Source organism: Polaribacter vadi, from assembly GCF_001761365.1.
Taxonomy (GTDB): Bacteria; Bacteroidota; Bacteroidia; order Flavobacteriales; family Flavobacteriaceae; genus Polaribacter; species Polaribacter vadi.
The window spans coordinates 3,428,773-3,544,115 of the sequence record NZ_CP017477.1 but is presented as its reverse complement, the minus strand read 5'-3'; the positions used below and the strand labels follow the sequence as shown (position 1 = coordinate 3,544,115).

101 protein-coding genes, 1 tRNA gene and 1 other RNA gene (2 of these 103 only partly in view) are annotated in these 115,343 nt (G+C 29.3%); 38 read left to right on the top strand and 65 right to left on the bottom strand.

The features are described from left to right. Positions 1–662, bottom strand: partial view of a UDP-N-acetylmuramate--L-alanine ligase gene (locus LPB03_RS15280; protein WP_065320263.1) — the beginning only. It extends 691 nt beyond the left edge of the window; only the first 662 of its 1,353 coding nucleotides appear in the window; its start codon is at positions 660–662; its stop codon lies beyond the left edge, outside the window. A 377-nt stretch (positions 663–1,039) separates the two neighbouring features. On the opposite strand from LPB03_RS15280, the gene LPB03_RS15275 reads away from it, so the two are divergent. Continuing rightward, a complete protein-coding gene (locus LPB03_RS15275) occupies positions 1,040–7,660 on the top strand; it encodes an alpha-2-macroglobulin family protein (RefSeq protein WP_065320264.1) in 6,621 nt (2,206 codons plus the stop codon). Between the two features lie 87 nt (positions 7,661–7,747). Then, positions 7,748–8,242: a hypothetical protein gene (locus LPB03_RS15270; RefSeq protein ID WP_065320527.1), complete on the top strand. Its 495-nt coding sequence runs from the start codon at positions 7,748–7,750 to the stop codon at positions 8,240–8,242. A 57-nt stretch (positions 8,243–8,299) separates the two neighbouring features. Here LPB03_RS15270 and LPB03_RS15265 read toward each other — a convergent pair whose 3' ends face one another. Both LPB03_RS15265 and LPB03_RS15260 read right to left on the bottom strand, forming a co-directional pair. Then, a complete protein-coding gene (locus LPB03_RS15265) occupies positions 8,300–8,821 on the bottom strand; it encodes a DUF4136 domain-containing protein (protein ID WP_065320265.1) in 522 nt (173 codons plus the stop codon). 4 nt (positions 8,822–8,825) lie between these two features. Beyond that, the gene (locus LPB03_RS15260; RefSeq protein ID WP_065320266.1) at positions 8,826–9,824 is read right to left on the bottom strand and encodes a M28 family peptidase; all 999 of its coding nucleotides are present in this window, start codon (positions 9,822–9,824) and stop codon (positions 8,826–8,828) included. Positions 9,825–9,903: 79 nt separating this feature from the next. Between LPB03_RS15260 and kdsA the strand changes: the two genes are divergently transcribed. Continuing rightward, positions 9,904–10,722, top strand: coding sequence for a 3-deoxy-8-phosphooctulonate synthase (gene kdsA / locus LPB03_RS15255; protein WP_065320267.1), 819 nt, complete (start codon positions 9,904–9,906; stop codon positions 10,720–10,722). Between the two features lie 118 nt (positions 10,723–10,840). After that, positions 10,841–11,800 carry a transglutaminase domain-containing protein gene (locus tag LPB03_RS15250; RefSeq protein WP_065320268.1) on the top strand — a complete coding sequence of 320 codons (960 nt, stop codon included), beginning with the start codon at positions 10,841–10,843 and terminating at the stop codon, positions 11,798–11,800. A 66-nt stretch (positions 11,801–11,866) separates the two neighbouring features. Here the strand turns inward: LPB03_RS15250 and LPB03_RS15245 are convergent, their stop codons facing one another. Further along, positions 11,867–12,238 carry a DUF1801 domain-containing protein gene (locus tag LPB03_RS15245; protein WP_065320269.1) on the bottom strand — a complete coding sequence of 124 codons (372 nt, stop codon included), beginning with the start codon at positions 12,236–12,238 and terminating at the stop codon, positions 11,867–11,869. 30 nt (positions 12,239–12,268) lie between these two features. Between LPB03_RS15245 and LPB03_RS15240 the strand changes: the two genes are divergently transcribed. After that, positions 12,269–12,826, top strand: coding sequence for a hypothetical protein (locus LPB03_RS15240; protein WP_065320270.1), 558 nt, complete (start codon positions 12,269–12,271; stop codon positions 12,824–12,826). An 18-nt stretch (positions 12,827–12,844) separates the two neighbouring features. Here LPB03_RS15240 and LPB03_RS15235 read toward each other — a convergent pair whose 3' ends face one another. Next, positions 12,845–13,300 (bottom strand): universal stress protein, encoded by a 456-nt coding sequence (locus tag LPB03_RS15235; RefSeq protein ID WP_065320271.1) that lies wholly within the window; start codon positions 13,298–13,300, stop codon positions 12,845–12,847. Positions 13,301–13,574: 274 nt separating this feature from the next. Here LPB03_RS15235 and LPB03_RS15230 point away from each other — a divergent pair, with 274 nt between their 5' ends. The 6 genes from LPB03_RS15230 to LPB03_RS15205 all read left to right on the top strand — a co-directional run bounded on the left by LPB03_RS15230 (position 13,575) and on the right by LPB03_RS15205 (position 17,704). Further along, positions 13,575–14,183 (top strand): hypothetical protein, encoded by a 609-nt coding sequence (locus tag LPB03_RS15230; RefSeq protein WP_065320272.1) that lies wholly within the window; start codon positions 13,575–13,577, stop codon positions 14,181–14,183. A gap of 29 nt (positions 14,184–14,212) precedes the next feature. Beyond that, a complete protein-coding gene (locus LPB03_RS15225; protein WP_083187319.1) occupies positions 14,213–14,509 on the top strand; it encodes a winged helix-turn-helix domain-containing protein in 297 nt (98 codons plus the stop codon). A gap of 52 nt (positions 14,510–14,561) precedes the next feature. After that, the gene (locus tag LPB03_RS15220) at positions 14,562–15,035 is read left to right on the top strand and encodes a hypothetical protein (RefSeq protein ID WP_065320274.1); all 474 of its coding nucleotides are present in this window, start codon (positions 14,562–14,564) and stop codon (positions 15,033–15,035) included. 2 nt (positions 15,036–15,037) lie between these two features. After that, positions 15,038–16,429 (top strand): cell envelope integrity protein CreD, encoded by a 1,392-nt coding sequence (creD, locus tag LPB03_RS15215; protein WP_065320275.1) that lies wholly within the window; start codon positions 15,038–15,040, stop codon positions 16,427–16,429. A 260-nt stretch (positions 16,430–16,689) separates the two neighbouring features. Beyond that, on the top strand, positions 16,690–17,070 hold the full coding sequence (locus LPB03_RS15210) for a ribosomal maturation YjgA family protein (protein ID WP_065320528.1): 381 nt from the start codon (positions 16,690–16,692) through the stop codon (positions 17,068–17,070). After that, complete coding sequence (locus LPB03_RS15205) at positions 17,054–17,704, top strand: DUF1361 domain-containing protein (RefSeq protein WP_065320276.1); 651 nt, start codon at positions 17,054–17,056, stop codon at positions 17,702–17,704. Before LPB03_RS15210 ends, LPB03_RS15205 begins: the two co-directional genes overlap by 17 nt. Here LPB03_RS15205 and LPB03_RS16970 read toward each other — a convergent pair. The 5 genes from LPB03_RS16970 to LPB03_RS15180 form a co-directional block, all read right to left on the bottom strand. Then, a complete protein-coding gene (locus LPB03_RS16970) occupies positions 17,701–17,910 on the bottom strand; it encodes a lipopolysaccharide assembly protein LapA domain-containing protein (protein ID WP_065320277.1) in 210 nt (69 codons plus the stop codon). The genes LPB03_RS15205 and LPB03_RS16970 overlap by 4 nt on opposite strands. Positions 17,911–17,920: 10 nt before the next feature. Next, on the bottom strand, positions 17,921–18,796 hold the full coding sequence (locus LPB03_RS15195) for a mechanosensitive ion channel family protein (protein ID WP_065320278.1): 876 nt from the start codon (positions 18,794–18,796) through the stop codon (positions 17,921–17,923). A 70-nt stretch (positions 18,797–18,866) separates the two neighbouring features. Next, positions 18,867–19,091, bottom strand: a complete 225-nt coding sequence (locus LPB03_RS15190) for a DUF3820 family protein (protein ID WP_065320279.1) — start codon at positions 19,089–19,091, stop codon at positions 18,867–18,869. Positions 19,092–19,188: 97 nt separating this feature from the next. Beyond that, positions 19,189–20,394 carry an NAD(P)-dependent oxidoreductase gene (locus LPB03_RS15185; protein ID WP_065320280.1) on the bottom strand — a complete coding sequence of 402 codons (1,206 nt, stop codon included), beginning with the start codon at positions 20,392–20,394 and terminating at the stop codon, positions 19,189–19,191. 80 nt (positions 20,395–20,474) lie between these two features. After that, positions 20,475–20,684: a hypervirulence associated TUDOR domain-containing protein gene (locus tag LPB03_RS15180; protein ID WP_065320281.1), complete on the bottom strand. Its 210-nt coding sequence runs from the start codon at positions 20,682–20,684 to the stop codon at positions 20,475–20,477. Between the two features lie 379 nt (positions 20,685–21,063). Here LPB03_RS15180 and ssrA point away from each other — a divergent pair. Together ssrA and LPB03_RS15170 are read left to right on the top strand one after the other, a co-directional pair. Then, positions 21,064–21,455, top strand: a transfer-messenger RNA (tmRNA) gene (gene ssrA / locus LPB03_RS15175). 224 nt (positions 21,456–21,679) lie between these two features. Continuing rightward, positions 21,680–22,765, top strand: coding sequence for a glycosyltransferase (locus tag LPB03_RS15170; protein ID WP_065320529.1), 1,086 nt, complete (start codon positions 21,680–21,682; stop codon positions 22,763–22,765). Here the strand turns inward: LPB03_RS15170 and LPB03_RS15165 are convergent, their stop codons facing one another. The 3 genes from LPB03_RS15165 to LPB03_RS15155 are packed head-to-tail and all read right to left on the bottom strand — an operon-like array spanning position 22,766 to position 25,135. Next, positions 22,766–23,578, bottom strand: coding sequence for a 2OG-Fe(II) oxygenase (locus LPB03_RS15165; RefSeq protein WP_065320282.1), 813 nt, complete (start codon positions 23,576–23,578; stop codon positions 22,766–22,768). After that, positions 23,571–24,449: a glycosyltransferase family 2 protein gene (locus LPB03_RS15160; protein ID WP_065320283.1), complete on the bottom strand. Its 879-nt coding sequence runs from the start codon at positions 24,447–24,449 to the stop codon at positions 23,571–23,573. Before LPB03_RS15160 ends, LPB03_RS15165 begins: the two co-directional genes overlap by 8 nt. Beyond that, positions 24,449–25,135 carry a cell division ATP-binding protein FtsE gene (locus LPB03_RS15155; RefSeq protein ID WP_065320284.1) on the bottom strand — a complete coding sequence of 229 codons (687 nt, stop codon included), beginning with the start codon at positions 25,133–25,135 and terminating at the stop codon, positions 24,449–24,451. The genes LPB03_RS15160 and LPB03_RS15155 overlap by 1 nt, the downstream gene beginning before the upstream one ends. A gap of 163 nt (positions 25,136–25,298) precedes the next feature. On the opposite strand from LPB03_RS15155, the gene LPB03_RS15150 reads away from it, so the two are divergent. The 3 genes from LPB03_RS15150 to LPB03_RS15140 all read left to right on the top strand — a co-directional run bounded on the left by LPB03_RS15150 (position 25,299) and on the right by LPB03_RS15140 (position 30,904). Further along, entirely contained in the window at positions 25,299–28,334 is a 3,036-nt protein-coding gene (locus tag LPB03_RS15150) for a tetratricopeptide repeat protein (RefSeq protein ID WP_083187328.1), read from the top strand. Further along, entirely contained in the window at positions 28,334–30,103 is a 1,770-nt protein-coding gene (locus tag LPB03_RS15145; protein WP_065320286.1) for a porin family protein, read from the top strand. The genes LPB03_RS15150 and LPB03_RS15145 overlap by 1 nt, the downstream gene beginning before the upstream one ends. 84 nt (positions 30,104–30,187) lie before the next feature. Continuing rightward, entirely contained in the window at positions 30,188–30,904 is a 717-nt protein-coding gene (locus tag LPB03_RS15140) for a hypothetical protein (RefSeq protein WP_065320287.1), read from the top strand. A 14-nt stretch (positions 30,905–30,918) separates the two neighbouring features. Here the strand turns inward: LPB03_RS15140 and obgE are convergent, their stop codons facing one another. The 11 genes from obgE to LPB03_RS15085 form a co-directional block, all read right to left on the bottom strand. Beyond that, positions 30,919–31,908, bottom strand: coding sequence for a GTPase ObgE (obgE, locus tag LPB03_RS15135; RefSeq protein WP_065320288.1), 990 nt, complete (start codon positions 31,906–31,908; stop codon positions 30,919–30,921). Between the two features lie 90 nt (positions 31,909–31,998). Then, positions 31,999–33,117, bottom strand: a complete 1,119-nt coding sequence (locus LPB03_RS16535; protein ID WP_083187331.1) for an adenylate kinase — start codon at positions 33,115–33,117, stop codon at positions 31,999–32,001. Positions 33,118–33,225: 108 nt separating this feature from the next. After that, complete coding sequence (secDF, locus tag LPB03_RS15125) at positions 33,226–36,195, bottom strand: protein translocase subunit SecDF (protein ID WP_065320289.1); 2,970 nt, start codon at positions 36,193–36,195, stop codon at positions 33,226–33,228. A 164-nt stretch (positions 36,196–36,359) separates the two neighbouring features. Further along, positions 36,360–36,974, bottom strand: coding sequence for a hypothetical protein (locus LPB03_RS15120; protein WP_065320290.1), 615 nt, complete (start codon positions 36,972–36,974; stop codon positions 36,360–36,362). 165 nt (positions 36,975–37,139) lie between these two features. Continuing rightward, a complete protein-coding gene (gene recQ, locus LPB03_RS15115) occupies positions 37,140–39,251 on the bottom strand; it encodes a DNA helicase RecQ (RefSeq protein ID WP_065320291.1) in 2,112 nt (703 codons plus the stop codon). A gap of 151 nt (positions 39,252–39,402) precedes the next feature. Beyond that, positions 39,403–40,329, bottom strand: coding sequence for a malate dehydrogenase (gene mdh / locus LPB03_RS15110; protein ID WP_065320292.1), 927 nt, complete (start codon positions 40,327–40,329; stop codon positions 39,403–39,405). A 127-nt stretch (positions 40,330–40,456) separates the two neighbouring features. Further along, positions 40,457–41,464, bottom strand: coding sequence for a DUF6588 family protein (locus LPB03_RS15105; protein ID WP_065320293.1), 1,008 nt, complete (start codon positions 41,462–41,464; stop codon positions 40,457–40,459). Between the two features lie 104 nt (positions 41,465–41,568). Continuing rightward, complete coding sequence (gyrB, locus tag LPB03_RS15100; protein ID WP_065320294.1) at positions 41,569–43,506, bottom strand: DNA topoisomerase (ATP-hydrolyzing) subunit B; 1,938 nt, start codon at positions 43,504–43,506, stop codon at positions 41,569–41,571. A 284-nt stretch (positions 43,507–43,790) separates the two neighbouring features. Then, positions 43,791–47,123, bottom strand: a complete 3,333-nt coding sequence (gene gatB/aspS / locus LPB03_RS15095; RefSeq protein WP_065320295.1) for a bifunctional amidotransferase subunit GatB/aspartate--tRNA ligase AspS — start codon at positions 47,121–47,123, stop codon at positions 43,791–43,793. After that, entirely contained in the window at positions 47,123–48,520 is a 1,398-nt protein-coding gene (locus LPB03_RS15090; RefSeq protein WP_065320296.1) for an amidase family protein, read from the bottom strand. Before LPB03_RS15090 ends, gatB/aspS begins: the two co-directional genes overlap by 1 nt. A 71-nt stretch (positions 48,521–48,591) precedes the next feature. After that, entirely contained in the window at positions 48,592–48,855 is a 264-nt protein-coding gene (locus LPB03_RS15085; protein WP_065320297.1) for an Asp-tRNA(Asn)/Glu-tRNA(Gln) amidotransferase subunit GatC, read from the bottom strand. 766 nt (positions 48,856–49,621) lie between these two features. Here LPB03_RS15085 and LPB03_RS15080 point away from each other — a divergent pair. The 9 genes from LPB03_RS15080 (at position 49,622) to trpA (ending at position 57,383) form a co-directional block, all read left to right on the top strand. Beyond that, on the top strand, positions 49,622–51,013 hold the full coding sequence (locus tag LPB03_RS15080) for an anthranilate synthase component I family protein (RefSeq protein WP_065320298.1): 1,392 nt from the start codon (positions 49,622–49,624) through the stop codon (positions 51,011–51,013). Between the two features lie 247 nt (positions 51,014–51,260). Then, the gene (locus LPB03_RS15075) at positions 51,261–51,845 is read left to right on the top strand and encodes an anthranilate synthase component II (protein WP_065320299.1); all 585 of its coding nucleotides are present in this window, start codon (positions 51,261–51,263) and stop codon (positions 51,843–51,845) included. 165 nt (positions 51,846–52,010) lie between these two features. Beyond that, positions 52,011–53,000 (top strand): anthranilate phosphoribosyltransferase, encoded by a 990-nt coding sequence (trpD, locus tag LPB03_RS15070; protein WP_065320300.1) that lies wholly within the window; start codon positions 52,011–52,013, stop codon positions 52,998–53,000. 1 nt (position 53,001) lies between these two features. After that, complete coding sequence (locus tag LPB03_RS15065) at positions 53,002–53,181, top strand: hypothetical protein (RefSeq protein ID WP_065320301.1); 180 nt, start codon at positions 53,002–53,004, stop codon at positions 53,179–53,181. Between the two features lies 1 nt (position 53,182). Further along, the gene (gene trpC, locus LPB03_RS15060) at positions 53,183–53,974 is read left to right on the top strand and encodes an indole-3-glycerol phosphate synthase TrpC (protein ID WP_065320302.1); all 792 of its coding nucleotides are present in this window, start codon (positions 53,183–53,185) and stop codon (positions 53,972–53,974) included. A 67-nt stretch (positions 53,975–54,041) separates the two neighbouring features. Then, positions 54,042–54,578 (top strand): DNA-deoxyinosine glycosylase, encoded by a 537-nt coding sequence (locus tag LPB03_RS15055; RefSeq protein ID WP_231953110.1) that lies wholly within the window; start codon positions 54,042–54,044, stop codon positions 54,576–54,578. Further along, the gene (locus tag LPB03_RS15050) at positions 54,575–55,270 is read left to right on the top strand and encodes a phosphoribosylanthranilate isomerase (protein ID WP_065320532.1); all 696 of its coding nucleotides are present in this window, start codon (positions 54,575–54,577) and stop codon (positions 55,268–55,270) included. The genes LPB03_RS15055 and LPB03_RS15050 overlap by 4 nt, the downstream gene beginning before the upstream one ends. Positions 55,271–55,336: 66 nt before the next feature. Further along, positions 55,337–56,521, top strand: coding sequence for a tryptophan synthase subunit beta (gene trpB / locus LPB03_RS15045; RefSeq protein WP_065320303.1), 1,185 nt, complete (start codon positions 55,337–55,339; stop codon positions 56,519–56,521). A gap of 94 nt (positions 56,522–56,615) precedes the next feature. Further along, entirely contained in the window at positions 56,616–57,383 is a 768-nt protein-coding gene (gene trpA / locus LPB03_RS15040; RefSeq protein WP_065320304.1) for a tryptophan synthase subunit alpha, read from the top strand. A 50-nt stretch (positions 57,384–57,433) separates the two neighbouring features. Here the strand turns inward: trpA and LPB03_RS15035 are convergent, their stop codons facing one another. The 10 genes from LPB03_RS15035 to LPB03_RS14990 form a co-directional block, all read right to left on the bottom strand. Further along, positions 57,434–58,264 carry an FKBP-type peptidyl-prolyl cis-trans isomerase gene (locus LPB03_RS15035; RefSeq protein ID WP_065320305.1) on the bottom strand — a complete coding sequence of 277 codons (831 nt, stop codon included), beginning with the start codon at positions 58,262–58,264 and terminating at the stop codon, positions 57,434–57,436. Positions 58,265–58,385: 121 nt separating this feature from the next. Then, the gene (locus tag LPB03_RS15030) at positions 58,386–59,018 is read right to left on the bottom strand and encodes a TonB-dependent receptor plug domain-containing protein (protein WP_065320306.1); all 633 of its coding nucleotides are present in this window, start codon (positions 59,016–59,018) and stop codon (positions 58,386–58,388) included. Between the two features lie 91 nt (positions 59,019–59,109). Beyond that, positions 59,110–60,723, bottom strand: coding sequence for an amidohydrolase (locus tag LPB03_RS15025; protein ID WP_065320307.1), 1,614 nt, complete (start codon positions 60,721–60,723; stop codon positions 59,110–59,112). Between the two features lie 6 nt (positions 60,724–60,729). Then, the gene (locus tag LPB03_RS17015) at positions 60,730–61,080 is read right to left on the bottom strand and encodes a DoxX-related protein (RefSeq protein WP_496559461.1); all 351 of its coding nucleotides are present in this window, start codon (positions 61,078–61,080) and stop codon (positions 60,730–60,732) included. 121 nt (positions 61,081–61,201) lie between these two features. After that, positions 61,202–62,026 carry a thymidylate synthase gene (locus tag LPB03_RS15015; protein ID WP_065320309.1) on the bottom strand — a complete coding sequence of 275 codons (825 nt, stop codon included), beginning with the start codon at positions 62,024–62,026 and terminating at the stop codon, positions 61,202–61,204. Positions 62,027–62,109: 83 nt separating this feature from the next. Then, a complete protein-coding gene (locus tag LPB03_RS15010) occupies positions 62,110–63,507 on the bottom strand; it encodes a NupC/NupG family nucleoside CNT transporter (RefSeq protein ID WP_065320310.1) in 1,398 nt (465 codons plus the stop codon). Between the two features lie 18 nt (positions 63,508–63,525). Further along, positions 63,526–64,137: a bifunctional nuclease family protein gene (locus tag LPB03_RS15005; RefSeq protein WP_065320311.1), complete on the bottom strand. Its 612-nt coding sequence runs from the start codon at positions 64,135–64,137 to the stop codon at positions 63,526–63,528. A gap of 174 nt (positions 64,138–64,311) precedes the next feature. After that, positions 64,312–65,268 (bottom strand): electron transfer flavoprotein subunit alpha/FixB family protein, encoded by a 957-nt coding sequence (locus LPB03_RS15000; RefSeq protein ID WP_065320312.1) that lies wholly within the window; start codon positions 65,266–65,268, stop codon positions 64,312–64,314. Between the two features lie 166 nt (positions 65,269–65,434). Continuing rightward, positions 65,435–66,181: an electron transfer flavoprotein subunit beta/FixA family protein gene (locus LPB03_RS14995; protein WP_065320313.1), complete on the bottom strand. Its 747-nt coding sequence runs from the start codon at positions 66,179–66,181 to the stop codon at positions 65,435–65,437. A gap of 145 nt (positions 66,182–66,326) precedes the next feature. Then, positions 66,327–67,238 carry a bacteriocin-associated integral membrane family protein gene (locus LPB03_RS14990; RefSeq protein WP_139059001.1) on the bottom strand — a complete coding sequence of 304 codons (912 nt, stop codon included), beginning with the start codon at positions 67,236–67,238 and terminating at the stop codon, positions 66,327–66,329. A 326-nt stretch (positions 67,239–67,564) separates the two neighbouring features. Between LPB03_RS14990 and LPB03_RS14985 the strand changes: the two genes are divergently transcribed. The 7 genes from LPB03_RS14985 to LPB03_RS14955 all read left to right on the top strand — a co-directional run bounded on the left by LPB03_RS14985 (position 67,565) and on the right by LPB03_RS14955 (position 76,491). Beyond that, complete coding sequence (locus LPB03_RS14985; protein ID WP_026775343.1) at positions 67,565–68,548, top strand: pyruvate dehydrogenase complex E1 component subunit beta; 984 nt, start codon at positions 67,565–67,567, stop codon at positions 68,546–68,548. 180 nt (positions 68,549–68,728) lie between these two features. Beyond that, positions 68,729–69,256, top strand: a complete 528-nt coding sequence (locus LPB03_RS14980) for an inorganic diphosphatase (protein ID WP_065320315.1) — start codon at positions 68,729–68,731, stop codon at positions 69,254–69,256. A 117-nt stretch (positions 69,257–69,373) separates the two neighbouring features. Beyond that, complete coding sequence (locus LPB03_RS14975) at positions 69,374–71,659, top strand: sodium-translocating pyrophosphatase (protein ID WP_065320316.1); 2,286 nt, start codon at positions 69,374–69,376, stop codon at positions 71,657–71,659. 246 nt (positions 71,660–71,905) lie between these two features. Further along, entirely contained in the window at positions 71,906–73,804 is a 1,899-nt protein-coding gene (locus tag LPB03_RS14970; RefSeq protein WP_065320317.1) for a DUF4365 domain-containing protein, read from the top strand. Positions 73,805–73,965: 161 nt separating this feature from the next. Then, positions 73,966–74,241 carry a hypothetical protein gene (locus tag LPB03_RS14965; protein ID WP_065320318.1) on the top strand — a complete coding sequence of 92 codons (276 nt, stop codon included), beginning with the start codon at positions 73,966–73,968 and terminating at the stop codon, positions 74,239–74,241. Positions 74,242–74,543: 302 nt separating this feature from the next. After that, on the top strand, positions 74,544–75,263 hold the full coding sequence (locus LPB03_RS14960) for a 3-ketoacyl-ACP reductase (protein WP_065320319.1): 720 nt from the start codon (positions 74,544–74,546) through the stop codon (positions 75,261–75,263). Positions 75,264–75,489: 226 nt separating this feature from the next. After that, the gene (locus LPB03_RS14955; RefSeq protein ID WP_065320320.1) at positions 75,490–76,491 is read left to right on the top strand and encodes an App1 family protein phosphatidate phosphatase; all 1,002 of its coding nucleotides are present in this window, start codon (positions 75,490–75,492) and stop codon (positions 76,489–76,491) included. A 51-nt stretch (positions 76,492–76,542) separates the two neighbouring features. Here LPB03_RS14955 and LPB03_RS14950 read toward each other — a convergent pair whose 3' ends face one another. The 3 genes from LPB03_RS14950 to LPB03_RS14940 form a co-directional block, all read right to left on the bottom strand. Continuing rightward, positions 76,543–76,704 (bottom strand): DUF1328 domain-containing protein, encoded by a 162-nt coding sequence (locus tag LPB03_RS14950; protein ID WP_026775348.1) that lies wholly within the window; start codon positions 76,702–76,704, stop codon positions 76,543–76,545. Positions 76,705–76,892: 188 nt separating this feature from the next. After that, positions 76,893–77,342 (bottom strand): ferritin-like domain-containing protein, encoded by a 450-nt coding sequence (locus LPB03_RS14945; protein WP_065320321.1) that lies wholly within the window; start codon positions 77,340–77,342, stop codon positions 76,893–76,895. 137 nt (positions 77,343–77,479) lie between these two features. Beyond that, positions 77,480–78,583: a DNA topoisomerase IB gene (locus LPB03_RS14940; protein WP_065320322.1), complete on the bottom strand. Its 1,104-nt coding sequence runs from the start codon at positions 78,581–78,583 to the stop codon at positions 77,480–77,482. A gap of 226 nt (positions 78,584–78,809) precedes the next feature. Here LPB03_RS14940 and LPB03_RS14935 point away from each other — a divergent pair, with 226 nt between their 5' ends. After that, positions 78,810–79,835: a helix-turn-helix transcriptional regulator gene (locus tag LPB03_RS14935; protein WP_065320323.1), complete on the top strand. Its 1,026-nt coding sequence runs from the start codon at positions 78,810–78,812 to the stop codon at positions 79,833–79,835. A gap of 94 nt (positions 79,836–79,929) precedes the next feature. On the opposite strand, the gene LPB03_RS14930 is transcribed toward LPB03_RS14935, so the two are convergent. The 10 genes from LPB03_RS14930 to LPB03_RS14885 all read right to left on the bottom strand — a co-directional run bounded on the left by LPB03_RS14930 (position 79,930) and on the right by LPB03_RS14885 (position 87,425). Beyond that, positions 79,930–80,130: a hypothetical protein gene (locus tag LPB03_RS14930; protein WP_065320324.1), complete on the bottom strand. Its 201-nt coding sequence runs from the start codon at positions 80,128–80,130 to the stop codon at positions 79,930–79,932. Further along, the gene (locus LPB03_RS14925; protein WP_065320325.1) at positions 80,127–80,486 is read right to left on the bottom strand and encodes a hypothetical protein; all 360 of its coding nucleotides are present in this window, start codon (positions 80,484–80,486) and stop codon (positions 80,127–80,129) included. Before LPB03_RS14925 ends, LPB03_RS14930 begins: the two co-directional genes overlap by 4 nt. Positions 80,487–80,489: 3 nt before the next feature. Then, complete coding sequence (locus LPB03_RS14920; protein ID WP_065320326.1) at positions 80,490–80,849, bottom strand: YtxH domain-containing protein; 360 nt, start codon at positions 80,847–80,849, stop codon at positions 80,490–80,492. Between the two features lie 111 nt (positions 80,850–80,960). Continuing rightward, positions 80,961–81,806 carry a 5-oxoprolinase subunit C family protein gene (locus tag LPB03_RS14915; protein WP_065320327.1) on the bottom strand — a complete coding sequence of 282 codons (846 nt, stop codon included), beginning with the start codon at positions 81,804–81,806 and terminating at the stop codon, positions 80,961–80,963. After that, positions 81,799–82,530, bottom strand: a complete 732-nt coding sequence (gene pxpB, locus LPB03_RS14910; RefSeq protein ID WP_065320328.1) for a 5-oxoprolinase subunit PxpB — start codon at positions 82,528–82,530, stop codon at positions 81,799–81,801. Before pxpB ends, LPB03_RS14915 begins: the two co-directional genes overlap by 8 nt. Next, positions 82,523–83,260: a 5-oxoprolinase subunit PxpA gene (gene pxpA, locus LPB03_RS14905; protein ID WP_065320533.1), complete on the bottom strand. Its 738-nt coding sequence runs from the start codon at positions 83,258–83,260 to the stop codon at positions 82,523–82,525. The genes pxpB and pxpA overlap by 8 nt, the downstream gene beginning before the upstream one ends. A 201-nt stretch (positions 83,261–83,461) precedes the next feature. Next, complete coding sequence (locus LPB03_RS14900) at positions 83,462–84,688, bottom strand: Nramp family divalent metal transporter (protein ID WP_065320329.1); 1,227 nt, start codon at positions 84,686–84,688, stop codon at positions 83,462–83,464. Beyond that, entirely contained in the window at positions 84,688–85,248 is a 561-nt protein-coding gene (locus LPB03_RS14895) for a hypothetical protein (protein WP_139059003.1), read from the bottom strand. The genes LPB03_RS14900 and LPB03_RS14895 overlap by 1 nt, the downstream gene beginning before the upstream one ends. 100 nt (positions 85,249–85,348) lie before the next feature. Then, entirely contained in the window at positions 85,349–86,959 is a 1,611-nt protein-coding gene (gene pckA, locus LPB03_RS14890; protein ID WP_065320534.1) for a phosphoenolpyruvate carboxykinase (ATP), read from the bottom strand. An 85-nt stretch (positions 86,960–87,044) separates the two neighbouring features. Continuing rightward, entirely contained in the window at positions 87,045–87,425 is a 381-nt protein-coding gene (locus tag LPB03_RS14885) for a DUF423 domain-containing protein (RefSeq protein WP_065320535.1), read from the bottom strand. 72 nt (positions 87,426–87,497) lie between these two features. Between LPB03_RS14885 and LPB03_RS14880 the strand changes: the two genes are divergently transcribed. Together LPB03_RS14880 and LPB03_RS14875 are read left to right on the top strand one after the other, a co-directional pair. After that, positions 87,498–88,865, top strand: a complete 1,368-nt coding sequence (locus LPB03_RS14880; RefSeq protein WP_065320331.1) for a saccharopine dehydrogenase family protein — start codon at positions 87,498–87,500, stop codon at positions 88,863–88,865. A gap of 150 nt (positions 88,866–89,015) precedes the next feature. Next, positions 89,016–89,447 (top strand): hypothetical protein, encoded by a 432-nt coding sequence (locus LPB03_RS14875; RefSeq protein ID WP_065320332.1) that lies wholly within the window; start codon positions 89,016–89,018, stop codon positions 89,445–89,447. A gap of 1 nt (position 89,448) precedes the next feature. Here the strand turns inward: LPB03_RS14875 and LPB03_RS14870 are convergent, their stop codons facing one another. Next, the gene (locus LPB03_RS14870) at positions 89,449–90,171 is read right to left on the bottom strand and encodes a tRNA1(Val) (adenine(37)-N6)-methyltransferase (protein ID WP_065320333.1); all 723 of its coding nucleotides are present in this window, start codon (positions 90,169–90,171) and stop codon (positions 89,449–89,451) included. A 144-nt stretch (positions 90,172–90,315) separates the two neighbouring features. On the opposite strand from LPB03_RS14870, the gene LPB03_RS14865 reads away from it, so the two are divergent. Then, positions 90,316–90,747, top strand: coding sequence for a hypothetical protein (locus LPB03_RS14865; protein ID WP_065320334.1), 432 nt, complete (start codon positions 90,316–90,318; stop codon positions 90,745–90,747). A 241-nt stretch (positions 90,748–90,988) separates the two neighbouring features. Here LPB03_RS14865 and LPB03_RS14860 read toward each other — a convergent pair whose 3' ends face one another. The 16 genes from LPB03_RS14860 to LPB03_RS14785 all read right to left on the bottom strand — a co-directional run bounded on the left by LPB03_RS14860 (position 90,989) and on the right by LPB03_RS14785 (position 112,694). Continuing rightward, positions 90,989–92,941 (bottom strand): heavy metal translocating P-type ATPase, encoded by a 1,953-nt coding sequence (locus LPB03_RS14860; RefSeq protein ID WP_065320335.1) that lies wholly within the window; start codon positions 92,939–92,941, stop codon positions 90,989–90,991. Between the two features lie 56 nt (positions 92,942–92,997). Then, on the bottom strand, positions 92,998–93,414 hold the full coding sequence (locus tag LPB03_RS14855; RefSeq protein ID WP_065320336.1) for a Fur family transcriptional regulator: 417 nt from the start codon (positions 93,412–93,414) through the stop codon (positions 92,998–93,000). Between the two features lie 2 nt (positions 93,415–93,416). Beyond that, positions 93,417–94,610, bottom strand: coding sequence for an efflux RND transporter periplasmic adaptor subunit (locus LPB03_RS14850; protein ID WP_065320337.1), 1,194 nt, complete (start codon positions 94,608–94,610; stop codon positions 93,417–93,419). Positions 94,611–94,614: 4 nt separating this feature from the next. Further along, the gene (locus LPB03_RS14845) at positions 94,615–98,949 is read right to left on the bottom strand and encodes a CusA/CzcA family heavy metal efflux RND transporter (protein ID WP_065320338.1); all 4,335 of its coding nucleotides are present in this window, start codon (positions 98,947–98,949) and stop codon (positions 94,615–94,617) included. Positions 98,950–99,071: 122 nt separating this feature from the next. Further along, positions 99,072–99,407, bottom strand: a complete 336-nt coding sequence (locus LPB03_RS14840; RefSeq protein ID WP_231953109.1) for a DUF6660 family protein — start codon at positions 99,405–99,407, stop codon at positions 99,072–99,074. A gap of 93 nt (positions 99,408–99,500) precedes the next feature. Continuing rightward, positions 99,501–99,905, bottom strand: a complete 405-nt coding sequence (locus LPB03_RS14835) for a heavy-metal-associated domain-containing protein (RefSeq protein ID WP_065320339.1) — start codon at positions 99,903–99,905, stop codon at positions 99,501–99,503. Positions 99,906–99,937: 32 nt separating this feature from the next. Further along, positions 99,938–101,704 carry an efflux RND transporter periplasmic adaptor subunit gene (locus LPB03_RS14830; RefSeq protein WP_065320340.1) on the bottom strand — a complete coding sequence of 589 codons (1,767 nt, stop codon included), beginning with the start codon at positions 101,702–101,704 and terminating at the stop codon, positions 99,938–99,940. Further along, on the bottom strand, positions 101,694–102,188 hold the full coding sequence (locus tag LPB03_RS14825) for a DUF305 domain-containing protein (RefSeq protein ID WP_065320341.1): 495 nt from the start codon (positions 102,186–102,188) through the stop codon (positions 101,694–101,696). The genes LPB03_RS14830 and LPB03_RS14825 overlap by 11 nt, the downstream gene beginning before the upstream one ends. Before the next feature lie 18 nt (positions 102,189–102,206). Beyond that, positions 102,207–104,705, bottom strand: a complete 2,499-nt coding sequence (locus tag LPB03_RS14820) for a heavy metal translocating P-type ATPase (protein ID WP_065320342.1) — start codon at positions 104,703–104,705, stop codon at positions 102,207–102,209. Beyond that, positions 104,702–105,427, bottom strand: a complete 726-nt coding sequence (locus LPB03_RS14815; RefSeq protein ID WP_065320343.1) for an acetolactate decarboxylase — start codon at positions 105,425–105,427, stop codon at positions 104,702–104,704. Before LPB03_RS14815 ends, LPB03_RS14820 begins: the two co-directional genes overlap by 4 nt. A 3-nt stretch (positions 105,428–105,430) precedes the next feature. After that, positions 105,431–106,666 carry a TolC family protein gene (locus LPB03_RS14810; RefSeq protein WP_065320344.1) on the bottom strand — a complete coding sequence of 412 codons (1,236 nt, stop codon included), beginning with the start codon at positions 106,664–106,666 and terminating at the stop codon, positions 105,431–105,433. 1 nt (position 106,667) lies between these two features. After that, the gene (locus LPB03_RS14805; RefSeq protein WP_065320345.1) at positions 106,668–110,429 is read right to left on the bottom strand and encodes an efflux RND transporter permease subunit; all 3,762 of its coding nucleotides are present in this window, start codon (positions 110,427–110,429) and stop codon (positions 106,668–106,670) included. Positions 110,430–110,540: 111 nt separating this feature from the next. Continuing rightward, complete coding sequence (locus LPB03_RS14800) at positions 110,541–110,975, bottom strand: HYC_CC_PP family protein (RefSeq protein ID WP_422894383.1); 435 nt, start codon at positions 110,973–110,975, stop codon at positions 110,541–110,543. Between the two features lie 453 nt (positions 110,976–111,428). Then, a tRNA-Ser gene (locus LPB03_RS14795) sits at positions 111,429–111,515 on the bottom strand. A gap of 95 nt (positions 111,516–111,610) precedes the next feature. Beyond that, positions 111,611–112,138 (bottom strand): ribosome maturation factor RimM, encoded by a 528-nt coding sequence (gene rimM, locus LPB03_RS14790; protein WP_065320346.1) that lies wholly within the window; start codon positions 112,136–112,138, stop codon positions 111,611–111,613. A 19-nt stretch (positions 112,139–112,157) separates the two neighbouring features. After that, positions 112,158–112,694: a 30S ribosomal protein S16 gene (locus LPB03_RS14785; protein ID WP_065320347.1), complete on the bottom strand. Its 537-nt coding sequence runs from the start codon at positions 112,692–112,694 to the stop codon at positions 112,158–112,160. 438 nt (positions 112,695–113,132) lie between these two features. On the opposite strand from LPB03_RS14785, the gene LPB03_RS14780 reads away from it, so the two are divergent. Next, positions 113,133–113,579: a ferritin-like domain-containing protein gene (locus tag LPB03_RS14780; RefSeq protein ID WP_065320348.1), complete on the top strand. Its 447-nt coding sequence runs from the start codon at positions 113,133–113,135 to the stop codon at positions 113,577–113,579. 158 nt (positions 113,580–113,737) lie between these two features. Then, a complete protein-coding gene (locus LPB03_RS14775; protein WP_065320349.1) occupies positions 113,738–114,367 on the top strand; it encodes a Crp/Fnr family transcriptional regulator in 630 nt (209 codons plus the stop codon). On the opposite strand, the gene LPB03_RS14770 is transcribed toward LPB03_RS14775, so the two are convergent. Next, on the bottom strand, positions 114,356–115,343 hold the 3' portion of the coding sequence (locus tag LPB03_RS14770) for an alkaline phosphatase family protein (protein ID WP_065320350.1). It continues 362 nt past the right edge of the window; the window shows 988 of its 1,350 coding nt (coding positions 363–1,350); its start codon lies beyond the right edge, outside the window; its stop codon occupies positions 114,356–114,358. The genes LPB03_RS14775 and LPB03_RS14770 overlap by 12 nt on opposite strands.

Below are 115,343 nucleotides of genomic sequence, written 5' to 3'. Positions count from 1 at the left end.
TTATACACCATACTTCCTCCATTTATCATGGAATCTGTAAAGATTTTAAACTGTTCTTTATAATTTTCGAAGGTTGGAAAAACGTTAATATGATCCCAAGCAATGCCACTTAAAAGTGCGATATTTGGTTTATATAAATGAAATTTAGGACGCATATCAATGGGCGAACTCAAATATTCATCACCTTCTAAAACCATAAAATCGTTTTCTTCTGTTAGATGAACCATCGTTTCAAACCCCTCTAATTGTGCACCAACCATATAATCTACATCTCTTTCATGATAATTTAACACATGCAAAATCATAGAAGTAATGGTTGTTTTTCCATGAGAACCCCCAATTACAACACGCGTTTTATTTTTACATTGTTCATATAAAAACTCTGGATAAGAATAAATTTTCAACCCTAATTCTTGTGCTTTTAACAATTCAGGATTGTCCTTTTTTGCATGCATTCCTAAAATAATCACATCTAAATCTGACGATATTTTTTCTGGAAACCAACCAAATTCTTTTGGTAATAAACCATATTTTTCTAATCGAGCTTTTGACGGATTGTGAATGGTGTCATCACTTCCAAAAACTTGGTATCCTTTTTGGTGTAAAGCAATTGCTAAATTATGCATGGCACTTCCTCCAATTGCAATAAAATGAATGTTCATAGGTAAAAATTATAAAGGGTAAAAATACAAAAGCTTTGCACAATATGAATTATCTTTATTGATAAACTCTAAAGCAAATGCGTTAATTTAAAAGCAATAAAATCACGAAATTTATTTTTTCAAATAGTTATGGGATATAATTTAGAAAAACTTATGGATAAATGAATTTTCGAGAAACAAATCAATGAGTTTACCATAGAAGAAACTAAATAAAAAAGCGGTTTTACGAACCAAAAAGACGCGTTCGCTAATTATGGATAGTTTTATAAAATAAATTTCACGTGCTTTATAGCATAAATTCCTGATTATTGGGATTAACAATTTCAAATGAAACCAAGAGATATAAACTTTAGGAATCTTTTTAAAATTAATGAATAATGAAAAAATTTACAACAACAATAGTAATGATATTCTTATTTTCTTTAACCACAAATGCTCAAAACGATTTTGAGAAACTTTGGCAACAAGTCGAAAAATTTGAGGTTGATGGTTTGCCAAAATCGGCTTTAAAAATTGTAGAAGAAATTTATACAAAAGCAGAAAAAACGAACAATTCTTCACAAATTATAAAGTCGCTTTTTTACAAAAGTAAATTTTCATTAACATTAGAAGAGGATGCACAACTAAAGGTAATTCATAATTTTAAAGAGCAAATTGCTAAAAATGTATCTCCAACAAAAAATGTGTTAGAAAATGTTTTAGCGAACTTATATTGGCAATATTTTACTCAAAATAGATATAAATTTTATAACCGAACAAAAACTCAAGATAAAGTCGATGTTAATGATTTTAGAACTTGGGATTTAGACACGCTTTTTGAGGAAATTCACACGTATTTCAAAGCATCTTTACAAGAGGAAAAGTTATTACAAAAAATTAATATTGATGAGTTTTCCGATATTTTACAACTTCAACATACTGCTAAAATATACACTCCTACTCTATTCGATTTTTTAGCGAATAACGCTCTTCAATTCTATAAATCTTCAGAGACTTCCATCACCAAACCTTCTTATCAATTTACGATTGATAGTTCTGATTATTTGAGTGATGCTAAAACATTTTCCACGTTAAAAATCACATCAAAAGATAGTTTGTCTTTAGAATTGAATGCTTTAAAAATTTATCAAAATTTACTTCATTTACATAGCATTACAAACAATAAAAATGCGTTTGCAAATATCGATGTTCAGCGAATTAATTTTGTGTATCAAAATGCAACTTTCGAAAATAAGGATAGTATTCTATTAGAAACGTTAAAAACCTCGGAAGAAAATTTTAAGAATGATGAAGCAAGTGGTTTGTATGCATTTGAAATTGCTGAAATTTATAAAAATAAAGCGAAGAATAAAGAAGCTCTTGATATTTGTAATACTGTTATAAAAGATTTCCCAAAGAGTTTAGGAGCACAAAAATGTTTTGTTTTAAAAAATCAAATTGAGCAAAAAACGCTTTCTATTTTAGCTGAGGAATATATTCCTATTGCTAAAAATTCGAGACTTTTAGTTACCTATAAAAATGTCGAAAAGTTATTTTTTACGGGGTATAAAATCAATCAAAAACAACTAGAGGAATTCAATAAAATTTATAAGTTTGATGATAAAAAGGCATTTATCAGCAAGTTAGAAAAATTAAAAACTTGGAATCACAAACTAAGAAATGAAGATGATTATTTAGAACATTCAACTGAAGTTATTGTACCAAAATTTGAAAGTGGAATGTATCTAATTTTGGCCTCAGAAAATGATGATTTAAACGAAAACTCAGTTTACGGAACTACCACAATTCAAGTAACCAACTTAACATTGATTGAAAATACTTTTGATGGAAGATACAATTATCAAGTAGTTGATAGAACTACAGGAAAACCAATTAAGAATGCTGAAATTCATTTACAAAATGAAAAAAGAAATAATGGCAGATTAATCAACAAAAAATTAACAACGGATAAAAATGGTTTTGCTTCTTACAAAAGTAACGATTACTACAATAATGTAGAAATTACAATTTCAACTAAAAATGATTTTGCAATTTTTGATAATAATTATTTGTACAATCAAAACTCTAATAACAATGAGAATAATGCAAATGAAGAAATCATTATAAAACCATTTATTTTCACAGATAGAAGTATTTATAGACCAGGACAAATTGTATATTTTAAAACAATTGTTATTAAAAAACAAGGAGATACATCCGAAGTTTTTAAAAACGAATTTGTTGAGGTTACTTTGTATGATGTGAATAACCAAATTGTAAAAACGTTAGATTTAAAACTAAACGATTTTGGTTCTGTTGCTGGCCAATTTATAATTCCAAACAATGGTTTAACAGGCGAATTTACAATTGATGTTGATGAAAGTTCTACACAAAAAAGTAAATTTTACAAGAATGCAGATTTTGATATCGATTATAATAATTCTGTTACAATTTCTGTAGAAGAATATAAAAGACCAAAGTTTGAGACCGAATTTAAACCCATCACAGAAAGTTTTAAAATAAACGATTCAATTAAAATTAATGGTTTTGCAAAAGCGTTTTCTGGTGCAAATATTACTGATGCAAAAGTGGTTTATAGAGTACACAGAAAAGTGCAATATCCTAGTTGGTATTATTGGAGAAGACCAAATCCGACTTCTAATTCGCAAGAAATTACCAATGGAGAAAGCATCACAGATGCATCTGGTAATTTCTTTATCAAATTTAAGGCGATCCCTGATGAAAGTGTAGACAAAGAAAGTAACCCCGTTTTTAATTATGAAATAACTGCGGATGTTACTGACATTAATGGCGAAACAAGAAGTGCAACAACTATTGTAAAAGTTGGTTATCATTCTTTAATTGCTTCTATTTTGATTGATGATAAAATTGATAAAAATCAAAAAGAAACGATTGTTAAAATTGAAACAAAAAATTTAAATGATGAGTTTGTCGCTGCAAAAGGTATTGTTAAAATTTACAAATTACAAGCGCCAAAAAATCCGTTAAGAAACAGACCTTGGTCTGCTCCAGATTATCAAGATATTTCTGAAAATGAATTCCGAAAATTGTTTCCAAATGATCCGTATACAGATGATGAAGGTGATGAAAAAAACTGGAAAAAAGGAGCACTTGTTTTTACAGAAAAGTTTGATACAGAATCATCAAAAGAAATCATTTTAAAAAACACTAAAAGTTGGCTTTCAGGAAAATATATCGTTGTTTTAGAAAGCGAAGATAAATTTGGACAAGAAGTAAAAGACGAAAAAAGAATTACAATTTTCTCTTCAAAAGATAAAAATGTAGCCGATAATCAACTTTTTACGATCAACACAAATAAAACTTTTTACAATGTGGGTGATCAAGTTGAAATTCAAATGGGTTCTGCTTCTAAAAACATGACAGTAATTGTTCAAATTGAAAAGAATCATAAAATTGTTGACACGAAATTGATCAAATTAAACAACTGTATAGAAACAATTAAAATTCCTATAAATAAGGAAGATGTAGGTGGTTTTGCTGTTAAATATCACTATGTTAATTACAATTATTTCGAAAGTGGAAACCTACTTATTAATGTTCCTGAAAAGCAAGAGTCTATAGAAATTATCACCAATATTTTTAGAGATAAATTACAACCTGGTCAAAATGAAACTTGGAGTTTTACCATCAAAGATGATAAAAATGATGCAGTTGCAGCAGAAGTTTTAGCAAGCATGTATGATGCGTCTTTAGATGATTTTAAAGCTCATAATTGGAATTTTAATCCAATTGCTGGAAAACAAAACTACAGTTCTTACCAAACTAGTAATGCCAATAAAAGTTTTGGAAATACTAGTTTTTACATCAAAAATAATGAAAGAAATTATTATCAAATCCCATCAATTGGTACTAGTTCTTACAATTGGTTTGGCTTTAGTTTGAATAATAACAGATGGTTAAATCAACAATATTTAAGAGAAACTAAAAATAAAATTAATAGTACAAGAACAGATTTTGATGGTACAGTTACAGGTTTAATCAGTAATAAGAATGGAGAACCTTTGCCTGGAGTAAATGTTCAAATTAAAGGAACCTCTTTTGGAACAGAAACAGATTTTGATGGTAATTATTCCATCAAAATAAAAAAAGGAGATGTTTTGGTTGTGAATTATTTAGGATATAAATCAGTAGAATATTTAATCGATTCTCAAACAAATATTGATGTAAGTTTAGAAGAAGATGCTAGCTCTTTGGATGAAGTTGTCGTTGTTGGTTATGGAACAAATAGAAAAGCTTATTCAAAAGCATCTATTTCTTATGAAAAAGTAGCTTATGATTCTGATATAAATAGTATTTTAGAAGGAAGAGTTGCTGGAGTTACTATAGATGGCGTTTCTGAACAACCTGGTTCTGATAAAAATATTTCAATTAGAGGAGTAAGTTCTTTAGATGGAAATACAGAACCTTTGTATGTTGTTGATGGTGTTATTGTGGATTCTTTTGATGAAAATGGAAGTAACATCACAAATATTTCTATTCTAAAAGACGCAGCTGCAACTGCACTTTATGGTTCAAGAGGTGCAAATGGCGTTGTAATTATCACCACAAAATCTGGGCAAGAAAAAATAGATGCAGCATTATCTCAAGTGCAAGCACGTAAAAACTTTAAAGAAACTGCTTTCTTTTATCCACAGTTAAAAACAGATGAAAATGGTAAAGTGAGTTTTTCTTTTACAATGCCAGAAGCCTTGACAAGATGGAAATTGCAATTATTAGCACATTCAACAACTTTAAAATCAGCTACAAAAACCTTGCAAACTGTTACTCAAAAAGAATTAATGGTGGTGCCAAATGCACCAAGATTTTTGAGAGAAAAAGATACAATTACGTTGAATGCAAAAATTACCAACTTAACAAATAATCAATTAAGTGGTTTTGCAAAATTGATATTAACAGATGCTATTTCTGGAAAAGAAATTGATTCGGAATTACAAAACCTAGAATCAAACAAGAATTTTGTAGTTGATAAAGATGGAAATACAAACGTTTCTTGGAGTTTAGCAATTCCAGAAAATATGCAAGCTGTTCAATATAAAATTGTGGCAAAATCTGGCGATTTTTCTGATGGAGAACAAAATGTGTTGCCTGTTTTAACCAATAGAATGTTGGTTACAGAAACACTTCCAATGTTTATTAAATCGAACGAAACTAAAACTTTTACGTTGGACAAATTGAAGAATTCAACTTCATCAACGTTAAAAAATCATAAGTTAACACTAGAAATGACCTCAAATCCTGTTTGGGTTGCAGTTCAGGCTTTGCCTTATTTAATGGAATATCCTTATGAATGTTCAGAACAAATTTTTTCTAGATATTATGCAAATACGTTAGCGAGTTTTGTGGCGAATTCAAACCCTAAAATTCAAAATGTTTTTAATGCTTGGAAATCTTCTGATGCACTTTTATCGAATTTAGAAAAAAACCAAGAGTTAAAATCGTTAATCATTCAAGAAACGCCTTGGTTAAGAGATGCACAATCTGAAACCGAACAAAAAAAGAGAATTGCGTTGTTATTCGATTTAAATAAAATGAAAAACGAGCAAGAAAGAGCCATTAACAAATTGCAGGAAAACCAAATGAATTCTGGTGGGTTTCCTTGGTTTAAAGGCAGTAAATATGCAAATACGTTTATTACCCAACATATTGCAACTGGTTTTGGGCATCTACAAAAATTAGGAGTTACTGATTTTGATCCATCAACCAAAAACATGATTGAAAAAGCTGTGAAATTTTTAGATGATGAACTCTTAGAAAATTATGAAAAACTCTTGGAAAGAGCTAGAAAAATTAAAGAGGAATCAAAATCTAAAAAAGAAGGCGAAAAGAAATACGAAGAATATTTATCAAAAAATAATTTGAACTATGCTACCATCCAGTATTTATATATGCGTAGTTTTTATGGTGATATTTCTTTAGATGATACAACAAAATCTGCTGTAAAATATTATCAAAATCAGTCTGCAAAATATTGGAATGCTTATAATTTATATGCAAAAGGACAAATTGCCTTATCACTTTTTAGAGCTGATGAAAAAACAGTTGCAAACAAGATTCTAAAATCTTTAAAAGAAAATTCGATAACTTCTGATGAATTAGGAATGTATTGGAAAAGCAATACTGCTGGTTATTACTATTATCAAGCACCTGTTGAAACGCAAGCTCTAATGATTGAAACTTTTTCTGAAATTGAAAATGATGTTGAAACTATTGATAATCTTAAAATTTGGTTGTTAAAAAATAAACAAACCAATCAATGGAAAACTACAAAAGCCACTACAGAAGCTGTGTATGCATTATTGTTAAATGGAAATGATTGGTTATCTATCACAGAAATGGTAACTATTAAAGTTGGAAATCAACAAATAAATCCATCAGAAATAGAAAACGTAAAAGTGGAAGCTGGAACTGGCTATTTTAAAACTTCTTGGAATACTGAAGAAATAAAACCAGCAATGGCAACAATTACTATCAACAAAAAAGAAAAAGGAATTGCTTGGGGAGGTTTATATTGGCAATATTTTGAAGATTTAGACAAAATTACATCCGCAAAAAGTCCGTTAAAATTAAACAAGAAATTGTTTTTAAAAGTAAATGCTGATACTGGAAAAGAACTAAAATTAATTAATGAAAACACGCAACTTAAAGTTGGCGATTTAATTACGGTAAGAATTGAATTGCGTTCAGATAGAGATATGGAGTTTATTCATTTAAAAGATATGAGAGCTTCTGGAGTTGAGCCAATTAATGTATTATCAACCTATAAATGGCAAGATAATTTAGGGTATTATGAAAGTACTAAAGATGCTGCAACCAATTTCTTTTTTGATAAGTTACCAAAAGGTGTTTATGTATTTGAATATGATGTTCGTGTAAACAATGCTGGGAACTTTAGCAACGGAATTTCTACAATCCAAAGTATGTATGCACCTGAATTTAGCAGTCATTCAAAAGGTGTTCGTTTAAAAATAAATAATTAAACATAAGTGTTAATAAACTTTCTGATAGAGTTAATTAGATATGCCTTTTATATCTAATATTGTAGTTCAATCAAAATGATAGAAATTATGAAAAAAGTACTTTTATTAGTAGGATTTATAGTGAGTTCAGCATTAACAATAAATGCACAGGATATTTCTGAAAATGCAATTGGTTTGCGTTTAGGGTCTGATGACGGTTTTGGAGGTGAGATTTCTTACCAAAGAGCTTTAGGTGGTAATAACAGACTAGAAATTGATTTAGGATTACGTAATAGTAATAATTACGATGGTTTTAAAGCAACAGGTTTGTACCAATGGCTTTGGAATATTGAAGGTGGATTTAATTGGTATGCAGGTGTTGGTGCTGGTTTAGCAAGTTATAGTGGAAATAACAACAATAACAACAACAATGATGATTATTCTGAAACTTTTGTTTTTGCTGCTGGTGATATTGGTATTGAGTACAATTTCCCAAATACGCCAATTTTACTTTCTCTAGATTATAGACCTGAGTTTGGTTTTGGAGATCGTTATAATGACTTTGGAAACGATATCGCTTTTGGAATTAGATACCAGTTTTAATTAAAACATTATTAAAAAAATAAATCCTCTAATTAATTTTAGAGGATTTTTTTGTGTCTATTTTTGTTTTGGTGGATATTTCTCTAAAATGATTTTTATAATTTCCTGAAAATGAAATTCTTTTTCCTCGGGTTTTCTATTCTCATTTATTGTTGAATTTAAAACAGCTTCCCAAAAAAGTGTATTGTTAGTTGCAGCTACAAACTCAACAATAAATTCTTCGTTTAACTTTTTACCTCCAATGGGTATGCCTCCAGAAATGCCAAAACCACCATTTCTACCTCCACTTCCTACTCCAATACCAATTGTATTATTGTTAGTTGCTTCAGTAGTATTTGAAATAATATTGATAAAAAAATCAGGGTTTTCAGATTTTTGAATTCCTAATTTATTCAATTCAGTATTCATTATTGAAGTTACTCTTCTTACATCCAATTCATTTAAACCTTTTCCTACATCTTTATAAAAAGCATAGGTTTTAAAGCTCGAAAAATCAGCTTTATCATCGTAATCTGTGATTACTTTAGACGTTGAGCAACTCATCAACAAAACCAAAAACAAATACTTTAAATTTTTCATATTGCTATTCTTCTAATACCACTCTTGTAGGTGTATCTTTTCCATCAATAATACTTTTTGTTCCTTTTGCAACTGCTTGAATTGTTTGTGTAATAATGGTCATATTTAAAGTTTCAGCTTCATCAGAAACTTTATGATAATCTTTATCAACATCTATTGCAGTTGTAGAAAAAGTATGAGAAGGAACTCCTAAACGTGCTAAAGAAGCATTGTCTGATCTAAAAAATAAATTAAAACTTTTATACGGATCAGGAAATAATTGATACCCAGAACCTTCCAAATTTTTCTGAACAATTTTCCCAAAATCAGATCTTTCAAAACCTGTTAACCAAGCTGTATTGGGTCCAAAACTTGGTATTTTACCAATCATTTCTAAGTTAATACCTGCAACAAATTTAGTCGCGTCAATTCCTTTTCCAAAATGTGTAGAACCAATTAAACCCATTTCTTCAGCTGTAAAAGCCACAAAAACAATGGTTCTTTCATTACCAACTTTCTTAAAGTATTCTGCTAATGCTAAAACTCCAGTAACTCCAGAAGCATCATCGTTTGCACCATTATAGATTTTATCATCTCCTTTTCCTTCGTTTCCTAAATGATCATAATGTGCAGAAATAATTACATATTCGTCTTTTTTACTTTTACCTTCTAAAACCCCAATAATATTAGCACTTGTAATTTCTTCATTGCTTCTTCTTGGTGTAAAATTAAAAGTTTGTCTATAGGTTTCTAATCCTTCAAAAGTGGTTAAACCAATTCTTTTAAATTCATTTTCTATATATTTTGCAGCTTTTTCAATACCTGGTGTTCCCGATTTTCTGCCTTCCATTTCATCTGATGCTAACGTATACAAATGCTTTTTTACCATCACAGAATCAATAAAAAAAGATGGCATTTCCGTTTTTACTTTCTTTGATATTGATTTTTCAACAGTTGTATTCTTTGTGCTTTTACAAGAAATTATACATATTGATGCTGCTAAAAGAAATAGTGTTTTTTTCATTATATATTGATTTTTAAGATGCTAAATATAACATTTATAACGCTTAAATTTTATGTATTTTTGTTTAAAATTTACAAAAATGATTTTATCTGAAATTCCGAATATAAAAAATATTGAAGCAAACAACTTCTTTTTACTTTGTGGACCTTGTGCTATCGAAAGCGAAGAAATGGCTTTAAGAATTGCTGAAAAAGTAGTAACAATTACTGATAAATTAAAGATTCCTTATATTTTTAAAGGGAGTTTTAAAAAAGCAAACAGAAGTAGAATTGATAGTTTTTCTGGAATTGGAGATGAAAAAGCATTAAAAATTTTACGCAAAGTTTCTGAAACTTTCAAAGTGCCAACTGTTACAGACATTCACGAAAGTTCTGATGCTGCAAAAGCTGCTGAATATGTAGATGTTTTACAGATTCCTGCATTTTTGGTTCGTCAAACAGATTTGGTAGTTGCTGCTGCAGAAACTGGCAAGGTTGTCAACTTAAAAAAAGGGCAATTTATGAGTCCTGCTTCTATGAAACATGCAGTTCAAAAAGTTTTAGATGCTGGTAATCATAAGGCTTGGGTTACTGATAGAGGAACCATGTTTGGCTACCAAGATATGATTGTAGATTTTAGAGGAATTCCTGAAATGCGTGCATTTGCACCAACAATTTTAGATGTTACACATTCTTTACAACAACCAAATCAGGTTGCAGGAGTTACTGGAGGAAGACCAGATATGATTGAAACGATTGCAAGAGCAGGAATTGTAAATAATGTAGATGGTTTGTTTATCGAAACTCATTTTGACCCAGCAAATGCAAAATCTGATGGCGCAAATATGTTGCATTTAGACAATTTAGAAAAGTTGTTAAGCAATTTAGTAGCGATTCGTAAAACTGTAAATAGCTTATAAAATATTTTAATATCGATTTTAAACCCTTCAATCTTTAAAAGTTGAAGGGTTTTTATTTTTTTTGAAATAAATTATTGAGGCACAATATTTGATTTCTAAAAGTGTTTACCTTTTTATAATGAAACAACTCATATTTTTATTTCTATTCATTTCGATTGTCACATTTTCTCAGAATTTTGATACTGTTGATGCTAAAGTTTTAAATTATCCAAAATTTAATAAGGTAGAAGATTTGGCAAATAGAATCGATAAAGATTTTAAAAGTGATGCTGACAAAGCAAGAGCTGCTTTTTTTTGGTTAGCAAAAAATATTCGTTATAATTTAAAAGAATATTACAGTCCAAGAAAAAGAAGTTATCGTTTTAGATATTCATCTGAAGAAGAGCGAGTATTAAAATTACAAACCATAAGAAATCAATTTATTGCAGAAACATTTAAAAACAAAATGGGTGTTTGTGAAGATTATGCACAATCTTTCAAAAAAATATGTGATTTATTAAACATAGAAGCTGCAGTTATCAAAGGAAATGTTAGAAGTGATTTTAGAGAAATTGGCACAGTTTCAAACAGTACAAATCATGCTTGGAATGCTGTTAAAATCGATGGAAAATGGCTTATTTTAGATGCAACTTGGGCTGCTGGTTATGAATATAATGGAAAATGGATTCGTAAATTTAACGAGTACTTTTATAATATTCCAATAGATAAAATATTTAAAACTCATTATCCAAAAGAAGCTATTTGGGTCTTACATTTTGGCCAAATGAGTTTGGAAGAATTTTACAATCAGCCAATTTATACCAATACATTTTTAGCATTAGATTCTGAATTGATTTCGCCACAAAATGGTATCATCAATCTAAAAAGATCTGAAAATATCGTTTTAAAATTTAAAGATTTAGATACAACTTCTCAAATTATTTATGCAATTACTGGTAATAAATATACTCAAAAACCAATGATTACTGTTGTCGATAATATGGCTACTTTAACTATAAAAAATCCGAATAGAAATGCAGATTTAACATTGTATATCAATAATAAAGATGCTTTGCATTTTAAAGTTAAAATTGAATAAACAAAACTTCTCGACACAAAATTTCTGGAAGAGAAATTTCACTCGAAATCCTAGAAGTAACAATATTTATTTTCTTTTATAAAATCCTTTATCTTTTAGTTGATGAGCCTCTTCTAAAACTGTCAATAAAATTTTCTCATTGATTTCATCAACAGAAAAATAACGTAAAGATTTTACAACCTTTCTATTTTCTGTCACTAAGAATTCTGTGTATTTCGTTAAATGTGCAGAAACCCAAAAGGCAACATCTACAAAGCCTTTTTTGTGAGATGCATTTAGGTAACAAAAAGGTTTATCATCTAAATAATAAACAGGAATTCTCCATTTACACCTTAAATCTACTGTTGGAAATGCACCCTCTATTAAGATTTGCAAATGCAACAACATCGATTTAAATGGTTCTGGTTGATTTAAAATATATTCTTCTGCAGGTTTCATTTGCGTATATTTGTGAAAGTTATAAAATTTATGAAAACAGACAATACTTCTCAACTAAATTTTTCTTTAGTTGGTTTTACAAGCATCCAAATTGGTATCTATATTTTATTAGCAGCTTTTGCGATTGAAACTTTACTTTTAGATTTTTTAGATGCTGATACCTTAGGCCTTTCATCAGAAATAAATTTAGTGATTGCCATTACAACTATTACTTTTTTTACGGTATTATTTTCGTTTTTTGCGTTGTTTTTTAAAGGAAAAAGAAATGCTAAACAGCAACAACTACAACTTTGGAATAAAAAATCGGTTGCTACTTTTTGGATAATTTTAATTTCATTTTTAAGTATTTATGGGATATTATTTTTTGTGTACACTCAAAATCTTGAAGACTTTATAACACCCACTTTTTTACTTTTCTACGGACTTTTACTGTTTGCATTTCATAAAAAAGAACGAAAAAATCTTTTAATAATCAGTGGAATTTGCTTATTATTTTCCATAATTTGCTTTACGATTCCTACTTATTGGTATTCTTCATTGGTTATTTTAGGAGTTGCACACATTACGTATGGTGTTGTAAACCGCTAAATTATAATACAACTTTTATTATTCTTTTACAGGAATAACCAAAACTGGAATTTTTGAACTTTTAACGATACTTGCAGCAATATTTCCCATAAATATATCTTCTAAAAGACTATGGCTGTGAGTTCCAATTACTAAAAGATCTGCACTCCATTCTTTAGCAAAATTAAGAATTTCATATTCAGGATTCCCTTCAATTACCTTAACTTCAGTGGTTGGTTCTCCTAAATATTTTGCTGTGGAATTAAGAAAAGATTTAGCTTCTTTTTCTAAACTTTCTACAATTTTAATATTCTGATTTACTAAAAAACCATTATAATTCATAATAGGATCATATGTGTTTACATAAACTCCAGCGTTATCAATTACATGAATAAATACAACTTCTGCTTGCAACGCTTTTGCATAATTGAAGCCTGTTTTGGCTATTTTTTTAGCTGAAGGACTTGTGTCTAAGGCAATACATATTTTTTTCATAATATTTTTTTTTTTGAAATTCTAATTTTTTAAGACTATTAATGCTACTAAAATTTGAACTTTTTTTCTCAAAAATAAATATTAAGACGAGCATATCAAAATTAAAATTACACTTTATTAGAATATACAGTTACTTGAGTACTTAATTTTATTAAAAATAATTTTAAATTTAATTTCAATAATAAAGGATTTTTATTTTTTTCGATTTTATTTAAATTTTATTAGTAAAATTAAAAAATAAGTATTTACTTTGTATTTCAAAGTTCTTTAAAAAATGAGTCAAGAAGATTATTTAAGAGACATATCAGAAATTAAAACATTAATGAATAAATCATCAAGATTTATTTCTTTAAGTGGTTTGTCTGGTATTTTAGCAGGAATTTATGCACTAATAGGTGCAGCTTTTGCTTATTGGTTAGTTTGTAATAGTGGCAGAGAATATTTAATTTTAGATGGAACAGTATTTCGTTTGATAATTTTAGATCTAATAATTATTACTGTTTTAAGCATTGGAACTGCCATTTTTTTAACCACAAAAAAAGCAAAAAAGAACAATGAAAAGATTTGGGATTCTTTAACCAAAAGATTATTAACAAGTTTTATTGTACCATTATTGGCAGGTGGAATTTATATTATCATCATTTTAAACAATCAAAAATATGGACAAACTGGTGCTTTAATGTTGCTTTTTTATGGTTTGGCTTTGCTAAATGCATCAAAATATACGTTGGGAGATATTAAATATTTAGGCTACACTCAAATTGTTTTGGGGTTAATTTCTGCTCTATATCCTGGTTATGGATTTTGGTTTTGGGTAATTGGCTTTGGTTTTATGCACATCATTTATGGTGCAATTATGTACTTTAAATATGATAAAAAATAGCACTATTTTTATAATCTAAACAAGTTCGTTTGAAAAACATAATTCTTAACATAAATAAAGCTTTCGATCATAGAATACGACTGGGAATAATGTCGGTTTTAATGGTAAACGAATCTGCCGATTTTACAACTTTAAAAGAATTATTAGGGGCAACAGATGGCAATTTAGCAAGCCATACAAAGGCTTTAGAAAAAGTAGATTTTATAAAAGTAGAAAAACAGTTTATTGGCAGAAAACCAAATACAAAATACATAGCAACCAATTTGGGTAAAATGGAATTTATAAAACACATTGAAGCACTTGAAAAATTAATAAAAAACAAATAAGCTATTTTTTTGAACTATTACTTTGTGTTTCAAAGTACTTTTAAATATTAAAATGAGAAAGAAATTTATTTATTGGTTGTTTGAACATTCTCAAAGAATCTACATCAAATTTAAAAAGAAAAATCCTTGGGGAATATCTGCTCAAGAGCTCCTAACCTACCCTAAAGATAGTTTTGGTTATCACCTTGGTAAATTGTTAGCAGAAAATAATTTTGAATTGTTACCAAAAGTAGAAAGACATGATTGTTACCATTTACTAACCAATTATGGTACAAAAGTAGAAGACGAAATCGCCTTACAATATGTCTGTTTTGGCAATGGTAAAAGAAGTCCGTATTTATTTGGTGTGCTTTTAATTGGCACAATACTGCTTCCTGAATATTATAAATATTATTTAAAATCTTACAAATTAGGCAAGAGCTGTAACACTTTTCATCACTTTAATTATAAACATATTTTACTCTTATCATTCCAAGAAGTAAGAGAAAGCATTTTTAATACACAACAAATACTACAAATTCAATAATTATGGAAACGAACAAAGATCAAAAAGGAAAACTAAGTAAATGGGCAAAAAATTCTATAACATCAAGAATGCTAATGGTGGGTATTTTAATTCTAATTTTAATGATTCCTCTTTCTTACATTGAAATGTTAATACAAGAAAGAATGATGAGACAACAAGATGTTGTTGGCGAAATAAATCAGAAATGGGGAGATGAAGTTTTAATTTATGGCCCAATTTTAAAAGTACCTTATAAGGTTTTTACAACAAAAAGCACTTATGAAGATAAAACAAAAACATGGTTAAAAGAGGAAATAGAAAGCACTAAATACGCGTTCTTTTTTCCAGAAAAACTGGATATTATATCAACTATAAATCCAGAAGAAAAAACTAGAGGAATTTACAAAACTGCTGTTTATCAAAGTGAAATAATAATAAAAGGTTCTTTTGAAAAACCAGATTTTTCTGAAAAAGAAATTAAAGATGAACATATTCTATGGGATAAAATTAAGTTGATTGTACAAACCACCAACTTAAAAGGAGCTAATAGTTTGTTTGAAATCAATATTAATAAAAACAAATACCCTTTTTCTTCATCGCATTTTAATGATGATTATAATACAAACAATTATAAAGTTCAAAATGCTGTTTCTTTAAATGAACTAGAGAGTAAAACATTGCAACTTATTGATGTTCCAAAAGAAAAAACAACCACCTTTTCTATGAACATTAATATGAAAGGAAGTAAGCAAATACAGTTTATTCCTATTGGAAAAGAAACAGATGTTAACGTAAAATCGGATTGGAAAACTGCCAATTTTATAGGTGAATATTTACCTTATAATTCTGACAAAATTACAGAGGAAGGTTTTAATGCAAAATGGAAAATTTTGGATATTAACAGACCATATTCTCAACAATTTTTTAAAGGAATTCCGAACTTAAAACGATTTGCTTTTGGCGTAAACTTTATGATTCCTGTAGATGAATATCAAAAAAGTGAACGTTCTGCGAAATATGGTTTCTTGGTAATTGGCTTAACCTTCCTGATTTTCTTTTTAATTCAAACAATGAGTAAAATTCAAATTCATCCTTTTCAATATTTAATGATAGGTGTTGCACTCACCATGTTTTATACTTTATTGATTTCAATTTCAGAACACAGTAGCTTTTTAAAAGCCTATTTAATTGCTGGTTTTGCTGTAATTAGTTTAATTACATTGTATTCAAAATCAATTTTAAAAAATATAAAGTTTCCAGTTTTTATAGGAATTTCATTAACAGCTTTATACACTTTTATATTTGTAATCATTCAATTAGAAAACTATGCTTTATTAGTTGGTAGTATTGGTTTATTCGCAATTCTAGCTGGTGTAATGTTCGCTTCAAGAAAAATAGATTGGGAAAATAATTGATAAATAGATGAATAATTTAAGCAAAATCTCATCTAAATTTTATGAGATTTTGCTTTTTAAAAAGATCCAAAATATGATTGTATTTATAGTTATTAGTTTCTTAATACTTCTTTTTATATCAAGAATTGGCTACTTAATATCTAAAATAATTATAGAAGTTTTTAAAATTAAAAATATCGAAAAACAAATAATTTTTAAAATCCTGTTTTCTATCATAATTGTATTCTCTATAATTCTAATAATTTTTAATGCATTATAAAATGACCTTTAACTTAAAATATTTCCTGATATTTATAATCCTTTTTCTATCAGAAATATTCATCGCAAAATACACAACAGGATTTATAAGACATACTTTTGGCGATTATTTGTGCGTAATTTTAATATACGCTTTTATTAAAAGTTTTGTAAAAATATCGAACTTAAAAACAGCTAGTATTGTTTTATTGATTGCATATACTGTTGAGTTTTTACAACTCACAAATCTTCAAAACTTTTATCCTAATGAACATGTAAAGACACTAAAACTTATTTTAGGAACTTCTTTTTCTATTGGAGATTTAGTGGCGTATACTTTAGGAATCATCTCAACTTTACTCATTGAACATAAACTAGAAAAGCGATATGAAAAAACTATTTAAATCCACAAAAGGACTTCTTTTTTTATTAATTTCTTTTTGTCTTTTTCTTTGGATGATAAGAATCTCTATGACGAAATCTTTATTTTTTGGCTTTCTAATTTGGAACTTATTTTTAGCCTACACTCCTTATTTCATTTCATCAATAATAAAAGAAAAGATGCAAAATTCTTCTACATTTAAGTTGATTATAGCACTTTTTGTTTGGCTACTTTTTCTACCAAATGCGCCTTATATTATTACAGATTTTATCCATTTACATCATGCAAAAGCAAATTTGATTTGGTTGGATATTTTTATTCTTTTCGCTTTTTCATCAACAGGTTTACTCCTAGCAATACTATCATTAACTGAAGTTTACAAACTCATAAAACAAAAATGGAACTTACAATACGCAAATTATTTTTCAATATCAGCTACTTTTTTATGTGGATTTGGTATTTATTTAGGCAGATTTTTAAGGTTCAATTCTTGGGATTTTTTTACAAATCCGTTACTTATTTTAAAGAAAAGCTTTTTAAGTATAAATGACCCAAAAACTTGGTTTATTACCATTAGTTTTGGGTCATTTTTATATCTATTATTTTCGCTTTTTAAAAGTGTGGAAAATATCTCCTTAGAAAAACAAAAACATTAATTATTATTATAATTGGTAATTTTTCTTTTTTGTGATATTAAAATCCCAAGAAGAATTCCTATTGCAAAACTGCCGAGAATCACTAAGACTCTGGAAATAGAGATTTTCCAAAACAAAAATTTAACATCGGTAATTTCGGCATTTTGTAAAGAAAATATTACAATAATAGCAGCAAATATTAGAATCAATATCGTTTTAAATCTCATGTTTTTAATGCTAGTTTTTTGGAAATTTAGTTATCTCGAAAGCTGCAGAAGCTACTTCAATTCTACCTTCAGAGGCTTTTATGGAAGATAAAATTTTATCATATAAATTTGACTTTGTACCTCTTCTCGATTTGTAATCCACAACATATCTTAAAGTTAAGGTAATCCAATTTTCATCAAAAGTCATAGAAATCATAGGTGCAACTCTGGCATTTTCTATGCTATAATTTCCTATCATTTGATTCCAAGCAAGTTGAGATGTTTTCGAAAAATCGCCAACTTCGTCTTCTAAAATTTTCAGAAAAGTTTCTTCTGCATATTTGTAATCGCCTTCAGTTTTAATGGGAATTGTCATTTCATCCCACAGAAAAGGAAAGTCGCCAGAATAATTATAAACAGGCTCTTTAAACACAAAACTGTTGGCAATTCTCACCATTTTTCCATTATATAAATCGCCATTTACCCAATCACCAATTTCCATCAATGTAGTTCTTAGCAAGCCAATATCAATAACGTCTCCTTTAATTCCTCCTAATTTTACACGATCGCCAACTTTATAAAAATTACTTGTAAAAACGGTTACATAACCAGCAATACTTACAATAACTTCTTGCAACGCAAATGCAATACCTGCTCCTGCAACTCCTAAAGCTGTACCAATGCCATCAAGTTTTGTATTGAAAACATATAAGATTCCGAATACAAAAAGAATATAACCTCCTAAATTAATAAGTTTTTTAAATTTATATTTAGAACTATTGTCTTTTGCAATTTTAAAGGCGGCTTTTTGAAGCACTTTAACAATTGCATATACAATTAAAAAAAGCAAAAAAATAGATGCTGTTTTTGTAAAAACAGGATGATTTAAGATCTCGTGAAATTCCATTTAATTGATCAATTTTCTATTTCTAATTCCTTATAAATATATACCTTTTTTAACACTGAATTGGAAATTGTTAAGAAAAATCGCGTTGAATTTTTCGAACAATATCCTCTAAACCATTTAATTGAAGTTCATAAACCAGTTCCATTTGTTTCCCTAATTTTCCATTTGGGAAACCTTTATTTTTATACCAAACTATATAATGTTCAGGTAAATCTATTAAAAATCTGCCTTGAAATTTTCCAAAAGGCATTTTCATTTTGGCTAAATCTATTAAGAATTGTTGATTTTGTTCCACTATTTAAAATTTGATTTTTGGTTTAAAAAATTCTATTAATCTAAAATAATATTTAAATTAATTTTACGACTGAAAATTAAAACTGCCAACTGAAGCCTTATTCCTTGCCATCCACATAATCTTGTAAATAAGAAAAACGTTCTGTTAATTTTCCGTTTTCAGTCATTTTTGCACGTTTTAAAACTCCATCTTTATCATTATTAAAAAAAGCTGGAATTACATTTTCTAAAAACATTTCGCCAAAACCTTCACTGGCATCTTTTGGCAATTCGCAAGGCAAATTATCTACAGCCATCACTACAATAGCGTCTTTATCTTTATAATCAACTTCAATTTCTTTTTCTGGATGATATCCATAAATTGGTTCTGCAATGGTTGATGCTCTTAACGTAGAAGCTACAGGACCATCAACATCACAAGAAATATCTGCCACAAATTTTATGTTGAAATCTTGGTGTTTTGCATCTTCTCTGGTAAATAAATAAGGTGCTCCATTTCCATAAAAATGTCCAGCAATAAAAAAGTCGGTTACTTTAGCAAAACGCATAAAATCAGAAAGATAATTTTCTGGATGATTGTAAAAATCAAAAACATCAATTACTTTTCCATCTTTACGTTTGTTATAATCTAAAACATCTGCCAAACAATATACTGGTTCTACAAAATCTTGATTTAAATATTCATCTACAGAAACTTGTTTGATGCTCATTGCATCTAACATTTCTTTTGCTCCATAAGCAACTTTTCCATTTCCTGTTAAAAGTATTTTTAAATTTTTTAGGTCGATTTTTTTGAGTTCGTCAATCAATTCTTTTTGACTGTCTAAATTTTCTGCTTTTGGCAATTTAAAAGTTTCATTTGTTAAACCAATTGCTCTAAAACCATTATAAACGCCAACAATTCCTGCATATCTTCCAAAACCTATTAACCTTGCTCCATTTTCTTTGATAATAGTTTCGTGATCAAAAAGTTCTATATTTTTGTTTAAAATTGCGTTGAGTAAATCTCTATTATATGGTTGTTTTTTGATGGTATGACTAAAGAAAAAATATTTTTTATTCGGAATTAAAGCATTTATTGGCACTTCTTTTACACCAAATAAAACATCACAATCTTCCATATTTTTGGTGACTTCTAAACCTTCTTTTTGGTAATATTCGTCAGAAAAAACACGAATATCTGAACTTTCTACAGCAATTTCTGCTGATGGAAATTGTGTTTTAAACTCTTTTAATTTTGTTGGTGAAAAGACGACTCTTCTATCTGGTGGATTTTTGCGTTCTTTTATAATTCCGAATTTCATATAATTGTAAATAAAAATGCTTTTTTCAATCTATAAAGATAAACTGAAAAAAGCGTTTTAAAAAAGTTCTTTTTGTTTTGTTATACTTTTTCTACTTCACTTTCAGATTTTAGTACTTTATCTCCATCTTCTTGTTGAATATACAAAGCTTTGTTTAATTCTTCACCATTTCTAGTAACTTCGTTTCCTTTAATGGTTTTGGTCACTTTTTCTGTATAGGTTTCTTTCACTTTGCCTTCTGCTGTTCCCTTTCCCCAATTCCATTTTACTTTTGTTCCTTTTTGTATCATCTTTTTATTTTCTTATTTATTTTCTTAATTCTATCAAAATTAATAAGTTAATAAAATTTTCTTTTGCTCAATAAAATCTTTTTTTAAAACAAACGAATTTTAACGTTAATTTTATTGATTAAATAAATTGTATCCTTAACGTTTTTTGTATTTTTGCAAACTGCGTTAAGGATTGGAGCGATATCCTTTTTAACTTTTTTGTTAAAAAGATTTAGCGAAAAGCCTGACCAAGCTTTTTTGCTTGGAAACGCCCAATAAAATAAGATTGTTTTGCGCTAATTTTAGTGTTCTTTGAAAAAATAAAATGAAAGATTGTAACATCCTGAAACAAGTTCAGGATTAATTCAATTACGCAAATTAAAATTTGCTATTTCATTAAGGGGACGACTGGTTTTGACAGCAAGGACAGTTGATTTGTAAGCATATCAAGGATTGAAATTACACTTGTAAAACTATTTCAACTTTTTAAACGGCGAAGATAACTACGCTTTAGCTGCATAATTCGAATCACAGTAGAATTTGCCTAGGCTCACAAGGTGAGCAAGCTTTATGTCCACGAAAAGCCTTGATTTACGGCGTTTCACTTTTGGATATCGTAAAAGTAAATATAGAAAACCTGAAGCTTTGGTGGGTTTTTGAAACTAAAGAAGATAAGTTAAAAGTGGATTGTTCTTAATCAGCTTTTAAACGAAAACCAAGAAAGAACTAAGTATGTAGAAAGCTTTTTAGCTGCTTGTTTGGACCCGAGTTCGATTCTCGGCGTCTCCACTTTAAACTCTGTAAATTTTTGATTTACAGAGTTTTATTTTTTATAACAATTTTTATATTTTTACTAAATATTTGTTAAAAGAAATTTTAAATGCAATTTTAGAACTCTAATTGCGTAAATTTACGGTTGGGTAAGGTTTTACCTTACCCTTCTTTTTCATAGCAATTTTCCCACTTCTCATTGAGGAGTGGGTTTTTTATTTTTATCTTGCGCAAAAGATTTCAATTTGAAAAAAATTATAGTTTCTATAACCAATGATATTTCTACAGATCAAAGAGTAGAAAAAGTTTGTAACACCTTGCTAAATGCTGGATATGAAATTCTTTTAATTGGTAAAAAAAACGAAAACAGCAAACCTTTAGAAAGAAATTATAGCACAAAAAGAATTAGCGTTTTTTTTAAAAAAGGCATTTTATTTTATGCTGAGTTTAATCTGAAGCTATTTTTCATCCTTCTTTTTACAAAAAAAAACATGCTTTTAGCCAATGATTTGGACACACTTTTGCCAAATTATTTAGTGAGTTTGTTACAAAGAAAAAAAATTGTGTATGATAGCCATGAATTATTTCCTGAAATTCCTGAATTGGTTAATAGACCATTTGCTAAAAAAATCTGGACTGTTTTAGAGAAAACTATTTTACCAAAATTAAAAAATACATATACAGTTTGCAACAGTATTGCTGCATTTTACAATGATAAATATGCTACTGATTTTAAAACAATTATAAATTTACCAACTAAAAAAGAAATCGTTAAAACTACATTTCCTATTAATTATACTGATGAAAAAATAATACTTTATCAAGGTGCAATTAATGTCGGCAGAGGTTTGGAATTGATGATTGAAACCATGTCCTTTCTTGAAAACTGTATTTTTGTAATTATTGGTGATGGTGATATTTTTGAATCTTTAAAAGAAAAAGTAATTACCAAAAACCTGACTTATAAAGTTTATTTTTTAGGAAGAAAAAATCCTGAAGAACTCCATAAAATAACGCCTTTAGCAAATTTAGGAATTAGTATTGAAGAAGATTTAGGCTTGAATTATAGATTTGCATTACCAAATAAAATATTCGATTATATTCAAGCAAATGTGCCTATTTTGGTTTCTGACTTGCCTGAAATGAAAAGTATTGTTTTGAATTATAACGTTGGCGAAATTGTTACAAATAGAGATCCTAAAAAACTTGCTCAACAAATTGAAAACCTCTTAAAAAAAGATTTTACTATAACTTTAGAAAAAGCGAAAGAAACTTTAATTTGGGAACATCAAGAAGAGCTGCTTTTATCAATCTTTAAAGGAGCAAAATAATTATTTTTTATATTGATGTGGGTTTTCTCGAACACCTTTCTTAAAAATTTTTCGCAATCCAGATCGTAAATTATTATCAACTTGTAAAATAACATCTTTTACCTTTTCTGAAGATCTACCTCTAAAAGTAGTTACATGAAAAGAATCAGATTCTAATATAGGTTCATCAGAAAAATAATAATTAGAAATGCAGCATCTTGTAGCATCTTTGGCTACTTTATTTACAGAATGCCAAGATTTTTGGTGTGTTGTCATGACCACTAATCTATTAAATTTACTCAAAATTGTAATTGGTTCTTCCTTTAAACCTTTTGGCCAAAGTTCTAAATTTCCACCATTTTCTAGTTCCCAATTAGGAGTTGTGTAATATAATAAGTTTAAAACTCGCCATCTACTTCTATCTTTATCATGAGAATTATCTAAATGCGGATTCAAAAAATTATCTTTTTTCATTAAAGATAAACCACCTGCATATAAAAATTCATCACCATAAATGTTTTTTAAATCGCAAATTTCTGCAACAAGTTTTATAACTTTTTCATCTTGAAAGGCATAAATAACTTCCTCTAAAAGCGCATTATATTGGTTCATTTGAAAAGCGGTAAACTTATATTCTTTTAAACTTTTTCTTTTTACAGTTTCTTCTGTTGATGGAAATTTTTCAAAAATTTCTAAAGCTAAATTTTCAGGTAACAGATTATCAATATAAAAATAACCAATATCTTTTTTAGAGTTTAAAAACTGTTGTTTTAAAACCTCTTTATTTTCAAATAACTGCTTATAAATTATATGTCCGATTTCAGCTCTATTCATTTCTTGATTTTAAAAAACATACATAACATACTTTCATACAATTAAAGTAAAAAACATTCGAGTTTTTAATGGCTAATTTCTCGAAAGTTGGATAAAAATTACCTGTAAATCTACTTAATTTTAAATTCCCTAACTTTTTTGTGACTTTCAACAAAGCTATTTCTTCTTTTTCAATTAATTGTTCTTCTTCTAAAAAAACTAAATTTTCCATCGCTTTTTTAGTTTTAGCAACAAAAACTTTATTGTCATCAATTCCTAAATGATATACTTGGTTTTCTAAATGCGCTATTTTATAGCCTTCTTTTATCAACTTTAAAGAAAATAACAAGTCTTCTCTTCCGTATTTTTTAAGTTTTTCTTCAAAAGTAATTGTTTTAAAAACATCTTTTTGAATTAAAAAATTTGATGTGAAAAAATATTTACTCGGATTTTCCAATCTTTTTTCTATGGAAATTTCTTCATGTTTTTTTCCATATTTATAACGTAATAAATCTAAATTTTCTTTTTTATGTTGATACAGTAATCCTCCACAAAAAACAGTTTTAGATGTATTAAAGCAGGCAATATAATTTTTAATAAATTGCTTATTTGTGGGCAGAACATCTGCATCTAAAAAAAGCAACCATTTATAAGTTGCTTCTTTTGCTAATAAGTTTCTAATTGCACTTCTACCAATATTATTTTCTAAAACTTTAAACCTTGCGTTTTCTAGAGAATTTATTTTTTCGTTTTCTGCATTTAATTCAGATTTAGAACCATCATCAAAACAAATAATCTCGAAAGCAATTTGCGCTAAAATTAATTGTTGATGAATTTTATCAACCAAAAAAAAAGCATTATAATTATATGTTGGTATTAAAACTGAAAGCATTAATTTGTTGCTTGTTGCACAACTTCAAACAACTCCCCTGCTTCTACTTTTAAAGTAGTGTGCTTGAATTTTACAATTAATTGGTAATCGTGAGTTGCCATTAAAATTGTTTTGCCACTTTTATGAATTTCATTTAATAGTTCCATAACTTCCAAAGAAGTTTTTGGATCTAAATTTCCTGTAGGTTCATCTGCCAAAATTAATTCTGGGTCGTTTAACAAAGCTCTTGCAATAGCTATTCTTTGTTGTTCACCTCCAGAAAGTTCGAATGTGTTTTTGTAATGTTGAGATTGCATCCCTACTTTCTCTAAAACTTCGTTTATTTTGGCTTTTATCTCGTCTTTATTTTTCCAACCTGTAGCTTTTAAAACAAATTCTAGATTTCCAAAAACGGTTCGATCACTTAATAATTTAAAATCTTGGAAAACAATGCCTATTTTTCTCCTCAAAAACGGAATATCTTTCTCTTTTAAGTTTTTTAAATCAAAGTCTACAATAGAGCCAGTGCCTTCTTGCAATTTTAAATCACCATAAAGTGTTTTCATTAAACTACTTTTTCCACTGCCTGTTTTACCAATCAAATAGTAAAAATCTCCTTTGTTAATGGTTAAATTAACTTGCGATAACACCAAATTTTCTCTTTGATAAATGGCTGCATTCTCTAAATGTAAAACTGGTTTGTCCATAAAAATAGTAGTTTATACAAACTTATTAGTTTCTATTGATTTTAGAACATAAAATTTGAAAAATTCTTACTTTTGATGTAAATTATTTTGAACATTTTTTATGTGGTAAGCCAACAAAATCTAAAAATGTTCGTTAAGTAAGTAAATAACCAACAACAATTGTATGAAATTTCGTTTTATCAAAAAACATATTTTATCTTGTATCTTTTTTACAGCCTCTTTTGCGATGTTTTCGCAACAAACGGTTGTTGATGCAAATATAGTTTCAGACTTTAATAACGCTTTAAAACTTTATAATGATAAAGCATATGCTGCTGCTCAAAAAGGATTTGAAAAAGTACAAAACACAGCAAAAGAAAGTTCTAGTTTAAAAGCAGATGCAACCTATTATGATGCTATGTGTGCTGTAAGGTTAAACCAAACAGCCGCAGATGAAAAAGTGTTAAATTTTGTTGATGAAAACCCAACAAGCAATAAAAAAAACAAAGCTTTTTTTAATGTTGCTAATTATTATTTTGCCAATAAAAAAGCAGCTCACGCTTTAAAATGGTACGAAAAAGTAAATACAGACTTATTATCCGAAGAAAATAAAAAGGAATTAAATTTTAAAATGGGTTATGGTTTGTTAATTGCGAAAGCTTACGAACTTTCTAAAGATAAATTTCTACCTTTAATAAACGACGCTAAATATGGGAATGATTCTAGATATTATTATGGTTATATCGCCTATAAACTAGAAGATTATGGCATTGCTGCTTCAACTTTAAAGCAAATTGAAAATGACAAAACCTACAAAGCAGAAATTTCTTATTACTTATTAGATATTAGTTTTAAAGCTGGTGAATTTGAAAAATGTATAGAAGTTGGTACAGAACTTTTAAAAACTGCTAGAAGAAATGACATTTCAGAAATTTCTAAAATTATTGGCGAAAGTTATTTCAATTTAAAAAAATATGCAGCAGCGATTCCATATTTAAAAGGTTACACAGGTAAAGGTGGTAAATTAAATAACACAGATTATTATCAATTAGGATATGCTTATTACAAACAAAACGACTTTGAAGCTGCCATTAGTTATTTTAATAAAATTATAGATGAAAAAAATACAGTTTCGCAAAATGCGTATTATCATTTAGCTGAATGTTATTTAAATATTGATAAAAAAACGGAAGCTTTAAATGCATTTAAAACTGCAAGTGAAATGAGTTTTAATGTTAAAATTCAACAAGATGCTGCTTTAAATTACGTAAAATTAAGTTATGAAGAAGGCAATCCTTTTGAAAACGTTACAGATGTTTTACAGAATTATTTAAAGAACTACCCAAATTCAACTTCTTATACTGAGATTAATGAATTGGTGGTTTCATCATTTATAAATCAGCAAGATTTTGAAGGTGCTTTGGTATTTTTATCCAAAAAAAATACCCAAGAAAATATTGCATTAGCATCCGAAGTTTCTTTGTACAGAGGTATTCAATTATTTAATGAGCAAAAATTGCAAGAAGCATTGCCTTATTTTGTGAAGGGAAAAAGTTCTTCAGAAATCGAAATCAGTCAAAAAGCCAACTATTGGGAAGCAGAAACCTTATATCAATTAGAAAATTACGAAGATGCTTTAAACAAATTCATCAACTTTAATAATCGTTTAAGAAACAGCAATAGTGATGCTTTTCCTTTATTGCAATACAATATTGGATACTCACATTTTAAGCTAAAAAACTATGAAAAAGCTGCAAACACGTTCGAAGCTTTTCTGGGAAAAAGAGATTTAGAAATCGATATAAAAAACGACACTTATATTCGTTTGGGAGATAGTTATTTTGCTACAAAAAATTATTTAGAGGCTTTAAGGGCGTATCAAACTGTAGTAAATAACGAAGGAACTGAGGCAGATTATGCTCAATATCAAATAGGAATGAGTTATGGTTTTAGGGAGTTAGATGATCAGAAAATTGTAGCATTAACGAATGTTGTCAATAAATATCCAACTTCTAATTTAAAAGATGATGCTTTATATCAACTTGCAAATACCTACACAAAAATTAGAAACAACCAAAAAGCACATGAAGCTTATGAGAGATTGTTAGAGAAACATCCTAAAAGTGTCTTTTTGCCTAAAGCTTTAGTTCGCCAAGGTTTGCTGTATTATAATGATAATGAAAACAGAAAAGCTTTAGAGAAATTTAAATTGACAACAAGTAAATTTCCTAATTCTGCTGATGCTCTTGAGGCTGTTAGAAATGCAAAAAACATTTATGTTGATGAGGATAATTTAGATGGCTATGTAAGTTGGACTAACACGTTACGATTTGTTGATGTGTCTGATTCTGAGTTAGAAAATTCAACCTTTGCAATTGCAGAACGTAAATATTTTGAAGGCAAAAACAATAGCACAATTGCTAGTTTAAGGAAATATTTAAGCAGTTTCCCAAATGGAAAAAATCAGTTAAAAGCAACTTATTATTTAGCAGATTTACTGTTTAAAGAAAAATTATACTCAGAAGCTATCGAAAAATATAAAGTTGTTTTAAATGCAGGACAGAGTGAATTTAGCGAAGATGTTTTGGCAAAATTATCTCAAATTTACCTGCAGAGACAAGATTATTATGGCGCAATTCCTTTATTAGAAAGGTTAGAAAGAGAAGCTTACATTACAGAGAACATTTTGTATGCTCAAAGTAATTTAATGAAAGGCTATTCTAGCACCAAAGCTTACAATTTAGCTATAGATTATGCAGAAAAAATATTAGCTAAAAATAAATTAGATGATAATTTGAAGTTAGATGCAACTACTGTAATTGCAAGAACTTCTTTTATAACTTTAGATTTAAGAAAAGCAGAAAAATTTTACAAACAAGTTGAAGAAATTGCAACTGGAGAATTAAAAGCCGAGACTTTATACTTTAATGCTTATTTCAAAAATTTGAACAAAGAATACGAAGCATCTAACAAAGTTGTGCAAGAATTAATTGCAACGTATTCTAATTACAAATATTGGGGCGTAAAAAGCTATGTAATTATGGCTAAAAATTACTACGAACTAAAAGATGTGTATCAAGCAACTTTTATTTTAGAAAACGTAATTAAGAATTTTACACAATTCGAAGATATTGTAAAAGATGCTGAGATAGAGCTTACTAAAATAAAAGAAAACGAAGCCAAAACTAATAATTCTATAACTCCACAAACTAAAAATTAATGAAAAAAGGTTTTCTTATATTTTTAATTTCCATAGGATTTTTGAGCGCAAATGCTCAAACAGAAGTTCCTGTAAAACGAAAAGATACTGTAAAAACAGAAGTAGTAGAAGTAATTACAACCTACAATCCAGAAATTGCAGACGCAAATAAAATTAAAAAAAATCCGACTTTAAAATTGCTAGATAAGAGCAAGAAAAAGAAATTGGAGTACGCTATTTTTTCTGCACCTGTTGCCTCTACTTTTATTCCTAAAAGTGGAGTTGTAAAAGGTATTGATGTGGGTATAAAAGAACGAATTTATGGCAATTACATTGCTGCTGGTTTTGGTAATTATTTTTCTCCCTATTTAGAAGCTTACATTCATAATCACACTCGTTATGAAAGTGAATTTGGGTTATCTACAAAATATGCAGCTTCTTTTAATAATATTGATAATACTGTTTTAGATAGTGATTTCTCTAACTTTTCAGCAAGTCTTTTTTATAAGCAAGAAGAGCGTTATTTCGATTGGAAAGTAACCTTAAATACAGAAAGAAATAATTACAATTGGTATGGTTTAAAAGAAAATACTTTTACTGATAACGTAATTGATAATATTGAAGAAAACCAAACTTATAATTACTTTAATGTAGTTGGTGAACTAGATTTTTTAGATTCTTATATTGATAAAAGTGAACTATCTATTTCTTATTTTTCTGATGAGTTTAGCAGCAATGAGTTTTTAATCAACCTAAAAACAAATTTTGATCTACCTATTGATTTTATCAGTAGAAATCTAGATAATTTAAAAGTAAACACTTCTTTAGAGTTTTTAAACGGAACTTTTGAGCGAGATTATCAAAATCAAAATGAGATAAATTATTCGATTTTTACTGCAAAGATAAATCCTGAATACAACACAACATTTAGTGGTTTTGCATTGAAATTAGGCACGAAACTTTTCGCTTCTTTTGATACTGAAAATAGTGTAAATCATTTTTTAATATATCCAGATATCAAAATTCAAAAAACAATTATTAAAGAACAATTAAATGTGTATGCTGGAGTTTTTGGCGATTTCAAAACCAATACCTATAGAAATTTCACAACTGAAAATCCTTTTATTTCTCCAACTCAATTCATAACTCAAACAGCAGAAAAGTATAATGTTTTTATAGGTTTTAATGGCGTTCTTAATAAAGACCTTAGTTTTAATATTTCTGCCAACATAAAAGAAGAGGAAGACAAAGCATTGTTTGTAAGAAACAATTCAAAATCTAATGGAGTTACTAATACTGTAAACGGAACTGAATTAAGAGGTTTTGAATATGGAAATTCGTTTTCTGTTTTTTATGATGATGTAAAAACTACATCAATTCTGGCTGAATTAGCGTACGATTTTAATAAAAATATAGAATTATCAACAAACATTCAATATGATAATTTTAAAATGGCAACCTTGACAGAAGCTTGGAATTTACCAACAGTTCAAACGACTCTTTCTGCAAAATACACAACGAATAAATGGTTTGCAACCACAAATATTTTTTATGTAGGTGAAAGAAAAGATGTTTTATATAGTTCAGTTTCGCCATCTAGTTTAAGTGGTATACAAACTTTAAGTTCATTTGTTGATGTTAACTTAAATGGAGGGTATCATTTTAATGACCAATTTTCTGCATTTTTAAAAGTAAATAATGTTTTAAACACAGATTATCAACGTTTCGCTAATTTTAATGTGCAAGGTTTTCAAATTTTAGGAGGTATTACTTATAAGTTTGATTTTTAAAAAGCTACCATTTAACGATTCTTAATAACAAGTAAACTAAAATATTTATAGGTTAAAATCACTTTTTGCTTATATTTACAGCCTATGTTTTATTATATATTAATTGCTTTTCAAGCATTTTGTATCTTTCATGTTTATAAAAGCAGAAACGAGAACTACTGGTACTTTGTAATCTTTTTTGTGCCTTTAATTGGGTCTTTAGTGTACTTTTTTTCGCAGATAATAAATAAAACAAATATTAAAAACACCAAAAATAAACTTACTGACGTTGTAAATCCAACAAAGAAAATTAAAGATTTAGAACAAAAATTATCGCTTTCAGATACTTTTCAAAATAAAATAAATCTTGCTGATGAATATAAAAATCAGAAAGATTATAAGAATGCTATTCTTTATTACGAAAAAGCTTTAGATGGTAAATTTAAGACCAATTCTCACACTATAAACAAAGCTTTACAATGTTATTTTGAAATAAAAGACTATGGTAAAGTTGTGGATTATGGAAAGAAAATACCTCTTGACACCTCTTTTAAAGGTTCTATTTGCATGTATGCAATAGCGTTGGAAAATTGTAAATATTTTGAAGAAGCTGAATTACAATTCAGAAAAACAAATATCCGTTATTCTAATTATGGTGAAAGATTGCAATTATCAGAATTTTTAGTGAGAATAGATAAACAACAAGAAGCTAAAATAGTTTTGAAAGAAATTGTTGGCGAAATTGATAATATGACCGAAATCAATCAAAAAAAACATCGTATTGTTTATCTAGAATCTAGAAAAATATTAAAAGGAATTTAATTCTTAAAATCAAATTAATTCAACATTTTCCAAAGTTTATCTTTCAATTCTTGCAAGCCAATTTCTGCAACAGAAGAAATAAATATAGCTTCCACACCTTTTGGCAATGCCTCTTTTATTTCTGCTTGTAATTCCTCATCTAACATATCTGTTTTAGAAATAGCCAATAAACGCTCTTTATCTAACAATTCAGGATTATGCTTTTTAAGCTCGTTTAAAAGAATTTCATATTCTTTATTGATATCATCAGAATCTGCAGGAATTAAGAATAATAAAGCCGAATTACGCTCAATATGTCTTAAAAAACGATGTCCTAAACCTTTACCTTCTGCAGCACCTTCTATAATTCCAGGAATATCTGCCATTACAAAAGTTTGATGATTTCTATGTTCTACAATTCCTAAATTAGGTTTTAAAGTTGTAAAAGCATAATCTGCAATTTTAGGTTTTGCTGATGTTAAAACAGATAATAAAGTAGATTTACCAGCATTTGGAAAACCAACTAAACCAACATCAGCTAATAATTTTAGCTCCATTCTAAACCAACCATCTAAACCATCAATACCTGGCTGTGCATATCTTGGTGTTTGATTTGTAGATGTTTTAAAGTTCCAGTTTCCAAGACCTCCTTTACCACCTTGTAATAAAATAACTTCTTTTTTATCTTCAGTTATTTCTAAAATTACTTCGTCTGTATCTGCATCTTTTATAATGGTTCCTAAAGGCACATCAATATAAACATCTGATGCATCTGCACCAGAACTTCTACTTGCACTTCCTGCTCCACCACCTTCTGCTCTAAAGTGTCTTTTAAATTTTAAATGAAACAACGTCCACATATTTTTGTCTCCACGCAAAATAATATGTCCTCCACGTCCTCCATCTCCTCCATCAGGACCACCTTTGGTTATAAACTTTTCTCTGTGTAAATGCACAGATCCTTGTCCTCCTTTTCCAGAAGATGCGTAAATCTTTATGTAATCAACAAAATTTCCTTCAGTCATTTTTGTGTGTATTTGTGTACTTGTTAAAATATATAAATGTTGAAATATTCAGATTGTTTAAACAACTAAACGTTTAAACATTTTAATAATTTACAAAGCATCAAATACTTCAGCAATTCTTTCTGTTATTTCTTTTATAGAACCAACTCCATTAATTCCATAATATTTATCTTGATCTGCAAAATAATTTTTTAAAATTGAAGTTTTGGTATTGTATTCGTTAAAACGATTTCTAATTTTGCTTTCATCAGTATCGTCTGTTCTTCCACTTGTTTTACCTCTTTCTAATAAGCGAGTTACTAAAATATCTTCAGGAACTTCTAAAGCAATCATTCCATTAATTTGTTCGCCTTTATCAGCTAAAAAAGCATCCAAAGCTTCTGCTTGAGATTGTGTTCTTGGAAAACCATCAAAAATAAAGCCATTTGCATCTGCATTTTTTTCTACTTCTGCTTTTAACATATTTATGGTTACTTCATCTGGCACCAAATCTCCTTGATCCATATATTCTTTCGCTAATAAACCTAATTCAGTAGCATTTTTAATATTGAAACGAAATACATCTCCTGTAGAAATATGCACTAAATTATACATATCTTTTAAAAATGTAGCTTGTGTTCCTTTTCCTGCTCCTGGAGGTCCAAATAATACGATGTTTTTCATTTTAGGTTTTGTTGATAGTTGATATATTGATGCGTAATTTCTTCCTAATCCATTATAATCTAAACCATAACCTACAATAAATTTGTCTGCTATACTTTTACCAATATAATCTATTGGGAGTTCTTTTCTATACACATCTGGTTTAAAAAATAACGAAACTACTTTTAATTTTTTTACATTTTTATCTTTAAAAATATTATAAATTTCTTGCAAAGTTGAGCCTGTATCTATAATATCTTCTAAAATAATAACAGTTCTACCTGTTAAGTCTTCATTGATACCTACCAAATGTTTTACTTTTTCTGTGGAAGTTGTGCCTTGATAAGAAGCTAACTTCACAAAAGATACTTCACAATTTCCTTTATATTCTCTTATAAAATCAGCAGCAAATAAAAAACATCCATTTAAAATACCTACAAAAACAGGTATTTCGTCTTTTGGCATATCTGCTTTTACTTGGTGTGCTAATTTTTTTACAATTCGAGTAATTTCATCCTTATGGATATAAGGTTTAAAATATAAATCGTCAAGCTTTAAAATATTCATAAGATTGCAAATATAATAGGTATATGTTAAAGGAAAAAACCGTTTTCTTATACTAAACTTATTTAAGTGTCATATAAGAAAACGGTTTTAAATTATAATATTTAGACTTTATTCTTTATCGTCTTTTTTAGTAGTATCATACATTATTGGTGTCGCCACGAATATAGATGAATACGTACCTACAACAATACCAACAATTAATGCAAACATAAATCCTTTAATAGAATCGCCTCCGAAAAAGAAAATAGCTAACATTACCAACAAAGTTGTTAAAGAAGTATTTATTGTTCTTCCTAAAGTTTTGTTGATTGCGTCATTAATTAAAACATTTCGTTTTCCAATTCTTTCGTTGGTAAATTCTCTAATTCTATCGAAAATAATAACGGTATCGTTTAATGAATACCCAACAACAGTTAAAATCGCTGCAATAAAAGATTGATCTATTTCCATATCAAAAGGCATAATATTATAAGCTATAGAAAACACACCTAATACTATTAAAACATCATGAAAAACTGCTGCAACTGCACCAAAACTATAAGATATTTTTCTAAAACGTAATAAAATATATAAGAATACAATTAGTAACGAACCAAAAACAGAGTACAAGGCTGATGTTTTAATATCATCTGCAATTGTAGGTTCTACTTTCATATAACTCATAACCCCAGCACCATTTTTCTCAAAACCTGGTTTAAAGTTTTCATAGGTTGTTGTTCCTAAATAAGATTGTAAACCTGTGTATAAAGTATTTTGAACATCTTCATCTACTTCTTGCCCTTCTTCATCAATTTTATAAGCTGTTGTTATTTTTAATTGATTATTATCTCCATACGTTTTTACTTCTGGAGCTGTACCAAATGAAGCTTTTAAACTTTCTGCTACTTCTGTAGCATTCATAGATTGCTCAAAACGCACAACATAAGAACGACCTCCTTTAAAATCTACTCCTTGCTTTAAACCTACTGTAAAAATAGAAATAAGACTGATGATAATAAGTGTACCAGAAATAACGTAAGCAATTTTACGTTTCTTAATATACTGAATGTTAATGTTTTCAAACCATCCTTTAGAAACTGATGTATTGAATGTTAAGTTAGCACCTTTGTTAACTGCTCCATCAATTAAAATACGAGTAATAAATACAGCTGTAAATAATGATGTTAAAATTCCGATAATTAATGTTAAAGCAAATCCTTTAATAGGTCCTGTTCCAAAAACATATAAAATAATACCTGTTAATAAGGTTGTAATGTTAGCATCTATAATTGCAGATAAAGCTCCTTTAATAGAGAAACCTTCTTCTATAGATTGCTTTAACCCTTTTTTAGAACTTAATGCTTCTTTAATTCTTTCGAAAATAATTACGTTGGCATCCACACACATACCAATTGTTAAAATAATACCTGCAATTCCAGGTAAAGTTAACACTGCATTAAAGGATGCTAAAATTCCGAAAATAAAGATGATGTTCACTATTAAAGCAATATCCGCATACAATCCTGCTTTTCCATAATATAAAATCATCCAAAGTAAAACTATTAAAATAGCAATACCAAATGAGATAAAACTTGCATCAATTGCTTCTTGTCCTAAAGATGGCCCAACAACTTCTGCTTGAATAATTCTTGCAGCAGCAGGTAATTTACCAGCTTTTAATACTGTAGAAATATCTTCTGCTTCTGCAACTGTCATACTTCCTCCAGAAATAGAAGTTCTACCTCCAGTAATTGCTCCAGGTACTGATGGTGCAGTATACACATAATCATCTAAAACAACAGCAACAAAACCTCCAGTATTATCACCTGTTAGTTTAGCCCATTGTTTTGCACCAGAGCTATTCATTGTCATACTAACTTCTGGCTTGTTTAGTTGATCAAAAACTTGACCAGCATCTAAAATAACATCACCTTCTATATTAGCTTTTCCAGATCTGCTTCCTTTAATTGCGTATAAACCAATAAATTCAGCAGTACCATCATCACTTTTATTAGATTTATAATCCCATAAAAATTTAACATACTTTAACTCATTTGGCAATAAAGATTTAATCTCTTTTCTCTTTAATAAATTATTTACAGTTGCAGTATCTAAAACTCTAGCTTGAGCTACTAAAGAAGTTACTTGTTCCTGAGACTGTGCTATATTTGGTAATAAATATGTAAATAAATTCTTTTGAACTTTTGTAGAATCTGATTCTTCACCTAATAAAGCATCAATATCATCTTTTTTAATGGTATCATTTTCTTGTTCGTTAACTGTTTTCTCGTTTAATAATTCAGCAACTTTTGCATTCGCTTCAAAGAAAAAGTTTTGAACTTCTGCATTTGTATGTACTTCCCAAAACTGTAATTCAGCTTTACTTGTAATTAATTTTATAACACGATCTATATCTCTTGCTCCTGGTAATTCAATTTGAATTCTTCCAGAATTACCAATTCTTTGAATACTTGGTTGTGTTACTCCAAATTTATCTATTCTACTTCTTAAAACTTCGAAAGCAGTACCTATAGAACTATTAATTTCTTCTTGTAAAGTTTCTCTAACACTAAGATTTCCTTCATCAAAAGAAATCTTTTCGCTTAAAGCTTTTGTTCCAAAAATAGAAGGATCACTTAATTTTGTAGTTCCTGCAACTTTTTCAAATTCCTCAAAAAATAAGTCTAAGTAATTGGCATTACTATTTTTTTGTGCTTCGTCTGCAGCTGCTAATGCTTTATTAAACGCTTCGTTTTTAGAATCGTTCGATAAACTGATTAAAACTTCTTTTACAGAAATTTGTAAAATTGCATTAATACCACCTTTTAAGTCAAGACCAAGATTCATCTCTTTGTCTTTCACATCATCATAAGAATAAGAAGCAATTCCTAAATCTATAATTTTTTTGTTTGCTACACTATCTAAATATTTTCTTTCAGATTTTGCGATTTCTTTTACATTTTCCTCTGGATGTAAATTTTTAGCATATGCTATTGCATCATCTTCTACTTTTGTTGCTAAAAATGTAAATGATAATTGGTATAAACTCACTAATCCAAAAAGGATTGCGAATACTTTAATAAGTCCTTTGTTTTGCATTCTATTTATAGTTGTTTGTTAGTCAAAAAATTAAAACGGGCAAATATATAACTTCTCGTACTTTTTGACAATGATTTGTTTTAATGTTTTTTTTGAATATTGATGTAGTATATTCAATTGTAAAATGGTGATTTTAAGGATTCAAAACCCACCAATTACAAAGATTATATATTGTAGTAAATTGGGCCAGCTCTAACCTCTGGCTTGCAATGTGGTTTGTTATCTTTATCTATTGAAAGACTTTTATGAAATGTATAGTATGTTTTAAAAACCTTGTTCGCTTCTTTAACTTGAACACTTTCTAAAGATGCAAAATTTTGATTTGTTGAAAATCTTTGAGCATCGTACTTAATCTCTAAAATAGCATTCTTATCTAAATTTGATATTTCAACATCTGTACTTAACTCATAAACATCTAAATTATAAGTTGATGTGTTTTTTGAAAAAGGAAAATTTTCTTGTTGCTTTTTTGATGGATTATGAAGCCCTAATAAATGACCTTCTGAAAGAATTTCTTTAATATTAGCAACATTTACAACACTATAATAGGATATTTTTAAGGCGCCATTTTTAGTTTCTTGCACTAAAATATTTGTTGCACCTGCTTCTAAGAGTTTTTCTTTTACATTAAAAATGGTGTTATCAATATCTTTTTTTGCAGTCTTAAAGTCAACAAATTCTAAAACGATTTCTTGATTAGGCACAAAAGTATTTTCTTGTATAGAACCAAGAAAAATAGAAAGTATTAAAAGTAGACTAAAGTACCATTTTAGTTTCATGTGGCGAATATATAAAAAATTAGATTGCTTTAATCAATAAGTAAAAGGCAATCTTATTTGATGCAATTTATTTTATCAACTTTAAAAAAAATTAAATTAAAAAAACACGTTAAACTTAATTTTTAAATCTCTTGCTGTTTTTTTATGTTGATGTTTTTAAAAAATTTACTCGTTTTTTAAAATTAAAGTGATACTCATTCTTATTTGACTGTAAGAAACCTCTTCATTTAGTTTTTCGTAAATTGGTTTTAGTTCATTTTTTTGATTAAATTGATTGAAAACAACACGCACTTTATCTATAATTTCATTGGTTACATATTTTTTTAAATTGATGTCTTTTCCCTCAGCATATAATTGAGATAAATGAGAAAAAATAGTTGTAATTGACAAACTTCTTTTTTCTGCAATTTCTGCAGGACTCAATCCTTCTTTATAGTAACTAAATGTTTTATTTGTTGTTGGTACTTTTCTTGGTTTGGCAACAGCTTTAAATTTACGAATTACGTCCATAAATTCAGTTCCATATTTTTCCATTTTGTTCATTCCAACTCCAGAGATTGATAAAAATTCGTTTTCTGTTGTTGGCAATACACTTGCCATTAATTTTAAAGTTTTATCACTAAAAACAATATATGCAGGCATATTTTCTTCTTTTGCAATGGCATATCTTATTTTTTTAAGTTCCGTAAATACGTCCTTATTTACTTCACCTTCAGTTGCAATTTTTATCGTTTTTTGTATTTTCTTTTTATCAGCAGGTGCCACAGGTGTTGTTAAACGTATTTTTTTATCGCCTTTTAAAACTTGCCAACCAATGGATGTTATTTTTAAAGCCGAACTTTCAGCATACATTATTTCAATTAAACCTTGGTTTGCCATTTGAATTACATAATCTCGCCAATCGAAAAAACTAACATCCTTACCTACTCCATAAGTTTTTAAAGTTGCATAATTTTTCTCATGAATATCTGCATTATTACTTCCTCGTAAAACATTAATTAACATTGTAATTCCGTCTTTTTCGCCCATTCTTACAATTCCAGAAAGTGCTTTTTGCGATAAAATTGTGCCATCAAAACCTTTTGGTGGATTTTCGCAAACATCACAATTGCCACAATTTTCTGATAAATGTTCTCCAAAATAGGATAATAGAATTTTTCTTCTACAAGATTTTGCTTCTGCAAACTGCAACATTCTACTCAGTTTTTCCTTTTGCATCACAACATTTGCTCCTTGATCTGCAAACTGACTATACAAAACAAAATCTCTCATATTAAAATAAAGTACAGTTTCTGATGGCAAACCATCTCTACCTGCTCTTCCTATTTCTTGGTAATATCCTTCTAAATTTTTTGGTAAATTATAATGAATTACAAAACGCACGTTCGATTTGTCAATGCCCATTCCAAAAGCAATTGTAGCTACAATTATTTTTGTCTCATCATTTATAAAATCGGTTTGCGTATTTTCCCTTTCTTCATTATCCATTCCTGCGTGATAAAATGCAACAGAATGCCCTTCTTGTTTTAAATAACTAGCAACTTCTTCCGTATTTTTTCTGCTTAGGCAATAAATAATACCACTTTCATTCTTTCGCCTTTCTATAAAATTAGCGATTTCTTGCAGTTTTTTTCTTTTTTGAACTTGTCCACGAACTTCAATACTCAAGTTTTTTCTATCAAAGGAAGAAATAAATAGTTTTGATTTTTTCAAGCCTAATTGCGCCTCAATATCTTTTCTGGCAGATTTATCTGCAGTCGCTGTCAACGCCATAAAAGGCACATTTGGCAACGAATTTCTAAAGATTTTTAGTTGCGTATATTCAGGCCTAAAATCATGACCCCACATACTTACACAATGTGCTTCATCAATGGCAACTAATTTTATGTTGAGTTGTTTTAGCCAAGTATTGCTAACAGAAATTAATTTTTCTGGGGATAAATACAAGAGTTGCAAATCGCCATTTATTGCTTTGGTAATAACGTTATTTTCTTCTTCTGCAGAAATAGAACTATTAAAAAAATCGGCTTTGATTCCATTTGATTTTAGAGCCTGAACCTGATCTTTCATCAACGAAATTAATGGAGAAACTACGATGGTAATTCCATCAAAAATTAAAGCAGGAATTTGAAAACACATCGATTTTCCTCCTCCAGTTGGCATCAATACAAAACTATCTTTTCCTTCTATGGTTCTGTTGATAATTTCCTCTTGCAAAGGACGAAAATTATCATATCCGAAGGTGTTTTTTAAAATAGTATGTGTTTGATTTATCACTTTAATAAAAATTGGACTACAAACATACGTACTTTATACATCTAAAGAAAAATAGAATTTTGTTATTTAAAACTATGAAACAAAAAAAATCCAACTTTTCAAGTTGGATTTTCTACTATTTACTTATTCCTAAAATAATAGGAACTAAATATTATAATTCTAATAAGCCATTTGTTGCTTTTACACCTTCTGCAGAAGATGATAAATGTGCTTTTTCAGCATCAGACAAATTAATTTCTACGATGCTTTCAATTCCGTTTTTACCTAAAACAACAGGAACTCCAATACATAAATCGTTTAAACCATATTCACCTTCTAATAAAGTAGAACAAGGGAAAATCTTTTTAGTATCGCAAGCAATTGCCTGAACCATTCCACTTACTGCTGCTCCAGGAGCATACCAAGCAGAAGTTCCTAACAAACCAGTTAAGGTTGCTCCACCAACTTTGGTATCTTCCATAACTTGCGTTAATCTATCTTCTGAAATAAATTCTGAAACTGGCACAGAATTTCTTGTTGCCAATCTAGTTAAAGGAACCATACCTTTATCTGAATGACCACCAATTACCATTCCATCAACATCAGAAATTGGTGCATCTAATGCTTCTGCTAATCTGTATTTAAAACGTGCAGAATCTAATGCTCCACCCATTCCAATAATTTTATTTTTAGCTAATCCTGTAGTTTTATGCACTAAATATGTCATAGTATCCATAGGATTTGAAACTACAATAATAATAGTTTCTGGAGAGTGCTCAATTAAATTTGCTGAAACTGTTTTTACAATTCCTGCATTAATTCCAATTAATTCTTCACGAGTCATTCCTGGTTTTCTAGGAATACCTGAAGTAATTACACAAACATCTGAATTTGCTGTTTTAGCATAATCATTTGTACTTCCTGTTATTTTTGTATCAAAACCATTTAAAGAAGCTGTTTGCATTAAGTCCATTGCTTTTCCTTCTGCATAACCTTCTTTAATGTCTAACAACACAACTTCTGCAGCAAAATTTTTAATAGCAATGTATTCTGCACAACTTGCTCCAACTGCTCCTGCACCAACTACTGTAACTTTCATATCTTTTATTTAAATTAATAAGTTTAATTAATTGTAAAAATACAAATTTTAGGGACGATTTTTCTAAATATATTGCAAAAAATAATCCTCTAAAATATTTTAAAGGATTATTTTTAAAATTGACATTTTATCTAAAGCTAAACGCAACACCTGCATTAACTGTGTTATATTCTTGTAAAGTATAATCTGCGAAAAATTTAAAAAATCCAAGACTTAATCTTATACCTGCAGTTGTTCTAAAACTGCTTGCATCAAAATCAGAATCTATTGGATCTGATATTGTTCTTGTTTGCAATCCATAATTTAAAGTGTAATCTCCAGACATTGTTAAAGATGAGTTTCCTGTACCATATCCAACACCTCCATAAACATTAATTATTGGAAAGTTTAAAGAGCCAATTGCATGGAATGAATATGAATTTAATTTAAATGCTGCTAAGCCATTATTTGTAGAAATATTTCCTCCACTTTCTATTTCATAATCTGCAGTTACGTTAGTATAAGTTGCCATTAAAGCAACATGAAGTGGTAGTTTATCTAAAGGACCAAACCAACTTGTAATTTCTTTTTTAATTCCGATTCCAAAAAGACCTGCTTCAACTCCATCAAAATCTACAGTAGGTATATATCTAACACTACCTTCAAAACTAGCAGGCAAACCAACATTTACTTGAACACCTGCAGATGGAAAAACACCTAATGGTAAATCTTCATCTATACCTCCAGGTGTATTAAAAGTAGTAGAATATAGTATGCCATTTTGCGTATAATTAACTGTAGCAGACTGTCTCGTATTTTCTGAACCAGCTACAGTTGCTACACCATTTAAATTTCCTGTAGGTTGATTTATAGATGTTAAACCCGATAAAGAAAATAATTGATCTTCACTTGGTGCTGTAGATCCATTTGCAAAAATAGTAACATCAAATCCAAGTGTTTTATGAACTTTTGCTGTATGATACCAACCACTATTTGTTCCATTAATTAAACCTTTCATAGCTGGGTTTATATAGGCTTCAATTAACTGAGTTCTATCATTATCGCCAGCAAGTAAATACCCTTCAAAACCATCTTGAGCTTTTGTGTTAAAGGCAAAAACAAACATGCCTATAAAAAATAAAATTCCTTTTTTCATAATTTTTAAAATTTTGTAATGATATAGATTGATTATAAAGCTAATATAAAAAAAAATACACACTTCGTAATGAAGTGTGTATAAATTGTACTAAATAATTTATATTATACGTCTATATTTGCATATTTCGCATTTCTTTCAATAAAATCTCTTCTTGGTGGTACTTCATCTCCCATTAACATAGAGAAAACTCTATCTGCTTCTGCTGGACTATCAATAACAACTTTTCTTAAGGTTCTAAATTCAGGATTCATTGTAGTATCCCAAAGTTGATCTGCGTTCATTTCCCCAAGACCTTTATAACGTTGTACGCTAACAGAACCTCCCATTTGCTGAGCAATTATATCACGTTGATTATCATCCCAAGCATATTCTCTTTTCTGTCCTTTTTTTACTAAATATAAAGGTGGAGTTGCAATATAAATATAACCTTGCTCAACCATTTCTCTCATATATCTAAAGAAAAAAGTAAGAATTAAAGTAGCAATATGCGATCCATCTACATCAGCATCACACATAATAACAACTTTATGATAACGAACTTTAGATAAATTTAAAGCTCTTGGATCGTCTTCTGTACCAATAGAAACACCTAAAGCTGTAAACATATTTTTGATTTCTTCGTTCTCAAAAACTTTATGTTGCATTGCTTTTTCCACGTTCAAGATTTTTCCTCTTAAAGGTAAAATTGCTTGAAAGTTTCTGTCTCTACCTTGTTTTGCTGTTCCACCTGCAGAATCTCCCTCAACTAAGAAAATTTCACATTGTGCTGGATCAGTTTCTGAACAGTCAGATAATTTACCAGGTAAACCACCAATACTCATCACTGTTTTACGCTGTACCATTTCACGCGCCTTCTTTGCTGCGTGTCTTGCTGTAGCTGCTAAAATTACTTTCTGAACAATGGTTTTTGCATCATTCGGATTTTCCTCCAAATAATCTGTTAACATTTCTGAAACTGCTTGACTTACTGCAGCAGAAACTTCTCTGTTTCCTAATTTTGTTTTGGTTTGACCTTCGAATTGTGGCTCTTGAACTTTTACAGAAACAATAGCTGTTAAACCTTCTCTAAAATCATCTCCTGCAATTTCGAACTTTACATTTTTCAGTAAACCAGATTCATCAGCATATTTTTTTAAAGTACTCGTTAAACCTCTTCTAAATCCTGATAAATGTGTTCCTCCTTCATGCGTATTAATATTATTTACATACGAATGTAAATTTTCTGCATACGAAGTATTATAAACCATGGCAACCTCAACAGGAATCCCATTTTTTTCACCTTCCATAGAGATTACAGAAGCTGTTAATTGCTCACGAGTAGAATCTAAATATTTTATAAATTCTGGCAAACCTTCATCAGAATGAAACACTTCAGAGATAAAGTTTCCTTCATCATCTGTACTTCTCTTATCTGTTAAAGTGATGGTAATTCCTTTGTTTAAATATGATAATTCGCGCATTCTAGTTGCTAACGTATCATAATTAAAAACAGTCGTTTGTTTAAAAATTGTTTTATCTGGTAAAAAAGTAACAATGGTTCCAGTAAAATCTGTTTCTCCAATTGTTTTAACAGGATACAAAGCTTTTCCTTTCGAGTATTCTTGTTGCCAAACTTTACCTTCTTTATGAACAGTTGCTACTAATAAGTCAGAAAGAGCGTTTACACAACTTACACCAACTCCATGCAAACCTCCAGAAACCTTATAAGAATCTTTATCGAATTTACCTCCAGCACCAATTTTAGTCATTACAACCTGTAATGCAGAAACACCTTCTTTTTTATGAATTCCAACAGGAATTCCACGACCATTATCTTTAGTTGTTATAGAGTTATCTTCATTAATGGTCACATCAATAGTATCACAATAACCACCCATTGCTTCATCAATAGAGTTATCTACAACTTCATACACCAAATGATGTAAACCACGAGGCCCAACATCTCCAATATACATAGATGGACGCATTCTTACATGCTCCATTCCTTCTAATGCCTGAATACTGGACGCATCATATTCTTTTTTAATTTCTTCGCTCATAAAAATGAATTATTTATTTTTAGGTTGATGAAACTCGTCTTGAAAAAACAAATTTCTTAGACTCAAATTTACGAATTTATCATCTTCTTAAAAGCCTTTTTAGCAATTTTGTTTAAAAATTATCAACATTTGTAAAAAATATAAAAGTGGCTTAAATCGCTTAAAAATGGTTTTAATTTATATTTTTGATGTTTTTATTATGCTTTTTATTTTATAAAATTAAAAAATCTCGCAAAAGCGAGATTTTTTAAATATGGTATTCTTTGAATTGATGTAAATTAAGGCTATTTCCTAATAATCCTAACATTCATTTCTTCCACTTTTTTATCTGATAAAATAGAAGGTGCATTAAATAACAAATCTTCAGAAGAGCCAGTTTTTGGGAAAGCCATTACTTCTCTAATTGATGCTTTCTTTTCTAGAATCATCATTAATCTGTCAATTCCCCAAGCAATTCCTCCATGAGGTGGTGCTCCATATTGAAACGCTTTATACATGGTTCCAACACTTTTCATCATTTCCTCTTTATTATAACCCATATTTTTATAGGTTGCTTCTAAAATTTCTGCTTTATGTGCTCTAACTGAACCTCCACCAATTTCGTAACCATTCAAAATTAAATCATATTGTTGCGCAATAATTTCGCCAATTTCAGCATCTTTATTATTCATGTGTTTTTCCAAATCGTAAATTGCTGGCATCGAAAAAGGATTGTGTGTAAACGTCCATCTTCCTTCTTCTGTTTTTTCAAACATTGGGAAATCTACAACCCAAGCAGGTCTTAATTCCTTCGGATTTATCAACTTTAAGATTTTTCCCATTTCTTGACGAACAGCATCTAAAGCTTTGTTTGCAGTTGCATAATCTGCAGCAGAGAAAAACACGATATCACCAATTTGAGCATTCGTAGCTTTGATAATATTTGCTGCAATTTCTTCACCTAAAAATTTAATAATTGGCGATTGTAAATCGTTTTCATTTACAATAATATATGCCAAACCACCTAAACCATTTTGTTGAGCGATGGCAGTTAAATTCTCAATCTGTCCTTTAGACATTCTGTTTTTACCTTGTTCTTTGGCAGAAACTTTAATACATTTTACAATTCCTCCTTCTTCAATAGGTTTGCTAAAAACTTGAAAAGTAGTTTCTTTTACAATTCCTGTAATGTCTTGCATTTGCAAACCAAAACGTAAATCTGGTCGATCACAACCATATTTATCCATCGCATTTTTATAAGTAATTACTTCAAAAGGATGTAAAATCCATTTTTTACCATAAATATTTTTCACAACTTCATTAAACATTTTTGTGTTTAAATCGATAATCTGCTGCATACTTGCATATGCCATTTCAATATCTAATTGTGTAAATTCTGGCTGTCTATCTCCTCTAGAATCTTCATCTCTAAAACAACGTGCAATTTGGAAATATTTCTCAAAACCACCAACCATCAACATTTGTTTAAACTGTTGAGGCGCTTGTGGTAATGTATAAAATGAACCTGCTTGCTTTCTGGTTGGTACAATAAATTCTCTTGCACCTTCATCTGTTCCTGCAGTTAAAATCGGAGTTTCAATTTCTAAAAACTCTTCTTCATCTAAAATATCTCTAAGTAATTTTATTACTTTATGACGATTTACAATTGCCTTGCGAACTTCATCATTTCTATGATCTAAAAACTTGTATTGAAAACGAGTAGTTTCATTCGTTTTCATGGCTCTTTTTATTTCAAAAGGCAATGTTTTCGATAAATTTAAAATTTCTAAAGCAGATGTTTCTAACTCTAATTTACCAGTTCTTAAACCTGCATTATAATCATCTTCATTTCTTTGAACCACAATTCCAGTAACCATAATTACAGTTTCTGGCTTTAATTTTACCAATTCATCTAAATTAGGAAATGTTTCTCTGCTTAAACGAACTTGAAAAATTTCTGTACTCGAATCACGTAAATCTATAAAAATTAATTCTCCATGATCTCTAACACTAGAAACCCAACCAGCTAAAGTTACTTTATCTTTAATTATTTTTTCTGATAAATCAGATATTTTATGAGTTCTATATTCATCTTTTATAATGATTGGAACTGTTTGTAGTTCTTCTTCTTTTTTTGGCTTTTCGCTAGTAGCTTTTTGCGATTGACTTTTTGCATTTGGTTTTTCGCTAACTGCTAAAGACGAATCGCTAACTGCGTCTAAAATTTCCTGACGAATTACTTTTCCAGAAGCACCTTTCCCAATTATTCCAATAACTTTACCAACAAGAATTCCTGCTTTTCCTTGATTTCCTGCTTTAATATCATTTGCAATTGCTTCATTTTCTGCAATTACTTTTAAAACAGCTAGCTTTATTTTTTCATCAGAAATTGTGTTTTCTTCAAAATACCTGTTATAATCAAACTTTCTATCTTTTAAATAATTGATAATTGCATTTTGAACTAAAACAGCCGTAATTTTTTCTGCTTTAAACAATTGAAAAATTTCAATTAAATGATTTACATCGTGAATAGCTGCATATTCATCTGCACCAATATTATTCACCAATGTTTTGGCAACAAAAGATGGATCTTTAATCACATTATTAATGGCTACAAAAGTTTCAGAACGAAGCGAATCTGCAGTAAAAAATTTAGCATCTTGAGGCAAAACTCCACCTTTTATCAAAATAGATTCTACAGCAAAAGGCAAAGAACTGATATCAACATCAATACTTTCAACTACATTTTTAATGTTTACAAAAGGCAAATCTGGTTCAGAAATAAATCTGTAATCAGCTTCAAATTCCTTTTTACGCATGGTTTTAGTTTGCTTTAAATCAGCATCCCACAAAACTGTTGTTTGGTCTGGTCTAAATTCCTTATGGTCTATATAATAGGTAAGTTGCTTTTCGATTTCCTCCTTTAAAGCTTCCACCATAAACTTAAACGAATTCAAGTTTTTGATTTCTGTTCTCGGGTTTAAATTATACGTATGTTTTTTTCGAAGAGAAACAGAAACATCACTTTTAAATTCCCCTTTTTCAAGATTTGCTTCAGATATTTTTAAATTCTGAACAATTCTCTGAATATATTGTGCGTAGGTGGATGCATCTTCAATATTTCTGATACAAGGCTCTGTAACAATCTCAATTAAAGGAACTCCTGCTTTGTTAAAATCGACTAAAGAAATTTTCTTTTCGTGCATCAATTTTGCAGCATCTTCCTCTATATGAACTTGCGTTAAATTCACAGTAAATTGACTCCCATCGTTCCTAAAACACGAAACTTGTCCATCAGGAATTACAGGATTATGAAACTGTGTAATTTGAATATTTTTTGGATTATCTGGATATTCGTAATGTTTACGATCCCAAGAAATAACCTCGTTTTTAAAAGTAGATTTTACTGCTTTTCCAAAATAGATAGCTTTGGTAATTGCTTCTTTATTCAAAGATGGTAAAACACCCATTTGCCCAGTACAAACTGAACATATATTGGTGTTTGGCTGTTCTATTTCTTGATTTGCACAAGAACAAAACAACTTCGATTTTGTGTTTAAACGAACGTGTGTTTCTAAACCAATTACGAGTTCTAACTCATGTTTTTTTAGTAAGTCATTTAATTTCTCTAGCTCCATTATATCAAATCATTTAAGAAATTAGCGAATTGTAAAACCAATTCATCATTATTTTTTGCGGCCGAAATTTGCAATCCAGTTGCTGTTCCTTTTGGAATTGTTAACGTTGGTAATTGCCCTAAACTAAAACCAACTGTATATGCATCAGATAAATACATGGCTAAAGGATCTTTTAAACTATCGCCAATTTTTGGAGGTAAGTTTGGTGTTACAGGTGATAAAATAATATCAACTTCCTTAAAATCTTTTTCGAAATTAGCAGCAATTTGATCTCTCAAATTCAATCCTTTTAAATAAATTTCATCAGAAAAACCTTGTGATAAAACTTGATTTCCACCAACAATTCTTCTTTTAGATTCTTCTGAAAAATTTTCTGAACGAGTTATTGAATAGGTATCTTTTAAATTGTCTCCTTCAATTCTGTTGCCATAATTTGTGCCATCTAATCTTGATAAATTAGAAGCAGTTTCTGCCATTGCTAATGTGTAATACGTAGAAACCAACGTATCTGACTCAAAGAAATCTAATTCTTTAACTTCAATTCCTTTGGCTTTTATTTTTTCTATGGACGCTAAAAAATCCGCTTTAATTTCGGCACTAATTGCATCATTATTGATAAAATTCTTAAAATAACCAACCGTTTTTATGGCATCAGTATTTAAAACACTTTCTTTTGATATTGATGAAGATTGATACGTAGTTTGATCTTTTACGTCTTTACCACTCATCGCATTTAAAACAATTCTAATATCTTCTGTAGATTTTGCAATTGGGCCAACACAATCTGTAGAAGATGCATAAGCCATCAAACCAAAACGAGAAATCCTACCATAAGTAGGTTTAAATCCAAAGACATTATTATAACCTGCAGGTTGACGAATGGAACCTCCTGTATCTCCACCAATTGAAAAAACAGTAAAGCCTTTTGCAACATTTACTGCAGATCCTCCACTTGAACCTCCACCAACTAAACTTGGATTTACGGCATTTTTAACTGCGCCAAAAATCGTGTTTTCAGAAGATGAACCATGTCCAAAACTATCGCAATTTTCTTTTACTAAGGGAATTGCACCAGCATCTAATAATTTCTGAATTGCAGTTGCTGTGTACGCAGATTTGTACTTTTTCAGTAAATCAGAACTTGCAGTTGTATACGTTCCTTGAACCATATACACATCTTTTATTCCAAAAGGAATTCCCTCTAACAAACCAATTTCTTCTCCACTTTCAATTTTAGCATCCACTTTTTTAGCCAATGCTAAAGCAGTTTCATCTAATAAAGAATTAACAGTATTGTGAGTATTTTGTTTCAATAAACCCAATCTGTCTTGCACTAATTTTGTACAGGTAATTTCTTTATTCATCAATTGCTGATGAATTTTATGTATTTCGCTCATAAGTAAGCTTTGATATTTTATTTCAGTTGGTTTTTACAAATTACCAAAAACCAACAACTAGAAACTAATTTTTATTCTTCTATTACTTTTGCAACTACTAAATAGCCGTTTTTCTCTTTAGGAAAATTTTCAATGATAATTTGTTTTTCAATTTCAGAACTATCAACCACAACATCTTCTCTTAAATCATCTAAAAAAACAGCATTTTTATTTTCAACAATAGTAGTATTGTTGATGTTGGCATTTTTTATTACATCAAATAATTTATTTACAGTTTCTGAAGGCTTTGCTCCTTTAATACTAGACAAAACGTCTACTGTCATCATTTTACTCATTTCTATACTTTTTACTAAAAAAAGCCTTCCAAATTTGGAAGGCTTTTTTCTATTTTATACAATAACCTTCTTATCCTAAAAATTAGGATTATTAAAATTAAGATTGTTATTATTTATGATCATTTTAAGCTGAACTAAATCAGTATTTTTTCGTGATTGCTGGCAAATATATGTTAAATAAATTTTATACAGAACCAGTTTAAGTATCTCTTTTTACAATCTAAAGAATACTTATTGTATTTGTAAAATATTGATGTTTAATTATTAAATCGATAAAAATTAAATAAAACACACCAACAATTTATAATAAAAATCATTGGTGCATCTATTAATTCAGTAAATTCAAATCAAACACAAGTTTGAGCTACAAAATAACACATTATAATTGTTTTTATAAATCATATTTTATAAATCTATTATAATATGAAACATTTTTTAATAATATGATTTCAATATGTAAGTTAAAATCTGTTTGATTTAACTTATCAATTCTAAAATTAAAGTTGATACAAAAAAGATTGCTTAAAATTTGGTCAAACAAAAATCCCTCTTTACATTTGTGCAACAATGATAAATAATACAAAAAATATTTGGTGGTGGAACTCTCTTAATAAATAAGTGAGAACTAATCCTGTATTTTATATATATATAAAAGGCTTATCTCACGATAAGCCTTTTTTTATAGCCAAAATTAAAGCGCTCTTAATCTTCCTGAAAAGGAAGAAATGAGAACAAAATATAAATTACTGAAATAAATTCAGAATTAATGAAAAAAACACATTTTAAATCGATTCACAAACAAAAAATATCAGACACAGTAACACCTGTAGGCTTGTATTTACGTTTTAGAGATAAATTTGCAAACACGCTTTTGTTAGAAAGTTCAGACTATCATAGTAAAGAAGAAAGTTTCTCTTTTATTGCAATTGAGCCTATCTTAACAATGAAAGTGGATGATTACCAATTTTCAATTTCACATAAAGGGACAGAAATAGAAAGCAAACCAATTGATAAAAATTTCTATGAATTGTTCGATAAATTCACGAATTCAATTGATTTGGATTGTCCTGCTGAATTAAAATCATTTAATGGTTTATATGGTTATACAACTTTTGATTCTGTTCAATATTTCGAAAACATAAAGTTCACGAACAAAAAAGCACCTTCTGCAATTCCAGAAATGCAATACAGTTTTTACAGATTTATTATTGCCATTAATCATTTTAATGATGAAATGACCTTAATAGAAAATATTGAAGAAGGAACTGAATCGAGAATTCATGAAATAAACACCATTATTGATGCGCAAGCATTTAATACACAAAAATTCGAAATTGTTGGTGAAGAAACTTCTAATGTTACAGGCGAAGAATTTATCGAATATGTAAAAAAAGCAAAATCGCATTGTAAAAGAGGTGATGTTTTTCAATTGGTTTTATCTCGCCAATTTCAGCAAAAATTTAAAGGCGATGAGTTTAATGTGTATAGAGCTTTGCGTTCTATAAATCCTTCTCCATATTTGTTTTATTTCGATTATGGAAGTTTCAAATTAATGGGTTCTTCACCAGAAGCGCAAATTAAAATATCCGAAGGAAAAGCAACCATAAATCCAATTGCAGGAACGTTTAGAAGAACTGGCGATATTGCAGAAGACAGGAAATTAGGTAAAAAATTATCCGAAGATAAAAAGGAAACTGCAGAACATGTAATGTTAGTAGATTTGGCTAGAAACGATTTAAGCAAACATGCTGATAATGTAACTGTTGAGATTTTCAAGGAAGTACAATATTTTAGTCACGTAATTCATTTGGTTTCTACAGTTCGTGGAAAAATCAAAGGAAATCCCATAGAAATTGTGGGCGATACTTTCCCTGCAGGAACATTAAGTGGCGCTCCAAAATACAAAGCGATGGAATTAATTAACAAATATGAAAACCAAACTCGTGGATTTTATGGTGGTGCAGTTGGTATTATTGGTTTGGATGGTTCCGTGAATTTGGCGATTGCAATCCGTTCTTTTGTGAGTAAAAACAACGTTTTGTACTCGCAAGCAGGAGCAGGAATCGTAATTCATTCTGATGAAAAAAAGGAATTACAAGAAGTAAATAATAAATTAGCAGCCTTAAAAAAAGCGTTAATTTTGGCAGAGAATATTTAGGATATTTATTTGGGCGTTTTAACGGGCTTTCCACTATATCTTTTTTCAGAAAAAGAAAAAAGGATGTCGTTTCAATCCCTAACGCACATTGAGGAATGAAGAAAATATTTGCAATTACAAATATACTTTTAGGAATATTTGGAATATTATTAATATAGTATTTGTGATTTTTATAATTTATAAAGTATATAAACACTTTACAACAATTAAACAAATCCACGATTAAACGATTACACAACAAAAAAATATGAAAATATTAATTTTAGATAATTACGATTCGTTTACCTACAATTTGGTTCACATGGTTGAAAAAATCACAGGAAATTTTCCTGCAGTTTTTAGAAACGATGAAATCAGTTTGGAAGATGTAAATAATTACGATATGATTATGCTATCTCCAGGACCTGGAATTCCTGATGAAGCAGGAATTTTAAAAGACGTAATTAAAAAATATGCAGGGATCAAACCCATATTTGGAGTTTGTTTAGGTTTGCAAGCAATTACAGAAGTTTTTGGAGGAAAAATCATCAATTTAGAAGATGTTTTTCATGGAGTTGCTACAGAAATGGAAGTAACTTTAAAAGAAGCAATTATTTTTAAAGATGTTCCTGAAAAATTTTTAGCAGCAAGATATCATTCTTGGGCAGCAACAGATGAAGGTTTTCCAGAAGATTTGCAAGTTACTGCAAGAGATGAAGATGGTTTAATTCAAGCAATTGAGCATAAATTATATCCAATTTCTGCAGTTCAGTTTCATCCAGAATCTATTTTGACTGATGTTGGAGAACAATTGGTTACGAATTTTATAGAAAAATACAAAAGCCCATCCTAACCTTCCCAAAGGGAAGCAACTAGCAAGTTTGCGATAAAATGAAAAAATTACATTTTTGCGAAAGCAAAGATTTTAGAAATAAAAGAGAATAAAATTAACATAAGAGTGTTTTTCCCTGGAGCTTGTATTGAGCGCAGACGAAATAGGGAAATTAAAAGGGGCTTTATGAAGGATATTTTAAATAAATTATATAATCACGAAAGATTGTCTAAATCTGAAGCAACACAAATCTTAAAAGATATTGCTGCAGAGAAATATAATGATGCACATTTAGCATCTTTTATGACCGTTTTTATGATGCGACCTATTACAGCAGATGAACTTTCTGGTTTTAGAAATGCATTAAATGAATTGGCTATAAAAGTAGATTTATCAGCTTATAATACAATTGATATTGTTGGAACTGGTGGAGATGGAAAAGATACGTTTAATATATCAACTTTAACTTCTTTTATTGTTGCAGGAACAGGACAAAAAGTAGCAAAACATGGTAATTATTCTGTGTCTTCGCAATCTGGTTCTTCAGATATGTTAGAGAGTTTTGGGTATAATTTCACCAATGATGAAAGTATTTTGAGAGAACATTTAGAGAAAGCAAATATTTGTTTTTTACATGCTCCAAAATTCCATCCAGCAATGAAAGCTGTAAGTGGAACCAGAAAAGCGTTGGCATTAAAAACGTTCTTTAATATGTTAGGCCCTTTGGTAAACCCAAGTTCACCAAAAAACCATATGTTAGGAACTTTTAATTTAGAAGTTGCACGTTTGTATAATTACATTCTGCAAGAAGAAGACATCAATTATGGGATTATTCATGCATTAGATGGTTATGATGAAATCTCTTTAACAAGCGGATTTAAATTCTTTACTAAAAACGGAGAACAAATAATAAATCCAGAAGATTTAGGACAAAAAAGAATTCAACAATCAGAAATCTTTGGAGGAAATTCGGTTGCAGATGCAGCAAAAATTTTTAAATCTATTTTAGAGGGTAGTGGAACAGAAGCACAAAATAATGTGGTATTAACAAATGCTGCTTTTGCCTTAACAATTGTTGATGATAAAAAGTCTTTTGAAGCTGCTTTTGAGGAAGCAAAAGATTCACTTTTTGGATTGAAAGCAAAACAAACATTAGATAAATTAGTAAATTTATAAAATGACAAAAAAGAAAAATAATATAATTTTAATTATTCCAGCTTTCTTTTTAATGGGAGCTGTTATAGGAATCCAAACAAAAGAGCTTTTTAAACAAGCTGCAATTGGCTTGATTGTTGGAGTTATCATTTACTTTTTCTTAAAATATAGAAATAAGAATATTAATAAAACAAAGTCTTAAAATGACTATACTAGATAAAATTATCGCATTTAAAAAGAAGGAAATCGCTAAGATAAAAGCAGAAGTTCCTGTTCAAAAATTAGTACAAAGTCCGAAGTTTAAAAGATCTACAATTTCTTTGAAAAAATCTTTGTTGGAAGTCGGTTCAACAGGAATTATTGCTGAGTTTAAACGTCAATCTCCATCAAAAGGAATTATAAACGACAAAGCTACAATTGCTGATGTTACTAATGGATATTTGGATGCAAACGTAGCTGCACAATCTATTTTAACAGACACTTCTTTTTTTGGAGGAACTATGGCAGATTTGATGGAAGCTAGAGTTATCAACCAAATAAAACCAATTTTAAGAAAAGATTTTGTGGTTGATGGATTCCAAATTGTGGAAGCAAAAGCCATTGGTGCAGATGTAATTTTACTGATTGCTTCGTGTTTAACAGCAACAGAATTAAAAAACTACGGAAATCTTGCTACAGATTTAGGGTTAGAGGTTTTGTATGAAGTGCATACACAAGAAGATTTAGATAAAATTAATGATTTGGATAACAAAATAATCGGAATCAATAATAGAAATTTAAAGACTTTTGAGGTAGATTTAGAGCATTCCATTAAATTGGCAAGTCAAATTCCAGATACGTGTGTTAAGGTTTCAGAAAGTGGAATTTCTGACCCAAGAATTATTACAGGATTGAAAGAATATGGTTTTCAAGGTTTTTTAATAGGAGAAAACTTTATGAAACAAGAGAATCCTGGAGAAGCATGTCAGGAATTTATAAGCCAATTGAGATCATAAATCCATCTTAACTTTGCTTAAGAAAAGGAATTTTGACTGATGAGAAAATAAAATATTAGAAAAAAGATTGATTCACAAAAGTAAAAATACAGAAAACGATTCTAACTTGATTTTCTTAGGAGAAACAGGGGCTTTATCTTTTGATCCTATTTTACCACAAAATCCTACAATATTTATATTAGGAACAATGCCAGGAAAACAATCTTTGAAACAACAACAATATTACGCGAATAAAAGAAATTCGTTTTGGAAAATAATTTTTGAATTAACTGATGAAATTTACAGCGAAAATTATGCTGAAAGAATTGATGTTTTGATAAGAAATCATATTGCAATTTGGGATATCTGTCAATTTGCAAACAGAAAAACAAGTTTGGATTCTGATATTAAAAATGAAGTTCCAAATCCTATTAATGAAATTATTGAAATGTATCCGTCAGTAAAACAAGTAATTTTTAATGGTCAAAAAGCGGAAAAATTATATTATAAGTATTTTAGTGAAATAGAAGATATTACTTACAATCTTGTTTTATCAACAAGCCCAGCAAATGCTAGATTTTCATTTAGAGAAAAGTTAAATAATTGGAAAACAATAATACTATGAAGTTGAAAGTTTGTGGAATGAAATATGTAGAAAACATCCAAGATGTTGCTGCATTAAAACCTGATTATTTAGGGTTTATTTTTTATGAAAAATCGAAAAGAAATTTTGAAGGGATTATACCTGATTTGCCAGCATCAATTAAAAAAACAGGAGTTTTTGTAAATGAGCATATCGAAATTGTAATTTCTTTAATTGAAGAATACAGATTAGATGCCATTCAATTACATGGAGATGAATCAGAAAAATATGTAAGTGATTTAAAAAATCACTTGGCAGAAAGAAGAGCGTTATTTATTGAAGAAAATAAAGAGATCAAAAAGAAAAAAAATCAACATTATATTTCTAAATCAGCAATAGAAATTATTAAAGTTTTTGGAATTAAAGGTGAATTTAATTTTGATATTTTAAAACCTTATGTAAACATTGTTGATTATTTTTTATTCGACACCAAAGGAAAAGAAAGAGGAGGAAATGGAACTAAATTCGATTGGTCTGTTTTAGAAAAATACCCTTTTGAAAAACCTTTCTTTTTAAGTGGAGGAATAAGTTTGGATGATTTAGAACAAGTAAAAATAATGGCAAAATCTAATTTACCAATTTATGCTTTAGATGTAAATAGTAAATTTGAAAGTGAGCCAGGAAGAAAAAAAATAAAAGATTTAGAAAAATTAAAACAAAGTTTAACTATTTAATTATTAATGCGATTAGTTGCAACAATTACTCAATTAAACAAATAAACGATTGCACAATATAAAGATATGAAATCAAAATTTCACCCAGACAAAAACGGATATTTTGGACAATTTGGAGGCGCATTTATTCCAGAATTGTTGTACCCGAATGTAAAAGAACTTGAAGATAATTATATCCAAATTATCGAATCTGAAGAATTTCAAACTGAATATAAAGCATTATTAAAAGATTTTGTTGGTAGACCAACACCTTTATATTTGGCAAAAAGTTTATCAGAAAAATATGGAGCTCATATTTATTTGAAACGAGAAGATCTTTGTCATACAGGAGCTCATAAAGTAAACAACACAGTTGGGCAAATTCTGATTGCTAAAAAACTAGGAAAAACTAAAATTATAGCAGAAACTGGAGCAGGCCAACATGGAGTTGCAACAGCGACTGTTTGTGCTTTAATGGGTTTAGATTGTACTGTTTTTATGGGCGAAAAAGATATTGTTCGTCAAGCACCAAATGTTGCTAGAATGAAAATGCTAGGTGCAAAAGTAGTACCTGCAATTTCTGGTTCTAAAACATTAAAAGATGCAACAAATGAAGCTATCAGATATTGGATTCAGAATCCAGAAACGTTTTATTTAATTGGTTCTGTAGTTGGCCCACATCCACATCCAGATATGGTTGCAAGGTTGCAAGCTATAATTTCTGAGGAAATGAAATGGCAATTAAAAGAGAAAACAGGAAAAGAAAATCCAGATACAATTATTGCTTGTGTTGGTGGAGGAAGTAATGCTGCTGGTGCTTTTTATCATTATATGGATGATGAAAGTGTGGAATTAATTGCGGTTGAAGCTGCTGGTTTAGGTGTAAATTCTGGTGAAAGTGCTGCAACTTCTCAATTAGGTGAAGTTGGAATTATTCATGGTTCTAAAACCATCTTAATGCAAGATGAATATGGCCAAATTGTGGAGCCTTACTCTATTTCTGCTGGTTTAGATTATCCTGGAGTTGGTCCTTTACATGCGTTTTTATATGAAAGTAAAAGAGCAAAATTCATGAATGCTACAGATCAAGAAGCGTTAGATGCAGCTTATGAATTAACGAAAATTGAAGGAATTATTCCTGCTTTAGAAACTGCTCATGCTTTAGCTGTTTTATCAAAAATTGAGTTTAAAAAAGATCAGGTTGTGGTTATAAATTTATCTGGAAGAGGAGATAAAGATTTGGAAACTTATATTAAGCATTTAAAAGAGTAAATTTTAAAAATTATCACCTTGAGCGCAGTCGAAAGGTAATGATGATTTTATAAACAGTTTTCGACTGCGCTCAAAAAGACAAATTATATTACGTATGAATTCAATTCAACAATTATTTCAGCAAAAAGATAAAAACCTTTTATCAATATATTTTACTTGTGGATATCCAAAGTTAGAGGATACTACAAAAGTGATAGCAGCATTAGAGCAAAACAATGTAGATTTTATTGAAGTTGGTTTGCCATATTCAGATCCTTTAGCAGATGGCCCAACAATTCAGGATAGTAGCCAAAAAGCATTAGAAAATGGAATTAATTTGGACATTGTTTTTGAACAGTTGATGACTATTAAATCATCAAACAAAACACCTTTAGTTTTAATGGGATATTTGAATCAGATGTTAAAATTTGGTGAAGATAAATTTTGTAAAAAAGTAGTTGAGTGTGGAATTGATACCTTAATTATTCCTGATTTACCCATGGTTGAATTTGAAAATCATTATCAAGAATTATTTCACAAATATGGATTAACGAATGTCTTTTTAATTACACCTCATACATCAGAAGAAAGAATTAAAAAGATTGATTCTTATACAAAAGCATTTATTTATGTAGTTGCGTCTTCGTCAATTACTGGTGCAAAAGGAGAGATTTCTAAACAGCAAATTGCCTATTTTGAAAGAATTAAAGCTATGAATTTACAAAGCAAATTAATTATAGGTTTTGGAATTTCTGATAAGGACACTTTTAATACAGCTTGTACGTATGCAAATGGTGCAATTATAGGTTCTGCTTTTATAAGAGATTTAGGAGATAATGGCGTTGATAATATTAATAATTTTATAAAACCAATTTTAGCATAAAAAAAAGCGAAACTTATAAGTTTCGCTTTTTTTATTGACTTTACATTTTATCAATTTATACTTTTTAAGTTTACATCAAAAAGCAGAACAGAGACTCTTGGAACACCTGTATTGCCATAAACTCCATATCCTAAATTGTATGGAATTAATAAAACACCATCTCCACCTTCTTTAAAATAGGTAATTCCTTCTGTCCAACCTGGAATGACTTGGTTTAAATTAAAAGAAACGCCATTAGCATCACTTTCATCAAAAACAGTTCCATCTAAAAAGTATCCTTTGTAAGCAACTGTTACATTAGAATTACTTGTTGGATAAGATGATCCTGTTCCCTCATTATTTATAACGTAATATAAGCCAGAATCAGTTTTTGTGGCAACCAAATTGTTAGTTTCAATATAATTTAAAATAGCAGTTTCATTTTCTACAAGATAATCTGCAACATTTAATTTTATATCAAACACTAAAACTTTTCCACCAGGTATGGAACCTGTATTATTACCAGACAAACCATAAGCTAGTTCAGAAGGGATTAATAAAACCCCTTCTCCACCTTCTTTAAAAAGCTGGATTCCTTCACGTAAACCTGGAATTATTTGTTTCAATTCTAATATTTCTGATTCACTTTGACCAATAGGTGTACCATCTAAAAAAGATAATTTATAGTCAATATTTACTGCAGAATTTTCTGTTGGTTTATTTCCTGAACCTTCCTCGTTAATTACATAATACAAGCCAGAATCCGTTTTTGTAGCATTTAGACTATTATCATTAATATATTTAATAATGTTTGCCTCAGTTTCGAGGTTAATATTTTCATCATCATTTAAACAAGAAGTAAAAAGAATTACTGATAAAAAAAGATATACGTAAGATTTCATGTTAAGTTTTTAAATTTTATGGTACTATTTATTAAATAGATATTGTACCCAAAATTAAATTTAGGAATAAATAAAATTTAATTAAGGGTAAAATAAATGATTCTTCCAGAAGTAATAATTCCTAAAATGTAGTAACTTTAATAACTCCATTTGCTCCTCTAGAACCAAATATAGAGGTCTCTGTGCCCTTGTATATTTGAACAGATTTTATAGTTGTAGGTACTATGTTTCCAAATATTGATTGACTTACTTGGTTATCATTTAAAATAAACATTGGTATATTACTGCCATTTACAGTATTGTAACCTCTTATACTTATTATATTATTGCCATTAACATGAACACCAGGCACTTTACCTCTTAAATAATCATAAATATCTTTAAACTGAATTGTATTATTTGAAGAGTTTGAATCTTCAGTTACTAAATCTGCTGATTTATTCTCAGAAATAATTTTAATTATTATCTTATCATTATTATTGTAAGTTACTTTCATCACTCCTATTGATGGAGAAAATGCTGTAATTTCTTTTGGTGCTTTATCTAATTTAATTTTAAAATAACCAGCTGAATTAGTTAGCCTTTGCTGTTTTACATCATCAATAAGAATAATAGCTCCAGGTATTGGGTTATTATTTACATCATGAACTAAAATAGTAAGCTTTATCTCTTCCATATTTTTACTTTCTTGAGAAGAAATATTTAAAGTAAAAATGAGTATTAGTAATAAAAATATATATTTAGTAGTTTTCATAATTTTTATTTTATAATAAGTTTAAAACTTATATATTAAAATCTAAATTTAGAGATTATTTTTATCTTATAAAAATTAAATATGTTAATAATTAATATACTTTTTCTCCATTTAAATAGGTTGCAACTACTTTTGTTTTAGGAATTTCATTTCCATAAATTTTCATAATATCTTGATCCAAGATTATAAAATCTGCGAATTTACCAACTTCAATAGAACCTTTTTCCTTTTCTTCAAAATTAGAAAAGGCTGCCCAAATTGTCATTCCCTTTAAAGTTTCTTCTCTTGATAATTTGTTTTCCATCTGAAATCCATACTCAGGATAACCTTCTAAATCTCTTCTAAATGTAGCCGAGAAAAATGTTAAGAATGGGTTTACTTGTTCTACAGGAAAATCGGTTCCTAAAGCAATTTTACCATATCTATTAAGCAAATTCCTATAAGCATAAGCACCTCTCATTCTGTCTCTTCCAATTCTTTCTTGTGCCCAATACATATCTGAAGTTGCATGTGTAGGTTGCACAGAAGGCATTATATTATTAAAATCTTGAAAATCTTTAGAAGATATAATTTGTGCGTGCTCAATTCTCCAACGTCTATCTTCTTCATCTTTCAAAACATCTTTATAAATTTTTAAGAGCCAAGTATTTGTTGAATCTCCAATTGCATGTGTGTTCATTTGATAATCAGAAGCTATAATTTGTTTTGCAATTTCTTGATATCTTTCTGGAGGATAAATTAATGCTCCAAAATGGTTTTCTCTATCAGAATATGGTTTACGCATTGCAGCCCCTCTAGATCCTAAGGCTCCATCTCCATAAACTTTAAAAGAGCGAACATTTAAACGATCTGTTTTTATGATTCCTTTATTTATGTAATAATCAATTTGTTCTTGGTTATCTCCAGAAACCATTGCATAAATACGCATTTTTAAAGAATTTTGTTGATGCAGTTCCTCAATTAACTCTATTGTATTTCTATCTAAACCAGCATCATCAACAGTTGTTAATCCATAAGAAAAACAAATTTTTTGTGCATCTAATAATCCTTGAATTGCTTCTTGTTTAGAAGGTTCAGGTATTTTTATAAAATTCATAGCTGCATCAATTAAAACTCCAGTTATCTCCCCATTTTTTAAAATAATTTCTCCTCCAGAAACTTTCGTGTCTTTTGTAATTCCTGATAAGTCTATTGCAGCTTGATTTACTAATAAAGCATGACCATCTACTCTACCTATAGCAACAGGTATCTTAGGAAATAGAGCATCTAATTTTTCTTTTGTTGGAAACTCTTTAATTTCCCAATCATTTTGATCCCAGCCACGTCCTGTAATAAATTGTACATTTTTCTCTTTTTGAAACGCTACTAACCTATCTAAAACCTCTTGATAACTTTTAGTGCCCTCTAAAGATACTTTTTGCTGTTGTAAACCCATTCTGAAAAAATGACAATGAGCATCAATAAAACCAGGAACTATAGCTTGTTCCTTTGCATTAATTGTGTCTTTAGCCTTAAATCTATTTTGGATTTCATCATTAGTACCTATTGCAACAAATTTTCCGTCTTTTACTGCAAAAGCTTCTGCAATATCAAAAAACTCATTAACTGTATATGTATTCGAATTAAGAACAATTAAATCTACTTCTTGCTTAACACAGGATAATAAAGAGATTGAAAAAATAAATATAAATATCTTATTTTTCATAATAATTTAGGAGTTTATATAAATAAAGTAAATCCCATAAATGAGTAGAAACTGAAAAGGGATTCTAACAATAGCTATTTTTTTAGAGCCAATTGCTGGTCTTTTCTTTGTAACATCCCATATATGAATTGGTAACAACAATATAAGTAAGATTATAATACTAATAGCAGAAAACTCTATGTATTTATCGAAAAATAGCCCTACACCCAAAAAGAACTCTATAAACCCAATAAAATAGTTTACAAATAATTTAGGAAAAAAATTAGGAATAAAATTCTTAAAAAAATTAGGTTTTATGATGTGCATTATTCCTGCAAAACAGAAAAAACACCCATAAATAATTTTTAAAATAAGCACTAAATTTTCCACTTGTATATTTATATTTTAAATATGATAAAAGGAAAATAGGTAGTACAAATTAATCTTTTTTAAATGTGATACTTCTTCTACAAATATCTATTGAGATTCTCCCTAAAATTTAAACTGCAACAGCTCCTTTTATATGAGGATGAGGATTGTAATCTAACAATTCAAAATCATCAAAAGTAAAATCTTCTATATCTTTTATGGATGCATTTATTTTCATTGTTGGTAAAGGTCTGATGTCTCTAGACAATTGTAACTCCAACTGATCTACGTGATTATTATAAATATGAGCATCACCAAAAGTATGGATAAACTCACCAACTTCATAACCACAAACCTGTGCAATCATCATTGTAAATAATGCATAAGAAGCAATATTAAAAGGAACTCCTAAAAATATATCTGCACTTCTTTGATATAATTGACACGATAATTTTCCATCAGAAACGTAAAATTGAAAAAATGCGTGACAAGGAGGTAATGCTGCTTTCCCATTGGCAACATTTTCTGAAAAAGATACAGAAGTATCTGGCAAAACTGATGGATTCCAAGCAGAAACCAACATTCTTCTAGAGTTAGGATTATTTTTTAGTGTTTCAATAACTTCTTTTAATTGATCTACTTCATCACTGTTCCAATTTCTCCATTGATGACCATAAACAGGTCCTAAATCACCTTTTTCATCTGCCCAAGAATTCCAGATTTTCACACCATTTTCTTGTAAATAGTTGATGTTTGTATCTCCTTTTATAAACCAAAGTAGTTCATAAATTATAGATTTTAAATGTAACTTTTTAGTAGTTACCATTGGGAAACCTTCACTTAAATCAAAACGCATTTGATATCCAAAAACACTTTTTGTACCTGTTCCTGTTCTATCTCCTTTTTCATTTCCGTTTTCTAAAACGTGTTTTACTAAATCGTGATATTGTTTCATTCTGATTGTGTAAGCGTTTAATTATTTATTTGAGTAATTGTTAAAACGTTTAGACAACTTAACGAATCAACAAAAACATCTTTTTAACCAATAATCATCCCAGCAATTGTTGCAGACATTAAAGAAGCAATGGTTCCTCCTAAAAGAGCTTTCATTCCAAATTCTGACAACGTTTTACGCTGACCTGGAGCTAAAGAACCAATTCCACCAATTTGAATACCAATTGATGCAAAATTTGCAAAACCACATAACATATAAGTCGCCATAATAATTGATTTGTTAAATGTTAAATGTGTTGCGCTTGCTATGTTTTTTAATTCTGCTAATTGAATATAACCCACAAATTCACTTGCTGCTAATTTTATTCCTAATAACTGTCCCATTAAAGCCATATCTTCTACTGCTACACCTATTAACCACATTAATGGCGCAAAAATATAGCCAAGAATTGCTTCTAAAGAAAATGCTTCGTAAGGAGTATTTGCAGCCATCCAAACATTTAAAGTTGTAATATCTCCTACCCAACCTAAAATTCCATTGATCATAGCAATTACTGCTACAAAAACTAACAACATCGCTCCTACATTTACAGCTAAACGTAACCCTTCAGTAGTTCCGTTTGCAATTGCATCTAAAACATTTGAACCTATTTTTTCTTGAGAAACTGTTACATCTGTATTCACTTCTTCTGTTTGTGGATACAACATTTTAGAAATCACAATAGCTCCAGGAGCTGCCATTACTGATGCTGCCAACAAATGTTTGGCAAATACCAATTCTAATTCTTTATCTCCACCACCTAAAAAACCAATGTAAGCTGCTAAAACTGCTCCTGCAACTGTAGCCATTCCACCAATCATTACCAACAGCATTTCAGACTTATTCATTTTCTCTAAATAAGCTTTTATCAATAAGGGTGCTTCAGTTTGACCCAGAAAAATGTTACCTGCAACAGACAAACTTTCCATTCCAGAAATTCCTAGAAATTTCGACAAAACAATCGCTAATAGTTTTACTATTTTTTGAATGATTCCTAAATAAAATAATAACGATGTTAATGCAGAAAAGAAAATGATTGTTGGCAATACTTGAAAAGCAAAAATATAGCCGAATTTATTCATATCTCCAACCATCCCTGCAAATAAAAATTCACTTCCTGCTTTGGTATATTCTAAAATTTCGATAAAAATTCCACCAATAAATTCAAATATTTTTTGAATAAAAGTTACTTTTAAAACACCAATTGCAATAATTAATTGCAGAGCTAAACCAATTCCTACTTTTTTCCAATCAATTGCTTTTTTGTTGTTGCTAAAAAGAAAAGCAATCACTAATAAAGCGAACATTCCTAAAACTCCTCTCCACAAACTATTAAAAGAAAAGCCTTGACTTGGTATAATTTCAGTTACAACTGTATCTGTAGTCTGAGAAAAAATTGAAAATGATAAAAAACAAAAAATGACAACAAGTATTTTTTTCATAATTTAAAAAGTATAATTTTAAGAACGCTTACTTATTTCGTCTCTTATTTTTGCAGCTACTTCATAATTTTCATTATCTACTGCATCATTTAACTGTTTGTGTAATTCTTTTAATGGAAGACTAGAAAAATTACTTGTATCTTTTTGAGGTGTTTTTTCTATATCTGATGAAAGTTCTTTAGAATCAAATTTATTTTCTAAAGCCATTTCTTCTTCGACCTTTAAATAAATTCCAGCTTTATCTAAAATATTTTCATAAGTATAGATAGGTGCATTAAAACGAACTGCAATTGCAATAGCATCTGAAGTTCTAGTATCTAAAACCTCTTCTACTCCTTCTCTTTCGCAAATCAAGCTAGAAAAGAAAACACCATCTACTAATTTATGGATAATTACTTCCTTAATATTAATATCAAAAGTATCCGAAAATGTTTTGAATAAATCGTGTGTTAATGGTCTTGGAGGTCTAATTTCTGCCTCTAATGCAATCGCAATAGATTGTGCTTCAAAAGCTCCAATAATAATAGGTAAAGTTCTTGTTCCTTCAATTTCACTCAAAACCAGTGCATAGGCACCACTTTGAGTTTGACTGTATGAAATCCCTTTAATGGTTAGTTTTATTAAACTCATATATCATTCTACAAAATATAAAAAAGCATCTTATACTATACTTTTTTAGAAGGCACAATTTAATAAAAATAATAGATTGAAAACCTTTATTTTATCAGTTTTTATCAAAAAGAAAAAAACCTATTAGTTATACCACCAATAGGTTTTCGTTTAAAAACTATATTTGAATTTGAATTAAGCTTGTTTAAATGCTTTTAGCTTCTCTATTAATTTTGGTACAACTTCAAAAGCATCACCTACAATACCATAATCTGCAGCCTTAAAGAAAGGCGCTTCTGGGTCTGTGTTAATAACTACTTTTACTTTACTTGCATTAATACCTGCTAAATGCTGGATTGCTCCAGAAATTCCGATAGCAATATATAAATTAGAGGCAACAGGTTTTCCTGTTTGACCAACATGCTCTCCATGAGGTCTCCAACCTAAATCTGAAACTGGTTTAGAACAAGCAGTTGCAGCACCTAAAACGTCTGCCAACTCTTCAATCATTCCCCAATTTTCTGGTCCTTTTAAACCTCTACCTGCAGAAACTACAATTTCTGCATCTGCAATGGTTACTTGCCCTGTAACTTTATCTATTTTTTCTGATTTTACTCCAGATTCTGCAATCGAAGCTTCAAAAGTTTCTGTTGTTCCAGAAACTGCATTCTCATGAACTCCATAAGAATTTTTAGCAACTCCAATTATTTTTTTATCCGTAGAAATTACAGTATTACTAAATCCTTTGTTCGAGAAAGCTTTTCTTTTTACTGTAAAAGGACTCGTTGAACTTGGTAAAGCTACAACATTGGATGCGTAACCAGCATCTAAAGCAACCGCTAATAATGGTGCAACATGTAAAACATCTATACTAGAACCTAAAACGATCACTGATGAACCTTCTGCATCTGCAACTTGTTTTAATACTGAAGCATATTCTTTTGCATTAAAAATTGATAAAGAATCATTTTTTACGGAAACAACTTTTTCTGCTCCATACGTATATAATTCTTCTGTACTATTTGCATCTATGGTTACAACAACTACGTTACTTCCTAATTGTTCTGCTACTTTTTTTCCGTAAGAAACTACTTCAAAAGCACTTTTCTTAAATTTTCCTTCTGTGGAATCTGCAAAAACTAAAACTGACATATTTTATATTGTTTAATTGTTAAACTGTTTAATTGTTGAACTGTTTGCACAATTACACTTTCAAACAATTTTACATTATTTTTATTTTATTGAAAACTTTAATCGTGAAATTGTTAAGTTGTAACTAAACAGTTACACAATTAAACGCTTAAACATTTACACCTTTTTATATTACTTTCGCTTCATTATGTAATAAGTCAATTAACTCATCTACATTATCTGCATCTATTAATTTAACGGTTCCTTTTGGTGCTGGTTTTTCAAAAGATGTTATTGATGTTGCATTTTCTGCAGCAACAGGTTCAACCACATTTAAAGGTTTTTTACGAGCCATCATAATTCCACGCATGTTAGGAATACGTAAATCTTTTTCTTCTACAATTCCTTTTTGACCTCCAATAACTAAAGGTAAAGATGTACTTAACGTTTCGTTTCCACCATCAATTTCTCTAATAGCTGTTACAGAAGTTCCATCAACCTCTAAATCTATACAACCATTTACAAAGTTAAAATCTATTAAAGAAGATAACATTCCAGGAACCATAGCTCCATTATAATCGATAGATTCTCTTCCAGCCAACACTAAATCATACCCTCCGTTTTTTACAACTTCTGCTAATTGTTTTGCAACAGACAAGCCATCTACTGCTTCCATATTTACACGAATTGCATCATCTGCTCCAATCGCTAAAGCTTTACGTAAAGTAGGCTCTGTTGATGCATTTCCAACATTTACAACAGTTACAGTTGCTCCTTGTTTTTCCTTAAACCACATAGCTCTTGTAAGGCTAAATTCATCATAAGGATTTATTACAAACTGTACTCCATTCGTATCAAACTTTGTATCGTTTTCGGTAAAATTAATTTTTGAAGTGGTATCAGGAACGTGACTAATACAAACCAATATTTTCATAATTCTGTTTTTTAAGCTTTATTGATTACAAAGTTACACCTTTTTTTAAAAAAATACTATGCACGCATAGTATTTTTTATTTATTTAACAATTTGCGAAAACGATTGAGAAATTATTTACAGAAAAAATTATCAAACTTATAAAACTATTCCATCTTAAATTTTTCAGAGTAATAAAAGAAGATGATAGGGATTATCATCCCTAAGTATGTTATATCAAATAAGTTACCATGTAAATTATTATAAAACCCTTCTTCCATCCAATTTAAAATAAATGTTACAATAATCAAGACCGAAATTATATAGAATGAAAACCGAAATACATCAACACTTTCTTTAACCCTAAATGAGAATAAAAAAGGAATTAATAAAGATGCTATAATTAAAGGTTTTGGAGCAAATGCTGTTTGATGATTAAACGGATTATGTTCTTTTATAGTAACATAACTTGGCAAATCAATTAATACAATAGAAGCTATTAATAATAAAAATACCAATAACCAAAAAATAAATTTTGTTTTAGATTTTAGATTTAAAATATAAAATTTAGAAAACAAAAATAATGTTAAAGGTATTACTACAATTCCTCTAGTTAAAACAAAAAGCGCAGTAAAAAATGCTAACAAAATGCTTTTTTTAAAAATATTATTTTTAAAATTTGATGACCATAATGATATAAATAAAAGCACTAAAAATATATTACTCATTAAATCACTCTTTCCTATTATTTCAAAAAGATAAGCTGGAGATGATACTAGAAAAAAAAGAAGAGCTATTTTATTGCTTTTTTCTATTTTTAAATAAAAAACAAATAACATTAAAATAAGAAAAATGAAGGGCTGCAACAAGCCAACATTACCCATTAAATAAAAAGGCAAACCAATAAAAAATAAACCAGGCAAATTAGAAGATGTTTGCCCCAAGTGATCTAATTCAGCGTAAGGATATTTTCCATTTAAGATACTTTCTATTGTTACATGCATTGCAGACCACCTATCTGTATTTAATGTTGTACCATCAATATAAAAATTTATGATACAAAATACACAGAAGATCATAAAACTCAAAATTAGAAAATTATAATTTTTTAAGTTATTTATGAATCTATATTTTTTGTAAATGAGAAAAAAACCACCAAAAGTTAAACCAAAATAAAGTATAAAGACTAATGCAACTGGCATAAAATAATACTTTGTACTATATTTTAATACAAATAGTGAGTTTATAAATAAGTAGACAATAAAAAAAACTTTATGTTTATATTTAAAAAAAGATAATTCATTCATAACAAGCAAAAGTCATTTAATTTGCAATAAAAGTACCCCTTTTTTATTCATAATTTCATTACTTTTGTCCAACTTAAATAAATAATAATTTAAATTCAATGAAAACAGTTCAATTCAGAGAAGCAATTTGCGAAGCAATGAGCGAAGAAATGCGTAGAGACGAAAGCATTTATTTAATGGGTGAAGAAGTTGCAGAATATAATGGAGCTTACAAAGCCAGCAAAGGAATGCTAGATGAATTTGGCGAAAAAAGAGTTATTGATACTCCTATTGCTGAATTAGGTTTTGCAGGGATTGCTATTGGTTCTGCTATGAATGGCAACAGACCAATTGTAGAGTATATGACCTTTAACTTCTCTTTAGTTGGTATTGATCAAATTATAAATAACGCTGCAAAGATTAGACAAATGTCTGGTGGTCAATTCAATTGCCCAATTGTTTTTAGAGGTCCAACAGCTTCTGCAGGTCAATTAGGTGCAACACACTCACAAGCTTTTGAAAACTGGTTTGCAAACACACCAGGTTTAAAAGTAATTGTACCATCAAATCCTTATGATGCAAAAGGTTTGTTAAAAGCTGCAATTAGAGATGATGATCCAGTTATTTTTATGGAATCTGAGCAAATGTATGGTGATAAAATGGAAATTCCTGAAGGAGAATACATTATACCTATTGGAGTTGCAGACATTAAAAGAGAAGGTACAGACGTTACTGTAGTATCTTTTGGAAAAATTATAAAAGAAGCTTACAAAGCTGCTGAAGAATTAGAAAAAGAAGGTATTTCTATAGAAATTATCGATTTAAGAACGGTAAGACCTATGGATCATGATGCCATCTTAAAATCAGTAAAGAAAACAAATAGATTAGTAATTTTAGAAGAAGCTTGGCCTTTTGGAAATGTTTCAACAGAAATTACCTATAGAATTCAAGAAGAAGCATTCGATTATTTAGATGCACCAATTAAAAGAATAAATACTGCAGATACTCCTGCTCCATATTCTCCTGTTTTATTTGAGAAGTGGATTCCTAATGCAAGCGATGTTGTAAAAGCAGTAAAAGAAGTGATGTATATTAAAAGCTAAAAATCCTTTTTTTATTTTCATATAAAAATCCTTTTTGATTCATTTCAAAGAGGATTTTATGTTTTAAGCAACTTTCTCTTCTAAATTTAACAAAAGTCGAAAACCTTTGCGTAAAATATTCTTTTAAAAACTCAATAATTCAGTATTTTTGCAAAACTATAGAAAATATAAATATTAATTATGAGCGATAAAAAAGTAATAACTTTTGATGTTTTAATAGAAATACCTAAAGGAAGTAGAAATAAATACGAATACGATTTTGATTTACACAAAATCCGTTTTGATAGAATGTTATTCTCTTCTATGATGTACCCTGGAGATTATGGTTTTATTCCTGAAACTTTAGCTTTAGATGATGATCCTTTAGATGTTTTAGTATTAGGTCATGAACCAACTTTCCCAATGTGTGTTAGCGAAGTAAAACCAATTGGAGTTTTCCACATGACAGATGAAAAAGGCCCAGATGAAAAAATTATTTGTGTACCTGTTTCTGACCCTATTTGGACTAATAACAATGACATTTCTGACTTAAATCCTCATAGATTAAAAGAAATTGAGCACTTTTTTAAAGTTTACAAAGATTTAGAAAAGAAAAAAGTTGATGTTGGTGGTTGGGGAAATGCAGAAGAGGCTATTAATATTTTTCATGAGTCTGTAAAAAGATACCAAGAAAGTGATTATAAAAAGACTGATAAATTCAAGATATAATAAAATTTACAGCACTATTTTATCAACCTCTTAAAATTAAACCTTTTAAGAGGTTTTTTTTTATTCTGATTTTCATACTTTAGCATCCGTTTTAAACTAATCAAATTAATAATATTTATGGAATCAATGATGATTTACATGCCAATTGTAATGGCAGTTTTAGGCTTAATCTATATGTGGGTTAAGAAATCTTGGGTAATGAAACAAGATGCAGGAGATGGTAAAATGAAAGAAATTTCAGATTATATTTACGAAGGTGCACTCGCATTTTTAAGTGCTGAATATAAACTACTTGCCATTTTTGTGATAATCGTAAGTGTTGCTTTAGCAGCTGTATCTTTTATAGTACCAACAACTCACTGGCTAATTGTAATCGCTTTTATTTTTGGAGCTGTTTTTTCTGCTTTCGCAGGAAATATAGGAATGAAAATTGCCACAAAAACCAATGTTAGAACTACACAAGCTGCCAAAACAAGTTTACCAAATGCTTTAAAAGTATCTTTTGGAGGTGGAACTGTAATGGGTCTTGGAGTTGCTGGTTTGGCTGTTTTAGGGTTAACAATATTTTTTATTATATTTTACAACTACTTTATGGATGGTGCAGAAGGTGTTTTTTCTGTTGATAAAATGACGATTGTTCTTGAAACCTTAGCTGGTTTTTCTTTAGGAGCAGAATCTATTGCTTTATTTGCTAGAGTTGGTGGAGGAATCTACACAAAAGCAGCAGATGTTGGTGCAGATTTAGTGGGTAAAGTAGAGGCTGGTATTCCTGAAGATGACCCAAGAAATCCTGCTACAATTGCAGATAATGTGGGTGATAATGTAGGTGATGTTGCAGGAATGGGAGCAGATTTATTTGGTTCTTATGTTGCCACAGTTTTGGCTGCCATGGTTTTAGGAAACTATATTATTAAAGATATGGGAGGTGCTATTGATGATGCTTTTGGCGGAATTGGTCCTATTTTATTACCAATGTCTATTGCTGGAGTTGGAATCATTATTTCTATTATTGGAACTTTACTAGTAAAAATTAGCGATAATAGTGCTAAAGAAAATCAAGTAATGAGCGCTTTAAATAAAGGAAACTGGACTTCTATTATTTTAGTTGCAGGAGCTTGTCTTGGCTTAGTAACTTGGATGTTGCCAGAAACCATGCAAATGGAATTCTTTGGAGAAGGTTTACAAGAAATCTCTTCAATGAGAGTATTTTATGCAACTTTAGTAGGTTTAGTAGTTGGAGCAGTAATTTCTTCTGTAACTGAATATTATACAGGTTTAGGGAAATCTCCAATTTTAAAAATAGTTCAACAATCATCAACTGGAGCAGGAACCAACATTATTGCTGGTTTAGCAACTGGTATGATTTCTACTTTTCCATCAGTATTATTATTTGCTGGGGCAATTTGGGCTTCTTATGCTTTTGCAGGTTTTTATGGAGTTGCTTTAGCAGCTTCTGCAATGATGGCTACAACTGCTATGCAGTTAGCAATTGATGCTTTTGGACCTATTGCAGATAACGCAGGTGGTATTGCAGAAATGAGCGAACAAGAACCAATTGTTAGAGAACGTACAGATATTTTAGATGCTGTTGGAAACACAACTGCTGCAACTGGTAAAGGTTTTGCAATTGCTTCTGCAGCATTAACATCCTTAGCACTTTTTGCTGCTTATGTTACTTTTACAGGTATTGACGGAATTAACATTTTTAAAGCGCCAGTTTTAGCAATGCTTTTTGTTGGTGGAATGGTTCCTGTTGTATTTTCTGCTTTAGCAATGAACGCTGTTGGAAAAGCAGCCATGGAAATGGTACAAGAGGTTAGAAGACAATTTAGAGATATTCCTGGAATTATGGAAGGAACAGGGAAACCTGAATATGACAAATGTGTCGCAATTTCTACGGAAGCTTCTTTAAAAGAAATGATGTTACCTGGCTTATTAACCATTGGTTTTCCTTTAATAATTGCTTTTGTTCCAATGATTTTTGGAATGGATCATTTAGCAATTGCAGAAATGTTAGGTGGTTATATGGCTGGTGTTACTGTATCTGGAGTTCTTTGGGCTATTTTCCAAAATAATGCTGGTGGAGCTTGGGACAATGCAAAAAAATCTTTCGAAGCTGGTGTAGAGATTGATGGAGTAATGACGTATAAAGGTTCTGAAGCGCATAAAGCTGCTGTAACTGGAGATACTGTTGGAGATCCTTTTAAAGATACTTCTGGCCCATCTATGAATATTTTAATTAAACTTACTTGTTTAATTGGTTTGGTAATTGCACCAATTTTAGGTGGACATGCAGATGCAGAAACTGCCAAAACAGATGAAACTAAAAAAGAAATTAAAGTTGCTGTTAAAAAAGTGGACAACACATTAGCTGCAAAAACAAAAGTAGTTACTTTGAAATAGTAAGTTTTACTTTTTAAAAATGATAACCTATTAAGCTGATAACTTAATAGGTTTTTTTTGGTTTTTAGAGTACGTTTAAAATAGTTCATTGATTTATAAAATTGTTATATTTACAGAATAACAGTAATATATATAGTATCATATCATGTTAATTTTACAGGATATGCGTAATAAAAGTTATTATATAACGAGCTGTAAACAATTTAAGCATAGTAACAATAATTAACATTTATCAGATAAAAAATATTGAGAAGTCGGACACACATACTAGAAGAAGAGAGTTTATTTGAACTTAAAAGAACACTTCCGAATGAATGGGTTATTCGAGAAAAACCTAAAGATTATGGAATTGATCTAGAGATTGAAATTTTCACTTCTAAAGGAGAATATACAGGTATAGTATTTTGGGTTCAATTAAAAGCGACAGATAGTGAGAAGTTAAAAGACCATAAATCTATAAGAATGCCTATTGCTAAAATAAGACAACTAGCATCTTATGATTTACCAGTAGCTCTTTTTAGATATAATTCAAATAGTAGAACTTTTTATTTTGATTGGATTAAGCGTCACGCTTACCTTTCTTCTAGTTCTGAAAAGAAAAGTTTTAACATTGAGTTTCAAGATTATCATTTATGGTCTAAAGACTCAACTTGTCAAATAATTTCATTTCTAAAAAGTAAAATTAGATTTAGCAATAATTCATTTTCTTTTCCAATTAAAGGTTTTTTAAATAACATCAATGCACCTGATAAAACTGTTAGAAAATTATCCTCAAAAATTTCAAAAAATATTGCATTAATTGAAATCACAAGAGATAGAAACTTGGCTAATATTGAAATAAACTTATTAGAAAACCGAATTGTTTTAAACCTTTCTGGTTCTTTTGGAGGTTCAATTGGGTATAAAAAAGGAGACCTAGACAATGAGGAACTAATATTTAAAGCCTTTAAAAGTTGCTTAATACTTATAGTATTTCAAACAGACAAAGATGTTGAGTTATTCAAATTCATAAATGACCACGAACTTCTGCATGAAGTAATCAATCATCCTGGAATGTTGGACTATTTAATGCCAAAATTAATAGCAAGTGAAAGTGGTAATCATTTTACAAAAGAAGTAGTTGAACACGTCTTTAAATCTGGCAATTCAATATCGGCTACAATAATCCAAACTATTATATTCCTATCAAGTAGAAATGTTATTTCTAAAGAGAGAGTTGAATCATATTTTAACCAAATAATAGATATTGGTTTAGAATTAGAAAATTATACTTCATTAGCTACTTCTTATTATAATTTCGGAGGATATTATAGAGGTATAAAACTGTATGATAAAGCATTACATTACTACAATAAAGCTTATAAAACAGAAAATAATTACTTGAAAAAAGGATATTTCTGTCGTGAATTAGGAGGGATTTTATTTGAACTAGATTTTTTCAGATTAAGTGCAAAACTCTATAAAAAAGCAAATGTATTAGAACCTGAAAATGTTTTTCTTTTAGCGACAATTGGTGACGCAGAATTCTATTCGGGAAATTATGAAAAAGCTTTAAATTATTTTGATGATTTTTTAGTTAAAAACGCTTATCAAAAACACGACAAATACGAATTTTCTTTAAAGTTTACAATCTGTAAAGCATTGATTGAGATTATAGAAACAAAGGCTCAAAAAAGAAATCCAAAGAAACTATTAGGAATTTTAAAAAATATTGATAAGAAACAACTGCACAATTCAGATAAACTTGATGAGTTAATTAAAATTGATGCTCTTAATCCAATTATTTGGAGTTATTATTCAACGCTATTCTTGAAAAGTGAAGATTTAACTATGCTTTTTTTATCTTCTTTAATGCAAGCTGTATTAGTAAGATTTGATTCAAAAATATGGTCATATGTATCAATATTAACGACATATGAAGGTTCACCTTTAGGTTTGTTAAATGATATCGTGAATACTGCATATTTCTATTGTAGAGAAGAATTTCTTTCAGATTTACAAGATATGATTGAATTAGAAGAGTATGATGATTTCAAAGGAGAGAAATTTATTAATTATGTCGAGGAACTAATAAAAACACCTAAAGAATACCCAATGGAATTGAGATTTTGGGAAGAAGATGATGTTAAAATAATTGAATTATAAAAAAAACTTAAGCCGTATAAAATTAATTGCTGGTTCTAGCCTACTTACAAAAGTCCTCTTGGACTTTTTATATCTATGTTTTATTTGCTAAATTAGGTGGTTAAACCACGCAACAAACCAGATACAAAAACGTTGCCAACAATTTAAAATCACTCAACACTATGAACTTTGACGATATAAAAAACTCATTAAATAATCCTGAATTTAAAATTGACATAGCTACTTTTCTATTAGAATTAAAAGCTGATTCTCTTATGAATAGCTACAAATTAGATTCAATACTAAAAAGACAAATTGAAATATTAGAATTGCAAAAAGGAAAAACAGGGCAAGAACTTGAAAATGCTGTAGAATCCGAGATTGAAATGTTAGATGACAAGTATTCTGAATGGTTAAAAAACGACCTGATTGACGTTGTGAACGGTTATGACATTTAACAATTACATCGTCGATTTATTTTTTGAAATCTCAAGTTTCCTAATTTTTGAATATAAAATTTATAATCAGATAAAAAAACTGGCAACAACATCCATACAAAATAAATATAATTTAGAACATTTCATTAAAATCTAAATTAAAACTTCATTATTTTTAGTATAAATATCAAACAACGATTTAACAATTAAATAAGATTATAAAACATCAAATAAGGTAAATAAATTATCAGATTAGTTTAATTTTGAGCTGTAGCCATAATTCAGGGCTAGACATTTAAATAAAACTAATTATAAAAAATAATATGACAAAATTGAAAAATAAAAAAGCAATCATTACTGGAGGAGGAAGAGGACTTGGAAAAGCAACTGCTATTGCTTTTGCAAAAGAAGGAATTGACATTGCTATAACAGGTAGAAATGAAGCTGTGCTAAAAGAAACAGTTGCTGAACTAGAAGCGTTTGGAGTAAAAGCTATCTATTCAGTATTTGATGTAGGTGATTATGAAGCTGTTAAAAACAGTATTAAAAGCATTGTAAATGAACTGGGTTCTGTCGATATTTTAGTAAATAATGCAGGAATTGCAGCTTTTGGTACTCTAAATGAAATGAAAGTTGAAAAATGGAGTCAAATAATTCAAACCAATGTTATGGGTATGTATTATGTGACTAAAGAAGTTTTACCTTACTTAATAAATCAAAATGAAGGTGAAATTATTAATGTTTCATCTACAGCTGGATTAAGTGGAAATGCGAGTACTTCTGCCTATTCAGCATCAAAATTTGCAGTTATTGGAATGTCTGAATCTTTAATGAAAGAGGTTCGAAAAAACAATATTAGAGTGTGCACATTAACACCAAGCACCATTGCTTCTGACATGTCTGTTGATTTAGGTATTGCTGATAAAGATTCTCAAGAAAGTGTTTTACAACCTGAAGATTTTGCAGAATTAATAGTAGCTGGATTAAAACTACCAAGAAGAGCAATGCTTAAAAGTGCCTCTTTATGGTCTACAAATCCTTAATTTATATAAAAATCTAAACTTTTAAATCGTTTTAAAAACATTAATACATAAGTTGATTATTCTTTATCTTTTGAGGTTCTTTAAAACAGTTGAATAGTATTGCATACATATATTCATCAACCTTAAAAATTAAGTTTAGAAAAAAATTAAATTCATAATAAAATTTCAAAAATCACATTTTTATGTGATTTTTTTATGCTTTATATTTACATTTAAAATAAAAAGAATGTCAATTTTCACAAACGATCCTTTGCAAATTATAGTGTTCCAAAGTTATGGAACTAACAACCATTTTTATGCAAGAGGAAGAGCTTTAGAAGATGAAAACATCAACTTAGAAAGTAATAATTTTTTTAGATTGCTTATAAATACTTGGAAACGTTTTGAAAGTGATGAAATTAAAAACACGTCGTTAACAATTACCTTTCCTAACAACTTTACAATTACAACAAAAACAGATGAAAATGGTTATTTTGTGGTTGATGAAAAAATTGAAGGTTTAAGTGATTTAGCAAACAGCGAAGGTTGGTTGCATTTTACTGTTTCTTTCACAAACGAACATGTGGGTAGAAAAATAAACCTTAAAAATAAATTTCCTGGAGAACTTTTAATTCCAAAACAAACTGCAGAGTTTGGTGTTGCAAGCGATATTGATGACACTATTTTACACACAGGTGTTATCTCAAAATTGAAATGGAAATTATTAATAAACACATTTTTTAGAGCGCCATTTAAGAGAAAAGCGTTAAAAGGTTCGTCTGATTTTTATAGTTTGTTGCATTTGGGAAAATCAGGTAAAAATGCCAATCCAATTTTTTATGTAAGCCATAGTCCTTGGAATTTATACAGATATTTAGAATATTTTTTAAAGAAAAATAGCTTTCCAAAAGGCGCTATTTTATTAAGAACTTTAAAAAATATGATGCATAAAAACAAGGCTGAAAAACCTCAAAAGCAAAAAGAAATCATCAACATTTTAAAAACATACCCTAATTTACCTTTAATATTAATTGGTGATGCAGGAGAACATGATGCTGATATTTATATGGAAATTGTAAAAAATCATCCAGAGAGAATAAAAGCTATTTTTTTAAGAAGCGTTAAAAGTGAAAGAAGAATTTTACGAATTAAAAACCTAATTGAAAATTATACAGAAGTTCCGTTTTTTATTGTTGACTCCAGTGAAGAAGCTATACAAATTGCTAAAGAACATCACTTTATTGCATAAAAAAACTACCTAAATAAAAATTTAGGTAGTTTTTTTTATTTGTTATTATTTTTATACTTTTCTTCTTCCTGTAATTAAAGAGATTACAAATAAAACTATAAATATAAAAAATACAATTTTAGCAATACCTGCTGCTGCTCCTGCAATTCCTCCGAATCCTAAAACTCCAGCTATTAATGCGATTATTACAAATATGATTGTCCAACGTAACATAATTATTTATTTTAAGGTTAGTATATAAAATAGTTTGGTAACTATTTCTTCTTATACAAAGATAAAGGACTAACAGCCTTCGGTTTAACTCTTTTGAAATTCGTTTTAACTCAAACAAATTCATTTTAATTCAAAAAAAAGAGGTTGCCTCTTCAGACAACCTCTACCAATCAACCAAACTAAAATCTTTAGTGAATATTCTCTAAAGACTTAATGTTTTGTAAGCCATTTTCAATTTTATTTTTTTGAGAGACTAAAATATCTCTTGTAGAAGATGGCAAACTTGTATCATTTATAATTTCTTGATACTCTTCAACTGCCGCTTTTTCTCCTCTAATAGCTTCTTCTAACATAGATTCTTCGCTATCTAAAGACAAAAAACCCTTAATATCCATCCAAGCTCTGTGTGCAGATCCAGTAATACTTCCACCTTTATCAATTTCTTGATTAAATGCTCTAATTTCTGTTTTTAATTCATGTCCAAAACTATATCTTTCTTCAGCTTTTGTGTTAAAGTAATTTTTTAAAGCTACGTTTTCTACATTTTCTGCTGCTTTTTTAAAACCTTTTTCAGCATCGTACGTTTTTTCTAATAAATCATTTAATTTCTTTCCTACTTGTTCTGAGTATGTATTCATAATTTTTTCTTTTTTAGTGAGCGTTCGTTTTTTTATTTAGATGTTAAACGCATTACATCTCTTTTTTTCATAACTAATTCTTACACTACAAAGATATTTAGATAGTAGGTTTCTAATTGATGCAGAACATTTGTTCTTTAACTCATTTCAATGTTTTTTAGCATCATTTCTGGCTTATAATTCTCAAATAATGACAACATGCTTTTTTCTGATGCTGAAAAATATTTATCTTCCTTTTTATTCTGCAATGTTGTATCAAAATACTTTTTTATGGATCCAGATTTGTAAGTATCTATAATTTCTGGATGTATATAATATTTTCTAGAAACATTTCTTGTGTTTCCTAAACCTTTTGCTGCTTCATCTATTGCTGAAATTACATTTTTTTTGTTTTTAGTTTCATCCTCTTCAATACCAAAATCAAGTAATTTATTAAAACAAATAAAGGATGCAGACCAAGTTCTAAAATCTTTTGCTGTAAATAATTCTCCACAAATATCATGTAGATAATCGTTTACTAAACTGCTATCTACTTTTCTTTTTACTCCATCAACATCATAATATTGAAACAAATTCCAACCAGGAATTTCCTGACATTGATTTACAAGTTTTACCAGTTTTTTATTTTTAAGAGTAACTTTATGTTCTTTCCCTTTTTTACCTACAAATTCAAAACGAATTTTATTTTCATCCTTTGTAATATGTCTACTTCTTAACGTTGTTAAGCCATATGTTTTATTTCTTTTTGCATATTGTTGGTTGCCAATTCTTATATGAGTTTCTTCTAATAATTTTACAATAAGTGCTAACACCTTGTTTAAAGTCCACTCTTTTTGTTTTAAATCGATGTCTACTTGTTTTCTAATTTTAGGTAGGTTTTTTCCAAAATCTACCATTTTAAAAAACTTGGTTTTATTTCTGATAGCATTCCAATTTAAATGATATTTATATTGCTTTCTACCTTTTGCATCTCTGCCAATTGCTTGTAGATGTCCGTTTTCTAAATCAGAAATTCTTACATTTTTCCACATTGGTGGTACTACTAATTGATTAATTCTTTTTAATATATTTTCATCAGAAATAAGAATATTTTCTTTTTTATACTTGAATTTATCACCTTTTTTAACTCTTTTAATAGTTAAATCATAATCGTTTACATATACAAGATTAAAATAATCTATACATGCTTCTGGTTTTGTTAAAACATCTTTAACTGTTATGGTATCTGTAATTTTTATCATTTTATAGAATGGCTTTTATCTTTAAATATGCTTATATAATTTGATTTAAAAATTTAAAAACGCTAAAAAAAAATTCGTAAACCGTGTATAAAAATAATCGTAAACTACAATGTAAATGAACTCAATTCAATTAATTGTTATTCTATTTAAGACTTTTTCCTATTTTAACTACCTTTACAAAACTTGCTATAGCTACTACTAGTAATTATTTAACATTGTAAATTGTATGATACATATTGAGATTATTGCTGACAGCCCAAAAGATTTTATAGAACAACTGCAAGATGCAATTGGTGGAGAAACTACAGAAAGATGGAGCGAATTTGTTTTAAAGATAAATAACGAAAATGGTATTGGTAGTATTCGTTTTATTCCTTTTGATTGGGGTGTAAATTTGCTTGATTTTGATATTAAATTTCATAAAGAAATCACTTTACACATTAAAGCAAATGATCAATTTAATCCTATTCGTTTTATTTACCCAACTGTAGGGAACATTAAACATAAATTTGGTATTCATGAAAAAGAAAAAGAGGTAAACCAATTTCAATCCTTAATCTTTACCAATAAAACTGATGGTTTTAATGAAATTATTTTTCCTAAAAACGAAAAATTAGAAATTAATGTTATTGAAATTGTTAGAAAACAATTTTTAAAGAAACGAACCACAAACGTATCTACCTTAAATAAAAAATTATACGAAGTTTTTGTAGATACAGATCATGACAATAGGTTTGCCAATTATGGAATTATGAATCTTAGAATGGCAGATTTAATTAACAAACTTCATAAAATTAAAGCGAAAGGAATGCTTAGAATCTTAAAGATTGAAGCAAAAATTTACGAAATTTTATCCATGCATATTCAGCAACATAACAGACTTTTAGAAGGCGATAATTTGCCTGAATCTATGAATAAAAGCGAGTTAAAAATTGTTAGGAAAGTTGCAAATGCTATTTTAAAAACACCTGCAAAAGAATATTCCTTAGATCAACTTTCCTTTAAATCTGGCTTAACACAGGCAAAATTACAAGAAGGTTTTAAATTTTTATATAACAGAACTGTTACAGAATATATAAGGCATGTTCGTTTAGAATCTGCTAGAGATATGCTTAAAAATACAGATTTAAACATCTCTCAAATTGTGTATAGTATTGGTTTTAGTAGTAGAAGTTATTTCTCTAAAATTTTTAAAGAAAAATATAATATCACTCCAAATCAATTTAAAAAAAAACTTAGAATAGTCGCATAAAAAAGCCTTGATGTTTTAAGAACACCAAGGCTTCCAATCAACCAACTATTATAATATTATTTTTACGTAATCTTAATTTTTAAGTTGTTTTATTTTATTTAAACATTTTTTTCAATAGTACTAAAACACCATATTTACTTGCAAATTTTGCCACGCTAGCAAGTATGCTTAAGGGCTTTAAACTATCTTGAAAATCACTTTTCACTAATTTTAATTCCTCTAAACCTATTTGTTTTTCTAAGCTTAATCTTTTTAAATCGGCTTCAATTTGTTCAAAACTTTCGTATGCTCTCATATATTTTTATTTTTGAAAAATTTAACTGACAAACTTTTAATTATCTTTTTATCAATAGTTTTTCTCACTAAAAACGTAATTAGCCCAAGTAAAACATAAATACCACCAACTGACAAAAGACCTAAAGTAATACTTTCGAAATAATCTCCTAATTCAATAGCCAAGGCTACTGACATAAAAAGAATACCTATCGTTAACAAACCTCCAATTAAAACCAATTTAGTAACTGTACTTATAGAAGATGTAGTTATTAAAAAGGTTTTGAGTTTTGCATAACTTATAGAATCTTTTACGTACTTTTTACCAATATCGGTTGCACTATCAGAAGACTTGTTTATAGAATCGTAGAAACTCATAAATTATACAGTTTGTGTAAAAGGTTCATTTTTTAAATCTGCACCTTTATTTTTCTGTAAATTCTTGTTTTTTTCTTTTAAATCATGTAATTTTTTCTCTAAAGTAGAAATTACGTCATCTGCTTTATAACTAACGTTAGACATTACACTTTCTAATTGCGTTTCTAAACTCTCTTTTTGAGTGCTATAAGTAGATGAAATTTGATCTTTTAATTCTGAAGCTGTTTCCATTGCTTTGTCTTTAGCAATTAAAGCCTCTTCTCTTAATTTTTTTCTAGTATTTTCACCTTTATCTGGTGCATATAAAATTCCTAAAATTCCTCCTATTGCTCCTCCTAATAATAAATTTGATAAACTACTCATTTTATATTGTTTTTAATGGTTAAATTTAATTTCTATCTCTTTTCTTGAAAGATACTACAAATATACAGCATAACTAAAGTGATACTTAACTCAAAAAAAACAAATTTTAACTCAAATCGCATTAAAGCTAATTTTTTGATTTGTAGATTTTTGCGCCAATCTACTAATTGAAAACTCAGTAAGTTGTAAAACTCTTGGATAACCACCTGTTACTTGGCAATCTCTCATTAAAATAATTAATTTTCCTGATTGAGTTAGTTGAACAGTTCCTGGCAAAACTGCTGAAGTTAAGATTTGAGGCAAATTATTGATGAAAAGTTCATTCAACCTTACACCCATTCTATTATTATCATTAGAGATTGTAAAAATCTCAGTCGTTAATTTTTCTTGCTGATGTTCGTTTAACATTTCAAATTCTGGTCCTTTAAAACAATCTAACCTTATAGTATTAAAATGATTTTGATCTATTTTTATTAAAGATTTAGTTGATGAAAAAGGTTCTTTATGCTCTTTAAAAGATAGTACATCTCCTTTTTCAACAATACTTTTTTGAGTTATATTTTGATAAAAACTGCTACTTTGTAGTTTTAAATCCGATAAGAAACCACCTTTTACAGCTACATAACAACGAACGCCAAAGTTTACCTTTCCAAAAGATAGAATGTCATTTTCAAAAACTTGAATTCTTGAATTTAATACAATAGGTTTCTCATTAATCATTGGCGAGAAATCTCCACCAGAAATACAAATTATGGTACTTTTTAAAAACTGAAGTTTACAGCTTCCTAAAGTGATTTCTAAAACTGCAGCTTGTAGATAATTATTTAAAATACTATTTGCCAAATCAGCAGAATATGCATCCATAACACCAGAAACAGGAACTCCAAGATTCGCAAAACCAACTCTACCTTTATCTTGAATTGTTGTAAAAAAACCAGCTTTTAAAACTTTAAGCATGTTGTAAAGTTTTTATAAGTTGATATTTTTCTTCTTTTATTTCTTTTTCAAGTTGATAAAACTCATCCAAAGAAATAGGGTTGAATTTTATAAAATCGCCAGCTTTTGCAAAACAAGGATTTGGTGTATTAACATCAAAAAAGTTAATCGGAGTTTTACCAATAACATTCCAACCACCAGCAGAATTTTGTGGATACACACCTGTTTGCTTGCCTCCTATTGCCACTGAACCTTTTGCTACATGCAATCTCGGATTTGGTTTTCTATCAAAAAACAATTGCTCATTTAAACCTCCTAAATATAAAAATCCTGGTAAAAAACCAACGAAGAAAACTTTGTAGATAGTTTCAGAATGGTTTTTTATAATTTCATCAATTTCTAAACTTGATTTTTTTGACAGATCTTGTAAGTCAATTCCAAATTCTAAATCGTAACAAACAGGAATTTCCCATAAAAAATAATCTTGTTTTGCTATTTTTAAAGTTGATGAATAAACCGATTTTAAAAGTGCAACTTCTTCACAAAAATTTTCAATAAATTTCTTATAAATAATTGTCAGTGAGTTATAACCTTGAATTAAATCGATATAATTTATTTTTTTATTAGCTTTAATTTTTTCTACAAATAGTAAAATATCATTTAGAATTTCATCATCAATAATAGCTTGCCATTCTACAAGAATCGCCTTTTCTCCAAATTGTTTATATGTTGGTTTTTTATTCAATTTTAAAACCTTCTTTTTCTAAATTTTGATATACATATTTTACAATTTCAACTGCATTCTTAGTATCTCCATGAACACAAAAAGTATCTACTTTTATCTTTTTTTCGGAACCTGAAATTGTTTTTACTTGATTGTTTCTAATCATATATAAAACATGATTTAAAACGGCTGTTTCATCTACTAACAAAGCATTTTTATGCGTTCTAGAAACTAACGATAAATCATTATTATAATTTCGATCAGCAAAAGCTTCATATTTAATTTTGATGTTATTTTTTAAAGCAACTTTTTCAATAACAGAGTTATAAGGAACATATAAAAACGCATCTTTCAAATAATTTCGAATCGATTCTATAAATAAATCTGCGAGTTTTTCATCCACAGCAATTGTGTTATACAAAGCTCCATGAGGTTTTATATGATGTAGTTTTCCATCAAAAAAAGACAATCTTTCTAAAAATAAATCCAATTGATTTTGAATGCTTTTTTTCAATTCATCATCAGAAATTTGCAGCAACTTTCTACCAAAATTTTCTGTATCAGGAAAAGATGGATGTGCACCAATTTTTACGTTATTTTCTATCGCTAATTTTATAGTTTCATCAATAGAATTTGTATCACCAAAATGGCCTCCACAAGCAATATTGCAAGATGAAATGAAAGGAATTAATAAATGCTCATTTCCAACTCCTTCTCCTACATCACAATTAATATCGATACTTTTTATCATTGTTTTACTAATAATTTTTAACTTCTGTTTGGGTTTGCCACGAATAATTATTTGCCACGAATTCACGAATGTCATTTTTAAACCTAAAAATAATTTCACAAATTAAAATTCCATTGAAATTCATTAAATTTAGTGATATTATTTTACTCACAAGAGTGTTTTTTAATTCGTGAATTCGCGGTAACTTTTTTTTAAAAAAATCTAAAGCAAACCAAAAACTTTCATAATCCCTTTTGCGCCTAAAAATATAGAAATTGCTAAAATTACAAACCCGAAAATATTTTGTGTTTTTGTGTTTACAAAAGTTCCTAAAACATTCTTTTTATTCATAATCCACAATAAAATTCCTGCAATAATTGGTAAAAGCATTCCATTTGCCACTTGCGCAAATTTTATAATTTCTATCGGTTTTATTCCTATTGATGAAAAAATAACCCCTAAAAGTAAAATAATCATCCAAACCATTTTAAAAGATTTCGATTGCATATTTCCTTTTAAACCCAAGCAACCTTGTGCAACATAAGCTGCTGCTAAAGGTGCTGTAATTGCAGAGGTAATTCCTGCTGCAAACAGTCCTAAAGCTAAAAAGTATTTGGCAAATTCGCCATATAAAGGTGCTAAACCTTTTGCTAAATCTGCTACATTTAAAATATCTTTTGATGGAATTGAAGCTGCTGAAATAATAATTGCCATAGAAACCATTCCTCCTAAAATTATTGAAATAATCGTATCTGTTTTAGCGAGCGAGACATCTTCTTTATTCTTCCATCTTTCTTTTACTAAAGACGCATGTAAAAACAAATTGTAAGGCACAACAGTTGTACCAATTAAACCAATAACTGTCAATAAACTTTTCTCTGGAAATTTAGGAACAAACATTCCTTTTAAAACTTCCAAAATATTCGGTTGCGTAATAACTGCAGTAATTACAAAAGAAAAACTCATCAACAAAACCAAGGTGACCAAAGCTTTTTCAATAAATTTATAATTGCCAATATATAAAAGCACAAAAGCAATTACACCAATAATTAAACTCATAAAATTGATGGAAAGACCACCAATAACAAAATTAAATTCGCCAAAAATGGTTTCTAATCCTAAAATTCCTCCACTAATATTTCCAGCTTCATAAGAAGCATTTCCTACCACAATTGCAGCTAAAATTAATAGCGTTATAAAGTGTTTTAAAAACGGAATTTTAATTTCTTCTCTAATAACTTCGGATAATCCTTTTTGAGAAATAATGCCCAATCTTGCAGCCATTTCTTGCAAAACAATAGTTGCAATTATAGAAAGCAACATTGCCCACAACAAATTGAAACCAAAATTGACACCAGCCAACGTACAAATTGTTACAGTTCCTGGACCAATAAAAGCTGCAGCCACTAAAGTTCCTGGGCCAATATTTTTGAAGTATTTTTTTATCATTATTCCCAAACTAGTTTATCAGTTGCTCTTAATTTTGATTTTTTAAATATTATTTTTTTCAACCTTAGATTTTTATTGATTATTGAATCAATTTCTTCTGATTGATCCGTACTTGATTTGTTTTTAATTTTCATAGAGTCTAAAAATTTAAGTTGATAATTCTCAAATACATAATTCATTATTAACCCTTCACTAGAGCCTAATCTTCGATATATAAGTAATTTATTTTTTATCGAATCAAAATAAGTGGTTAAAGGATGCATAAATAACTCTTCAGAACACTTTTCAAAAGAACCATTGGATTTTTGAAAATATATTTTCCAATTTCCTCCTGCATTTCCCCAATCTCCACTTTGATAACCAGAGATTAATAAATCATTTAAACCATCGCTATTTAAGTCAAGGATACTTCTAAATAAATTTTCATTATCTGGCTCAAAAATTCGATTCTTTGTTATGGAAATATAATCTTCGATACTTTCAATTAAAAATTGTTTTTCTTGTTGCGCAGAAACTTTATCAAATAAAGTGATAAATAGAAAGACTAAAATTAATTTCATTTTTTTTATTTTCTCAAACTTTCCAATAAATATACTTTTAAAAAACAAAAAACACCTCAAAATTGAGGTGTTTTCTAAAATATAATATCGAATTTATTTTCTAATACGCATATCTTTGAGGTCCTCCTCTACGAATTTCTTCGTTTGCAAATTCCTCAAATTGTTTAAAATTATGTCTAAAAGCATTCGATAATTTAAATGCAGTTTCATAATAAGCATCATCATTATTCCAAGTAGATCTTGGACTTAGCAATTCTGTTGGCACTCCAGGGCAAAATCTTGGTTGTGCAACTCCAAAAACCGAATGAATATGATAGTTTTCGTACGTATAATCTGACAATTCTCCATTTAAAACAGCAGTAATCATTGCTCTGGTATATTTTAAGGGCATTCTTCTACCCACACCATATTGACCTCCAGACCAACCTGTGTTTACGAGCCATACATTAACACCAGCATCTTTCATTTTTTTACTTAACATTTCTGCATATTTTGTAGGATGTAAAGGCATAAATGGCGCACCAAAACACGCTGAAAAATTAGGAGTAGGTTCTGTAACTCCGGCTTCTGTTCCTGCTACTTTTGCTGTGTAACCAGATATAAAATGATAGGCAGCTTGTGCTGGAGTTAATTTAGATATTGGAGGCAAAACTCCAAAAGCATCTGCAGTTAAAAAGAAAATATTCTTCGGATTTTTACCAATTGATGGTTCCTGTATATTGTCTATATGATAAATTGGGTAACTAACTCTTGTATTTTGAGTGATAGAAGTGTCAGCAAAATCGACAACTCCCTTATCATCCATCACAACATTCTCTAAAATTGCACCTTTTTTAATCGCTGCAAAAATTTCTGGTTCTTGTTCTTGAGATAAGTTAATCACTTTTGCATAACAACCACCTTCAAAATTAAAAACGGTGTTTTCTGCTGTCCATCCATGTTCATCATCACCAATTAAACTTCTGTTTGGATCTGTAGAAAGTGTAGTTTTTCCTGTTCCAGATAAGCCAAAGAAAATTGCTGTATCTCCAGCTGCACCAACGTTTGCAGAACAATGCATTGGTAAGGTATTTTTATAGACTGGTAAAATAAAATTTAAGGCAGAAAAAATTCCTTTTTTAATTTCTCCTGTATATCCTGTACCCCCAATTAAAGCTATTTTTTTAGTAAAATTTAAAATTGCAAAATTATGTTGGCGAGTTCCATCTTGCTCAGCATCAGCCATAAAACCTGGTGCATTAATTACAGTCCATTCAGGAGAAAAATCTTTTAACTCTTCTTCTGTTGGTCGTAAAAACATATTGTAAGCAAACATATTGCTCCAAGGATATTCGTTTACAACTCTAATATTTAATTTGTAATTTTTGTCTGCACAAGCATAACTATCTCTTACAAAAATTTCTTTTTCTGATAAATAATCGACAACTTTATTATACAATTTATCAAATTTATCTTCTTCAAAAGGTAAATTAATTTTACTCCACCAAACTTTATCTTCTGTAATACTGTCTTTTACAATAAAACGATCCATAGGAGAGCGTCCTGTAAATTCACCTGTATTTACTGCAATTGCTCCTAAAGAAGATTCTACTCCTTGTTCTTTTTGAAGTGTTTCTTGGTGTAATTCGTTAGAAGTTAACTGATAACGAACTGTGGCATTTTTGATTCCTAGACTATTTAACGAAATCGATTTCGTATTTGTATCTACCATATCAATATTTTTAGTTTTTTTATAAGCTACAAAACTAATCAATATTTTAAAAACGACCTTATTTTTATTTATTTTTTATAATTTTTTATTTCTGTTTGTACTTTTTTACAAAAATTATAAGCATTGAAATCCAGCCAATTATAAAGAAAAAACCACCTAAAGGCGTTACAAACCAAATAGATTTTGCAGTAATGGGAGTTAATTGAATTGCATAAATTGAGCCAGAAAATAAAAGAATTCCCAACATAAAAAGATAGCTAATTATATCTTTTTGCTTGATAGAAAATCCCTCATAAATATTCACAAATAATAAAATAATTGCATGAAACATTTGATAACGAACAGCCGTTTCAAAACTCAATAATTGATCTGATGTTAAACTTTCTTTTAAAGCGTGTGCACCAAAAGCACCCAAAATAACTGCTGACAATCCTAAAAAACAAGTAATAATTAAATTTTTAAACATTATGAAAGGTTTTTGTTTAATTTTAAACAAATTTAGTATCTTCGTTCAAACACAAAAATACAGCTTTCTTTTATGAAAAACATATTGATTATTGGTGCAGGGAAATCGAGTTCGTCTTTGATTAAATTTTTAATAGACAAATCTGATGCAGAAAATTTACGAATACTTATTGGAGATTTATCAACCAAAAATGCAACTAAAATCATCAACAATCATAAAAATGCCAAAGCTATTATTTTTGATGTTTTTAATGAACAGCAACGTGAAACAGAAATTGAAAAATCAGATCTTGTAATTTCGATGTTACCAGCAAGATTTCACTTAGAAGTTGCTAAGAGTTGTATCAAATTTAAAAAACATTTGGTTACTGCTTCTTACATTTCTAAAGAGATAAAAGCGCTTGATAAAGCTGCCAAAGAAAATGGTTTAGTCTTTATGAATGAAATTGGTTTAGACCCAGGTTTAGATCACATGAGTGCCATGCAAATATTGGATAGGATCAGAGAAAAAAATGCCAAAATGTTGCTTTTTGAATCTTTTTGCGGTGGTTTAGTTGCGCCTGAAAGTGATACCAATCTTTGGAATTACAAATTTACATGGAACCCAAGAAATGTTGTTTTGGCAGGCCAAGGAGGAGCTGCAATGTTTATTCAAGAGAGTACTTATAAGTACATTCCATATCATAAATTATTCAGAAGAACCGAATTTTTAAAGGTTGATAATCAAAAATTTGAAGCATACGCAAATAGAGATTCTTTAAAATATAGAAGCGTTTATGGTTTGGATGAAATTCCGACAATGTACAGAGGAACCATTAGAAAAGTCGGTTTTTCTAGAGCTTGGAATATTTTTGTACAATTAGGAATGACAGACGATTCTTACACTATAGAGAATTCCGAAAACATGAGTTATAGAGATTTTGTAAACTTGTTTTTAGCTTATTCACCATCAGATTCTGTAGAGCTGAAACTACGCTCCTATTTAAAAATAGACCAAGATGATATTATGTGGGAAAAACTAATTGAACTCGATCTTTTTAATCCGAAGAAAAAAATAGAAATCTCGAATGCAACTCCTGCTCAAGCCCTTCAAAAAATATTAGAAGATTCTTGGACGCTGCAAGAAAACGACAAGGATATGATTGTAATGCAACATCTTTTTGGTTTTGAAATTGATGGAAAAAAACATCAAATTGAAAGTAGTTTAATTGTTGAAGGCGAAAACCAAACTTATACAGCAATGGCTAAAACAGTAGGTTTACCAATGGCAATTGCAGCTTTAAATATTTTAAATGGCAGAATTAAAACGCCAGGAGTTCAAATACCTATTTCTAAAGAAGTCTATGAACCTATTTTAAATGAATTAGAGAACTATGGAATAAAATTCACAGAAAAAGAAGTTCCTTATTTGGGTTATAATCCGAATCATGTAATTGGTTAAAACTATTTTTTATTATCTTAGTTAAAGCAAAGAACTTTTTAACTTAAAAAATATAAATAGCTACTCAATTAAAGTTGGTATAATCAAAAATTAAACCTTCTCGATTTTTAGTTGCCTTTTATGTTATAATGAAATTTTACTAAATTGTTTATGAAAAATCTAATACAGATATCAAGCATATTAATTATATTATTTATTACTTCTTGCACTCCTAATGAAACAATTGAAGAAATAGAAGTAACAGAAGAAATTACTCCAAAAAATGTAGAAATAATATTAACAACCACACAACCTAATTTTGATGAAGTTGTGCTTTCTTATTACGATTTTGATGATGAAAGTTGGAATTATGGCCCAAGACAGTTTGTATATGATGCCAATGGAAATCCAGAGCCAATAATTATTTCCCTACCAGATTATAAATATAAAACTATTGAAGGTAATGCATACCGTAAAAATAATTGGCCTTCTAGCTTAAAAGTTCAGATTTTTATAGATGATATTCTAGTGAAAGAAGATGAAGTTTTTGGAACTAATTTAGTGTACGCTCAAGTTTTTTTCGATTATACAATTGAGGAATAAATTACATCTTTAAATAAAAATATTTAGTCAGATTTATATACTCTTCTGTGTATTGATGGCGCTCAATTTCTATTATTAAATGTGCTGAATTAATTGCTGTTTGATGAAAAGAAAACTCTAGCAAACTTCTTTTTATTTCAGATTTTGGATTTCCTTGAACTCGGCAAATACTATTCAAAAATAAATTTTTTTCTTTTGCTAGTTTGATAAAATTCTCTTCTTCTTTAAAAGGAATTACAATCGCAAATTTTCCATTCGAAGAAAGAATTTTTACAACACCTGTAATCAATTCTAAAAAAGATAACGAACTTGTAAAACGTGCTTTGTTTCTAGCATCATTTTCAGTTTCAAACTCATCAGTATAAAAAGGCGGATTTGTAACAATTAAATCGTACGTTTCTTCTTCATCAGCAATTTCATCTGCAAAATTTTGAAAAGTACTATTATAACAATACAAACGATCTCCCCAATCAGAATTTTCAAAATTGGCAACTGTTTGTTCGTACGCATTTTCATCAACCTCAACTCCATCAATTGTCATAGCATCAAAACGTTGTGCCATCATTAAAGCAATAATTCCTGTTCCTGTACCAATATCTAAAATTGTATCAGGGAAATTACCTGTAGCACACCAAGCACCTAGTAGCACACCATCTGTACCAACTTTCATAGCTGTTTTATCTTGTTGAATTGTAAACTCTTTAAATTGAAATGGTTTTATCATTCGTCAAAAATAACTAAATTAAAAATCTGTGAAACTGTTATGTGATTTTTTAAATAGAAATATTTTGATTTTAACATAATAAACCTACGAATTGGGTTATAATTGTTAGTTTTGTAGCTAGTTACAGTAAAATTTTACAAAAACATGAAAAAACTGATATTCATTTTTGGTCTTATATTATTTAATTCCTGCACAGCTTCAACAACAGCTGAAGAAGAAAATTTAGTTTCAGGAAAAGATAGAGTTGTAAGAATGGAATTTAATACGACATTATTGATTTTTGATGAAATTAGAATTAGTTATTTTGATTATAAAACAAATACAAATCCTCTTGTTGTTCATGAATTTTCATATGATACTGCAGGACAACCTATACCTTTAGTACTAACTTTTGAAAATTACGATTTTAGATTTATTAATGGAGAAGCTTATAGAAACAACCCTAGTACAGAAGAAATTTCTGTAAAAGTTTATGTTGATGATGAGTTAGTAATTGAGGAAGCAGAAAGAGGAGAAAATGGAGAATATGCAGAAATTAGATTCAACTACGATATTGTTTTAAAGAAAAACATTTAAAATCTGTTTTGAAGTTCAAAATATTCTAAATCTAAAGTTGATAAATTTTTATTTTTATAAATACAAATTTGGTGGCAATTAGTACAATACCAGAATTTAAAAATTAAAATATTGTAAAGAAGAGGATACCTTACAGACAAGACCAGCAAACGAGTGTTGATATAGTTCCATTCGCATTAACCTCTTCAATTACTCTAGTTTATGTTATTTTTTTAGTTTTGATTTTAAATGATATTTTATATTAATCCCACTTCATTTTTTGTAACCTAACAGCATTTAAAATAGCTAATAACGCAACACCTACATCTGCAAAAACGGCTTCCCACATTGTAGCTAAACCACCTGCTCCTAAAATTAGCACAATTACTTTTACACCAAACGCTAACCCAATATTTTGCCAAACAATTTTTCTTGTTGAGCGACCAATTTGAATCGCTTTTACAACTTTTGAAGGTTGATCTGTTTGAATAATTACATCTGCTGTTTCAATGGCAACATCGCTCCCTAAACCACCCATTGCAATACCAACATCGCTTGCAGCTAAAACTGGTGCATCATTAATCCCATCCCCAATAAAAGCAATCTTATTTTTAGGGTTTTGTTTTAGTTTTTCTACTTCGTTCAACTTATCTTCAGGTAGTAAACCACCTTTGGCTTCTTTAATATTTAATTCTGATGCTACTTTTTGAGTAATAGAATCTTTGTCGCCAGAAAGCATTATTATTTTTTTGATGCCTTTTTTATGTAATGCTACAATTGTTTCTTTGGCATCTTCTTTTAATTCATCAGCAATAACAACAAAGCCAGCAAATGTATTATCAATAGCCACTAAAACAATAGATTCTACAATAGTGTCGATTTCTTTAGAAACTTTTATATTATTATCTATCATCAATGCCTTATTTCCAACTAAAACACTTTTACTATTAACGATTCCTTTCAACCCTTTTCCTGCAATTTCAGATACTTTGGAAGCTTCAAAACCTGCACCTTCTTCCTTATATTCTAAAATAGCTTTTGCAATGGGATGTGTAGATTGCTTTTCCATAGCCATCAGATACTTCATGAACTCACTTTCTTCCCAATTAAAAGCTTTAATTTCTTTAATTTTAAAAACTCCTTTTGTTACAGTTCCAGTTTTATCCATTACCAAAATATTTATTTTAGTCATTGCATCTAAAAATGAAGCTCCTTTAAATAAAATACCATTTTTTGAAGCTGCACCCAATCCACCAAAATATCCTAAAGGAATAGAAATTACCAAAGCACAAGGACAAGAAATTACAAGAAAAATCAAAGCTCTATACAACCAATCTCTAAACACATAATCATTTACAAAAAAGTAAGGTAAAAATGTAACCCCTATTGCTAAAAACACAACAATTGGTGTATAAACCCTCGCAAATTTTCTAATAAACAATTCGGTTTTAGATTTACGAGCGGTTGCATTTTGAACCATATCCAGAATTCTAGAAATAGAACTGTCTTTAAATTCTTTTGTAGTTTCAATTTCGATAACACCATCTATATTAATGCTTCCTGCAAATACTTTTTCTCCTTTTGTAATTGTATTTGGCTTGCTTTCACCAGTTAAAGCTGCTGTATTGAAAGACCCTTTTTCTGATAATAAAATGCCATCTAAAGGAATTTTCTCACCAACTCGAACTTTTACTTTTTCTCCAATTTCTACTGTTTCAGGATTTACCGATTTATAATCCTTATTTCGATATACTAAAGCTTCATTTGGGCGAACATCGAGTAACGCTTTAATATTACCTTTTGCTCTATTTACTGCTGCATTTTGAAACAGTTCTCCAACTGCATAGAACAACATTACTGCAACTCCTTCTGGATATTCTCCAATTACAAATGCTCCTATAGTTGCAATAGACATTAAAAAAAACTCTGTAAAAACATCGCCTTTTATAATACTTTCCCAACCTTCTTTTACTACAGGTAATCCAACAGGTATATAGGCAACACCATACCAAACAATGCGAATCCAATCTTTAAAAAATTCAGTATTAAAATAATCTAATACGATACCAATAATTAGCATTATAAAACTTATAATTGCTGGAACATACGCTTTAAAATTGTTAGCTTGATCACCATGATTGTGACCATCATTATGAGAATGTTCTGCTTCTGAACTTGGTTTTAAATCTTTTAAATTGATTTTCTTTTTTTTCATAGTTAAATTATTTATAATTCAAAGTTATTATATTACTGTCTGCAATGGAAATGCATTTATAACCCACTACATTTATCACAAACACCTTTTACGACCAAATTTATGTCTTCAGAAATAAAACCATTTGGCACTTTTATTTGTGGAATTTTATGTTCTGTTAAACAGATGGTCTCGTTACAATTGTTACAATGAAAATGTAAGTGTAAATCAGTTTCAATTTCACAGTTACATCCTTTTTCACATAATGCATATTTTGTAATTCCTGTTCCATCATCAATTTGATGCACTATTGCTTTTTGTTCAAAAGTTTTTATAGTTCTATAAAGTGTTGTTCTTTCTGCTTTTTCAAAAGCATTTTCTATATCACTTAGTGTTACAGCCACTTCTTTTTCTGCAAGAAACATATAAATAAGCAAACGCATTGCTGTTACACGTATATTTTTTGACTCTAATAATTGTTCTACTGTTATCATGACTAATGTTTGTGTTCTGCTTCTCCTTTTTTCATTTCAGCAGTTAAATAATAGGCATTATTATAGGCGAATTTTGTGTTTTTTTCTAATTTTTCAACAAATTGAACTGCTACCCAATTACCATCTTTTGCACCCACAAACACTTCAACAGGAGTAAAACTCCAATCTTCGTTTTCTTTTTTGACCGTAAATACATAAAACCTATTGCCTTCTTTTATAATCGCACTTTCTGGCAATGCTTTTTTTTCAGCATTATCAACTTGAATTCTTCCTTTTATATACATTCCTGGAATTAAATTTCCTTTTTTGTTTTCAATTTCAGCGTGAACGTGAAGTGCTTTTGGATTATCTTCAAAAGTTTTACTTACCGAATAAATTTCAGCGGAAAATTCTTCATCTGAATTAGATTGTAGATTGAACATCACCTTTTGCCCTTTTTTAACCTTATAAACGTCTTTTTCAAATACCATTAAATCTGCGTGAACGTGATGTGTGTTTACAATTTCAAAAAGTTCGGTTTGCGGTTCTACATATTGTCCTGTCTTAACTTCAACTTTTTGCACAAAGCCTTCTATTGGACTACACAATGAAATCCTTTGGGCAATTGACCCTTTTTTCAATAAGGATGTATTGATATTTAATAGTTTTAGCTGTGCTTCTAATCCGTTTACCATTGCCTTTGAGACATCATATTCTGCTTCAGATTTTTGAAAATTTGCTCCAGAACCAACACCTGCATCATATAGTTTTTTTTGACGTTCGTAATTTTTCCTTAAAAAATTACTATTGCTAAAAGCGTTCAAATAATCAGTTTGCATTTTTATAATATTTGGATGTGATAAATACGCTACTACCTGACCTTTATTAACTTTATCGCCTTCAATAACATTTATAGAAATTACATTTGCACCCACTACAGGCGTAATTGTTGCTTCGTTTTGTGGTGGCACTTCTAAAGTTCCATTGGCTTCTACATAACCACTCATATTTCGAAATGTTAAAGTGTCTATTTTCATCTGCAAAGCATCAAACTGTTTTTGCGTAAGCATAACTTCTTTGGCGTCCTTGTAATTAACCTCTAATTCTTTATCAATTGAATTATTACTATCTGCTATTTTCTTATCACCATTAACACAAGATGTTAACACAATGGATAGTAAGATTATTGTTAGAATATTATAGGATATTTTTTTCATTTTCTTATTGATTAAAATATTGTAGTTGAAATGTACTTTCTAAATAATTTATGAATGCTTCTTGAGCTTCTAATTCAGATTGAATTGCTTCTTTTATCAATTGTGTAAAAGTTGTATAATCTATTTCACCTTCTTTGTAGGCAAATAAAGCTCCTACTTTTTGTTCTTTTACAAGTGGTAAAACTTCATTTTTAAAAAATAGCCAAGAAGTTTTCCATTTTTGATGATTTTTATTAGCCTGAATAAATTTGGATTGTACTTCTTGTTTTTTAAATTGAATATTAGCCTTAGCAATTTCAGTATCTATTTTTGCTGTTTTAATTTTTGCTTTATGTATACCAGATAAAAAAGGAATTGAAACACCTGCTTGATAGGTATAAAAACCTGAATTACCATTCAATTTTTGAAAACCACCCTGAAGATTTAACTTGGGTAAATTATCTGCTTTTGCACTTTTGTAAATTGCTTCTTTTTCAGTTACCTGCAATTCTGCCATATTATAAAGTGGATGTTTCTCTGCGTTAAAGGAATCGACATTTATTTCTACATCAGTTTTAATTTTATCAGGAACCGTAAATAAAGTATCAGAAACGAACCATAGATTTAGCTTTTGCAAAGCAATATCATACTCGCTTTTTGAATGCATAAATTTATTGCGAATCTGTAAGGCTTGATTTTTAGCTGCTGAATATTCTAATTTTGAAATAGCTTCTACTTCATAATTTAATGCCACAGCTTTTTCAAAATTGATGTAAATAGAATCTAATTCTTTGTACAAGTTGTAATTTCTTTTACTATGTAAGGCATTTATCCAAGCTTTTTTCACTTCTAATTCTAAAGCTAATTCTGATAATTGGTATACTTTTTGAGCCAATTGGATACGTTGATTTTGTAATCCTCTTTTTGAAGAAGCACCAAATATATCAATGTTGTTTTGGCCAATACCTATAACTGTATAAATTCCATTACCATTTTTAATTTCTTCACCTCCAGTAAAAATTTGAGTTGTACCAAAATTGTAAGTTGTACTTTTTAGCTGCTCTTGTTTGTTGATTTCTAACTGCTTTTGTTTTAATAATGGATAATTTTCTTTTGATAATTTTACAGCTTCCTTCATTGAAATAACTGGCAACGTATCATTAATTTCCTGTGCGTTTCCAGTTGATGGTAAGAAAAATATAAAAACCACTATTGCTGTAACTGTAATTATTTTTTTATTTGCTCTCAAGTTGAATGATTTGTTTTCTACCCAATGATATAAAATTGGTAAAACGAATAGTGTTAATAATGTAGACGTTAATAAACCACCAATTACAACTGTTGCTAAAGGTTGTTGTACTTCTGCACCAGCTGATGCCGAAATTGCCATTGGTAAAAAACCTAAAACGTCTGTAAATGCAGTTAACATAATAGGTCTAATTCTACGTTTTGTACCTTCTATAATTCTATCTTTAAGATTGATAACTCCTTCTTCTTTTAATTCATTCAATCCACTAATCATTACCAATCCGTTTAAAACTGCAACACCAAATAAAACAATAAAACCAACACCTGCAGAAATACTAAAAGGCATATCTCTTAACCATAATGCAATAACACCACCAATAGTTGCCATTGGAATTGCGATGTAAATCATTAAAGTTTGTGGTAACGATTTTAAAGCAAAATATATGAGTACAAAAATTAGTAATAATGCGATTGGTACAACTGTTAGTAAACGATTACTGGCACGTTCTAAGTTTTCAAAAGCACCACCATAACGTATAAAATAACCTGTTGGTAATTCTAATTGCGCATTTAACTTCGATTTTATTTCCATTACCAAAGATTTTACATCACGTCCTCTAACATTAATACCAACATAAGTTCTTCTGTTTGTATTATCTCTACTTATTTGCATTGGCCCAGCTTTATAACTTACATCTGCAATTTCATTTAGTGGTATTTGTGCACCAGAAGGTAAATTGATAAATAAATTCTGAACATCAGTAATATCTGTACGATTTGCAGCATCTAATCTTACCACCAAATCAAATCTTTTTTCTCCTTCAAAAATTATCCCAGCTTTACCGCCTGCAAAAGCAGATTGCACCAATTGATTCATCTTATTTATTTGAAGGCCATATTGAGCTAATTTATTTCTATTATACGTTATGGTAATTTGCGGTAAACCAGTTGTAGCTTCAGATTTCATATCTCCAATACCTTCTGTTCCTGCAATAATTTTAGAAATTTCATCTGCTTTTTGAGATAATACATTTATATCTTCCCCATAAATTTTTATAGCAATATCTTCTCGAACACCTTCTAATAATTCATTAAAACGCATTTCAATAGGTTGCGTAAATTCATAATTAACACCTGGAATTATTTCAACTGCTTCTTTCATTTGCTCAATAAGCTCGTCTTTAGAAGCTACAGTAGTCCACTCGCTTTTTGGTTTTAGAATCACAAAAATATCTGCAATATCCATAGGCATTGGGTCTGTTGGTATTTCTGCAACACCAATTCGACTTACAATATTTTCAACTTCTGGAAATTCTGCTTTTACAATTTGCTCAATTTTTGTAGTTGTTTCAATAGTTTCAGTTAATGAACTACCTGGTTTTAAAATGGCGTGAAATGCAATATCACCTTCATCAAGCTGTGGTATAAATTCGCCACCCATTCTTGTAAACATAAAAACTGTAATACCAAATAAAACAACTGAAAGACTAATTATTAATTTTCCTTTTTTTAAAGCTTTTTCCAATAAAGGTTGGTATTTGCATTCTACCCAATGCACAAATTTATCTCCATAAGATTTTTTGTCGGATTTTGGTGCTCTTAAGATCAATGCAGACATCATTGGTACATACGTTAAACAAAGAACCATAGCACCAATCATTGCAAAAATAAATGTTAATGCCATTGGTTTGAACATTTTACCTTCAATACCTTCTAATGCTAATATTGGTAGAAATACAATTAAAATAATTAGCTGACCAAAAAAGGCAGCATTCATCATTTTTTTTGAGGCATCTGCTGCAACATCATCTCTTTCTTTAGATGTTAATTTCCTTTTCTTTAATACTTTTGATGCGATAAGAAAAACTGTGCTTTCTACAATAATTACTGCACCATCTACAATAATACCAAAATCTATTGCCCCTAAACTCATTAGGTTTGCCCAAACATCAAAAACATTCATCAATATAAAAGCAAATAATAATGATAATGGAATAGTAGATGCCACTATTAAACCACCTCGCCAATTTCCTAACAAGAAAATAAGAACAAAAATTACTATTAATGCACCTTCAATAAGATTTGTTGCTACAGTTGATGTCGTTTCTGCTATTAATTTACTTCGGTCTAATAAAGGTTCAAATGTTACACCTTCTGGTAAAGATTTTTCAATTTGAGCTATTCTTTCTTTAACATTCTCTATAACATCATTAGAGTTTGCTCCTTTAAGCATCATTACTACACCTCCTACAACTTCGCCTTCGCCATCTTTTGTTACTGCTCCATAACGAGTTGCAGAACCAAATTGTACTTTGGCAATGTCGCCAATAGTAATGGGAATATTATTTGTATTTTTTATTGTTATTTTTTTTATATCGTCTAAAGTTCGAACCAAACCTTCACCACGAATAAAATTAGCTTGATGATTTTTTTCGATATAGGCACCTCCAGTATTTTGGTTATTATTTTCAAGCGCTTCAAAAATATCGGTTATTGTTATTCCGATTGCTCGCAATTCGTTTGGGTCAACAGCAACTTCATACTGCTTAATTTTTCCACCAATGGCATTTACTTCCACAACACCTTCTACCATTGCCATTTGACGTTGTACAATCCAATCTTGCATGGTACGTAAATCAGTAATCGAATATTTATCTTTATATGCTGGTTGTACTTTTAATGTATATTGATATATTTCTCCTAAACCAGATGAAATAGGCCCTATTGAAGGTTCTCCAAAACCAGTAGGAATTTGTTCTTTAATGTCGTTCAATTTTTCAGCAACTAATTGACGAGGCAAATATGTACCCATATCATCATCAAAAACTATGGTAACCACAGATAATCCAAAACGAGAAATTGAACGAATTTCTTGAACATTGGGTAAATTACTCATTGCAATTTCTACTGGATATGTTATAATTTGCTCAATATCTTCTGTTCCTAAATTGGGTGCTTGTGTAATGACTTGTACTTGGTTGTTGGTAATATCTGGAACAGCATCAATTGGTACTTGGGTAGCACTCCATATTCCTGCTCCAATAATGGTAAGCGTTAACAAACCAATGATAAATTTATTATTGATTGAAAAATCAATGATTTTATTAATCATAGAAAATGTATTAATTCAGTTAAACTTCTCGATACTATTCTGATATTAAAATAGAATTACACGAAACTTTTAGAACTTTTTAGGTTCTAAATTGGATACAGTTATCCTTAAAAAAAACTGAATTATGCCTTTGGAGGCTGTAAAATAGAAGTGGTAAAATCTTTTTCTATACCATTTTGATAGAAAAAATCTTGCGTTGAAATGTAAGATGTATTAAATTTAACATCTACAAATTTAAAAGTCATTGTACTTATATGACAACATTGACAGATACAAAAAGGAGAGCATAAATCTAAATCTTGATGCTGATGATCATTGTCAACTATTTGTGAAATTTCTGTTTTAACATCATTATTAAATACTCCAGCTTCATAATCTTCGCAAGGTGCTAAATTAAGAGTGAATATATATAGAGATAATATGAATGCTAAAAATTTCATTACAGCAAAGATATACATTAATTAATGCAATGGTTGTGCAAATAAGAATTCATGCTTTGTAATTCTAAGAAGAAGTACTTTTTAAAAGTACTTCTTCTCTTTATATTTTAATTATTTAGATTGATTCATTTCCATACTATGATCATATTTACAACAACCAGGTAAACCCTCATAAGCATCTAAATCTCCTTTTACTTTATCTGTATCATAACCAGAAGCTGCAATCGCTTTATGAATTACGATGGCATCTGTTTTAGCTTCATCAAAAGAGACCTCAATTTTCTTTTTATCAACATCCCAAGTTGCAGTTGCTACACCTTCAACATTATTTGCTGCTTTTTCTATGGTAGTTTTACACATACCACAATTACCTCTTACTCCAAAAGACACATTTGTCATGGCAGTTTCATTTGATATTTCTGTATTAGTTGTATTTGAATCTTTTTTTGTTTCATTTTTACAACTTGATAAACCTAAAGCTGCAATTACAGATACACTTAAAATTATTTTTTTCATTTTTAAAAATTTAATTATTAATTGATTTTTTGTTATTCTATTATTTGTTTTACTTCTCCACAGGTTAACATCGCTTCACCAAAATATGGATTAATCACTTTTTCTTCTTTACTTAACCAATATGCTCCTTGATTGCTATTTGCCATAGGACAAAATTCTACATACACTTTTTTATTGATTCCAAATATTTGAATTGCATTTATCAAATTTGAAGAAAGTTCTTTAAAATGATTTCTTTGTATTATAATATCTGCTGTTTTAGAAATTGCATTAGTAGTAGATTTAATATCTTTTTGCAAAGTCATCCAGTGGCTATGAGCATCATTTTCTTTCAGGAGTTTCATATCTACTTTAGATAAATTTTGCAACAAATTCTTTGATGCCATTATTACTTTATCAGTTTTCTCATCTACTAAATTATCTTTCATTTCTATATAATCATTAAAGACTATTTTTAGTTGATTTTGAAATACATTGGATACTTTTATTCTTGCTGTTACTCTAGAGTTATTTTTTACAGTAACTGTATTTTCCTGCATTCCTAAATGATTTTCGTGACCTGTTATTACTTTGCCACCTTTTCTATTCATCATAGACTTTTTACCTTGTAGCTGTGCAGCAGCATCTATTGTAAAAGTTCCATTAGTAACTATGATTTCTCCATTTTTTAAACCAGAAATCACTTCATAGTTGTTCCCAATTTTATTGCCTAATGTAATTATACGCATTTCAAAAACAGATTCATTTTCATTTGGTTTTACATATACAACAGAACGTTTTCCTGTCCATAAAACTGCTGATGATGGAATAGAAACAACCTCTTCTTTGTTAGAATTGATCCCTTTAATTTTCCCTTGAACAAACATTCCTGGTTTAAATTCACCGTTTTTATTATCAAGTACAACTCTTAATTTTACAGTTCTTGTTTTGGTATCTAAAACTGGGTCTATAAAATCTACTTTTGCCTTAATTTCTTTGTTGGAATTTGTAGTTATAGAAATTTCTTGCCCTTTTTTAAATAAATCAATCTGATTTTCATACACATCAAAATTTGCCCAAACTGTATGTAAGTTTGCTATTTTAAACAATGGTTGCCCTTGTTTAATAGATGCTCCTTCTGTTACAAATTTTTCTACAACTGTACCAGAAACAGTTGCATATACAGGAAATTTTTCTTTCACTTTACCTGAATTTTCAATTTGATTAATTTGAGTTTCTGAAAGTTTCCATAATTTTAATTTACTACGAACTGCTTTGTATAATTTAGGTTGCGATTCTTTTAAGGATGCTGCAGTTATTAATTCTTGTTGTGCAGCAAATAATTCTGGTGAATAAATTGTTGCCAATAATTGTCCTTTTCTAATATTTTCTCCTGTAGAATTAATATTTAAACGTTCTATTCTTCCAGAAAAATAACTGACTTGCACAGCATTTTCTTCTTCATTTTCTACAACTTTTCCTGATAATAAAATGGCATTACCTTCTGTTTGAATATTACCAACGATAGAAGTTTGAATATTAGCCAACGCTATTGCATTTTCTGTCAATTTAAATTGGTCTGCCATTAAACCCTCAGCACTATTTTCTGCAGGAATTAAATCCATACCACAAATAGGACAATCACCAGGTTCTGATTTCATAATTTGTGGATGCATAGAGCAGGTCCACAATTGATTTTTTTCAGCTATTTCAGAATGATTATGTGTTGTATTATCAGAAGAATTTCCAAAGAAAAAATAGCCTAATAATAACCCAAAAACAAGTATTCCTAAATAGATTACTATATTTTTATTTTTCATTTTCTAATCGTTTTATCATCGCTTTCATTTCTTCGATTTCTTTTTTCTGTGCTTTAATAATATCGTCTGCTAATTTTCTAACATCTGGATCTTGAATATCTGCACGTTCACTCGTTAAGATTGCAATTGAATGGTGTGGAATCATTGCTCTCATCCAAAGAACATCATCAACTGTAGATTTTTGGTCACGTACTAACCCTAAAGCACCTAAAAAAAGCACCAAGCTACCTAGTAAAATAGCTATGTTTTTCTTTTTATTTTTATACATATTTCGCATAAAAAACCACATTATTACTGCCATTGTAGAAATACCTAAACAAGACATATAAAAACGAGTCAAGCTAAAATAAACGTGGTCGAATTCATACGTATTTAAGTACATTGTAATATACATTGCTATAAAAGATAGCCCTAACATTAGAAAAAATTTTGTGTAATTGCTCATTCCTTTTTGTTTGTTTGAATCTTGATTTGAATTTTCCATTTGATTTTAATTTTATAGTTAAACTTTAATTGTTCTTAATCTTAATGCGTTTGTAATTACAGAAACCGAGCTAAAGCTCATTGCTAATGCTGCAATCATTGGTGATAATAATATTCCGAAAAAAGGGAATAAAATACCTGCTGCAATTGGCACACCTAACGTATTGTAAATTAGTGCAAAAAATAAATTTTGTTTGATGTTTCTCATAACCCCAACACTTAAATTTCTTGCTTTTACAATTCCATGTAAATCTCCTTTTACCAAAGTTATCATTGCACTTTCAATAGCAACATCTGTTCCTGTTCCCATTGCAATACCAACATCACTTTTAGCTAAAGCTGGTGCATCGTTAATTCCATCTCCTGCCATTGCAACAACATTTCCTTTTTCTTGTAATTTTTCTACTTCTTTCAATTTATCTTCTGGTAACATACTTGCTTTAAAATCTGCCAAATTTAATTCTGTAGCTACTGCTTTTGCTGTATTGTAATTATCTCCAGTTAACATAATTACAGCAATGCCCATTTCTTGTAATTTCTTAATTGCTTTTGCGCTAGTGTCTTTAATTTTATCACCAATAACAACATAACCAATTACAATTTTGTCTATTGATACATAAGAAACTGTTTTTCCTTGTTTTTGATAAGAAACTGCTTCTTTTTCCATTTCTGATGAAATTTTTGCATTTGCGTATTCCATCATTTTTGGATTTCCTAAGGATACTTTTTTATCATTAATAACAGCTTCAACTCCTTTACCAGTAAACGCAGAAAAAGAATTGGATTTTATAATTTCAGCATTTTGCTCTTTTCCATACTTTACAGTAGCTTCTGCTAAAGGATGTTCGCTATTTGTGTTTAATGAAACAATATAATTTAAAACTTCATTTTCAGTATAATTTTCATCGAAAACACCTACTTTTTCTACGGTTGGTTTTCCTTCAGTTATAGTTCCTGTTTTATCAACAATTAGCGTATCTACTGTATTCATTTTCTCTAAAGCTTCCGCATTTTTAATTAGTACTCCATTTTGAGCACCTTTACCAACACCAACCATTACAGACATTGGAGTTGCCAATCCTAAAGCACAAGGACAAGCAATAATTAAAACTGCAATTGCATTTACTAAAGCATATACATAAGCTGGTTCTGGACCCCAAATTGCCCAAACTATAAATGTGATTAAAGAAATTAAAACTACAACTGGAACAAAATAACCAGAAACTGTATCTGCTAATTTTTGAATAGGTGCACGACTTTTACTGGCGTCATTTACCATATGAATAATTTGAGAAAGCAATGTATCACTACCCACTTTTTTTGCTTCCATTAAAAAAGACTGATTCCCATTTATAGTTCCACTACTTATTTTATCTCCTTCAGATTTGTTTACAGGAATTGGTTCTCCTGTAATCATAGATTCGTCTACAGTTGTTTCGCCTTCTGTAATTGTACCATCAACAGGAATTTTATCTCCTGGTTTTACTTTTAAAATATCATTCAATTCTATTTTATCAATAGATACCTCAACTTCTTCTCCATCTACTATTTTGGTAGCTTTATTAGGTGCTAATTTTAGCAGTTCTTTTACAGCTGAATTTGTCTTGCTATGTGCACGAGCTTCTAATAATTGCCCCATTAACACCAGCGTTAAAATTACAGTTGCTGCTTCAAAATAAACGTGTACTGCACCAAATTCTGTTTTAAATTGACTTGGAAAAACGTCAGGAAAAAGCATTCCGAAAACACTAAATAGCCAAGAAACTCCTGCTCCAATACCAATTAGTGTAAACATATTTAGATTCCATGTTTTTATACTTTTATAAGCACGTTCAAAAAACATCCAAGTCGCATAAAATACTACAGGAATTGATAATGCAAACTGAACCCAATTCCAGTTCTTCTGTTCTAAAATATCGTATAATGGATTGTTAGAAAGCATTTCACTCATTGCAATTAAAAAAATAGGTAATGTAAACGCAACTGCAATCCAAAACTTTTTAGATAGCTTTTTATAGGTTTTTTCTTCTGCAGAACTATCTGCTTCCATTGGCACTAAATCCATTCCACAAATTGGGCAATCTCCAGCTTCATCTTTTACAACTTCTGGATGCATTGGGCACGTCCATTGTTCTGGATTTGTAATTGCTAGATTTTGCTCTTCTACTAAATCCATACCACATACAGGACAATCTCCAGGTTTGTTATACGTCTTTTCGCCTTCACAATGCATTGGACAATAAAAAACACCTGTCCCTTTTCCTTTAGGTGTTTGTTTTTTTTCTTCTTTTATATGTTGATGATCTCCAGGTTTATAAATACTATAGCTACCTCCATCTTTTTTTAGAGCTTCTTGAAAGGTTTCTATTTTAATATGAGCATCCATTTCTATAGTTGCTTCAGCTTTTTCTAAATTAACAGATGCTTTTGAAACACCTTCAACATTAGAAAGTGTTTTTTCTACATGGCTTCTGCAACCATTGCAAGTCATCCCTTTTATTTGGTATGTATGTTTCATTGTTTAGGTAGTTTTAATGTAATTGTTTTAGCTAATTTTAAATCATCAATATGACCAGCGATATTACTATCGTTTGTTTTAAAATGCATATGAATATTAGTAGTGTGATGTGTAAAAACCGCTTTATGTTTTGTAGAATGGAAGCCTATAATTTGTACTTCTGTATTATTTAAACTTCCATTTAATCCAGATTCTTTATGCTTTTGATGATTGTGAATAGTATCTCCATCTTTCCAATTGATAACGTGCCAATCTAAAGACTCAATTTTTCCTTCTAATAAAAAAGGAAAAGGTTTTTCAGTATCAATTCCATTAGTTTTTGCCATTTTAAAGATGGCTGATTCTAAATCCTTTTTATTTGTAAATTTCTCAATACTATAACTCTTCCATTCTTCAACTTCAGCATATACCAATAGAGCAGCCTTTAGATTAAATGATTCATCTATTAGTAAACTACTATCTAATACAAAAGAGTTAGTTGGTTTGCTATTGAATATTTGTATTTCACCTTTTAGGTTTTCTACAGCCCCAAGTGCATAAAAATTCTTTTTCTTAGAAAGGCTATCTAAACTTACTGTAGCTTTTAAGTTGCCAGACATCATTGTTTTTAAAGCACCTGTATAGTTAACTTCTATATTTTTAACTTTGTTATCCTTTGATTGACAGGAAATAATTGTTAACACAAAAATTATTGATACTATTGTATTTTTTAGTTTATTCATAATTTAATTGGTTAGATAATTAATAATTGTAGTTTGGATAAAATAGGATTTAATAGATTCAATTTGATTCATTTCAAACTTTAATTGTAACTCCTGAATGTCTAATACATCGTTAAAATCAATTGTTCCTGTTTCATAATTTTTAATAAGAATTTCTTCTGCATTTTTTGCTTGTTTTACGTTTTTAGTTTGAGTTTTATAACTTATTCTGGCAGCAATACGTTCGTTTATTGCTTTATCTAAAAAAGTTTCTAATGTATTTTTTCGTTCTTGTTTTTGTGCTAAAATTTCTTGTTGTTGTAAGCTGTTTTGTTTGGTTTTTGATTTATAACTATTGTTAAAAATTGGTATTGATACTGTTACCATTGGCATTAAAATATCTTTACCATTATCACTAAAATTCATATTAGGTCGTTCAACAACATTTATATAATCCAATCCAAAACCAATCATTGGAGCATTCTCTTTTTTATTTAATAATTCTGATGTTTCTATAGATTGATACAATTTATCGTACTTTAATAATTCTGGATGTACCTCTAAAGTATTAGTGTTCATCTCAAAGTCTTCAGAAGGAAAATTCAAATCACTTAAAATATTTATAGAAATCGATTTATCACGATTCAATAACTTATTGAAGGTAGTTTTTTCAGTTAAATATTGTTGATTTAAAATTGCCAATAATTGTTCCATTTCATTTTGACGCATTTGCAATCGTAAAACATCTACAGCAGATGCTTTGCCAACTTCAACAGATGTTAACGCTAATGTTTCATAGGTTTCAAGTAATTTTATATTTTCTTCTAGAACTTTTTGTTTTGCGGCATTCGCATACAAATTATAATACGATTGTGAAACAGAAGTTATCAGTTTACGTTTAGCAATAACAATATCTTCATATGTAGCATCTGCCAAAGAAGAAATGTAATTTTCTTTTGAAGTAATGGTTCCAAACCAAGGCAACATTTGTTTTACAGATAGTTTAAAACGTTGTGCACCTGTTCTTGTTTCTGGTTCGCTTACAAAATAGCTTGCACCAAATTCAGTATTTGGGAGCGTTTTTACTCCGTTTACTTTTTCGGAAGCAATATTATATTGTAATTCAAATTTTTGAATTTCTGGATTGTTTGCCATTGCTTGTTTCAAATAGCTTTGCAGTTCTTGACTTTGACTTTTTATAACAAAAAAGAGCGTACAAAAAATAAAGGTTTTTCTAAATAGTTTATGTATATTTTTCATGTTAATCTGCAATTTGTCTTGATTCTTGATTCTCTTTTTTTGCTAATCTTTTCAATTTTATTTCTTCTCTCCAACTAAACAATACAGGCACAATAAAATAAGAGGTAATATCAATGACCATTCCTCCAAAAATTGGAATTGCCATAGGAATCATAATATCGCTTCCTTTTCCTGTGGATGTTAATACTGGTAACAACGCTAAAATGGTGGTTACTGTTGTCATTAAACAAGGACGAATTCTTTTCTCAGCTGCTTGTAAAGAAGCTATTCTAATACTTTTTTTATCAGCAGGTTTTTCACGTTCAAATGTTTGCGTTAAATAGGTTGCCATTACAACACCATCATCTGTTGCAATACCAAATAGCGCAATAAAACCTACCCAAACAGCCACACTTAAATTAATGGTTTTCATATTGAAGAGGTCTCTCATATTCTCACCAAAAAAGCTAAAATTGAAAAACCAATCTTGACCATACAACCAAATCATAATAAAACCACCTGCAAAAGCAACTGTAATTCCTGTAAAAACCATTAGTGATGTAGAAACCGATTTAAACTGAAAATATAAAATCAAGAAAATAATTGCCAATGCTAAAGGAACAACCACAGATAACGTTTTTTCTGCTCTCAATTGATTTTCATAGGTTCCAGTAAATTTATAGCTGATTCCTTTTGGAACAATTAATTCACCAGAATCTATTTTTTCTTTAAATAATGCTTGTGCATTTTCAACAACATCAACTTCTGCAAAACCATCTAATTTATCAAACAAAACATAACCTACTAAAAAAGTATCTTCACTTTTTATAACTTGTGGCCCTTGTTCGTATCTAATGGTTGCTAATTCACTTAAAGGAACAGGATTTCCTGTTGAAACAGGAATATAAATATCTTTTATTGATTCAGGATTATTACGTAATTCCCTTGGATAACGCACTCGAATTCCATAACGTTCTCTTCCTTCTACAGTTTGTGTTAATTGCATGCCACCAACAGCAACCTTTAAAACATTCTGTACATCTTCAATAGAAATTCCATAACGTGCTATTTTTTCTCTATCAATATCAATTAGTAAATAAGGTTTACCAACAATTCTATCAGCAAAAACAGCTTCCACTTTAACACCTTCTGCTTGTTTTAAAAAGTTCTCTAATTGCAAACCAAACGTTTCAATTTGTTTTAAATCTTGTCCTTTTACTTTTATTCCCATTGGTGCACGCATTCCAGTTTGTAGCATGACCAATCTTGTTTCAATCGGTTGTAATTTTGGGGCAGAAGTAACACCTGGTAGTTTGGTAACTTTTACAATTTCATTCCAAATATCATCTGGAGAATTAATTTCTGGTCGCCAATTACGATAGAATTCGCCATCATTATTTTCAATAAGTTGGTCGTGTTCAAGTTTCGTGAAACGTGCATTTTCTGAATTATTTGGGTTTTTAATAAATTGTCCATTTTTTAGTTCAAAAGCACCTTCATTATTTATTTTATAACGTTGCCTTTTTCCTTCTGAATTACGCATGTATTCAGATTTATACTGAATCATATTTTCGTACATAGATAAAGGTGCAGGATCTAAAGCAGATTCGGTTCTGCCTGCTTTACCAACCACCGTTTCAATTTCTGGAATGGTAGCTACTGCCATATCCAATTGTTGTAAAACTCGTTTATTTTCTTCGATACCAGAATGTGGCAATGATGTTGGCATTAATAAGAATGAGCCTTCATTTAAAGAGGGCATAAATTCTTTACCTGTGTTATTTAAAATCCAACCTCCAGAAATAAGAACTGTTACAGGAATTATTAAAAACAAGAGTTTATTTGCTAAAGCCCATTTTAAAATTTGCCCATAATACCTTCTAAAAACAGAGAATATTCCTAAAATTCCGAAACAAATAATAGCTACAAAAATTAAATTGATAAAGATACTTCTGTCAAAACCTAATGGTCTCCAATATTCTGCCAGTAAAAATATAATAGCTGCACAAGAAATAATAATATTGATAAGATTACTATTTTTCTTATTCAGTTTTCCTAAAGCAACGAATAATCCATTAATTCCAAATGCAATTAAAACACTTCCTAACCAAAACCCACTCATTATAATTATTATTCCAGCAAGTATTAAGGCGATATTTAAAATATGGCTAAAAGATTTTTTAAGTGTTGTTTTTCTGAATAAATAAGCTGCAAATGGTGGAATTAAAAATAAAGCAATCACTAAAGATGCAGATAATGCCATTGTTTTGGTAAAAGCTAATGGTCTAAACAATTTTCCTTCTGCACCAATCATTGTAAATACAGGAACAAAACTGATAATAGTCGTTAAAACTGCTGTTAATATTGCTCCAGAAACTTCTGCAGTTGCGTTGTAAATTATTTCATCTGTAGTATATTTTGAACCATCTTCACGAATTTGAAGTTTTTTATCATCTAAATGACGAATCATATTTTCGGCGAGAATTACACCAACATCAACCATAGTTCCAATGGCAATTGCAATACCTGAAAGTGCCACAATATTTGCATCAACATTAAATAGTTTCATCGTAACAAAAACCATTAATACTGCAACAGGCAATAAACCAGATATTAAAATAGAAGCTCGAAGATTAAAAACCATTACAATAATTACTAAAATGGTAATTAGAATTTCTAATGTTAGCGCTTCATTTAAGGTGTCTAATGTTTCGTGAATTAGTTCTGTTCTATCATAAAAAGGAACAATTGTTAGTTGTGATATTCTCCCATCAGCCAACACTTTCGTTGGTAAACCTCCTTTTAATTCTTCAATTTGAGTCTTTACGTTTGTAATAACTTCCATAGGATTTGCCCCATATCTTGCAACTACAACACCACCCACAACCTCAGCACCTTCTTTATCTAAAATGCCTCTTCTTGTTGCTGGTCCTAAAGAAACTTTACCAATGTCTTTTATTTTGATGGCTGTAAAATCTTCGGAAGTAACAACAGCATTTTCAATATCTTCAATAGATTTTATATACCCTAATCCACGTACTAAATATTCAGCTTGATTGATTTCTAAAGTCTGTGCTCCAATATCTTGATTGCTACTTTTAACCGCTTTTACAACTTGATTTAATCCAACATTATATTGTCGCATTAATTCTGGATTCACATCTACTTGATATTCTTGCACATAACCACCAATTGAGGCAACTTCAGCAACGCCACTTGCAGAAGATAATCCGTATTTTACATAGTAGTCTTGGATGCTTCGTAATTCTTGTAAATCCCAACCACCTGTAACATTTCCTTTTTCATCACGACCTTCTAAAGTGTACCAATAAATTTGCCCTAAACCTGTTGCATCTGGTCCTAAAGCAGGATTAACGCCTTCAGGTAATAGGTTGCTTGGTAAAGAATTTAGTTTTTCTAAAATTCGACTTCTACTCCAGTAAAACTCAATATCTTCTTCAAAAATGATGTAGATACTGGAAAAACCAAACATAGAAGAACTTCTGATTGTTTTAACTCCAGGAATACCCAATAAGGAAGTGGTTAAAGGATACGTAATTTGGTCTTCGATATCTTGTGGTGAACGACCATCCCATTTTGTAAATACAATTTGCTGATTTTCGCCAATATCTGGAATAGCATCTACAGCAACAGGATTGCTTGGTAAAAAAGGAATATTCCAATTAAAAGGAGCATTTACAGTTCCCCAACCTACAAAAAGCAAGAGTAGTAAAACTGCTACGAGTTTATTTTCTATTAGAAATTTGATGCTTTTATTTAGCATTAGATTTTGATTATTAAACAGTTAGAAATTGGCATTAGAAAAACACCGAATACAACAAATAATCCTTATAACATTGCAGTTATAGGATATTTCCGTCTATTGTTTAAAAAATCAAATTAAATAAGTCTCATCAATCTTGAAGATTTCTTTTATGACGAGTGGTGGTTTGTAGGCTACAAACGAAGATACATTATTTTCTAAATTTTCAAAGCGATTAATGTATGTGTAGATGAATGAAGCTATAAATAGTTCTTGATTGAAAGAAATTTTATCAACTTGAAGTTGCATTTCATCTTGACCATCAACTAATAACTGTTCATCAGTACAACAACCTGTCTTAACTATTGAACACCCAGAAATAGTTTTTGAAGTAGTTTTTGAAGTAGTTTTTTGACTTTCCATCCCACAATTAGATGCTTTACTAAAAATAGCAGTATCAACAAGTGTATCTCCACAAAAATGTTTTGTGATAGCAAATGAAGTTGTAGAAAATAAGACTACAAACGACATTAAAACAGCTAGTATTTTATGAGAAAACTCTTTCATTTGATATACAAAAGTACAAAATTGAAATAAATAAAATTATAATAAATGTGAAATTATTTTTTGTTCGTATACTATATAAGTTTATAAATGAAATAATTAGTTGCTATTTTTCCTGAAAATCATTATTTCAATTTTTAAATTTTTCATTTAAACCTTTTATATTTCCACTAACGTTTCTATCATTTTTTATCATAATGCTGTATTTTTTCCAAAGACTTATATCCAAGCATTTTACTTAAAGAATCTATTAGAATATAAGCTGTTAATCTTATAATAGTTGCAAAAAGATGATGTGTTAATTGAAAAGATAAGTTTTTATTTATTTTGCATCAATCAGCTATTTCTTTCAAATAAGCATTCATTTTTAAAATTGTTTCTGGTTTTAGTTGATAAATAAAAAACCCTACAAACATAATATTTATAGGGTTTTGTTGTTATTTAGTGTTTCTTTCGCAGAGAGGAAGGGATTCGAACCCTCGATACAGTTACCCATATACTACCTTTCCAGGGTAGCTCTTTCGACCACTCAGACACCTCTCTTTATACTGGATTTATTTTCAGTATCTTTAAACATTCATTGAACTAAATTCAAAATAAATGTTTTAGTTTATTATTATAAAATCCTTGAAATATCTTTAAGAGATATATAACTCAATCAAACCATCAGGAGTTTCTACTTCAATAGTTTTATTTTCTCTATCCACTTTTTTGATGAATTCATCAACCATAGGAATAAAGATTTCATCTCCATCTCTATCAATTTCAAAAAGTGGTTGTGCAGCTTTATCATTAATATGAACAATTGTACCAACTTCACCAAAATTTGCATCAACAACAGTAAAACCAATTACTTCATGATAATAAAACTTATCACCAGAAAGTTTAGGCAACATTGTAGAAGGCAAATAAACACCACATTTTAAAATAGTATCTGCTTCTTCTTCAGAATATACATCTTCGAACTGAACACGCAACTGATTTCCTTTATGTAACGAACTTTTTTCAATAAAAAATGGAACCAGGTTACTGCCAAATTCGACGTAAACTGATTCCATTTCTGTGTACAATTCAGGCTCATCAGTATCTAATTTGATAACTACTTCACCCTTAAAACTATATTTCGTTACGATTTTGCCTAAATAAAAACAATCTTCTTTACGCATTTTCGTATTAATTTAGTTTTTATTCTGATGCTTTTGCTGCTGCTTCATCAATTGTTTCTGGAGCTGCCTCAACTGCTTCTTCTGCAGCTGGTACTTCTTCTTCTACAACTGGTTTTGCTGCTTCAATCCTTGCTTCATTTACTGCTTTTTCTGCAGCTAATGCTTTCGCTTTTGCCTCAGAGTCAGCTTTAGATAAACCTGCTTCTTTATCAGCAATTTTAGTCGCTTTTTCCTCTAACCAAGCATTGAATTTTTCATCTGCTTGCTCTTGAGTTAAAGCTCCTTTTCTTACACCACCTACTAAATGATTCTTTAACATTGCACCTTTGTAAGATAAAATGTTTTTTGCAGTATCAGTTGGTTGTGCACCATTTTGTAACCACTTTACAGCTAAATCAACATCTAAGTCAATAACTGCTGGGTTAACGTTTGGATTGTAAGTACCAATTTTTTCTAAGTATTTACCATCTCTTTTTGCACGTGCATCAGCAGCAACCACCCAATAAAATGGCTTACCCTTTTTTCCGTGTCTTTGTAATCTAATCTTTACAGACATAATTTGTTAATTTTTTAAGGTTCTCGACCTTTGTTATTAAAAATCCTATCAACTCGTGATAAGTGGGCGCAAAAATACAAAACCTTTTTCAAATTAAAACACTAATTATCAATATTATTTTGGGCGTTTTAACGGGCTTTCCATTATATCTTTTTTTAAGCTTAATTTATTTCAGAATCTATTTAGCAAGCAGATAAATTGAATCTTTAATAAAAATATTGAATTATAATAAGTAAAAAAAAGGATGCCATTTCAATCCCTAACGCAATCACTCCTTCCCAAAACAAAATTCTTAAAAAACTATTAAAATTGAAATGAGTCAAAGTTCAAAGCTATTGAACTAAGCAAAACCCTATATCTGCTGTACATTTGTACTATAGATGTAAAACAATAGGCATCTTAAAATAAATTATTGAAATTTAAAATGAAACTGACATTATGAAGTACACAGAAAAAATTTCAAACAAATTAAACGAATTATTAGAAAAAAACTACGATGCTGAAAAAGGATATATAAATTCAGCAGAAAATGTAGACAATACAAGATTAAAAATTTTCTTTAAAAACAGAGCTTCAGAAAGAAGCCAGTTTGCAAAAGAATTAAGAACAGAAATTTTGTCTTATGGGCAAATTCCAGAAGATGCAGGTTCTTTTCAAGGAACAATGCACAGAAATTGGATGTCGTTAAAATCACTATTTAGTGGTAATGACGAGGAAGCAATTTTAGAGGAAGCTTTAAGAGGAGAAAAAGCAAGTTTAGAAGAATATGCAGAAATTTTAAAATATGAAGATTTTGCACCATCAACACAGAAAATGTTAGAAATGCAGCATCAGAAAATTCAAGCTGCAATTAACTCATTAATGGTAGAAGAAGAATTAGCATAATTATTGATATAAATTATTTGAACATAATTTACTTTAAAAAGTCAATCCTTAATTGGGTTGACTTTTTTATTGTTAATAAAACTTAATACGATAAATAATAATTACTTAACACAGTAGTTTAGTTTATGGCATATTTTTATAAGTTAAATTATTCTAGAATGAAAAACCCCAATAGACCCAATAACTCAGATTTTGAAAATTTTAATTTCCTAACACAATTAAAGAAATTACAAATATCTTTTGATAAAAATGAGATATTAGAAATAGATGTAAAAAAGAATGGTTACATATACTTACCTCCTAATAAAGAGAATTATATCTATGAAATTATTTCTGGTGCTGTAAAATTAGGTGGTTATTCTGATGATGGAGAAAGTTTTGTTTACGAAGTCTTACCTCCTGCCGAATTCTTTGGTAATTTAAAATATCTTAATAATCAATTTCACGAATACGCCAAAGCAATTGTAGATAGCAAAATTAGGGTGTATGATTTAGATTTTTTTAAAACAATGGTAACTAATAACCCAACAATTTCTAATTGGTTTATATCTTACCTTGTAAAAAGATGGTGTTCTGCAGAATTAAAATTGAAAAACATTAAAGAAAAACAAATCGAAGAGAGAATAGATTATCTTAATAAACATTATAATGTTGAAGTTATTGATGCTAAAAACAACGCTCATATTCTTTTTGATTTATTAACAAAAAAAGACATGGGCGACCTTATTGGGGTCACCCGTCAAACTGTCTCTTCTATATTACATAAAGAAAAAAATTTAATCTTTTAAAATTCCAGGGTATAAAATACCATCTACTGCATTAAACTCTAAGTCAAGTAATTTCGCTATAATCGGAGCCACATCTTCTAAACCCATTTTAGAAATAATTTTACCGTTAGAAATACCAGCTCCCCAAGCTACAAAACCAGTTTCTATTTGATGAAAATCTGGAAAATAACCATGTGTACCTCCATTTCTCTTTGATAATATTTTACCAGAATTAGAACCAGACATTGCCACACCTGGAACAGGGTTTAAAGCTAAAAAAGCATTAGGGTCTGCTCCAATATTTATTAACTCTTCTTTTTCTACAATCCTAAAAAGCTTTTTTATAGAATTTGGAAGACTCTCTAATTTCTCTCTAACTTTAGCTAAGGTTTTTTTATCATTTTTATCTTTTAAATGTAAAAAAGCAGAAGCGCCTTGTGTATGGAAAGCAGCTTTCCAGTTTCCTCTATTCTCTTTTGCTTCCATTAAACTTTCTTCTATTAGCCAAATATTTGGGTTTATAGCAGAATGAATATCAACAAAACCATGATCTCCTGTAATTATAAAAGTAGTTTTCTCTAGAATATTAGCTTGTTCTGCAGCTTCTAAAATTTTACCAATTGCACGATCTACAGCAGCAATTGCAGTATGAACTTTCTCTCCATTTCTGCCTTGTTCATGTTGAAAATGATCTGTTGCTATTAAATGAATTGTCATTAAATTAGGTTTATATTTTCCTAAAATATAAGCTGCCATTTCACCTGTTCTGTCTTCTCTATTTAAATAATCTCCATTAAAAGTTTTTAAATTTACTTTACCTAAAACTTCAGTTTCCATTTCTTCTAAAAGACCCTTTGGTGTCTGGTTATCTCTCATTGGTTGTATTCTACCATAACTTTTATCTAAAGTCCAAACTTCTGGAATATTATAATCTACAGCAGCTCCAACTGAAACAGGCCAAATTAAACTTGCACTTTTTTTATTAGATTTTCTAACG

Excerpts from the sequence above, each read along its gene's own strand:
- trpB (WP_065320303.1), top strand. The coding sequence starts at position 55,337 with ATGAAATCAAAATTTCACCCAGACAAAAACGGATATTTTGGACAATTT.
- LPB03_RS15240 (WP_065320270.1), top strand. The coding sequence starts at position 12,269 with ATGAAAACAGACAATACTTCTCAACTAAATTTTTCTTTAGTTGGTTTT.
- LPB03_RS14870 (WP_065320333.1), bottom strand. The coding sequence starts at position 90,171 with ATGATAAAACCATTTCAATTTAAAGAGTTTACAATTCAACAAGATAAA.
- LPB03_RS14990 (WP_139059001.1), bottom strand. The coding sequence starts at position 67,238 with ATGATCTTCTGTGTATTTTGTATCATAAATTTTTATATTGATGGTACA.
- LPB03_RS14925 (WP_065320325.1), bottom strand. The coding sequence starts at position 80,486 with ATGAGTTTCTACGATTCTATAAACAAGTCTTCTGATAGTGCAACCGAT.
- rimM (WP_065320346.1), bottom strand. The coding sequence starts at position 112,138 with ATGCGTAAAGAAGATTGTTTTTATTTAGGCAAAATCGTAACGAAATAT.
- creD (WP_065320275.1), top strand. The coding sequence starts at position 15,038 with ATGGAAACGAACAAAGATCAAAAAGGAAAACTAAGTAAATGGGCAAAA.
- LPB03_RS15025 (WP_065320307.1), bottom strand. The coding sequence starts at position 60,723 with ATGAAAAATAAGATATTTATATTTATTTTTTCAATCTCTTTATTATCC.
- LPB03_RS14815 (WP_065320343.1), bottom strand. The coding sequence starts at position 105,427 with ATGAATAAACTAAAAAATACAATAGTATCAATAATTTTTGTGTTAACA.
- LPB03_RS15145 (WP_065320286.1), top strand. The coding sequence starts at position 28,334 with ATGAAAAAAGGTTTTCTTATATTTTTAATTTCCATAGGATTTTTGAGC.
- trpA (WP_065320304.1), top strand. The coding sequence starts at position 56,616 with ATGAATTCAATTCAACAATTATTTCAGCAAAAAGATAAAAACCTTTTA.
- LPB03_RS14825 (WP_065320341.1), bottom strand. The coding sequence starts at position 102,188 with ATGGAAAATTCAAATCAAGATTCAAACAAACAAAAAGGAATGAGCAAT.
- pxpA (WP_065320533.1), bottom strand. The coding sequence starts at position 83,260 with ATGATAAAAAGTATCGATATTAATTGTGATGTAGGAGAAGGAGTTGGA.
- LPB03_RS15245 (WP_065320269.1), bottom strand. The coding sequence starts at position 12,238 with ATGAAACCTGCAGAAGAATATATTTTAAATCAACCAGAACCATTTAAA.
- LPB03_RS14945 (WP_065320321.1), bottom strand. The coding sequence starts at position 77,342 with ATGAATACATACTCAGAACAAGTAGGAAAGAAATTAAATGATTTATTA.
- LPB03_RS14860 (WP_065320335.1), bottom strand. The coding sequence starts at position 92,941 with ATGAAAAAAAAGAAAATCAATTTAAAAGATTTAAAACCAAGTTCAGAA.
- LPB03_RS15080 (WP_065320298.1), top strand. The coding sequence starts at position 49,622 with ATGAAAAAAACACATTTTAAATCGATTCACAAACAAAAAATATCAGAC.
- LPB03_RS14820 (WP_065320342.1), bottom strand. The coding sequence starts at position 104,705 with ATGAAACATACATACCAAATAAAAGGGATGACTTGCAATGGTTGCAGA.
- LPB03_RS15140 (WP_065320287.1), top strand. The coding sequence starts at position 30,188 with ATGTTTTATTATATATTAATTGCTTTTCAAGCATTTTGTATCTTTCAT.
- LPB03_RS14930 (WP_065320324.1), bottom strand. The coding sequence starts at position 80,130 with ATGAGAGCATACGAAAGTTTTGAACAAATTGAAGCCGATTTAAAAAGA.
- LPB03_RS15065 (WP_065320301.1), top strand. The coding sequence starts at position 53,002 with ATGACAAAAAAGAAAAATAATATAATTTTAATTATTCCAGCTTTCTTT.
- LPB03_RS14840 (WP_231953109.1), bottom strand. The coding sequence starts at position 99,407 with ATGTATATCTTTGCTGTAATGAAATTTTTAGCATTCATATTATCTCTA.
- obgE (WP_065320288.1), bottom strand. The coding sequence starts at position 31,908 with ATGACTGAAGGAAATTTTGTTGATTACATAAAGATTTACGCATCTTCT.
- LPB03_RS14950 (WP_026775348.1), bottom strand. The coding sequence starts at position 76,704 with ATGTTACGTTGGACAATCATATTTGTAATAATCGCATTAATAGCTGGA.
- LPB03_RS15195 (WP_065320278.1), bottom strand. The coding sequence starts at position 18,796 with ATGGAATTTCACGAGATCTTAAATCATCCTGTTTTTACAAAAACAGCA.
- LPB03_RS15150 (WP_083187328.1), top strand. The coding sequence starts at position 25,299 with ATGAAATTTCGTTTTATCAAAAAACATATTTTATCTTGTATCTTTTTT.
- LPB03_RS14985 (WP_026775343.1), top strand. The coding sequence starts at position 67,565 with ATGAAAACAGTTCAATTCAGAGAAGCAATTTGCGAAGCAATGAGCGAA.
- LPB03_RS15085 (WP_065320297.1), bottom strand. The coding sequence starts at position 48,855 with ATGAGTAAAATGATGACAGTAGACGTTTTGTCTAGTATTAAAGGAGCA.
- LPB03_RS15250 (WP_065320268.1), top strand. The coding sequence starts at position 10,841 with ATGAAACAACTCATATTTTTATTTCTATTCATTTCGATTGTCACATTT.
- LPB03_RS14920 (WP_065320326.1), bottom strand. The coding sequence starts at position 80,849 with ATGAGTAGTTTATCAAATTTATTATTAGGAGGAGCAATAGGAGGAATT.
- LPB03_RS15105 (WP_065320293.1), bottom strand. The coding sequence starts at position 41,464 with ATGAAAAAAGGAATTTTATTTTTTATAGGCATGTTTGTTTTTGCCTTT.
- LPB03_RS14830 (WP_065320340.1), bottom strand. The coding sequence starts at position 101,704 with ATGAAAAATAAAAATATAGTAATCTATTTAGGAATACTTGTTTTTGGG.
- LPB03_RS15235 (WP_065320271.1), bottom strand. The coding sequence starts at position 13,300 with ATGAAAAAAATATGTATTGCCTTAGACACAAGTCCTTCAGCTAAAAAA.
- LPB03_RS14900 (WP_065320329.1), bottom strand. The coding sequence starts at position 84,688 with ATGATAAAAAAATACTTCAAAAATATTGGCCCAGGAACTTTAGTGGCT.
- LPB03_RS14775 (WP_065320349.1), top strand. The coding sequence starts at position 113,738 with ATGAAAAACCCCAATAGACCCAATAACTCAGATTTTGAAAATTTTAAT.
- LPB03_RS15180 (WP_065320281.1), bottom strand. The coding sequence starts at position 20,684 with ATGATACAAAAAGGAACAAAAGTAAAATGGAATTGGGGAAAGGGAACA.
- LPB03_RS14880 (WP_065320331.1), top strand. The coding sequence starts at position 87,498 with ATGAAAAACATATTGATTATTGGTGCAGGGAAATCGAGTTCGTCTTTG.
- LPB03_RS14850 (WP_065320337.1), bottom strand. The coding sequence starts at position 94,610 with ATGAAAAAAATATCCTATAATATTCTAACAATAATCTTACTATCCATT.
- LPB03_RS15015 (WP_065320309.1), bottom strand. The coding sequence starts at position 62,026 with ATGAAACAATATCACGATTTAGTAAAACACGTTTTAGAAAACGGAAAT.
- LPB03_RS14935 (WP_065320323.1), top strand. The coding sequence starts at position 78,810 with ATGATACATATTGAGATTATTGCTGACAGCCCAAAAGATTTTATAGAA.
- pckA (WP_065320534.1), bottom strand. The coding sequence starts at position 86,959 with ATGGTAGATACAAATACGAAATCGATTTCGTTAAATAGTCTAGGAATC.
- LPB03_RS15035 (WP_065320305.1), bottom strand. The coding sequence starts at position 58,264 with ATGAAATCTTACGTATATCTTTTTTTATCAGTAATTCTTTTTACTTCT.
- LPB03_RS15275 (WP_065320264.1), top strand. The coding sequence starts at position 1,040 with ATGAAAAAATTTACAACAACAATAGTAATGATATTCTTATTTTCTTTA.
- LPB03_RS15260 (WP_065320266.1), bottom strand. The coding sequence starts at position 9,824 with ATGAAAAAAACACTATTTCTTTTAGCAGCATCAATATGTATAATTTCT.
- LPB03_RS14805 (WP_065320345.1), bottom strand. The coding sequence starts at position 110,429 with ATGCTAAATAAAAGCATCAAATTTCTAATAGAAAATAAACTCGTAGCA.
- LPB03_RS15165 (WP_065320282.1), bottom strand. The coding sequence starts at position 23,578 with ATGAATAGAGCTGAAATCGGACATATAATTTATAAGCAGTTATTTGAA.
- LPB03_RS16970 (WP_065320277.1), bottom strand. The coding sequence starts at position 17,910 with ATGAGATTTAAAACGATATTGATTCTAATATTTGCTGCTATTATTGTA.
- LPB03_RS15000 (WP_065320312.1), bottom strand. The coding sequence starts at position 65,268 with ATGTCAGTTTTAGTTTTTGCAGATTCCACAGAAGGAAAATTTAAGAAA.
- LPB03_RS14955 (WP_065320320.1), top strand. The coding sequence starts at position 75,490 with ATGTCAATTTTCACAAACGATCCTTTGCAAATTATAGTGTTCCAAAGT.
- LPB03_RS15185 (WP_065320280.1), bottom strand. The coding sequence starts at position 20,394 with ATGAAATTCGGAATTATAAAAGAACGCAAAAATCCACCAGATAGAAGA.
- secDF (WP_065320289.1), bottom strand. The coding sequence starts at position 36,195 with ATGCAAAACAAAGGACTTATTAAAGTATTCGCAATCCTTTTTGGATTA.
- LPB03_RS14960 (WP_065320319.1), top strand. The coding sequence starts at position 74,544 with ATGACAAAATTGAAAAATAAAAAAGCAATCATTACTGGAGGAGGAAGA.
- LPB03_RS14915 (WP_065320327.1), bottom strand. The coding sequence starts at position 81,806 with ATGCTTAAAGTTTTAAAAGCTGGTTTTTTTACAACAATTCAAGATAAA.
- LPB03_RS15050 (WP_065320532.1), top strand. The coding sequence starts at position 54,575 with ATGAAGTTGAAAGTTTGTGGAATGAAATATGTAGAAAACATCCAAGAT.
- LPB03_RS15205 (WP_065320276.1), top strand. The coding sequence starts at position 17,054 with ATGAAAAAACTATTTAAATCCACAAAAGGACTTCTTTTTTTATTAATT.
- LPB03_RS14975 (WP_065320316.1), top strand. The coding sequence starts at position 69,374 with ATGGAATCAATGATGATTTACATGCCAATTGTAATGGCAGTTTTAGGC.
- LPB03_RS15005 (WP_065320311.1), bottom strand. The coding sequence starts at position 64,137 with ATGAGTTTAATAAAACTAACCATTAAAGGGATTTCATACAGTCAAACT.
- LPB03_RS14875 (WP_065320332.1), top strand. The coding sequence starts at position 89,016 with ATGAAAAATCTAATACAGATATCAAGCATATTAATTATATTATTTATT.
- LPB03_RS15010 (WP_065320310.1), bottom strand. The coding sequence starts at position 63,507 with ATGAAAAAAATACTTGTTGTCATTTTTTGTTTTTTATCATTTTCAATT.
- LPB03_RS15230 (WP_065320272.1), top strand. The coding sequence starts at position 13,575 with ATGAGTCAAGAAGATTATTTAAGAGACATATCAGAAATTAAAACATTA.
- LPB03_RS15160 (WP_065320283.1), bottom strand. The coding sequence starts at position 24,449 with ATGCTTTCAGTTTTAATACCAACATATAATTATAATGCTTTTTTTTTG.
- kdsA (WP_065320267.1), top strand. The coding sequence starts at position 9,904 with ATGATTTTATCTGAAATTCCGAATATAAAAAATATTGAAGCAAACAAC.
- LPB03_RS15210 (WP_065320528.1), top strand. The coding sequence starts at position 16,690 with ATGACCTTTAACTTAAAATATTTCCTGATATTTATAATCCTTTTTCTA.
- LPB03_RS14810 (WP_065320344.1), bottom strand. The coding sequence starts at position 106,666 with ATGAAAAATATACATAAACTATTTAGAAAAACCTTTATTTTTTGTACG.
- gatB/aspS (WP_065320295.1), bottom strand. The coding sequence starts at position 47,123 with ATGGAGCTAGAGAAATTAAATGACTTACTAAAAAAACATGAGTTAGAA.
- trpC (WP_065320302.1), top strand. The coding sequence starts at position 53,183 with ATGACTATACTAGATAAAATTATCGCATTTAAAAAGAAGGAAATCGCT.
- LPB03_RS15270 (WP_065320527.1), top strand. The coding sequence starts at position 7,748 with ATGAAAAAAGTACTTTTATTAGTAGGATTTATAGTGAGTTCAGCATTA.
- LPB03_RS14785 (WP_065320347.1), bottom strand. The coding sequence starts at position 112,694 with ATGTCTGTAAAGATTAGATTACAAAGACACGGAAAAAAGGGTAAGCCA.
- LPB03_RS14835 (WP_065320339.1), bottom strand. The coding sequence starts at position 99,905 with ATGAAAAAAATAATTTTAAGTGTATCTGTAATTGCAGCTTTAGGTTTA.
- LPB03_RS15030 (WP_065320306.1), bottom strand. The coding sequence starts at position 59,018 with ATGAAAACTACTAAATATATATTTTTATTACTAATACTCATTTTTACT.
- LPB03_RS14980 (WP_065320315.1), top strand. The coding sequence starts at position 68,729 with ATGAGCGATAAAAAAGTAATAACTTTTGATGTTTTAATAGAAATACCT.
- LPB03_RS15090 (WP_065320296.1), bottom strand. The coding sequence starts at position 48,520 with ATGAGCGAAATACATAAAATTCATCAGCAATTGATGAATAAAGAAATT.
- mdh (WP_065320292.1), bottom strand. The coding sequence starts at position 40,329 with ATGAAAGTTACAGTAGTTGGTGCAGGAGCAGTTGGAGCAAGTTGTGCA.
- LPB03_RS16535 (WP_083187331.1), bottom strand. The coding sequence starts at position 33,117 with ATGAATATTTTAAAGCTTGACGATTTATATTTTAAACCTTATATCCAT.
- LPB03_RS14845 (WP_065320338.1), bottom strand. The coding sequence starts at position 98,949 with ATGATTAATAAAATCATTGATTTTTCAATCAATAATAAATTTATCATT.
- LPB03_RS14885 (WP_065320535.1), bottom strand. The coding sequence starts at position 87,425 with ATGTTTAAAAATTTAATTATTACTTGTTTTTTAGGATTGTCAGCAGTT.
- LPB03_RS14800 (WP_422894383.1), bottom strand. The coding sequence starts at position 110,975 with ATGAAAGAGTTTTCTCATAAAATACTAGCTGTTTTAATGTCGTTTGTA.
- LPB03_RS14995 (WP_065320313.1), bottom strand. The coding sequence starts at position 66,181 with ATGAAAATATTGGTTTGTATTAGTCACGTTCCTGATACCACTTCAAAA.
- trpD (WP_065320300.1), top strand. The coding sequence starts at position 52,011 with ATGAAGGATATTTTAAATAAATTATATAATCACGAAAGATTGTCTAAA.
- LPB03_RS15220 (WP_065320274.1), top strand. The coding sequence starts at position 14,562 with ATGAGAAAGAAATTTATTTATTGGTTGTTTGAACATTCTCAAAGAATC.
- LPB03_RS15120 (WP_065320290.1), bottom strand. The coding sequence starts at position 36,974 with ATGAAACTAAAATGGTACTTTAGTCTACTTTTAATACTTTCTATTTTT.
- LPB03_RS15265 (WP_065320265.1), bottom strand. The coding sequence starts at position 8,821 with ATGAAAAATTTAAAGTATTTGTTTTTGGTTTTGTTGATGAGTTGCTCA.
- LPB03_RS15155 (WP_065320284.1), bottom strand. The coding sequence starts at position 25,135 with ATGGACAAACCAGTTTTACATTTAGAGAATGCAGCCATTTATCAAAGA.
- LPB03_RS15075 (WP_065320299.1), top strand. The coding sequence starts at position 51,261 with ATGAAAATATTAATTTTAGATAATTACGATTCGTTTACCTACAATTTG.
- LPB03_RS14940 (WP_065320322.1), bottom strand. The coding sequence starts at position 78,583 with ATGATAAAAATTACAGATACCATAACAGTTAAAGATGTTTTAACAAAA.
- LPB03_RS14895 (WP_139059003.1), bottom strand. The coding sequence starts at position 85,248 with ATGAAATTAATTTTAGTCTTTCTATTTATCACTTTATTTGATAAAGTT.
- LPB03_RS14780 (WP_065320348.1), top strand. The coding sequence starts at position 113,133 with ATGAAGTACACAGAAAAAATTTCAAACAAATTAAACGAATTATTAGAA.
- LPB03_RS14865 (WP_065320334.1), top strand. The coding sequence starts at position 90,316 with ATGAAAAAACTGATATTCATTTTTGGTCTTATATTATTTAATTCCTGC.
- LPB03_RS14965 (WP_065320318.1), top strand. The coding sequence starts at position 73,966 with ATGAACTTTGACGATATAAAAAACTCATTAAATAATCCTGAATTTAAA.
- LPB03_RS14855 (WP_065320336.1), bottom strand. The coding sequence starts at position 93,414 with ATGATAACAGTAGAACAATTATTAGAGTCAAAAAATATACGTGTAACA.
- gyrB (WP_065320294.1), bottom strand. The coding sequence starts at position 43,506 with ATGAGCGAAGAAATTAAAAAAGAATATGATGCGTCCAGTATTCAGGCA.